At 62.8% G+C, this 114,119-nt stretch carries 108 protein-coding genes, 2 tRNA genes and 5 pseudogenes (1 of these 115 running past the window's edge); 49 read left to right on the forward strand and 66 right to left on the reverse strand.

Annotated elements, in window-relative coordinates; all coding sequences use genetic code 11:
- Together N6H05_RS22295 and N6H05_RS22300 are read left to right on the forward strand one after the other, a co-directional pair.
- A protein-coding gene (locus tag N6H05_RS22295; RefSeq protein ID WP_284111732.1) for a helicase-related protein crosses the window boundary here: on the forward strand, window positions 1-1,911 show its 3' portion. Its footprint begins 1,014 nt before the window's first position; the window shows 1,911 of its 2,925 coding nt (coding positions 1,015-2,925); its start codon lies off the left edge, out of view; it ends in the stop codon at window positions 1,909-1,911.
- Window positions 1,912-1,930: 19 nt separating this feature from the next.
- Entirely contained in the window at window positions 1,931-2,215 is a 285-nt protein-coding gene (locus N6H05_RS22300) for an RNA-binding S4 domain-containing protein (protein WP_284114299.1), read from the forward strand.
- A 13-nt stretch (window positions 2,216-2,228) separates the two neighbouring features.
- Here N6H05_RS22300 and N6H05_RS22305 read toward each other — a convergent pair whose 3' ends face one another.
- Window positions 2,229-2,993: a MipA/OmpV family protein gene (locus N6H05_RS22305; RefSeq protein WP_284111733.1), complete on the reverse strand. Its 765-nt coding sequence runs from the start codon at window positions 2,991-2,993 to the stop codon at window positions 2,229-2,231.
- Window positions 2,994-3,374: 381 nt separating this feature from the next.
- On the opposite strand from N6H05_RS22305, the gene fdxA reads away from it, so the two are divergent.
- The 3 genes from fdxA (at window position 3,375) to N6H05_RS22320 (ending at window position 5,791) form a co-directional block, all read left to right on the forward strand.
- Entirely contained in the window at window positions 3,375-3,713 is a 339-nt protein-coding gene (gene fdxA, locus N6H05_RS22310; RefSeq protein ID WP_284111734.1) for a ferredoxin FdxA, read from the forward strand.
- Window positions 3,714-3,959: 246 nt separating this feature from the next.
- Window positions 3,960-4,487: a CarD family transcriptional regulator gene (locus tag N6H05_RS22315; RefSeq protein ID WP_004211100.1), complete on the forward strand. Its 528-nt coding sequence runs from the start codon at window positions 3,960-3,962 to the stop codon at window positions 4,485-4,487.
- Window positions 4,488-4,633: 146 nt separating this feature from the next.
- Window positions 4,634-5,791 (forward strand): pyridoxal phosphate-dependent aminotransferase, encoded by a 1,158-nt coding sequence (locus tag N6H05_RS22320; protein WP_284111736.1) that lies wholly within the window; start codon window positions 4,634-4,636, stop codon window positions 5,789-5,791.
- A 38-nt stretch (window positions 5,792-5,829) separates the two neighbouring features.
- Here the strand turns inward: N6H05_RS22320 and N6H05_RS22325 are convergent, their stop codons facing one another.
- The 10 genes from N6H05_RS22325 to N6H05_RS22370 form a co-directional block, all read right to left on the reverse strand.
- Window positions 5,830-6,075, reverse strand: a complete 246-nt coding sequence (locus N6H05_RS22325; RefSeq protein ID WP_284111737.1) for a hypothetical protein — start codon at window positions 6,073-6,075, stop codon at window positions 5,830-5,832.
- 80 nt (window positions 6,076-6,155) lie between these two features.
- Window positions 6,156-6,659, reverse strand: a complete 504-nt coding sequence (locus tag N6H05_RS22330) for an asparaginase domain-containing protein (protein ID WP_004211094.1) — start codon at window positions 6,657-6,659, stop codon at window positions 6,156-6,158.
- A gap of 62 nt (window positions 6,660-6,721) precedes the next feature.
- Window positions 6,722-7,537: a pyrroline-5-carboxylate reductase family protein gene (locus tag N6H05_RS22335; RefSeq protein ID WP_284111738.1), complete on the reverse strand. Its 816-nt coding sequence runs from the start codon at window positions 7,535-7,537 to the stop codon at window positions 6,722-6,724.
- Window positions 7,538-7,560: 23 nt separating this feature from the next.
- The gene (locus tag N6H05_RS22340) at window positions 7,561-8,067 is read right to left on the reverse strand and encodes a type III secretion system chaperone family protein (protein ID WP_004211091.1); all 507 of its coding nucleotides are present in this window, start codon (window positions 8,065-8,067) and stop codon (window positions 7,561-7,563) included.
- Window positions 8,068-8,109: 42 nt separating this feature from the next.
- Window positions 8,110-8,421, reverse strand: coding sequence for an accessory factor UbiK family protein (locus tag N6H05_RS22345; RefSeq protein ID WP_284111739.1), 312 nt, complete (start codon window positions 8,419-8,421; stop codon window positions 8,110-8,112).
- A gap of 40 nt (window positions 8,422-8,461) precedes the next feature.
- Window positions 8,462-9,010 carry a TspO/MBR family protein gene (locus N6H05_RS22350; RefSeq protein WP_284111740.1) on the reverse strand — a complete coding sequence of 183 codons (549 nt, stop codon included), beginning with the start codon at window positions 9,008-9,010 and terminating at the stop codon, window positions 8,462-8,464.
- Between the two features lie 18 nt (window positions 9,011-9,028).
- Window positions 9,029-12,133: an efflux RND transporter permease subunit gene (locus N6H05_RS22355; protein ID WP_284111742.1), complete on the reverse strand. Its 3,105-nt coding sequence runs from the start codon at window positions 12,131-12,133 to the stop codon at window positions 9,029-9,031.
- Between the two features lie 4 nt (window positions 12,134-12,137).
- Entirely contained in the window at window positions 12,138-13,202 is a 1,065-nt protein-coding gene (locus N6H05_RS22360) for an efflux RND transporter periplasmic adaptor subunit (protein ID WP_284111743.1), read from the reverse strand.
- 88 nt (window positions 13,203-13,290) lie between these two features.
- Window positions 13,291-14,028, reverse strand: coding sequence for a TlyA family RNA methyltransferase (locus N6H05_RS22365; protein WP_284111744.1), 738 nt, complete (start codon window positions 14,026-14,028; stop codon window positions 13,291-13,293).
- Entirely contained in the window at window positions 14,028-16,070 is a 2,043-nt protein-coding gene (locus N6H05_RS22370; RefSeq protein WP_284111745.1) for a protein-disulfide reductase DsbD family protein, read from the reverse strand. Before N6H05_RS22370 ends, N6H05_RS22365 begins: the two co-directional genes overlap by 1 nt.
- Window positions 16,071-16,147: 77 nt before the next feature.
- Between N6H05_RS22370 and N6H05_RS22375 the strand changes: the two genes are divergently transcribed.
- Complete coding sequence (locus N6H05_RS22375; RefSeq protein WP_284111746.1) at window positions 16,148-17,827, forward strand: alkaline phosphatase family protein; 1,680 nt, start codon at window positions 16,148-16,150, stop codon at window positions 17,825-17,827.
- A gap of 96 nt (window positions 17,828-17,923) precedes the next feature.
- On the opposite strand, the gene N6H05_RS22380 is transcribed toward N6H05_RS22375, so the two are convergent.
- The 10 genes from N6H05_RS22380 to N6H05_RS22425 form a co-directional block, all read right to left on the reverse strand.
- Window positions 17,924-19,237: a hypothetical protein gene (locus N6H05_RS22380; protein ID WP_284111747.1), complete on the reverse strand. Its 1,314-nt coding sequence runs from the start codon at window positions 19,235-19,237 to the stop codon at window positions 17,924-17,926.
- Window positions 19,238-19,445: 208 nt separating this feature from the next.
- The gene (gene epsC / locus N6H05_RS22385; protein WP_284111748.1) at window positions 19,446-20,447 is read right to left on the reverse strand and encodes a serine O-acetyltransferase EpsC; all 1,002 of its coding nucleotides are present in this window, start codon (window positions 20,445-20,447) and stop codon (window positions 19,446-19,448) included.
- 115 nt (window positions 20,448-20,562) lie between these two features.
- Window positions 20,563-21,897 (reverse strand): ATP-binding protein, encoded by a 1,335-nt coding sequence (locus N6H05_RS22390; RefSeq protein WP_010337002.1) that lies wholly within the window; start codon window positions 21,895-21,897, stop codon window positions 20,563-20,565.
- Window positions 21,894-22,604 (reverse strand): response regulator, encoded by a 711-nt coding sequence (locus N6H05_RS22395; RefSeq protein ID WP_004211079.1) that lies wholly within the window; start codon window positions 22,602-22,604, stop codon window positions 21,894-21,896. Before N6H05_RS22395 ends, N6H05_RS22390 begins: the two co-directional genes overlap by 4 nt.
- A gap of 184 nt (window positions 22,605-22,788) precedes the next feature.
- Window positions 22,789-23,619 (reverse strand): TorF family putative porin, encoded by an 831-nt coding sequence (locus tag N6H05_RS22400; RefSeq protein WP_284111749.1) that lies wholly within the window; start codon window positions 23,617-23,619, stop codon window positions 22,789-22,791.
- A gap of 284 nt (window positions 23,620-23,903) precedes the next feature.
- Complete coding sequence (locus tag N6H05_RS22405) at window positions 23,904-25,400, reverse strand: SulP family inorganic anion transporter (RefSeq protein WP_284111750.1); 1,497 nt, start codon at window positions 25,398-25,400, stop codon at window positions 23,904-23,906.
- A gap of 3 nt (window positions 25,401-25,403) precedes the next feature.
- Window positions 25,404-26,102: a carbonic anhydrase gene (locus N6H05_RS22410; RefSeq protein WP_004211075.1), complete on the reverse strand. Its 699-nt coding sequence runs from the start codon at window positions 26,100-26,102 to the stop codon at window positions 25,404-25,406.
- A 182-nt stretch (window positions 26,103-26,284) separates the two neighbouring features.
- The gene (locus tag N6H05_RS22415; RefSeq protein ID WP_284111751.1) at window positions 26,285-26,995 is read right to left on the reverse strand and encodes a winged helix-turn-helix domain-containing protein; all 711 of its coding nucleotides are present in this window, start codon (window positions 26,993-26,995) and stop codon (window positions 26,285-26,287) included.
- A complete protein-coding gene (locus tag N6H05_RS22420) occupies window positions 26,995-27,432 on the reverse strand; it encodes a hypothetical protein (RefSeq protein ID WP_284111752.1) in 438 nt (145 codons plus the stop codon). Before N6H05_RS22420 ends, N6H05_RS22415 begins: the two co-directional genes overlap by 1 nt.
- Before the next feature lie 124 nt (window positions 27,433-27,556).
- Entirely contained in the window at window positions 27,557-28,081 is a 525-nt protein-coding gene (locus N6H05_RS22425) for a hypothetical protein (protein ID WP_284111754.1), read from the reverse strand.
- Window positions 28,082-28,343: 262 nt separating this feature from the next.
- Here N6H05_RS22425 and N6H05_RS22430 point away from each other — a divergent pair, with 262 nt between their 5' ends.
- From N6H05_RS22430 to N6H05_RS22445, 4 genes are all read left to right on the forward strand, one after another.
- Complete coding sequence (locus N6H05_RS22430) at window positions 28,344-29,030, forward strand: DUF969 domain-containing protein (RefSeq protein ID WP_284111755.1); 687 nt, start codon at window positions 28,344-28,346, stop codon at window positions 29,028-29,030.
- Window positions 29,027-29,965, forward strand: coding sequence for a DUF979 domain-containing protein (locus tag N6H05_RS22435; protein ID WP_284111756.1), 939 nt, complete (start codon window positions 29,027-29,029; stop codon window positions 29,963-29,965). Before N6H05_RS22430 ends, N6H05_RS22435 begins: the two co-directional genes overlap by 4 nt.
- Window positions 29,962-30,951 (forward strand): DUF2891 domain-containing protein, encoded by a 990-nt coding sequence (locus N6H05_RS22440; RefSeq protein WP_284111757.1) that lies wholly within the window; start codon window positions 29,962-29,964, stop codon window positions 30,949-30,951. The genes N6H05_RS22435 and N6H05_RS22440 overlap by 4 nt, the downstream gene beginning before the upstream one ends.
- Before the next feature lie 88 nt (window positions 30,952-31,039).
- The gene (locus N6H05_RS22445) at window positions 31,040-31,375 is read left to right on the forward strand and encodes a GIY-YIG nuclease family protein (protein WP_284111758.1); all 336 of its coding nucleotides are present in this window, start codon (window positions 31,040-31,042) and stop codon (window positions 31,373-31,375) included.
- A gap of 10 nt (window positions 31,376-31,385) precedes the next feature.
- On the opposite strand, the gene N6H05_RS22450 is transcribed toward N6H05_RS22445, so the two are convergent.
- A complete protein-coding gene (locus N6H05_RS22450; RefSeq protein ID WP_284111759.1) occupies window positions 31,386-32,672 on the reverse strand; it encodes a cyclic di-GMP phosphodiesterase in 1,287 nt (428 codons plus the stop codon).
- Between the two features lie 175 nt (window positions 32,673-32,847).
- Between N6H05_RS22450 and N6H05_RS22455 the strand changes: the two genes are divergently transcribed.
- On the forward strand, window positions 32,848-33,207 hold the full coding sequence (locus N6H05_RS22455; protein ID WP_284111760.1) for a YciI family protein: 360 nt from the start codon (window positions 32,848-32,850) through the stop codon (window positions 33,205-33,207).
- 13 nt (window positions 33,208-33,220) lie between these two features.
- On the opposite strand, the gene N6H05_RS22460 is transcribed toward N6H05_RS22455, so the two are convergent.
- The 5 genes from N6H05_RS22460 to N6H05_RS22480 form a co-directional block, all read right to left on the reverse strand.
- A tRNA-Arg gene (locus tag N6H05_RS22460) sits at window positions 33,221-33,297 on the reverse strand.
- 36 nt (window positions 33,298-33,333) lie between these two features.
- Window positions 33,334-33,819, reverse strand: coding sequence for a DUF1178 family protein (locus N6H05_RS22465; protein ID WP_284111761.1), 486 nt, complete (start codon window positions 33,817-33,819; stop codon window positions 33,334-33,336).
- The gene (locus N6H05_RS22470) at window positions 33,816-34,646 is read right to left on the reverse strand and encodes a carbon-nitrogen hydrolase family protein (RefSeq protein ID WP_284111762.1); all 831 of its coding nucleotides are present in this window, start codon (window positions 34,644-34,646) and stop codon (window positions 33,816-33,818) included. Before N6H05_RS22470 ends, N6H05_RS22465 begins: the two co-directional genes overlap by 4 nt.
- A 5-nt stretch (window positions 34,647-34,651) precedes the next feature.
- A complete protein-coding gene (gene grxC, locus N6H05_RS22475; protein ID WP_010335902.1) occupies window positions 34,652-34,909 on the reverse strand; it encodes a glutaredoxin 3 in 258 nt (85 codons plus the stop codon).
- Between the two features lie 50 nt (window positions 34,910-34,959).
- Window positions 34,960-35,718 carry a ComF family protein gene (locus N6H05_RS22480; RefSeq protein WP_284111764.1) on the reverse strand — a complete coding sequence of 253 codons (759 nt, stop codon included), beginning with the start codon at window positions 35,716-35,718 and terminating at the stop codon, window positions 34,960-34,962.
- A 41-nt stretch (window positions 35,719-35,759) separates the two neighbouring features.
- Between N6H05_RS22480 and N6H05_RS22485 the strand changes: the two genes are divergently transcribed.
- On the forward strand, window positions 35,760-36,620 hold the full coding sequence (locus N6H05_RS22485; RefSeq protein ID WP_284111765.1) for a class I SAM-dependent methyltransferase: 861 nt from the start codon (window positions 35,760-35,762) through the stop codon (window positions 36,618-36,620).
- A gap of 6 nt (window positions 36,621-36,626) precedes the next feature.
- Here the strand turns inward: N6H05_RS22485 and N6H05_RS22490 are convergent, their stop codons facing one another.
- Both N6H05_RS22490 and N6H05_RS22495 read right to left on the reverse strand, forming a co-directional pair.
- Window positions 36,627-38,408: a diguanylate cyclase gene (locus N6H05_RS22490; RefSeq protein ID WP_284114300.1), complete on the reverse strand. Its 1,782-nt coding sequence runs from the start codon at window positions 38,406-38,408 to the stop codon at window positions 36,627-36,629.
- A gap of 165 nt (window positions 38,409-38,573) precedes the next feature.
- A complete protein-coding gene (locus N6H05_RS22495) occupies window positions 38,574-39,452 on the reverse strand; it encodes a metallophosphoesterase family protein (RefSeq protein WP_284111766.1) in 879 nt (292 codons plus the stop codon).
- A gap of 69 nt (window positions 39,453-39,521) precedes the next feature.
- Here N6H05_RS22495 and N6H05_RS22500 point away from each other — a divergent pair, with 69 nt between their 5' ends.
- On the forward strand, window positions 39,522-40,415 hold the full coding sequence (locus N6H05_RS22500; protein WP_284111767.1) for a diacylglycerol/lipid kinase family protein: 894 nt from the start codon (window positions 39,522-39,524) through the stop codon (window positions 40,413-40,415).
- Here the strand turns inward: N6H05_RS22500 and N6H05_RS22505 are convergent.
- Window positions 40,412-41,683 carry an MFS transporter gene (locus N6H05_RS22505; RefSeq protein WP_284114301.1) on the reverse strand — a complete coding sequence of 424 codons (1,272 nt, stop codon included), beginning with the start codon at window positions 41,681-41,683 and terminating at the stop codon, window positions 40,412-40,414. The two genes, N6H05_RS22500 and N6H05_RS22505, sit on opposite strands and share 4 nt — an antisense overlap.
- Before the next feature lie 148 nt (window positions 41,684-41,831).
- Window positions 41,832-43,229: a helix-turn-helix domain-containing protein gene (locus N6H05_RS22510; RefSeq protein ID WP_284111768.1), complete on the reverse strand. Its 1,398-nt coding sequence runs from the start codon at window positions 43,227-43,229 to the stop codon at window positions 41,832-41,834.
- A gap of 147 nt (window positions 43,230-43,376) precedes the next feature.
- Here N6H05_RS22510 and N6H05_RS22515 point away from each other — a divergent pair, with 147 nt between their 5' ends.
- A complete protein-coding gene (locus tag N6H05_RS22515) occupies window positions 43,377-44,969 on the forward strand; it encodes an isocitrate lyase (protein WP_284111769.1) in 1,593 nt (530 codons plus the stop codon).
- Window positions 44,970-45,303: 334 nt separating this feature from the next.
- Here N6H05_RS22515 and N6H05_RS22520 read toward each other — a convergent pair whose 3' ends face one another.
- Both N6H05_RS22520 and recR read right to left on the reverse strand, forming a co-directional pair.
- The gene (locus N6H05_RS22520) at window positions 45,304-47,112 is read right to left on the reverse strand and encodes a DUF885 domain-containing protein (protein WP_284111770.1); all 1,809 of its coding nucleotides are present in this window, start codon (window positions 47,110-47,112) and stop codon (window positions 45,304-45,306) included.
- A 408-nt stretch (window positions 47,113-47,520) separates the two neighbouring features.
- Window positions 47,521-48,117, reverse strand: coding sequence for a recombination mediator RecR (gene recR, locus N6H05_RS22525; protein WP_284111771.1), 597 nt, complete (start codon window positions 48,115-48,117; stop codon window positions 47,521-47,523).
- Window positions 48,118-48,293: 176 nt separating this feature from the next.
- Here recR and fmt point away from each other — a divergent pair, with 176 nt between their 5' ends.
- Window positions 48,294-49,202, forward strand: a complete 909-nt coding sequence (gene fmt / locus N6H05_RS22530; protein WP_284111772.1) for a methionyl-tRNA formyltransferase — start codon at window positions 48,294-48,296, stop codon at window positions 49,200-49,202.
- A 4-nt stretch (window positions 49,203-49,206) separates the two neighbouring features.
- Window positions 49,207-49,965 (forward strand): tRNA pseudouridine(38-40) synthase TruA, encoded by a 759-nt coding sequence (gene truA / locus N6H05_RS22535; protein WP_284111773.1) that lies wholly within the window; start codon window positions 49,207-49,209, stop codon window positions 49,963-49,965.
- On the opposite strand, the gene N6H05_RS22540 is transcribed toward truA, so the two are convergent.
- Both N6H05_RS22540 and N6H05_RS22545 read right to left on the reverse strand, forming a co-directional pair.
- Window positions 49,938-50,930: a GGDEF domain-containing protein gene (locus N6H05_RS22540; RefSeq protein ID WP_284111774.1), complete on the reverse strand. Its 993-nt coding sequence runs from the start codon at window positions 50,928-50,930 to the stop codon at window positions 49,938-49,940. The genes truA and N6H05_RS22540 overlap by 28 nt on opposite strands.
- A 93-nt stretch (window positions 50,931-51,023) precedes the next feature.
- The gene (locus N6H05_RS22545; RefSeq protein ID WP_284111775.1) at window positions 51,024-51,746 is read right to left on the reverse strand and encodes a queuosine precursor transporter; all 723 of its coding nucleotides are present in this window, start codon (window positions 51,744-51,746) and stop codon (window positions 51,024-51,026) included.
- An 87-nt stretch (window positions 51,747-51,833) separates the two neighbouring features.
- On the opposite strand from N6H05_RS22545, the gene N6H05_RS22550 reads away from it, so the two are divergent.
- Window positions 51,834-51,910: transfer RNA gene (locus N6H05_RS22550), tRNA-Arg, on the forward strand.
- Window positions 51,911-52,061: 151 nt separating this feature from the next.
- Here N6H05_RS22550 and N6H05_RS22555 read toward each other — a convergent pair.
- Both N6H05_RS22555 and N6H05_RS22560 read right to left on the reverse strand, forming a co-directional pair.
- Window positions 52,062-52,316 carry a hypothetical protein gene (locus N6H05_RS22555; RefSeq protein ID WP_004210842.1) on the reverse strand — a complete coding sequence of 85 codons (255 nt, stop codon included), beginning with the start codon at window positions 52,314-52,316 and terminating at the stop codon, window positions 52,062-52,064.
- 15 nt (window positions 52,317-52,331) lie between these two features.
- Entirely contained in the window at window positions 52,332-53,084 is a 753-nt protein-coding gene (locus tag N6H05_RS22560; RefSeq protein ID WP_037480621.1) for a hypothetical protein, read from the reverse strand.
- 112 nt (window positions 53,085-53,196) lie between these two features.
- Between N6H05_RS22560 and N6H05_RS22565 the strand changes: the two genes are divergently transcribed.
- From N6H05_RS22565 to N6H05_RS22575, 3 genes and pseudogenes are all read left to right on the forward strand, one after another.
- Complete coding sequence (locus N6H05_RS22565; protein WP_076605607.1) at window positions 53,197-53,607, forward strand: ArsR/SmtB family transcription factor; 411 nt, start codon at window positions 53,197-53,199, stop codon at window positions 53,605-53,607.
- A 51-nt stretch (window positions 53,608-53,658) separates the two neighbouring features.
- Complete coding sequence (locus N6H05_RS22570; protein ID WP_037479978.1) at window positions 53,659-54,702, forward strand: hypothetical protein; 1,044 nt, start codon at window positions 53,659-53,661, stop codon at window positions 54,700-54,702.
- Window positions 54,703-54,820: 118 nt separating this feature from the next.
- A pseudogene (locus N6H05_RS22575) lies at window positions 54,821-55,642 on the forward strand (CBASS cGAMP-activated phospholipase); the annotation flags it as partial.
- A 95-nt stretch (window positions 55,643-55,737) separates the two neighbouring features.
- Here N6H05_RS22575 and N6H05_RS22580 read toward each other — a convergent pair.
- Complete coding sequence (locus tag N6H05_RS22580; protein ID WP_014082638.1) at window positions 55,738-56,961, reverse strand: IS256-like element ISSpwi2 family transposase; 1,224 nt, start codon at window positions 56,959-56,961, stop codon at window positions 55,738-55,740.
- Between the two features lie 163 nt (window positions 56,962-57,124).
- Here N6H05_RS22580 and N6H05_RS22585 point away from each other — a divergent pair, with 163 nt between their 5' ends.
- The 4 genes from N6H05_RS22585 (at window position 57,125) to N6H05_RS22600 (ending at window position 61,485) form a co-directional block, all read left to right on the forward strand.
- On the forward strand, window positions 57,125-58,531 hold the full coding sequence (locus tag N6H05_RS22585) for a CBASS cGAMP synthase (protein WP_284111776.1): 1,407 nt from the start codon (window positions 57,125-57,127) through the stop codon (window positions 58,529-58,531).
- A gap of 145 nt (window positions 58,532-58,676) precedes the next feature.
- Window positions 58,677-59,870, forward strand: a complete 1,194-nt coding sequence (locus N6H05_RS22590; protein WP_076605608.1) for an RNA-guided endonuclease InsQ/TnpB family protein — start codon at window positions 58,677-58,679, stop codon at window positions 59,868-59,870.
- Between the two features lie 110 nt (window positions 59,871-59,980).
- Window positions 59,981-60,685 (forward strand): pirin family protein, encoded by a 705-nt coding sequence (locus tag N6H05_RS22595; protein ID WP_048939343.1) that lies wholly within the window; start codon window positions 59,981-59,983, stop codon window positions 60,683-60,685.
- 47 nt (window positions 60,686-60,732) lie between these two features.
- Window positions 60,733-61,485, forward strand: a complete 753-nt coding sequence (locus N6H05_RS22600; RefSeq protein WP_004210840.1) for a hypothetical protein — start codon at window positions 60,733-60,735, stop codon at window positions 61,483-61,485.
- 30 nt (window positions 61,486-61,515) lie between these two features.
- Here N6H05_RS22600 and N6H05_RS22605 read toward each other — a convergent pair whose 3' ends face one another.
- Window positions 61,516-62,697, reverse strand: a complete 1,182-nt coding sequence (locus N6H05_RS22605; RefSeq protein ID WP_037479994.1) for a hypothetical protein — start codon at window positions 62,695-62,697, stop codon at window positions 61,516-61,518.
- Between the two features lie 313 nt (window positions 62,698-63,010).
- On the opposite strand from N6H05_RS22605, the gene N6H05_RS22610 reads away from it, so the two are divergent.
- The 4 genes from N6H05_RS22610 to N6H05_RS22625 all read left to right on the forward strand — a co-directional run bounded on the left by N6H05_RS22610 (window position 63,011) and on the right by N6H05_RS22625 (window position 69,078).
- Complete coding sequence (locus N6H05_RS22610; protein WP_037479997.1) at window positions 63,011-63,811, forward strand: hypothetical protein; 801 nt, start codon at window positions 63,011-63,013, stop codon at window positions 63,809-63,811.
- Between the two features lie 174 nt (window positions 63,812-63,985).
- A complete protein-coding gene (locus N6H05_RS22615; RefSeq protein WP_037480000.1) occupies window positions 63,986-66,250 on the forward strand; it encodes a TnsB C-terminal domain-containing protein in 2,265 nt (754 codons plus the stop codon).
- 21 nt (window positions 66,251-66,271) lie between these two features.
- Window positions 66,272-67,222 carry an ATP-binding protein gene (locus tag N6H05_RS22620; protein ID WP_037480002.1) on the forward strand — a complete coding sequence of 317 codons (951 nt, stop codon included), beginning with the start codon at window positions 66,272-66,274 and terminating at the stop codon, window positions 67,220-67,222.
- 5 nt (window positions 67,223-67,227) lie between these two features.
- Window positions 67,228-69,078 (forward strand): TniQ family protein, encoded by a 1,851-nt coding sequence (locus N6H05_RS22625; protein WP_234415774.1) that lies wholly within the window; start codon window positions 67,228-67,230, stop codon window positions 69,076-69,078.
- Here the strand turns inward: N6H05_RS22625 and N6H05_RS22630 are convergent.
- Window positions 69,075-69,254 (reverse strand): hypothetical protein, encoded by a 180-nt coding sequence (locus tag N6H05_RS22630; protein ID WP_284111778.1) that lies wholly within the window; start codon window positions 69,252-69,254, stop codon window positions 69,075-69,077. The two genes, N6H05_RS22625 and N6H05_RS22630, sit on opposite strands and share 4 nt — an antisense overlap.
- A gap of 252 nt (window positions 69,255-69,506) precedes the next feature.
- Between N6H05_RS22630 and N6H05_RS22635 the strand changes: the two genes are divergently transcribed.
- From N6H05_RS22635 to N6H05_RS22650, 4 genes are all read left to right on the forward strand, one after another.
- Window positions 69,507-69,725 (forward strand): hypothetical protein, encoded by a 219-nt coding sequence (locus N6H05_RS22635; RefSeq protein WP_004210831.1) that lies wholly within the window; start codon window positions 69,507-69,509, stop codon window positions 69,723-69,725.
- 504 nt (window positions 69,726-70,229) lie between these two features.
- Entirely contained in the window at window positions 70,230-71,195 is a 966-nt protein-coding gene (locus N6H05_RS22640) for a hypothetical protein (RefSeq protein WP_004210829.1), read from the forward strand.
- Between the two features lie 107 nt (window positions 71,196-71,302).
- On the forward strand, window positions 71,303-71,593 hold the full coding sequence (locus N6H05_RS22645) for a hypothetical protein (RefSeq protein WP_004210827.1): 291 nt from the start codon (window positions 71,303-71,305) through the stop codon (window positions 71,591-71,593).
- Window positions 71,594-71,742: 149 nt separating this feature from the next.
- Complete coding sequence (locus N6H05_RS22650) at window positions 71,743-71,934, forward strand: DUF6771 family protein (protein ID WP_076605609.1); 192 nt, start codon at window positions 71,743-71,745, stop codon at window positions 71,932-71,934.
- 313 nt (window positions 71,935-72,247) lie between these two features.
- On the opposite strand, the gene N6H05_RS22655 is transcribed toward N6H05_RS22650, so the two are convergent.
- The 8 genes from N6H05_RS22655 to N6H05_RS22690 form a co-directional block, all read right to left on the reverse strand.
- A complete protein-coding gene (locus tag N6H05_RS22655) occupies window positions 72,248-73,819 on the reverse strand; it encodes a trypsin-like peptidase domain-containing protein (RefSeq protein WP_037480011.1) in 1,572 nt (523 codons plus the stop codon).
- Window positions 73,820-74,106: 287 nt separating this feature from the next.
- On the reverse strand, window positions 74,107-74,430 hold the full coding sequence (locus tag N6H05_RS22660) for a DUF6488 family protein (protein WP_221775498.1): 324 nt from the start codon (window positions 74,428-74,430) through the stop codon (window positions 74,107-74,109).
- Between the two features lie 30 nt (window positions 74,431-74,460).
- A complete protein-coding gene (locus tag N6H05_RS22665; protein WP_004210823.1) occupies window positions 74,461-75,051 on the reverse strand; it encodes a hypothetical protein in 591 nt (196 codons plus the stop codon).
- A complete protein-coding gene (locus N6H05_RS22670) occupies window positions 75,048-75,761 on the reverse strand; it encodes a HupE/UreJ family protein (RefSeq protein WP_004210822.1) in 714 nt (237 codons plus the stop codon). The genes N6H05_RS22665 and N6H05_RS22670 overlap by 4 nt, the downstream gene beginning before the upstream one ends.
- Before the next feature lie 482 nt (window positions 75,762-76,243).
- Entirely contained in the window at window positions 76,244-76,720 is a 477-nt protein-coding gene (locus N6H05_RS22675; RefSeq protein WP_284111779.1) for a hypothetical protein, read from the reverse strand.
- Between the two features lie 83 nt (window positions 76,721-76,803).
- On the reverse strand, window positions 76,804-80,040 hold the full coding sequence (locus N6H05_RS22680) for an efflux RND transporter permease subunit (protein WP_284111780.1): 3,237 nt from the start codon (window positions 80,038-80,040) through the stop codon (window positions 76,804-76,806).
- Entirely contained in the window at window positions 80,037-81,191 is a 1,155-nt protein-coding gene (locus N6H05_RS22685) for an efflux RND transporter periplasmic adaptor subunit (RefSeq protein ID WP_284111781.1), read from the reverse strand. Before N6H05_RS22685 ends, N6H05_RS22680 begins: the two co-directional genes overlap by 4 nt.
- Window positions 81,188-82,456, reverse strand: coding sequence for a TolC family protein (locus N6H05_RS22690; protein WP_009821107.1), 1,269 nt, complete (start codon window positions 82,454-82,456; stop codon window positions 81,188-81,190). The genes N6H05_RS22685 and N6H05_RS22690 overlap by 4 nt, the downstream gene beginning before the upstream one ends.
- A gap of 112 nt (window positions 82,457-82,568) precedes the next feature.
- Here N6H05_RS22690 and N6H05_RS22695 point away from each other — a divergent pair, with 112 nt between their 5' ends.
- On the forward strand, window positions 82,569-82,778 hold the full coding sequence (locus N6H05_RS22695) for a hypothetical protein (protein ID WP_284111783.1): 210 nt from the start codon (window positions 82,569-82,571) through the stop codon (window positions 82,776-82,778).
- 182 nt (window positions 82,779-82,960) lie between these two features.
- Here N6H05_RS22695 and N6H05_RS22700 read toward each other — a convergent pair whose 3' ends face one another.
- Entirely contained in the window at window positions 82,961-84,298 is a 1,338-nt protein-coding gene (locus tag N6H05_RS22700) for an MFS transporter (RefSeq protein ID WP_284111784.1), read from the reverse strand.
- A 105-nt stretch (window positions 84,299-84,403) separates the two neighbouring features.
- Here N6H05_RS22700 and N6H05_RS22705 point away from each other — a divergent pair, with 105 nt between their 5' ends.
- From N6H05_RS22705 to N6H05_RS22730, 6 genes are all read left to right on the forward strand, one after another.
- Window positions 84,404-84,673: a metal-sensing transcriptional repressor gene (locus N6H05_RS22705; RefSeq protein ID WP_284111785.1), complete on the forward strand. Its 270-nt coding sequence runs from the start codon at window positions 84,404-84,406 to the stop codon at window positions 84,671-84,673.
- Between the two features lie 60 nt (window positions 84,674-84,733).
- A complete protein-coding gene (locus tag N6H05_RS22710; RefSeq protein ID WP_284111786.1) occupies window positions 84,734-85,093 on the forward strand; it encodes a hypothetical protein in 360 nt (119 codons plus the stop codon).
- A gap of 174 nt (window positions 85,094-85,267) precedes the next feature.
- Window positions 85,268-86,470: a carboxylate--amine ligase gene (locus N6H05_RS22715; RefSeq protein WP_284111787.1), complete on the forward strand. Its 1,203-nt coding sequence runs from the start codon at window positions 85,268-85,270 to the stop codon at window positions 86,468-86,470.
- Window positions 86,457-87,524, forward strand: coding sequence for an acyltransferase family protein (locus N6H05_RS22720; RefSeq protein ID WP_284111788.1), 1,068 nt, complete (start codon window positions 86,457-86,459; stop codon window positions 87,522-87,524). Before N6H05_RS22715 ends, N6H05_RS22720 begins: the two co-directional genes overlap by 14 nt.
- Before the next feature lie 59 nt (window positions 87,525-87,583).
- Complete coding sequence (locus N6H05_RS22725) at window positions 87,584-88,117, forward strand: GNAT family N-acetyltransferase (protein WP_284111789.1); 534 nt, start codon at window positions 87,584-87,586, stop codon at window positions 88,115-88,117.
- 61 nt (window positions 88,118-88,178) lie between these two features.
- Entirely contained in the window at window positions 88,179-88,514 is a 336-nt protein-coding gene (locus N6H05_RS22730; protein WP_284111790.1) for a hypothetical protein, read from the forward strand.
- Between the two features lie 49 nt (window positions 88,515-88,563).
- Here the strand turns inward: N6H05_RS22730 and N6H05_RS22735 are convergent, their stop codons facing one another.
- The gene (locus N6H05_RS22735) at window positions 88,564-88,761 is read right to left on the reverse strand and encodes a DUF1289 domain-containing protein (RefSeq protein WP_037480019.1); all 198 of its coding nucleotides are present in this window, start codon (window positions 88,759-88,761) and stop codon (window positions 88,564-88,566) included.
- A 104-nt stretch (window positions 88,762-88,865) separates the two neighbouring features.
- Between N6H05_RS22735 and N6H05_RS22740 the strand changes: the two genes are divergently transcribed.
- The 7 genes and pseudogenes from N6H05_RS22740 to istA form a co-directional block, all read left to right on the forward strand.
- A complete protein-coding gene (locus tag N6H05_RS22740) occupies window positions 88,866-89,141 on the forward strand; it encodes a metal/formaldehyde-sensitive transcriptional repressor (protein ID WP_004210808.1) in 276 nt (91 codons plus the stop codon).
- A 50-nt stretch (window positions 89,142-89,191) separates the two neighbouring features.
- Entirely contained in the window at window positions 89,192-90,094 is a 903-nt protein-coding gene (dmeF, locus tag N6H05_RS22745; RefSeq protein WP_052076666.1) for a CDF family Co(II)/Ni(II) efflux transporter DmeF, read from the forward strand.
- Between the two features lie 387 nt (window positions 90,095-90,481).
- Window positions 90,482-90,799, forward strand: a complete 318-nt coding sequence (locus N6H05_RS22750) for a helix-turn-helix domain-containing protein (RefSeq protein WP_228223019.1) — start codon at window positions 90,482-90,484, stop codon at window positions 90,797-90,799.
- Between the two features lie 10 nt (window positions 90,800-90,809).
- On the forward strand, window positions 90,810-91,715 hold the full coding sequence (locus N6H05_RS22755; protein WP_284111792.1) for an AAA family ATPase: 906 nt from the start codon (window positions 90,810-90,812) through the stop codon (window positions 91,713-91,715).
- A pseudogene (locus N6H05_RS22760) lies at window positions 91,621-92,402 on the forward strand (IS5 family transposase). Before N6H05_RS22755 ends, N6H05_RS22760 begins: the two are co-directional and overlap by 95 nt.
- A 310-nt stretch (window positions 92,403-92,712) precedes the next feature.
- A complete protein-coding gene (locus N6H05_RS22765) occupies window positions 92,713-93,021 on the forward strand; it encodes a hypothetical protein (RefSeq protein ID WP_284111793.1) in 309 nt (102 codons plus the stop codon).
- Between the two features lie 104 nt (window positions 93,022-93,125).
- Window positions 93,126-94,016: pseudogene (istA, locus tag N6H05_RS22770) on the forward strand (IS21 family transposase); the annotation flags it as partial.
- 40 nt (window positions 94,017-94,056) lie between these two features.
- Here istA and N6H05_RS22775 read toward each other — a convergent pair.
- Window positions 94,057-95,280, reverse strand: coding sequence for an IS256-like element ISSpwi2 family transposase (locus N6H05_RS22775; protein WP_014082638.1), 1,224 nt, complete (start codon window positions 95,278-95,280; stop codon window positions 94,057-94,059).
- Between the two features lie 57 nt (window positions 95,281-95,337).
- Here N6H05_RS22775 and N6H05_RS22780 point away from each other — a divergent pair.
- From N6H05_RS22780 to N6H05_RS22790, 3 genes and pseudogenes are all read left to right on the forward strand, one after another.
- Window positions 95,338-95,976, forward strand: a pseudogene (locus N6H05_RS22780) (Mu transposase domain-containing protein); the annotation flags it as partial.
- A complete protein-coding gene (gene istB / locus N6H05_RS22785; protein WP_284110934.1) occupies window positions 95,966-96,745 on the forward strand; it encodes an IS21-like element helper ATPase IstB in 780 nt (259 codons plus the stop codon). The pseudogene N6H05_RS22780 and the gene istB, both read left to right, overlap by 11 nt.
- Window positions 96,746-96,993: 248 nt before the next feature.
- Window positions 96,994-97,775: pseudogene (locus tag N6H05_RS22790) on the forward strand (IS5 family transposase).
- 438 nt (window positions 97,776-98,213) lie between these two features.
- Here N6H05_RS22790 and N6H05_RS22795 read toward each other — a convergent pair.
- The 15 genes from N6H05_RS22795 to fsa all read right to left on the reverse strand — a co-directional run bounded on the left by N6H05_RS22795 (window position 98,214) and on the right by fsa (window position 114,004).
- A complete protein-coding gene (locus N6H05_RS22795) occupies window positions 98,214-98,837 on the reverse strand; it encodes a carbonic anhydrase (RefSeq protein WP_004210803.1) in 624 nt (207 codons plus the stop codon).
- Between the two features lie 145 nt (window positions 98,838-98,982).
- Window positions 98,983-99,858, reverse strand: coding sequence for a bestrophin family protein (locus N6H05_RS22800; protein WP_284111795.1), 876 nt, complete (start codon window positions 99,856-99,858; stop codon window positions 98,983-98,985).
- A gap of 52 nt (window positions 99,859-99,910) precedes the next feature.
- The gene (locus tag N6H05_RS22805) at window positions 99,911-100,291 is read right to left on the reverse strand and encodes a hypothetical protein (protein ID WP_234792434.1); all 381 of its coding nucleotides are present in this window, start codon (window positions 100,289-100,291) and stop codon (window positions 99,911-99,913) included.
- 114 nt (window positions 100,292-100,405) lie between these two features.
- Complete coding sequence (locus N6H05_RS22810; protein WP_170828721.1) at window positions 100,406-102,892, reverse strand: heavy metal translocating P-type ATPase; 2,487 nt, start codon at window positions 102,890-102,892, stop codon at window positions 100,406-100,408.
- Window positions 102,893-102,941: 49 nt separating this feature from the next.
- On the reverse strand, window positions 102,942-103,289 hold the full coding sequence (locus N6H05_RS22815) for a hypothetical protein (protein ID WP_069337825.1): 348 nt from the start codon (window positions 103,287-103,289) through the stop codon (window positions 102,942-102,944).
- 164 nt (window positions 103,290-103,453) lie between these two features.
- A complete protein-coding gene (locus N6H05_RS22820; RefSeq protein WP_069337830.1) occupies window positions 103,454-103,696 on the reverse strand; it encodes a TFIIB-type zinc ribbon-containing protein in 243 nt (80 codons plus the stop codon).
- 61 nt (window positions 103,697-103,757) lie between these two features.
- The gene (locus N6H05_RS22825) at window positions 103,758-104,381 is read right to left on the reverse strand and encodes a cation efflux transmembrane domain-containing protein (protein WP_069337824.1); all 624 of its coding nucleotides are present in this window, start codon (window positions 104,379-104,381) and stop codon (window positions 103,758-103,760) included.
- A complete protein-coding gene (locus tag N6H05_RS22830; protein ID WP_069337823.1) occupies window positions 104,374-104,868 on the reverse strand; it encodes an SRPBCC family protein in 495 nt (164 codons plus the stop codon). The genes N6H05_RS22825 and N6H05_RS22830 overlap by 8 nt, the downstream gene beginning before the upstream one ends.
- Window positions 104,869-104,930: 62 nt before the next feature.
- Complete coding sequence (locus tag N6H05_RS22835) at window positions 104,931-108,158, reverse strand: efflux RND transporter permease subunit (protein ID WP_069337822.1); 3,228 nt, start codon at window positions 108,156-108,158, stop codon at window positions 104,931-104,933.
- Window positions 108,159-108,162: 4 nt separating this feature from the next.
- Window positions 108,163-109,320, reverse strand: a complete 1,158-nt coding sequence (locus N6H05_RS22840; protein WP_069337821.1) for an efflux RND transporter periplasmic adaptor subunit — start codon at window positions 109,318-109,320, stop codon at window positions 108,163-108,165.
- Window positions 109,321-109,323: 3 nt separating this feature from the next.
- Window positions 109,324-110,586, reverse strand: a complete 1,263-nt coding sequence (locus N6H05_RS22845; RefSeq protein WP_048938604.1) for a TolC family protein — start codon at window positions 110,584-110,586, stop codon at window positions 109,324-109,326.
- 74 nt (window positions 110,587-110,660) lie between these two features.
- On the reverse strand, window positions 110,661-110,996 hold the full coding sequence (locus N6H05_RS22850; protein ID WP_120249339.1) for a hypothetical protein: 336 nt from the start codon (window positions 110,994-110,996) through the stop codon (window positions 110,661-110,663).
- A gap of 663 nt (window positions 110,997-111,659) precedes the next feature.
- On the reverse strand, window positions 111,660-112,868 hold the full coding sequence (locus N6H05_RS22855; RefSeq protein WP_284111797.1) for a GGDEF domain-containing protein: 1,209 nt from the start codon (window positions 112,866-112,868) through the stop codon (window positions 111,660-111,662).
- A 69-nt stretch (window positions 112,869-112,937) separates the two neighbouring features.
- A complete protein-coding gene (locus tag N6H05_RS22860) occupies window positions 112,938-113,264 on the reverse strand; it encodes an antibiotic biosynthesis monooxygenase family protein (RefSeq protein WP_284111798.1) in 327 nt (108 codons plus the stop codon).
- Between the two features lie 86 nt (window positions 113,265-113,350).
- Window positions 113,351-114,004 (reverse strand): fructose-6-phosphate aldolase, encoded by a 654-nt coding sequence (gene fsa, locus N6H05_RS22865; RefSeq protein ID WP_099231823.1) that lies wholly within the window; start codon window positions 114,002-114,004, stop codon window positions 113,351-113,353.
- Between the last annotated feature and the right edge of the window lie 115 nt (window positions 114,005-114,119).

Below are 114,119 nucleotides of genomic sequence, written 5' to 3' on the forward strand. Positions count from 1 at the left end.
CCCGACCGCCCGGAACTGCGCGCCGCGCCGCAGGCGGTCGACCTGGCCGTGCTGCGCCGCATGGCCGAAGATCCCGAGGTCCAGACCCGTGTCCGCTCCAAGCGCGATGTCGAACGGCTCTGGGCCGCCTGTGGCCTGCCCGATTTCCAGAAGCTGGGCGCGGAACATCATGCCCGTACCGTGGCGCGCATCTGGCGTTTCATCGCCGGCAATGGTTCGGGCTTTGGCGGCCATATCCCGCGCGACTGGTTCGCCCAGCAGATCGCCCGCCTCGATTCGGTCCAGGGCGATATCGACACCTTGTCGGGCCGGATCGCCGCCGCGCGCACCTGGTCCTATATCGCCCATCGTCCCGACTGGCTGGCCAATCCGGTGGAGATGGCCGAACGCACGCGCATGCTGGAAGAAAAGCTGTCCGATGCGCTGCATGCAGCCCTGACGCAGCGTTTCGTGGACCGACGCACCTCTGTTCTGCTAAGGGATATCGGACAGAATGCGAGCAATCTGCCGGTCACGGTCGACCCGGATGGGACGGTCTGCGTCGATGGCGAGACGATCGGGCGACTTGACGGATTTCGTTTCTCAGTCGATCCCGCTACGCGACTCCAGGACAGAAAGCTGTTGCTGGCGGCGGCGGAAAGGCGCCTTGGAAAGGTATTACGAGTGAAGGCTGACGAATTGATGAGCGCTGCGGATACGGATTTCGCGCTCATGGACGATGCGGGACAGACGCCGGGCATCGCCTGGCAGGGAACCCCGGTCGCAACGCTGATGGCGGGCGCAGGCCTGCTCGCGCCCGAAATCCGGCTCGATCGCGCGCTCGCCGCGCTGGGCCCGGATGTGCAGAAGCAGGTGACGACCCGTCTGGCGACCTGGTTCGAGGCGCAGAAGCAGAAGCATCTGCTGCCGCTGGTCAAGATGAGCGAAAGCGCTGCCGATCCGGCCGTGCCTGCCGTCGTCCGCGCGGTCTTCGCCCAGCTGGCCGATGCCGGCGGCGTCGCGCCGCGACTCGACCTTGATTCGGCGCTCGGCCATCTCGACAAGGATCAGCGCCATCTGCTGCGCCGCGCCGGCATCGATATCGGCGTGCTCGACCTCTATCATCCCGGCCTGTTGAAGCCGGGCGCGGCGCGCTGGCGCGCGGCGCTGCAGGCGGCGCGCATCGGCAAGCCCTGCCTGCCGCTGCCCCAGCCGGGCCTGACCCTGATCCCGACCGGCGACAAGCCCCAGGAAATGGGCGCGCGCATCGCCGGCTTCCGCAGCTTCGGTCCGCAGATGCTGCGTATCGACATGGCCGAGCGCATGGCCCGCACCGCGCATGAGACGATCGCGAAGAATGAGCCGTTCAGCGCGCTCAGCCCACAGATCGTGTCGCTGGGCCTCAGCGAAGAGGCGTTCCTGCAACTGATGCGCGCCGCCGGCTTCCGCCCGATCGACCCGGTGCCGACCCCGGCGCCCGTCGCCGAGATGCCGGCCGAAGCCGCGCCCGCCGTGGAAGGCACGGACGTGGCCGAAGCGACCGACGCCGCGCCTGAAGCAGCAGCGGAAGCTGTTACCGAGGCCCCCGTCGAAGCGGCTGCCGAAGTGGCGACCGAAACCCCGGCCGAAGCGCCCGTCGCTGCCACCGGTGCCAACTGGGTGTTCAAGGGCCGACAGAAGGGTCGCCCGCAGGGCGATCGTGGCCCGCGCGCGCCCCGTCGCGACCAGCAGCAGCGCCCCGAAGGCAAATTTGCCGGCAAGAGCGACAATCGTGGCGAAGGTCGTGGCGGCAAGGGCGGCGATCGCGGCCCGCGCAAGGGTGGCGACCGCGACGATAATCGCGCGCCGCGCGCCACCCCCGCCAGCCACAAGGCCGCAACCAGCAACCATGCCTTTGCCGGCCTGGCCGAACTGCTGGGGCGCAATGGCTGACCCCAAGGGGGCCATGACAATGCCAGGGATGGGCGTCGGCCCGTCCCTGCGCATCGACAAATATCTGTGGTTCGCGCGCCTGTCGAAAAGCCGCTCGACCGCGCAGAAGCTGGCCGAGGACGGCCATATCCGCCTCAATGGCCGGCGCATCGATCGGTCCCATGCGCCGGTGCGCGCCGGCGACCTCATCACCTTTCCCCACGCCGCCGGCGTCCGCGTCGTCCGCGTGATCCAGTTGCCCACCCGGCGCGGCCCCGCGCCCGAGGCGCAGGCCTGCTATGAGGAATTGACGGTCGGCAGTTGATCTCGCCGCTGGCTCAGAACCGGTAGGCGAGCGCCAGGAAGCCGTTCGGCCGCGTCGCATGCTCGACCAGCGGGCTGTCCTTGACCCGGCCGAGCAGGCTGGTCGCCCCGACCGATCCGGTCACGCTCCAGCGGCTATCGAGCCGATAGACGATGTTGAGCAGCGCGGAGATGTCCTTGAACCCTGCCTTGCCGCGATATTGGTCCAGTCCGGACGCAGCGGCCTCGCGCGTATTCACCCCGAAATAGCCGTCCATATGCTTGCCGTCGGCAAAACTGGTGGCGATCGAGGGGGTGATGATGAGCTTGGGATTGAGGATGACCGGATAGGACAGGCTGGCGTCAGCGATCAAGCCGCCGGTGCTGCCGGCAATGCCCTGCGTCGCGCCCAGCGTCGCCACCACGCCGCCGCCGGTCAGATTGGCGAATATGCGCCCGCCCACGCCCCAGGACAGCCGATCGACGCCCGTGGGCACGTCGCGCCGGCGATAGCCGGGCATCGGGGTGACGCCCGCGCCGATGGTCAGCGCCCGGTCATCGACCAGATTGAGCCCCACGCCATTGCGGAAATTGGCAAAGAAGCGCCCCTCGACAATGTCGATCGCCGGCAGCGGCAGCACGCGATAATCGTCGGCGCCCTGATAGACCGGCGTCACCGCCGCACCCAGGCCGATGACGATCCGGTCCTTGCTCGGCTGCCCGACCGACTGGCGCGAACTGCTGAGATCCTGCGCCTTGACTGCCACCTGCGCGGCTGCGCCCATGGCGAGGAGCGTCATGCTCCATCGGGCTATCGTCCTTGTCATTCTCTGCTTCCCTGTCGATGCTGGATGCCCGTTGCACAGGCATCATGGCGCGGCCCACAGAACCGGCGTCCGATCGCGGCGAGGATAATTTCGACGAAACACACTGTAAAGACGGGATAATATTTCCAATCCGTGACAAGTTCAGGTGCCAGCCTCGCCCATCCCGTCCAATCGCCGTCCCGAAGAGACGATGCCGCGCGCCTCACATCGATCATTCGGCCGCGACATGGGCGCGCGTGCAAGGCGTCGGCCGAAAACCGCCCTTAAAGCCCGGTCAACATTATCCTCATTGACCTTCGGCGCACCTAAGCATAGCAGGGCCGCCGCTGTCGTAACCCAAAGAGTGCCCTGACAATGACCTATGTCGTGACCGACAACTGCATCCGCTGCAAATATATGGATTGCGTCGAGGTCTGCCCCGTGGACTGTTTCTACGAGGGCGAGAACATGCTGGTCATCAATCCCAATGAGTGCATCGACTGCGGCGTGTGCGAACCGGAATGCCCGGCCGAGGCGATCCTGCCCGATACCGAGAACGGCCTCGAAAAGTGGCTGGAACTCAACACCAAATATTCGGCCGAATGGCCCAACATCACGGTCAAGGGCGAGGCCCCGGCCGACGCCGACGCGATGAGCGGCGTGGAGAACAAGCTGGAGCAGTTCTTCTCGCCCGAACCCGGCCAGGGCAGCTGATCGATATTATCCTGCGCCATCAAGGCGCAGCGTCCCATTTTGTGCCGCACCCCCAGACTTTGTGTCCGGGGGTGGCAATTTTGTTACGAATCTGCTAAATAGCGCCCAGCGGACGAACATGGTCGCGTTCGTCCTGGAGTATTCGCATCATGTCTTGACGGTGACGCCGCGGACTTTCCCCGACTCGTGCCCCTGCTGCACCTGCCCCGCGACGGCCCGTTCCCCGGTTGAATAGAAAGGTTTCAAATGGCTGCCAAGGCGCTGTCCTTTGACGTTGGTGATTATGTCGTTTACCCCAAGCACGGCGTGGGCCGTGTGATCGAACTCCAAAAGGAGCAGATCGCGGGCATGGAACTGGAGCTGTATGTGCTCCGTTTCGAAAAGGAGCGCATGACGCTGCGCGTTCCCACCAACAAGGCCGAAGGCGTCGGCATGCGCAAGCTGTCCTCCAACAAGACGCTGGAGGAATCGATGGAAACCCTGAAGGGCAAGCCCAAGGTCAAGCGCACCATGTGGTCGCGCCGCGCCCAGGAATATGAAGCGAAGATCAATTCGGGCGATCTGGTGTCGATCGCCGAAGTGACCCGCGACCTGTTCCGTGCCGACGACCAGCCCGAGCAGAGCTATTCCGAGCGCCAGATCTTCGAGGCCGCTTCCAGCCGCCTCGCCCGCGAACTCGCCGCGATGGAAGAGACCGACGAGCCTACCGCGCTGCAGAAGATCCTGCGCATCCTCAATGAGGCCGCGCCGAAATATGCCAAGGTCGAAGGCTGATCGCTTCGCCCCAACAGGCTGAAACATGACGAAGGGCGCCCTCCCAAGGGGCGCCCTTCTTCGTTACCGCAGAGCCATTGCGGGAATCCCACCCTCGTCCGTTGACTCCCCCGAACCGTTCTTCAGGACGCATAGGGAACAGTCGCATGATGGATCAGAATGACGCGCAGCAGGATCTGATCCAGCGCGGCTATTCGCGCCGCGACGCCGCCCGCATATTGGGCGTGCTGGGCGCGGGCGTGGCGGTCGCCACCGCCGGCACCCCGGTCTGGGCGCAGCGCAATGACGGCCCGGAAGAAGGCAATTTCCCCAAGGTGCGGATCGGCTCCAACGAATGCTGGACCGGCCCCTTCCCCGTCGCTCAGGCCGCCGCGGCGAAGATCGTCTCCCACGCCAATTTCTACCATCCCGGCACCGAAGTTACCGACTTCAAGAAGACGCTCGCGACCATCGAGGGCGTGCCGGTCGACCATGTCCTGCCCTGGCCGGGGTCCAGCGATCCGCTCTCGCGCATCGTCGTCGCCTTCTGCTCGCCGCAAAAGGGGCTGGTGACCGCCGATGTCAGCTATGAACAGCCCTGGGGCACGGCGGAATGGGCCGGCGCCAAGGTGACGAAGGTGCCGCTGACGCCCGACTATCGCCACGACGTGAAGGCCATGCTGACCGCCAATCCGGATGCCGGCCTCTATTATATCTGCTCGCCCAACAACCCCACCGGCACGCTGACGCCGCTGGCCGACATTGAATGGCTGGTCGTGAACAAGCCAGCCGGATCGATCGTCCTGGTGGACGAGGCCTATCTCCATTTCTCGCACGGCCAGTCGGCCGCGCCGCTGGTCGCGCAGGGCAAGGACGTGATCGTGCTGCGCACCTTCTCCAAGCTGTTCGGCATGGCCGGCATGCGGCTGGGCGCCACCATCGCGCGGCCGGATCTGCATGCCAGGATGATGCGCTATGATGGCAAGCGCATGTCGACCAACCTGCCCCTGCCCTCGGTCGTGTGCGGCACCGTGGCGCTGACGCAGAAGGCGCTGATCGAGCAGCGCCGGGCCGAGATGATCGCGGCGCGCGACTTCACCTTCGCTCATCTCACCAAGCGCAGGGTCAAGTTCATTCCGTCGGACGCCAACATGTTCATGGTCGACTGGGGCAAGCCGGCAGCCGGGGTGCAGGCCCAGTTCCTGGCGGCGGGCGTCGGCATCGGCCGCAACTGGGCGCCCTGGCCCACCATGTCGCGCGTCACCGTCGGTTCCATGGCCGACATGCAGGCCTTCTGCGCCGCGCTCGACAGGATCATGGTCTGAAAACGGGCCGGCTTCGCTGTGGAAGCCGGCCCGCTGGATCAATTGCCCTTCACCGTATCAGCGGCATCCTTGGCGGCGTCGCCGACATCGCTCGCGGCCTGACCGACCTGGCTCGCCGCGCTCGACACCGCATCATCCTTGCGGGTCTGGCTGCTGATCAGGAAGAAGGCGGCAACCGCGACCACCACGACCAGCAACAGGATCGCGATGGTCGTGCCCCCGCCGCCGCTGCGCTTCTCGATGATGGTCGTCGTGGGCGCCGGGCGCTCCTGATAGTCTGCCATATATCGTCTCCTCTTTATCACCCCGTGGGGGCAACAATGCCGGAGCGTGACAAAGGTTTCAGAGCAACCGGCAGCCGGCCTTACTCGCCGGTCGGGACAAAGGCGCCCTTGGCACGGTCCTTGACCACCTTGTCGGCGCGGAACACCGATCCGCTCATGGTGATATAGACGCCCGGCTCGGCGACCTGCGCGGTGGCAAAGGCCATGCCGAGGTTGAAGCTCGCATCGCTCTCGCCAAAGCGCGCCGGGGCCAGCGCACCGACCAGCACGACGGTCTTGCCGGGGATATCCTGCAACAGCTTGGCCGTCTCGGTCATGGTGTCGGTGCCATGGGTAATGACGATATGCTTCTCGCGCGCGGCGGCGACGCGGGCGGCAATCAGCGCGCGATCCGTGTCGTCCAGTTCCAGGCTGTCCTTGCGCGTGATTTCCTCGATGCGGAAGGGCCGCTTGACCCGCGCCACCTGCAACAGCTTGGCCATCACCGTCTCGCCGACCTGATAGTCGGACAGGGCGTCGAAATAGACCTTGTCGATCGTGCCACCGGTGGTGAGCAGCAGGATGGGGGTTTCGGGGGACAGCATGAACGGACTCCGTATATCGATCGCGCCCCCTTAACGGATAATGGCGCGGACCGGAACCGTCCCTATTCGCCCCGCGCCATCGCTGCACCCCGGTCGCGCGCCGCAACCAGCGTGTCGGTCAGAAGGTCGAGCAGGCGATTGTCGGCGTCCAGCACATTGAGGCCCTGACGCGTCATGCCACCGGGGCTGGCAACCTGGTCCGCAAGGGTCGCCGGGCTGACGGTGGCGCGCGCGGCCATGTTCGCCGATCCCTGCACCGTCGCCAGCGCCATGCGCGCAGCCTGATCGGCGGGAATGCCCAGCGCCTCGCCGGCGCGCGACAGCGCATCAATGAAGCGGAACAGGAAGGCCGGGCCACAGCCGGACAGGGCCGTCACCTGATTGAACAGGGCTTCGTCGCCCATCCATTCGGCCAGGCCCAGCGGCGCGATCAGCGCGGCAATGTCGGCCTTGGCCGCCGCATCCGTGGCCGCATCGGTGTAGAGCGCGACCACGCCCTCGCCCAGCCCGACCGGCAGGTTGGGCATGGCGCAGACGACATCGCGCGGCGCCGGGAAATGCCGGCGCAGGTCGGCGATCGGCGTGCCGGCCAGGATCGACACCAGCCGCGTCTCCGCCGTCAGCAGCGGCGTAAGGCCCGCCGCGACATCGACGATCTGATAGGGCTTCATGCCCAGCAGCACGGTGGTGCCGGCCGACAGCGCGTCGGGATAGGCGGTGACGACGGTCACGCCCTGCGCCACCGGCTTGCCGCTCGGCCGCAGCACGGTGACGCGGGCGGGATCCAGCCCGCAGGCCAGCCAGCGGGTCAGCATCTGCCCGGCCATGTTGCCGCAGCCGACAAGGAAAAGATGTTCGGGCCAGCAGGCAATGGTCATGGTCAGGCTTTCAGGCAGAAATGTCAGGCTTCGCCGCGGGTTTCGATCAGGCTCGCGCTGATCGCCTCGCTCGGGCTCTTGCCGCCCCACAGGACGAACTGGAACACCGGATAGAAACGCTCGCACTCGTCGATCGCGGTCTCGATCAGCACCTGCGCCTGGTCCAGCGTCAGCGTTCCGCCCTGCCCCAGCAACGCGCCATGGCGGAACAGGATGATGCCGCTCGACGACCACAGCTCGAAATGGCCGAGCCAGAGCTGCTCGTTGATCAGGCCCAGCGTCTCGTAGATGACGGCGCGCTTGTCGTCATTGACGCGGATGTCAGGCAGCGCGAGAAGCTGCAGCACCTGATCCTCATCACGCCAGATGCCGCGCAGCTCATATTGCGCCCACGACCCCTGGGTGCTCGCGACGATCTCGTCCTCGCCGACCTGCTCATAGCTCCAGCCATGTGCCTCGTAAAAGGCCGCCAGCATGTCGATCGGCGCGGCCTCATGGCCGCCATTCTCAAATTCGTCGCTATCCATCATCGGCGCGCCTTTATCACCGCAAGCGGCGAAAGGACAGGGCGCTTACTCGGCGCCCGCATCCTTATCCACAGCTTTCGTCTTGGCGGCGCGTACGGTCTTGGTGACCGGCTCAGGCGCCTTGCCTTCCAGCGCATCAAGGCGCGCCTTGAGCAGTTCGACTTCCTCGCGCGCGGCGGCCGCCAGCGCCTTGACCGCGTCAAATTCCTCGCGGGTGACGAAGTCGACGCCGCCGATCCATTCCTTGGCGCGTTCGCGCGCGTTGGATTCGAACTCGCGGGTCATGCCCGCGACCGTGCCGGCAGCGCCGTTCACCAGCTTGGCCAGGTCGTCGAAAAAGCGGTTCTCGCTCTGCATGATCGTCTATCCTCGTATCAGGCGCGTGGATGCGCCGAAATCATATCTGGGTCTGGAGTGCCGGCGCGACAAGCCTGTGCGCATCCGGGTTCAGGCGGCCGACCTCATAGTTGAGGTAGGAGGCAAAGACCAGCCAGACCAGATAGGGCAACATCAACGCACCGGCAAAGGGACGGATCCGCCAGAACAGGGCAGTGGTGAGCGCCACCAGCAGCGCCAGCACAAGGATCAGCCCCAGCGCCGCGCCGACCTGATGCGCGCGGAAGAAGAGCGGCGACCAGGCAAGGTTGAGCGCCAGTTGCACCAGGAACAGCGCGACCGCTGCCCCCCGTCCCCTGGCCCCGCGCGCATGCAGCACGATCGCGAAGGCCAGTGCCATCAGCACATAGAGGATTGTCCAGGCCACGGCGAACGCCCAGCCCGGCGGCATCAGCGCGGGCAGGTTGAGCGAGGCGAACCAGCGATTGCCGAAACCGCTATTGGCGAGCCTGCCCGACAGGAAGCCGAGAAAGACGATCGCGGGAACCGTCACCAACGCCCAGCGCAGATAGGCAAGACGCAACTGACCCTGGGACGCGATCTCGTTCATCGGCAACGCAGCTCCAAGCTATTCGGCGGGTTCGGGCGAATCCTTGAGCGCCGAATCCAGTTTGCGACCAACGGTTTGCGGAGAAACCGTGCGCTTGGCAACGCGCGAATAGAAAATGGGAATGAGGAACAGGGTGATGAGCGTCGCCAGGCTGACGCCGAACACGATCACCACGCCGATCGAATGGCGCGCCGCCGCACCGGCCCCGCCGCGCAGCACCAGTGGCACCGCGCCGATGACGGTCGCGATCGACGTCATCAGGATCGGGCGCAGACGCCGCTTGGCCGCCTCGCGGATCGCCTCGGCAATCTCCATCCCCTCGTCGCGCAACTGGTTGGCGAACTCGACGATCAGGATGCCGTTCTTGGCTGCCAGGCCCACCAGCATGACGATGCCGATCTGGCTGTAAAGGTTGATCGACCCGCCGGTGATCGCCAGGCCCAGCGCGCCGCCGGCCACCGCCAGCGGCACCGTCGCGATGATGACGCCGGGGTGGATGAAGCTTTCGAACTGGGCCGCGAGCAACAGATAGACGATCAGGATGGTGAGGCCGAAGACGATCCAGATCGACCCGCCGGTCTCACGCAGCGACTGGCTTTCGCCGCGATAGCCGATCGCCAGCACCTCGGGCGACTGGCGCGCCTGATCCTCCAGGAAGGCGAGCCCCTGCCCCAGCGACGTCCCCGGCGCCAGCGCGGCGGTCAGGGTGATGGCGCGCAGCTTGTTGTAACGGTTGAGCTGACGCGGCCCGGCCACTTCGCGCACGGTCACGACCGCCGACAGCGGCACCAGCACGCCGCTGCGGCTGCGCACCTGGATACGTTCCAGATCAGCGAGCGTCTCGCGCCCCTCGCGCTCCGCCTGCACCAGCACGCGATATTCCTCGCCGCGATCGACATAGGTGGTGACGCGGCGCGAACCGAGCAGGCTCTGCAGCGCCTGGCTGACATCGTTCACCGACACGCCCAGGTCGCCGGCGCGCTGCAGATCGGTCTCGATCCGCATCTGCGGCTTGGTTTCCTTGTAATCGCTGTCGAGGTTGATGAGGCCCGGATAGCTCGCCGCCGCCAGCATGATACGGTCGCGCGCGGCCACCAGCCCTTCATAGGTGGAGCCGGCCAGCACGATATTGACCGGCAGGCCGCGACCACGGCCCAGGCCCGATCGCGGCGCCGCATTGCCGCGCACGCCAGGCTGGTCGGCGATCACCTTGTTGATGATGGTCGCGACTTCCGCCGTGGTGATGGTGCGGTCTTCCCAGGGGCGCAGGAAGGCAATGACGTTGCCACCATTATAATCGTCGGTGGTGCCAAAACCCGATGGTGTGCGGATCACCAGATTCTGCAGCGTGCCGTCCTTGCGGAGGAAGGCGAGATCATTCTCGATCTTCTGCATATAGGCCATCATCCGGTCGAAGCCGGTGCCTTCGGGCGCGTTGATATTGGCCTCGACCACGCCGGTATCCTCGGCCGGAGCCAGTTCGGCCGGCAGGCGGGTGAAGAGGAAGAAGGCGACCCCCAGGAAGATCGCGACACCCAGCAGCGGCATCAGCGGCTTCTTCAAGGTCCAGTCGAGCCAGCGGCCATAGCCATGCTCGATCCGCTGGAAGCGATCGTCCACCCAGCGCGCCAGCCGGCCACGCTCGGCATTCTTGAGCAGCTTGGAGCAGAGCATCGGCGCGAGGCTCAAGGATATGAAGCCCGAGAAACCGATCGCCGCGATCATCGCGATGGCAAGTTCGCGGAACAAGAGGCCGGTCTGGCCGGCGAGGAACATGACCGGCACGAACACGGCGCAGACGACCAGAGTGGTCGAGATGATGGCAAAGCCCACCTGCCGCGTACCGAGATAGGCGGCGACCAGCGGATCTTCGCCCTGCTCGACGCGGTGATAGACATTTTCCAGCACCACGATCGCGTCGTCGACCACCAGGCCGATGGCGAGGACGAAGGCGAGCAGCGTCAGCAGGTTGATCGACAGGCCGAGCAACCACATCACCGCGCAGGTGGCGAGCAGGCAGATCGGCACCGTCACGGCCGGCACGATCGTCGCGCGCACCGATCCCAGGAACAGGAAGATGACGAGGATGACGAGCAGAGCCGCCTCGATCAGCGTGTCATAGACATTGTCGATCGCGCGTTCGATAAACAGGGATTCGTCCGTGCCGATAGCGACGCGCATGCCCTTGGGCAGGGTCGGCTCCAGTTCCTTGATCAGCGCCTTGGCCTTCTGCGCCACTTCCAGCGTGTTGGCGCCCGACTGGCGGATGATGCCGATGCCGATCGCCGTGCCCTGGTTGGAACGGAAGCTGCTATAGGGGTTTTCGGCCCCTTCCTCGATCCGGGCAACATCGCCCAGCTTCACCTGATAGCCATCCTCGCCCCGGCCCACGACCAATTGCGCGAACTGGTCCGGCGTGGCGAAGGGCCGCTCGACGCGCAGCGTCTGGTTCTGGTCCTTCGATTCAAAGCGGCCGGCGGGCAGTTCGACATTCTGGGTGCGCAGCGCCGCCTCGACATCGGCCGGGGTCAGGCCGAAGGCGGCCAGCTTTTCCGCATTGAACCAGATACGGGTCGACGGACGCGCCTCGCCACCGATGGTGACGCGGGCGACGCCATCGATCGCGGCGAAGCGGTCGGCAATGTTGCGGTCGAGATAGTCGCTGATCTGGATCGGCGACCAGCCGGGGCGCGAGAAGGCGAGGAACAGGATCGACCGCGCATCGGAATCGACCTTGCGAATCTCCGGGGCCAGCGCATCCTCGGGCAGATCCTGCGTCACCGACCCGACACGGTCGCGCACGTCATTGGCGGCGCTGTCGATGTCGCGCGAGGGATCGAACTCGATATTGATGTTGGACGTGCCGTCCTGCGAGGTCGAGGTGATGGTCTGGATGCCCTGCACGCCCGCGACCGCATCCTCGATCTGCTGGGTGATGCGGGTTTCCACCACCGACGCGGCGGCGCCGGTATAGGTGGTTTCGACCGAGACGATCGGCGGATCGGTATCGGGATATTCGCGGACCGACAGGCTGAAATAGCCGACCAGGCCGACGATGCACATCAGCACCGCGACCACCGCCGAAAAGACCGGCCGGCGGACCGAGAGATCGGAAAGCTGCATCGGCTTAGCCGGCGGCCTTGGCGGCCTTGCCGCCCTTGTCGTCATCACCCTTCTTGTCGCCGGCCAGGCGCACCGGCGCGCCGTCGGTCAACTTCACCACGCCTTCGGTCACGATGTGCTGGCCGGCCTTCACGCCGCCCAATATCTCGACCAGGCCGTTCTGGCGGATGCCGGTTTCGACCTTGGTCCGCTTGGCGGTGCGCCCCTCCAGCACGAAGACGAAGCGTTCGTCGCCATCGCCGATCACGGCCAGTTCGGGCACGCCCAGAGACTGGCGCTCGCGCGAGAAGACGCTGACCGTCAGCAGCATGCCGGGCTTCAGCGCCTTGTCGGGATTGGGCATGATCGCACGGACGCGCACGGCGCGGGTGGCGGGATCGATCACGGGATCGATCGTCGCGATCGTGCCGTTGAACGGCCGATCGGGCCAGGCTGCGGACACGGCCTTGATCGGCATGCCCTCGCGGATCATCGACAGGCGCGTCTCGGGCACGGTGAAGTCCAGCTTGATCCGCGAAATATCGCTGACCGTGGCGATCGCGGTGCCGGCGGTGATGACCGCGCCGGGCGATACGGTGCGCAGCGACACCCAGCCGCCGAAGGGCGCGCGGATGGTGCGGTCGCCGATGCCGGCACGGGCGAGGTCGGCATTGGCGCGGGCGCTGCTGGCGAGCGCAATCTGCTGCTCGACCGTGGCGCCGGTGGCAAAGCCGCGCGACTTGAGCGCCTGGATGCGCTTCAACTGCTGGTCGGCCTGCAGCGCGGTCGCCTCGGCCGCAGCCAGCTCGGCCTTTTCCTGGCCCACGGCCATGCGGGCGATCACCTGCCCCTTGGACACGAAACCGCCATCGGTGAAGTTCAGCACATCGATCCGCTCGGTCACCGGTGCGGACAGCACCACCTGCTCATTGGCGAGCGCGGTGCCGACCGCCTCGACATTGTCGGTAAAGCGGGTGGGCGCAATCGCCACCGCCTCCACCAAGGCTGGCGGGCGAGCTTTCTTTTCCTTCTCCCCGCCGCAACCGGCAAGACAAAGGGCAACGAGAATGACAGGCAGGGTCGAGCGCATGACGAGGGGCTAACGGGCCTTTGTGACGGACACAACCGCATGGAATGTGTCAAAATGTATCGCAGGGCGGGTAACGAAGCTGGCGCGATTATCCGCCAAGCCGTGCATGAATCAGAAATTCGACATTGCCCTGTGGCCCGGTGATCGGACTGGTCGTGATTCCAAGCACTTCCCAGCCCTTCTCACGGACCCAGGCAGCGACTTCGTCGCAGACGCGCTGGTGGATGGCGGGATCGCGCACTACCCCGCCCTTGCCCACTTCCTCGCGCCCTGCCTCGAACTGCGGCTTGATGAGGGCGACCAGCTGCGCGCCGGGCCGGGCGAAGCCGATCGGCTTTTCGAGCACCTTGGCCAGGCTGATGAAGCTGGCGTCGCACACGATGATGTCGACCGGCTCGGTTATATGGGCGTCGGTCAGGATGCGGGCGCTGGTCTGTTCATGGACGATGACGCGATCGTCGGAGCGCAGCTTCCAGGCGAGCTGGTTAGTGCCGCTGTCGACCGCGTAGACCTTGGCCGCGCCCTTGCTCAGCAGCACGTCGGTGAAGCCGCCGGTCGAGCTGCCGACGTCGATCGCGACAAAGCCGGTGACGTCGATGCCATATTCGTCAATCGCATGAGCGAGCTTGATGCCGCCGCGCGAGACCCAGGGATGGTCGCGCCCGCGCACGTCCATCTCGGCATCGTCGGGCACCTGCTGCCCCGCCTTCTCGACCTTCTTGTCGCCCAGATAGACCAGGCCGGCGAGAATAAGCGCCTGCGCCCGCGCCCGGCTTTCCGCAAGGCCATTGTCGACGAGCAACTGGTCGGCACGAATCTTGGCCATCAGCGCACCAGTCCGGTGAGGGTCGACGGGGTCAGTAGCTGCGGCAATGTCTGGGCCTCCTTGCCCGGTGCGTACCAGAGGTAGAGCGGCACGCCCGAACGGCCCTGCGCTTCGAGGAAGCGGGTAATCGCCGGATCGGCATTGGTCCAGTCGCCCATCATGACGGTGACGCCCGCCTTCTCGAACGCCGCGCGCACCTCCGCCCGCTCGATCGCGGCGGCCTCATTGGCCTTGCAGGTCAGGCACCAGTCGGCGGTGAAATAGAGGAAGACCGGCTTGTTCGCGGCGCGCAGCCCGTCGAGCTTTTCCGCGTCGAAGGCGACGACGGCACCTTCGCCCGCTGCCGTAACCGCTGGCGCGCGGGCAGGCAACGCCATCGCCGCACCGACCAGCAGGACCGCCGTGCCGAGGCCGACCTGCAACCAGCCGCCGCGCCCGGCCCGCTGGCGCATGCCCAGCCACCAGAGCAGCAGCACCAGCATCAGCGCCGCGCCAAGCCCAATGGTCATGCCACCGACACCGCGTTGCTGCCCCAGCAGCCAGGCAAGGCCCAGCGCCGTCAGGAACATCGGGATCGACAATATGCGCTGCAACCGGCCCATCCATGCGCCGGGACGCGGCAGGCGATTGCGCAGCGCAGGCAGATAGGCGAGCAGCAGGAAAGGCAGCGCCAGACCGAGGCCAAGGCCGGCAAAAATCGCCAGCGCCGCGCCCAAGGGCAGCACCAGCGCCGTGCCCATCGCCGCACCCATGAACGGCCCGGTGCAGGGCGTCGCGACGAGGGCAACCAGCGCCCCGGTCCAGAAGGCACCGATCATGCCGCCCTTCCCTGCCAGCTGGCCACCGCCGCCAAAGGCCGGCAGGTCGAACAGGCCAGCAAGATTGAAGGCGATCGCGCTGACGAGCAGCAGCAGCGTCAGGATGATGCGGGGGTCCTGCAACTGGAACGCCCAGCCGACCGCGCTGCCCGCGGCGCGCAGCCCAAGCAGCAGGCTACCCAAAGCCAGACAGGCCAGGATCACGCCCGCACCATAAGCCAGCGCCTCGCGCCGCGCCGCCCGTTCGTCGCCACCCGCCTTGGCCAGGCTCAGTGCCTTCAATCCCAGGATCGGGAAGACGCAGGGCATGACATTGAGCAGCAGCCCGCCCAAAATCGCCCCGCCCAGCGCCAGCAGGATCGTGCCCGCCAGCCCCTTGGGCGCGATCGCCGCGACCTCGCCGGGCTTGGCCGTGAGCAGGAAGCCGACATGGTCGCCGGTCCGCAGCACCGCCTGCGCAGCGCCGCCCTTGAAGCCCTCGCCTGCCTCGGTCTCGACCAGCAGCCGGTCGCCTTCGCGGCTGATCTTCTGCGCGGCGGCGAAGCGGGCCAGCCCGTCGCTTAGCGGGAAGAGATGAACGTCGCGCGCCTGCGCATCGGCGGGGAACGGCACCGACAGGCGCAGCTTGCCATCGACGATCTGATAGGTCGCCTCGCTGCCCAGCGGCCGGGGCAGATGGCCGCGCCAGCCATCGAAGCGCGCCTGCATCGCCGGCACGACCTTGCCATCGCCCGCCACCAGTTCCAGCGCCAGTTCGCCGCTTTCCGGCACGCATATCTTGTCCGTGCAGGCCAGCCATTCGGCCTTCACCCGGATCGGCAGATGCGTGCCGGCCGCCACGTCCGGCGCCACGCCCAGATTGGCGAGCACCGCATAGGGGCCTTCATAGACATGGTTCATCAGGCCGGAAATCAGCAGCGTCTCGGGCACCGGATAGCGCAGCGCGCCGATCGTCACGCCCTTGGGCAGGGTCCAGGTCACGGTCATGCCCAGGCCCGCATCGCCCGGATTTTCCCAATAGCCGTGCCAGCCCTTTTCCGGCTTCATGGCAAAGGCGATGGTCGTGCCCTTGCCGGGCGCGGGCGCCGCGCTTTCGGCCATCAGCTGCGCGGCGATATGCGCAGGGCCGCCACCGAATGCGGCCTGCGCCTGCACCGCCGGCGGTGCGATCGACAGCCCTGCCAGCATGGCGAGCGTCATGAATATGACTTGAAAAATCCGCATCGGGCCTCTGGTCGCGTGGATGCAAGGGGGCTAGGTCGCTCCCTATCCGCCGTCAAGGCATGAGAAGGTCATAGAATATGTTCAAAAGAGTCGCCGCCGCTTTGTTGCTTGCCACCGCCATGCCCGTCGTGGCGCAGAGCCCCGCGCCTGCAGCCGCTCCTGCACCGGCCGCCCGCAGCATTGCCGCGACTCCGCCCAAGCTGATCGTCGCCATCTCGGTCGACCAGTTTTCGGCCGACCTGTTCAGCGAATATCGCCAATATTATACCGGCGGCCTCAAGCGCCTGACCAGCGAAGGCGCGGTCTTCCCGCGCGGTTATCAGAGCCACGCCGCGACCGAGACCTGCCCCGGCCACTCGACCATCCTGACCGGCAGCCGCCCGTCGCGCACCGGCATCATCGCCAATAACTGGTTCGACCTCGACGCCAAGCGCGAGGACAAGAATCTCTATTGCGCCGAGGATGAAAGCCAGCCGGGCAGCAGCAGCGACAAATATGAAGCCTCGCCCCTGCATCTCAAGGTGCCGACGCTGGGCGGCCGGATGAAGGCGGCCAATCCCGCCACCCGCGTCGTATCGGTCGCGGGCAAGGATCGCGCCGCGATCATGATGGGTGGCGCGACCGCCGACCAGGTCTGGTGGCTCGGCGGGCCGCAGGGCTATGTCAGCTACAAGGGTGTCGCCCCCACCCCGCTCGTCACCAAGGTCAATCAGGCCTTTGCCCAGCGCCTCGCCCAGCCCAATGCCGGCTTCGAGCTGCCCGCCCAGTGCGTGTCGAAGGATTTCCCGGTCCAGGCCGGCAACCGCACCGTGGGCACCGGCCGCTTTGCGCGTGACGCGGGCGACTATAAGGGCTTCCGCATTTCGCCCGAGCAGGATGCGATGACCCTGGCCTTCGCCGCCGCCGCAATCGAGAGCATGCAGCTGGGCAAGCAGGCGCAGACCGACATCATCTCGATCGGCCTGTCGGCGACCGACTATGTCGGCCACACCTTCGGCACCGAAGGTACCGAAAGCTGCATCCAGGTCGACCGGCTCGACACCGAACTCGGCGCCTTCTTCGACAAGCTCGACAAGGACGGCATCGACTATGTCGTGGTGCTGACCGCCGACCATGGCGGCCATGACCTGCCCGAACGCCACCGCATGAACGCCATGCCGATGGAACAGCGGGTCGACATGGCGCTGACGCCCAAGGCGCTCAATGCCACCATCGCCGAGAAGGCCGGCCTGCCCGGCAAGAAGGTGATCTGGAGCGACGGCCCGTCGGGCGACATCTATTATGACAAGGGGCTGACCGCCGCGCAGCGCGCCAGGGTCGAGACCGAGGCGCTCAAATATCTGCGCGCCCATCCGCAGGTGCAGACCGTCTTCACCAAGGCGGAAATCGCCGCCACCCCCTCGCCCTCGGGCCCGCCCGAAAGCTGGAGCCTGATCCAGGAAGCGCGCGCCAGCTTCTACCCCAGCCGCTCGGGCAACCTGCTGCTGCTGCTCAAGCCGCGTGTCATGTCGATCCCCGAACAGGCGGTGAAGGGGTCGGTCGCCACCCATGGCTCGCCCTGGGATACGGACCGCCGCGTCCCGATCCTCTTCTGGCGCAAGGGCATGCAGCATTTCGAACAGCCGCTGGGCGTCGAGACGGTGGACATCCTCCCCAGCCTCGCCGCGCTGATCAAGCTGCCCGTGCCCAAGGACCAGATTGACGGCCGCTGCCTCGATCTGGTCGCCGGCAATGGCGATAGCTGCGCCGGGCAATAAGCCGGCAGCCAGCGAGATCGTCTCGCCCGATCCGGCTTCGACGCCTCCCCCCTTTGATGGTGGGAGGCGTCCTCATTCGCGCATGTGTCGATCGGCTCAGACCGCCGCATCCTTCACCGCCTTCTCCTTGCGCACCAGCCGGTCGATCGAGTCCGGCACCAGCCGCTCGGCAAAGCCCGCGATGAAAGCCAGCAACATCATCCGCAATATGTCGGCATCGTAGAAAAAGCCCAGTGCCTTAGACAATCTGGCGATGCCACCGGGCACATGGTCGGGCGCGCGCAGGACATAGGACAGCCTGCCGGTGGCCGGCGCCTCCGGCTCGGTCCTCGCGCCAGGTACGGGCTTCGAGGAGGTTTCCGGCCTTTTCGTCTCCTGCATCCTGTTGGTCGCGGCCGCGCCGCTTTCGGCTGGCAGATCAATGATCGTGCGTTGCGCCGTCAGGCTGGGAAAAAAACGCAGGTCCAGCCCCATCGCGGCGGCCGATCCGGATATCACCACCAGATAAAGGACCATGGCGAAGACGCCGCCCGCCATGATGGAGCAAGCCACGCTCTCCCGGCTGAAATTGAGCGAAACCAATTCGTTGAAGGGATCAGCAACCAGGATATTCTGCCCGCCTATATCCTGGAACTTCCGACTGATGCTGACCACTGCGCCGATCATGCCGGTCAGGAAAAGGACGGCCATCGCCGTGGGCATCCAGGGCAATTCGCGCCACCATGACCAGCGCGGCCCAGTTGTCGTGGCCAGCAGGAAGATGACGGCAATCATCAGCACAACAGCAACGCTGCGCGAGAACAACCACCATTTGACCGATGCCAATGTCTCCTCGCGGCGGCTGTTGAGAACATAGAGTTGTTGCATATAGGTGGACAGGCTCAACAGATCAGCCCGTATCTTGTCGGCATCCTCCCGCAAATCCTTGTCCATCGATGGTGGCAGCGACCCCTCATGTTCGATCAGCGCCTTTTGGGGCGCGATCCGCCGCATCCGGTCGAGCAAGACCCAGCGACGCGCCACCAGAAAATCATCCGGGATGATCGCGATCATCTGCGCATCAATCTCGACATAATGTTCGAATGCCTGGATCGGCTCGCCGCCAATCTCCGGATCACCGCCCTTAAGCCGGGCTGCCGCTGCGGCTTTGCGGGTCGCTTCGAATGACTGGTCCAGTTCCCTAATCCTGGACAGGCACTTTTCGACAGACGACCGGCGTGGATCCGCGTCAGCTAACAGGCTCAACTTATGCTCGACATAGGTCTTGGTCGACGCGAGCAGCACGGCAATACACTGCCCATAAGCATCAACAATCTGGCGCTGATTCTGGCAGGGCCGCGCCGACGTCTCACCCGGATTGCCCAGCAGGATTCTGCTGACCATCTGCCGCAATTTAAAAAACCAAGTCACGGCCCACCTCCCCACGAGAAATTGGACGACGTGACGGATGATCGGCAAATTATATTGCAACGAAGCGCAGCGACCCTGGATGCCGGCTATACCGTCATCCATAATCCTATGGATCATTGCCGCGGCTCTCAACCGGTTCGGTCCGATATGGATCAATTACATCCGATATTTCGCCGGGTTCGAAATGGACAATTTCGGGCCTTTGAGTTCAGATATTCTCGCCGATCCCATCCGTGCTTTCCAGCAGCGCATGGACGCGGTGCGGGGCCGACACTTCCACCCGGCTGGTCACCTCATGCCGGGCCTTGGCCTGGCGCACATTGCTGTCGGCCGGCACGCTTTCGGTCAGCCATACATTGCCGCCGATGACCGAGCGGCTGCCGATGATGATCCGGCCCAGCACCGTCGCGCCGGCATAGATGACGACATCATCCTCGATGATCGGATGGCGCGGCTGCGCCTTTTCGAGCGCGCCCTTCTCGTCCGAGGGGAAGCTGCGCGCGCCCAGCGTCACGCCCTGATAGAGCCGCACCCGATCGCCGACGATCGCTGTCTCGCCGATGACGACGCCGGTGCCATGATCGATGAAGAAGCCGTGGCCGATGCGTGCGCCGGGATGGATGTCGATGCCGGTATGGGAATGGGCGATCTCGGAAATGATCCGCGCCACCAGCGGCGCACCCAGTTCATAGAGGCGGTGCGCCAGCCGATGATGAATGATCGCCAGCATCGATGGGTAGCAGATCAGCACCTCGTCCACGCTGCGCGCGGCCGGATCGCCCAGGAAGGCCGCCTCGACATCGCTGTCGAGCAATGTGCGCAGCGCCGGCAGGCTGTGGGCGAATTCGCCGATGATCCGCGCTGCCGCTGCGTCGACTGCGGTAATCGGGTCGTCCTTCATCGCGTAGATGAGTTCGAGCCTGATCTGGCCATAGAGGCGGCTGAGCACGGTCTGCAGCGTCTCGGCGACATAGGCGTCCTCATTGTGCAACCGCACGAAGCTCGGCCCCAGCCGCAGCGGGAACAGCGCGCCGCACAGCGCGCCGGTGATCTTCACCAGATTGGCGCGCGACGGGAAGCCTTCGGCGCCATATTCGGCATGATGCTGCTGTTCCTGCCGCCAGCGACTGCGCGCGGCGGCCAGGTCCGTGACCAGCCGGTCCAGATCCCAATAGCCTACGCCTTCACCCTGCATATCGCCGTCCGCCATTCCCTGCGCCTCTTGTCCGATGGGCAACCGGAATAACCCGCGTCTGCGCGCCAGGATAAACGAGTTTTGCTTGGGGGTAGCGAGATTCTCTTTGCCGAACGCGCCGGGAGGCCGATCAGACCTTGGCTTCCGGCCTGTTCAGATAGAGGCAGATTTCGACGCGCAGCCCGCCCTCGGGCCGGTTGGCCAGCGTCAGGCGGCCGCCCTCCTGCTCGACCGTCTTGGCGACGATGGCCAGGCCCAGCCCCATGCCGCGGGTGTTGCGCTGGCGCGCCGTATCGAGCCGGTGGAAGGGTTTCAGCACCTCCTCCAGCCGGTCGCGCGGAATGCCGGGGCCATCATCATCGACGCGGATCAGCACCTCATTATCGTGCCGCGCAACGCTGACCCGCGCACGCACCCCATAATGGAGCGCATTCTCGATCAGGTTGCGCACGGCGCGGCGCAGCGACAGCGGGCGAACCTCCATCTCCAGATGATCCGGCCCGTCATAGATCACATCGTCGCCATGATCCTGGAAGGCGTCGACCACCGTCGCGATCGTGACCGCGACATCGATCCGCACCGCCGGTTCGGGATTCTTCTCGCCGCCCAGAAAGGCCAGCACGGACTCGATCATCTCGCCCATTTCGGCCAGATCCTCGCCCATCGCCTCGCGGATTTCAGGATCGTCCACTGCTTCCAGCCGCAATTGCAGCCGGGCGAGTGGCGTGCGCATATCATGACCGACCGCCGCCAGCGTCTCGGTCCGCTCGTTGATCAGGCGATGGATGCGGGTCTGCATCGCGTTGAAGGCACGGATCAGGTTGCGCACATCATTGGTGCCCGCTTCCGCCACCGCCACCTGCTGCGCCAGGCCGATCCGCTTGGTCGCATGAGTGAGGTCGCGCAGCGGCGCCAATGTCCGCCGGATCAGCACGCCGCCCGCAATCAGCAGCGCCAGCACCGGGATCAGCGCCAGGCCGAAGCGGCCGAAGGTGAAGGCCCATTTGCCGCCGCTATGATGCATGCCGAAATAGAGCCAGCTGCCATCCGCCAGTTGCAGCCCGCCATTGATCTGCGAGGAACGGCCGGGCGAATTGAGCCGCAGCCACAGCCGCGATTCATGCAGGCTGGGTTCCCAGTCGACGATCTGCTGCCGCATCCGCGCCAGTTCGGGCGACAGCGGCGGCGGCGGCGGCGCGGCCAGCGTCCAGTGGATGTCATAGCGGTCGGTGGTCAGTTGCGCGCTGACCCCGCCGCGCTGGCTGACCGGCGCCTTGGCCACCAGCTTGCGCGCGATCACCAGATGTTCGGCCAGGCGGCGCGCCTCGTCATCCTGCAGCGACAAATGGCTGGCGCGCTCATAGATGAGCGTGCCCACCACGAATTCCAGCAGGACGGTCAGCAGCAATATGCCGAAGATGCGGCCGACCAGCCCGAGCGACCGGCTGAACCGCTGTCGTCTCAAGCGCGCGCGACTTCCGCGTTGAACATGTAGCCGACGCCGCGCACCGTGGTGATCGGCGCAGGCCGGTCCTCGGTCGACAGCTTGCGGCGCAGGCGGCTGACCAGCACGTCGATGCTGCGGTCGCTGCTGTCGCCCATGCGGGTGCGCGACAATTCGATCAGCCGTTCGCGTGCGATCACCCGCTGCGGATGACTGAGGAAACTGCCCAGCAGGTCGAACTCGGCACCGGTCAGGTCGACGATCGCGCCGGTCGGCGACCGCAGTTCACGACGCGGGAAGTTGACGATCCAGCCGTCGAAGCGCGCTTCATTCTCGCGCTGCTCGTCCGGGCCACGTTCCACGCCGACACGGCGCAGGATGGCGCGGATGCGGGCGATCAGTTCGCGCGTGCCGAAGGGCTTGGGCAGATAATCGTCGGCGCCCAGTTCCAGCCCGACGATACGGTCGGTTTCGCTGCCCTTGGCGCTGATGAAGATGATGGGCACGTCGCTCTTGCGACGGATCTGGCGGCACAGGTCGATGCCGTTGGTGCCGGGCAGCATGACGTCCAGAACGACCAGGTCGACCGGGCCGGCATCGAAGGCCACCCACATTTCCGGACCGGACGAGGCCGGACGGACCTGATAGCCATGTTCCTGCAACGCCCGCGCCGTCAGCGTGCGGAGCGGCGGATCGTCTTCGACAAGGATGATCGAGGGGGCGGTCATGCGCGGAGCAACATCAGGCTGTTCATGATGTTGGGAGATAAGCAGCGCCCGGTGGAGGGTCAACCGCAGCTTGCTGCCGAAACACTTCCCAGGGGACGTAGCAACAATTTGTCACGGCAGGGACAGGCCGGCGGCACAAGACAGGGTCATGGCGGGCCTGCATAAGCAGGCCCGGCCGACAGGATCAGAAGGCGGCGGTCAGCGAGAAGACCACCTTGCCGCGCGCGATCGACGAGCCATCCGCATCCGAGAAGTTGGGACGGATGTAATTTTCCTCGACGCGAGCGATGTCGGTATCGACGTAGGAAACGCCCAGCGTCAGCGGGGTGCCCGGAATGGCGACGTCGGCACCGACCATATAGTCGAGATATTTGCCGGTCGGGGCCAGGCTGGTGCCGTTCGGACCCAGGCCGCTATTGCCGTTCGACCAGCCGACATGGGCCTTGAGCGTCACCGGCGTGTTGGGAATGCCGCCGCTGACGTCACCCCAGACATAGAAATTATCTTCCTTGTCACCCGGATTGGCGATCGTGCATGCCGCGTCGCTGCACCATTTGCCCAGCGCCTGCTGCTTGGGAGCGTAGGCCACGCCGACCAGACCCTTTACCGGACCCAGTTCGCTCGACAGCTTGACATAGGGCTCGGCGAAATCGGTCTTGTTGGCACCCGACGGGTACATGTACCAGGTCAGGCCGACGTCCAGCGTCGCGCCGCCCAGCGGAATGGCGTAACCGGCGAACAGGTCCAGTTCCATGTTGGAACCACCAAAGGTGCCCCAGCCCGACAGGTTCGAGGCCCAGGTGCCGGCGTAAGCGCCGCTCTCGTGCGTGAGGGTGATACCGCCCTGAACCGCCATGCCCTTGTCGGACTGCGACACACCACGGAAGCGATAATCGGAAACCAGGCCAACGCTGCCGGATACGGTGACCGGACCTGCGGGTTCTTCCTGGGCGAAAGCCGGCGCGCTCGACATCAGAGCCAGAGCGGCACAAGCGATTTGATACTTCATGAACATTCCCCTTTTACGAAAGAATGTTCCGTCCTGCATCCGCGGCCCGAAGATCTGTTTGAAATCGTCTTCCGTACCGGCGGATGTCTATTGGCCTATTCTTGCCAGCCGCCAGCGCAAACCTCTATCTTCGCATCTGCACAAGGGAAGAGGAGCGCTGTGATATAGCAATCACGGTTCTTTTCCAAAGACCGTTCACATTGTTTCTATTTGGTGTCCAAATTGCATCTGAACATGAAAAAACCGCCACATCCGGGGATGCGGCGGCTTTTCTGTCATGCAGGCTCGTGTCAGGCGACGAGTTGGCGCATCCGTCCGGTCGCGCCGAACAGCTCCACCCTCGCGCCCGCGCCGGTGCGGCGATCCGCCCATTCGCGCACCATTTCGGCGCAGGTATGGTCGATATGGGTCAGGCGCTCGACGTTGAGGATGACCAGCTGCCCCGCCGGCACCGATTCCAGCTTGGCCGACAGCCTGGGCAGGCTCAGGAAGCTTGCCGTGCCGTGCAGCGCCACTTCATGCGCATCGCCGCGGCTGGCTTCCTCGACGCCCAGGCGCAGGCGGCTGGCATGGGGGATCAGTTCGATCAGCGACAGGCCGATGCCCACCAGCACGCCGGTCAGCAGGTCGGTCGCGACGACGCAGATCAGCGTCGCGGCCCACACGATCGCCGGCAACGGACCATAAAGATGGAACAGATGCTTGACGTGCGACAGACTGACCAGACGGAAGCCGGTCACGACCAGGATGCCGGCCAGGGCCGCCATCGGCACTTCGCGCAGCAGCCAGGGCAGCAGGGCGACGAAGCCCAGGATCCAGGCGCCATGCAGGATCGCCGACAGGCGGGTCTTGGCACCGGCCTGGACGTTGGCGGACGAGCGGACGATGACGCCGGTCATCGGCAGCGCGCCGGCAAAGCCGCAGAGCAGGTTGCCCACGCCCTGCGCGCTCAGTTCACGATTGTAATTGGTGCGCACGCCATCATGCATGCGATCGACCGCCGCGGCCGACAGCAAAGTCTCGGCGCTGGCGATGAAGGCGATGGCGATGGCGGTGGTGATGATGGTCGGGCTCATCAGCTGCGCCAGCAGGCCCTGCTCGGGCAGGCTGATGGCGGACAGGATCGATTCCGGCACCACAACACGGGCGACCGGCAGGCCGAGCGCGAAGGCGACCAGCGTCGCGGCGACCACGCCGACCAGCGCACCCGGCACCAGCTTCATCGATGCAGGGCGGAACTTCTCCCAGCCCAGCATCGCGCCGATGGTGACCAGGCCGACAGCGAAGGCGGTGGCCGCGTCCTGATTGGTCAGGCCCAATATCTGGCCCGGCATCGCGATCAGATTGTGCAGGCCGCTCGACAGCGGCTTGTCATCGAACAACACATGGAACTGGCCGACGACGATCAGCACGCCGATGCCCGCCAGCATGCCATGCACGACCGCCGGCGAAATGGCGCGGAACCAGCCACCCACCTTCAGCAGGCCGGCAACGATCTGGATCGCGCCTGCCAGGATCAGGATGGGGCCAAGGGCCGACAGCCCCTGTTCCCGCACGATTTCGAAGACGATGACCGCAAGGCCGGCCGCCGGACCGCTGACCTGCAGCGGCGAACCCGCCAGCAGGCCGACGACCAGGCCGCCGATGATGCCGGTGATCAGGCCTTTTTCCGGCGGCACGCCGGAGGCAATGGCGATGCCCATGCACAGCGGCATGGCCACCAGGAACACGACGATCGACGCCGTGAAGTCGCGGCTGAACGTGCCGCCGGAAAAGGCCTTCAACATGATTTACTCCGCAGCTTGTGCGATGAGCGATTCGCCGGCCAGACGACGCCCATGCGGCAGCGCCACGGGCAGCTTCTGCCCTTCACGCAGCACCGAGAAACGGCCGGTTTCGCCGTCCAGGCCCAGGACCTGGCCGGCGTGAATGTCGACATACCAGCCATGCAGGGCGATCTCGCCGCGGGCGATGCCCGACGCGACCGACGGATGGGTGCGCAGGTGCGACAGCTGCACGACGACATTTTCCAGCGCCATGTTGCGCAGCTTTTCAGCGGCATCCAGGTCGGCAGGATAGGATTCGCGGCACAGCTTCTGCGCGGCATGGCTGTGGCGCAGCCAGGCAGCGACATTGGGCATGCCGGTCAGGTCGGCGTCGGTGGCCAGCGCCTTCATCGCGCCGCAGTCGCTATGACCGCACACGATAATGTCGCGCACGCCCAGCACCATCACGGCATATTCGACTGTGGCGGTCACGCCGCCCAGCTGGCTGTCATGCGGCGGCACGATGTTGCCGGCATTGCGGCAGACGAACAGGTCGCCCGGCTGGGCCTGCATGATGTGCTCGGGAACGATGCGCGAGTCGGCGCAGGAGATCATCAGTGCCTTGGGGCTCTGACCATGGCTGGCCAGCTGATTGTAGAGCGTGCTTTCGTTCGGGAAGACCTTGGTCTCGAAACTGAATACACGACCGATAAGCTCGTTCATGGCTTTCATCCTCTTATTGCTATGGCGTTGCCGGTCAGGGGGCGGACCGGCCTAGCTTGCAAAATACGCAGCCGATTTTGCTGCGGCGCAGCGGAATTGTTAAAAATCATGTCTGGGATGCAAAGCGCCCGACAGGCGCGCCAAATGGCGGAAAACCGCCATCAGCGCGCCTTTTCTGGGGGTCAGCGCCGGTCGACGACCGCGCTGAACATGTATCCGACGCCACGAACAGTCACGATCGGGGCGGGCCGTCCTTCATGGGACAGCTTGCGCCGCAAGCGGCTGACCAGCACGTCCACGCTGCGGTCGGACGAGGGCGCGTCGCGCACCCCGGCCAGTTCCATCAGCCGCGCACGGGCAATCACCGCCTGGGCATGATCCAGCAACACGGCGAGCAGCGAAAACTCCGCTGCCGTCAGTTCGACCAGCGCGCCGGCCGGGTCGGTCACTTCGCGCCGGGCGAAATCGACCACCCAGTCGTCGAAGCGCGCCTGAGTCTGGCGTCGCAAACCCAGCGCCCGCTCGCTCCGCCCGCGCCGCAGCACGGCGCGCAGCCGCGCCGCCAGTTCGCGGGTCGAATAGGGCTTGGCCATGTAATCGTCGGCGCCCAGTTCCAGGCCGACCACCCGGTCGACCTCGCTGCTGTCGGCGCCGACCAGGATGATCGGCACGTCGCTACGCTCGCGCACGTCGCGGCACAGGTCCATGCCGTCCGGCCCGCGCAGCCCCGCATCCAGCACGACCGCGCCGACCGGCATCCGGTCCATGGCATTGAAAATATCGCTCGACGAGGCGGCGGGCAGAGCGCGAAACCCGCTCTGCTCCAGGAATTCCCGCACCCTGTGCCGCAAATCCTGCTGCGTCTCGGCGACCAGTATCAGCGGTGGACTCATCAGCCCTTCACGGTCAGCGCGCGCACGCTGTCCAGTTCATTCACCAGCACGGCGCGGTCCTGCTGCGCGACCGACACGGCCTCGGCATTGCGGGCGCCGGCATAGCGGGCGACCTCGGCATCCACCTGGCTGCGGGCGGCGGCGCAGGTGCCGGCATAGCTGCCCGACAGGGGGGCAAAGCGATGGACCGCCTTGCCGAAGGCCGGCACCGACTGGCCCTGGGCCGCGACGGCGCGGTCCACGCGCACATCAGCCTGCCAGCGGCAGACCGGGATGGCATTGCGATTGCCGAAGCGCGGCTCGACCTGGGTGAAGCGCACCGACGATGCGGTGTGATAGCTGGCCGTATAGGCCTGGGCGCCGTGGGTCAGTTCGGCGCTGTGGATCGGGGTGGAGGAAGCGGCGAGCGCCGCAACACTGGCAAGGATCGGCAACATGGGAACTTCCCTTCGAAACAGACATATCCAGCAATAAGCGGGATCCTTCCGACGGGTTTAGGCAGGGAGAATGTCTCCCCAATATGCCGAACGTTACAAATTATTGCTGTGCCGCAGCATGCCGTCAAGCGACCCTTGCGATCACCGGACTGGCCTGAAGCGGCCGCGCCGCCCCCGACAGGGCCTCGATCAGCCCGGAAAGCCACAGCGCATCGGCCACGGCGCGGTGCCGCGCGGGGTGCTGCGCATCGGCATGGGCCATGGCCGCCGTGATCCGCGGTTCGTCCGCGCCCCACTCATCCAGCAACAATGAGACATGATCGATCGCGAACGGCGCCACCACCGACTCCGTATCGGCCAGCGTCTGCAGCCAATATTGATCGATCACGCTGTCGGCGACCACGCGGCTGCCGGCCACTGCCGCCGCCAACTGCGCCAGCACCACATCGGCCGGTTCACCTTCCGCCTCGATCCGGGCGCGCGACAGGCCGTGCAGCGCCTCGGCTTCGGCGGTCCAGTCCCAGCCGGCCCAGGCTGCATGAGGTCGAATGATCCAGCTGCGGGCAATGCCGCCGCCTGCTATGCCCACTTCGATCGGGAAGGATCGTCCGTGCCGGGGCAGGCACGACGCCTCGAAATCGATCGCCATGATGGTCAAAGGCTCTCTCCGAATAATTCCACGTCCGCCCCATTTTTGGGTCTGGCCGTCCACGTCTGATACGCCCCTGTCTCCTCCAACTATGTCAGGCCGATGTCATTGGCCATCAGGATTTTCGGAAAAGATGCGAACCGACGGTCCGGTGCGACCGATGCGGCCATCGTACCGGATTTCAACCGCCTATGGCCAGCGGCCTGCATTGCCGCTACCCCGTCACGATGACGGACGGACGACTGCGGGACGCGAACGACTGATGTGGGTGTTGCTGGGCATCGCCCTGATCGTCGCGGGCTTCGTGCTGCGCTTCAATCCGCTGCTGGTGATCCTCGCCTCGGCCATCGCCACCGGCCTTGCCGCCGGGCTCGATCCGCTCACCATCCTCGCCGCCTTCGGCAAGGCGTTCAACGACTCACGCTATGTCTCGGTCGTCTGGGTCGTGCTGCCGGTGATCGGCCTGCTCGAAGCGCATGGGCTTCAGGAACGGGCGCGCGGCCTCATTGACCGGATGCGCGGCGCCACCACCGGCCGCTTCCTCCTCTTCTATCTTGTCGCCCGCCAGATTTCGGCCGCCATGGGCCTGATCTCGGTCGCCGGCCATGCCCAGACCGTGCGCCCGCTGGTCGCCCCGATCGCCGAAGCCGCCGCCGAGAAGCAGGCCGGCGCGCTCGATGAGGAGCAGCGCGACGAGATCAAGGCCTGGGCCGCCGCGACCGACAATGTCGGTGTCTTCTTTGGCGAGGATATCTTCCTCGCCATCGGATCGATCCTGCTGATCAAGGGGCTGCTGGAGCAATATGGCATCTTGCTCGAACCGCTCCAGCTCTCGGTCTGGGCGATCCCGACCGCGATTGCCGCGCTGCTGATCCACGGCTTTCGCCTGTGGCGGCTCGACCGCCGGCTGAACGCGCAGGGTGCCAAGGGACCGGAGCACGCCGCATGATCACCCTCCACTGGGTCTATGCGCTGATGGGCGCGGTGTTCGCCGGCTATGCCCTGCTCGGCGCCGCCGACCGCAGCAATCCGCGCCGCTTCACCACCGCCGCCTTTTGGGCACTGCTGGCGCTCAGCATGTGGGCGGGCGACCGGATCGGCGACATCGGCAATGGCGTCCTCGTCCTCGGCCTCGTCGCCATTGCCGGCTTCAAGGGGCTGGGGCGCGGCAGCGGCGGCGTGCCGCTGGACGAGCGCCAGGCGCGGGCCGATCGGCATGGCAATGGCCTGTTCGCCATCGCCCTGGTCATCCCCGTCACCGCGCTGGCCGGCACCTTCCTGTTCAAGGCGTTCCCCGCCTGGATCGATCCCAAGCAGACTACCCTCATCTCGCTGGCGCTGGGCGTCCTGATCGCGCTCGGCATCGGTTGCACCTGGCTGCGCGCCCGGCCGATCGTCGCCCTGCAACAGGGGCGGCAGTTGATGGACTCAGTCGGCTGGGTGGCGATCCTGCCCCAGATGCTGGCCAGCCTGGGCGCGGTGTTCGCGCTTGCCGGCGTCGGCGATGTCGTCGGCGGCATCGTCCGCCTCGCCATTCCCGATGGCAGCCTGCTCGGCGCGGTGATCGCTTATGGCCTCGGCATGGCGCTCTTCACCATCGTCATGGGCAATGCCTTCGCGGCCTTCCCGGTGATGACCGCCGCGATCGGCATTCCGCTGCTGATCCACCAATATCATGGCGATCCGGCGATCATCTGCGCGATCGGCATGCTGGCGGGCTTCTGCGGCACATTGCTGACGCCGATGGCCGCCAATTTCAACCTCCTCCCCGCCGCGCTGCTGCAGCTCAAGGATGAATATGGCGTGATCCGCCGCCAGGTCGGCACCGCCCTCCCCCTGCTCTGCGTCAACATCCTCCTGATCTATTGGCTGGCCTTCCGATGACCCGACTTTCCCAAGACATTGCCGACCGTTTCGCCGCCCTCACCCTGTCCCATCTGGGGCGGCAATATCCCTACAAGATGGACCTGACCTATCAGGGGCCGGAGGATGCGCGCATTCCGGCGGAGCATCATCCGATCTTCCACGGCAGCTATGACTGGCACAGTTGCGTCCATGGCTGGTGGCAGGTGATGCGCCTGCGCCGCCTCTACCCCGACATGGCCCAGGCCGATGCGATCCGCGCCCGCGCCGACATGATGCTGGTGCCCGACAAGGTCGCGGGCGAACGTGCCTTTCTCACTCGCCCGACCGCCGGCGGGTTCGAGCGCCCCTATGGCTGGGCCTGGCTGCTCGCGCTCCATGCCGAACTCGCCCGACAGGACGGGCCCTGGGCCGCCGCGATCGAGCCGCTGGCGCTCGACTTCGCCGCGCGCTTCCACGCCTTCCTGCCGAAAATGACCTATCCGCTGCGCGTCGGTACCCATTTCAACAGCAGCTTCGCGCTGATCCACGCTTATGACTGGGCCAAGGACCGCGACCCCGCGCTCCAGGCGCTGATCCGCGAGCGCGCGCTTGCCTGGTTCGGCCAGGACCGCGCCTGCCAGGCCTGGGAACCGGGCGGCGACGAGTTTCTCTCCTCGGCCCTCACCGAAGCACTGCTGATGAGCCGGTTGCTCTCGCGCAGCGAATTTGCGGGCTGGTTCGGCGCCTTCCTGCCCGATCTTCTGGCCGGCCAGCCGGCCACCCTGTTCACCCCGGCCACCGTGTCGGATCGCAGCGACGGCAAGATCGCCCATCTCGACGGCCTCAACCTCAGCCGCGCCTGGTGCTGGCGCGGCATCGCCGCCGCGCTGGGCGCCGACGCGCCGATCGCGCCGATCGCCGAGCAGGCGGCGATCGCCCATCTCGACGCCGCGCTCCCCCACATAGCCGGCGACTATATGGGGGAACATTGGCTGGCCAGCTTCGCCCTGCTGGCGCTTGAATAAGGCGTTTCACAATATTACCCGGATTGAAAGAGATTGATATTATATCCGGGTAATATTAAGAAGCCTCCTCATAAGGAGGGCATGCCCCATGCAGGAAAGCGAACGCAAAGCGGCTATCGACGCCTATCGGGAACGCAAGGTCGCTTGCGGCATCTATGCGATCCGATGCTTGCCCACCCAACAGCTCTGGATCGGCAGCGCCCCCAATCTGGCGACCATCCAGAACCGGCTCTGGTTCACCCTGCGACTGGGACAGGATCAACGCGCCACGCTCCAGCGGGCCTGGACGACCCATGGCGAAGTCGCGTTTCAATTTGAAGTTCTCGAACAATGGGATGCTACCGAAATCGGCCATGCCCGCAACCGCACATTGAAGGCGGGCCGGGATCGTTGGGCCGACACGCTGGGTGCCAGCCCGATCTGATCCGCCTGCCTCAGCCGGCCACCGCCAACAGCTTGGCACTCATCGCCGGCCACTCGCTCATGTCCCAGCCTTCAGGCGTTTCGCGGGTGATGATCTGGTCCGCGCCGAAGCAATTGCCGAGATCAATGTCCTCGCTCTTCTCGAACGCCCGGTCGGCCAGCGAATAAAAGGGTCGGACCTTGGGGAGGGTCAGATCATCGGGATTCTGTTCGACCACGATCGCGAGCCGATGCGATCGCAGCCGCACCAGCGACCCGATCGGATAGATGCCGACCGCGCGCTGGAACGCCTGGAAGACGTCGGCGTCGAACAGCGTGCCGGCATCTTCGTCAATCTTCAGCAACGCCCGCGACGGATCATCCCCGCTCCGATGCAGCCGCGTTGACGTCATGGCATCATAGCTGTCGCAGATCGCGGCCATGCGCGCGAACATCCCTATTTGCTCGCCGGCCAGGCCATTGGGATAACCACTGCCGTCCAACCGCTCATGATGGTTGAGGCAGACGTCCAGCACTTCCGCCGGCATTTCCCCGCCCAGGGTCAGGAATTCATGCGCCAGCGTGGTGTGGCTCTTGACCACGTCCCATTCCTCCGGCGTCAGCGGCGCATCCTTGTCCCACACTTCCTGCGGCACATGCGCCATGCCCATATCCATCAGCAAGCCGGCCAGACCCGCCTTGCGGATATCGTCGGGCGACAGGTGCATCTGCTGCGCAAGGCCGATCATCAGCGCACAGACCGACAGCGCATGCTGATAGAGATATTCGCCGCTATTCTTCATCCGCGTGATCGCCATGAAGGCATGCGGGTTCCGTTGCACGGAACTGGAGATTTCCTCGACCATCGACTCCAGCTTGGCCGCCTTCACGGCCTTGCCCAGCCGCACATCCTCATAGAGCTTGCGCATGGTGCGGCCCGACTTGCGCGCCAGCCGCTGCGCATGGACCATTTCGGCGCGGATGGGCAACCGGTCCTTGGACAGGGGATCGAACGGTCGCTCAATCGGCGGCGGCGCGGCCCGGCGCGCGATCGTCGCCCCGGCCCGACCGAACACACGTTCGCGCGGTTCGCTGATCGACACCACGCGCGATGGCGCCGGCTGAACCGGTGCCACGTCCGCACCGCGCGACACATCGATCATTACCCATTCGACCTTGCTGGCATGCAGATCCGCCAGTTGCTCGGGATCATCGAGCAGCATCTTGCGCTTCCAGAAGGGATGGGAAAACCACGACCCTTCCAGCTTGTGCAAGAACATCCCCAGTTTCACGTCCTGGATGCGGATTTTTTTCAGCATTTATACGGCCCCGTAGTCCCCGAACTCATTTCACAGCCCGTGCCTTTCCAAAAGGTTAAGACGCACCATTCCAGATCGAATGGAGCCACTTGATCAGCCGATCGGCGATGTCACCGCGCCTACCGCAATCGGCCATTTTCGCTTATCCTCCTATCGTCCGACAGGGAGACGACCGATGCGCGTGTTGGTGCTGGTAAAGGCGACGCAGGACAGCGAAGCGGGTGGCCCGCCCGATCCTCAAATGATGGCAGCGATGGGCCGCTTCAACGACGAACTGGACGCAGCCGGCATATTGCGCATGGCCGACGGGCTGCGCCCCTCTTCCTACGGCAAGCGGATCGCCTTCGACGGAACAGCGCGCCGCGTCATCGACGGCCCCTTCCCTCAGGTCGGCGAACTGGTCGCGGGCTTCTGGCTTTGGGAGGTCGCCGACATGGACGAAGCCGTCACCTGGGTGAAGCGCTGCCCCAACCCCATGCCCGGCCCTAGCGAGATCGAAATCCGCCCCTTTCACGAATGGCGCGACGATAGCTGATCGAAGGGGAAAATGGTGCACCCGACGGGATTCGAACCCATGGCCCTCAGATTAGGAATCTGATGCTCTATCCTGCTGAGCTACGGGTGCACGCAGCGCCGGCTCTATTATGCGCGGCGCGCGCGGTCAATTCTTCGCTTCGGGCGGAATCACCGGAAAGGGCAGTTGCGCGACATTGATGCCTTCCTCGGCCAGCGCCTTGGCCTCGGCCGGGGCGACCTCGCCATGAATGCTGCCCTTGTCCTGCTCGCCATAATGCATGGCCCGCGCCTGCTCGGCAAAGCCGCGCCCGACCCAAGTGGAACCTTCCAGCACCTTCTTCTGTGCGTCCGCCAGCGCCTCGACCAGCGCGCGCATCTTCGCCTCGTCGGGGCCGGACGCCACCGGCGCCGTCTCCGCTTCGGCCGCCGGCTGCGACGGCACGATCTCGCGGCGCTGGTTGCCCTTGGCCGCCACTGCCGGCGCCATCAGCGCCTTGCCGATGCGCGTGTCGCCGCATAGCGGACAGGCCAGCAGCCCCCGCGCCTTCTGGTCCGTATAATCGGCGCTGGAGCCGAACCACGCCTCGAAGACGTGGCCCTGCCCCTCGCACTTAAGGTCGAAAACGATCACCTGATCTCAACATCCTGCGGTATCACGCGCCGATTGGCGATGGCGGGCACCCGCCCGCGCACCGCCTCTACGCGGCCAAGGTCAAGATCGGCAAGGGCCAGCCCCGCCCCCTCGCCCATGTCCAGCAGCACATCGCCCCATGGATCGACCACCAAACTATGGCCATAGGTGGTACGCCCGTCCTGATGCTCGCCCGCCTGCGCGGCGGCGATCAGGAAACAGCCTGCCTCGATCGCGCGGGCGCGCAGCAGGATGTGCCAGTGCGCCTGCCCCGTGGGCACGGTGAAGGCTGCCGGCGCCAGCAGCACGGTTGCGCCCGCATTGGTGAGCGCCCGATAGAGATCGGGAAAGCGCATGTCGTAGCAGATGGAAAAGCCCATCCGCGCCCAGGGCGTATCGACCGCCACTACGCTCTCGCCCGGCCCATAGACCGAGGATTCGCGCCAGCTTTCGCCCGATGCCAGGTCGACATCGAACAGATGGATCTTGTCGTAGCGCGCCCGTATTTCGCCCTGATCGTCGATCATGAAGCTGCGATTGGCCCAGCGCCCGTCGCTGCGCGCATCCTTGAGCGGTAGCGACCCGATATGGATCCAAAGCCCCTCGCGCGCCGCCGCCTCGCGCACCGCCGCCAGCACGATATCGTCCGCCTCGTCGCGCAGCGTTGCCGCCGCGCGCTTGCGATCGCGGTCCAGATAGCCCGCCATTTCCGGAGTGAAGAGCATGTCCGCCCCCTCCCCTTTGGCGCGCACCGCCGCCTCCTCAATCGCGGCGGCATTGGCGGCCGGGTCGATCCCGGTCGTCATCTGAAGAATCGCGGCGCGCATCGGGCTTACAGGCCCAGCAGCGGGTCGAGCTTGCCCTCGCGGTTCAGCGCGGCGAGATCGTCGCTGCCGCCGATATGCTGACCGTCGATGAAGATCTGCGGCACGGTGGTGCGTCCCGGCGCCCGCTCCAGCATTTCCTCGCGCTTGGGACCGCCCAGCGAGATGTCATATTCCTCGAAGGCAACACCCTTGCCCTCCAGCAGTGCCTTGGCCCGCGCACAATAGCCACACCAGTCCTTGGTATAGATTTCGACCTTTGCCATTATCTTGGTAAAACTCCTTTGCCCCGAAATTGGGGGGAATGCGCACTTTGTCAATCGCCGCCCGTTTTCGGCCCGGTTCTGGGCAGCGCCCGCGCCCAGCACAGCAGATGCACCTCGCGCACGCCACCAGCCTTCAGCAGCTTTGCGCAGGCCGCCGCCGTCGCCCCGCTGGTATGGACATCGTCGACCAGCAAAATCACCCGTCCCGACAGCCCATGATCCGGCCCCAGTGCAAAGGCGCCGCGCACCGCCTTTTCCCGCTGTTTCGGATTCATCCCCCGCAGCGGCTGCGTCCGCTTCACCCGGCGCAGGCCATGCTTGTCCACCGCCAGCCCCGTCAGCCGCCCCAGATGATCGGCGATCAGCGCCGACTGGTTGAAGCCCCGCCCCCACAGCCGCCAGCGATGCAGCGGCACCGGCACGATCAGCGCGCCCTCGCTATCCGCCGGCACATGGCGCAGCATCTGCCCCGCCACCAGCCGGGCCAGGCCGATCCGCCGCCCATATTTGAGGCGCAGCGCCACCGTCCGCGCGACATCGCCATAGGCCAGCACCGCCCGCGCGCTGTCGAACGGCGGCGGCTGGGCCAGGCAGGCGCCACAGGCCGCGCCCTCGCCCATCTCATGCTCGAACGGCAGGCCGCAGCGCGCGCAGCAGGGCGGCCCCAGGAATTGCATCCCGCTCCAGCAGTCGAGGCAGAAACCATGGTCCGCGCCGACGATCGCGCCGCAGCCGGGACAGCGTGGCGGAAGGGCATAATCCATGACCGGACGCATCACGGTCTTGAGAAGCGGGACCAGCGACATCATCTGCCTTGTCCCCGCTTCGTCCCCGATGCACAAGGCCCGCCATGACTGCCCCCGAAACCCGCGCCGATATTTTCGACCGCGCCCTGCGCGCCCGTCACCGCGACCGGATGCTCGGCGCCTTTGCCGATCATGATTTTCTCCACCGCGCGATGCTGGACGAACTGCTCGAACGGCTCGCCGATGTGCAGCGCGACCTGCCCGAAGTGCTGCTTGTCGGCTGCCCGGACGGCAACGCGAAGGCCGCACTCGAAGCCATGGGCAAGCGCGTCGCCTGCGCCGATCCCGGCTTCCTTGCCGCGCAGCGAGCCGGCGGCGTGCAGGCGGACGAGGATGCCCTGCCCTTCGCCGACAATAGTTTCGATCTGGTCATCGCCTGCGGCACGCTCGACAGCGTCAATGATCTGCCCGGCGCACTGATCCTGATGCGCCGCGTGCTGCGGCCCGACGGGCTGATGCTCGCCGCCTTTGCCGGTGCCGGCAGCCTGTCCCGCCTCAAATCCGCCTTGCTCGCGGCCGAGGGCGACCGCCCCGGCCAGCATGTCCATCCCCAGGTCGATGTCCGTTCGGCCGGTGACCTCCTGAGCCGCGCCGGCTTCGCCATGCCGGTCGCCGATGGGGAGACGCTCAATATCCGCTATGGCGACATCGTCCGGCTGATGCACGATCTGCGCGGCATGGGCGCGGGTAATGCGCTCGCCACCCGCCCGCCGGCCCTGTCGCGCGACGTGCTGATACGCGCCGCCACCCATTTCGCCAACGCCGCCGATCCCGACGGCCGCACCGCCGAACAGATGGCGCTCATCTATCTGTCCGGCTGGAAGCCCGACGCCAGCCAGGCCGCCCCCGCCCGCCGCGGCAGCGCCACCGTCTCGCTGGCCGCAGCGCTCAAGGGCAAGGACTGAGGCCCTTCAGGCCGACAGCGCTTCCGCCCGCGCGTCCAACACTACCCGGTTCCGCCCCTCGCGCTTGGCGCGATAGAGGGCGGCATCGGCCGCCTTGATCAGCGTCGAGCCATCCCGCTCCATCGTCTCTTCCCAGGTAGCGACGCCGAAGGACATGGTCGTCGAACCCAGCGTGCGACCGCCCTGGCTCACCATCAACTCGCTGATTGCCTGGCGGACGATCTCTACCCGGTTGGCCAGCACCGCCGCCGATGTGCCGGGCGCGATGATGGTGAACTCCTCGCCGCCAAAGCGACAGACGACATCACCGTCGCGGAAGCGGCTGCGCATTTCCGTCGCGACCGCCTGCAACACCGCGTCGCCCGCCTCATGGCCGAACTCGTCGTTGAAGCGCTTGAAATGGTCGACGTCGCACATCACCAGGCTCAGCGGACTGCCGGTGCGCGTCGCCCGCGCAATCTCCAGCGCCAGCGTCTCTTCCATGTAGCGACGATTGAACAGGCTGGTCAGCGGATCGCGGATCGTCTGTTCGCGCAGGCCGCGTTGCAGGCGATGGTTGACCAGGGCCGACGCGATATTCTCGGTCAGCACGGTCAGGCCGAACCGGTTCTCGGCCCCCACCACGCCGCGCAGATAGAGCACGCCGATCACCTCACCGCCGGCCAGCAGCGGCTCGCAATGATAATGGTCCGCCTCGGCACCGACATGGGCACAGACGATGTCCGATCCCTGCTCGGTCACATAATGGCTCTGCCCGCGCCGCAGCGCCCAGCACTGGTCGGGCGCAAAGCCCGCCTGCTCGACCTCCAGCCCGCCCCATGCTGCGATTGGCACCAGCAGGTTGCGCGAATTATTATGGGCATAGAGCGCGCCGGGAATATCGGGTAGCACGCGCGGCACGAACACCCGGATGATCGCGGCCAATTCTTCATCGGTGCGGGCCGCCTGCATCCGGTGGGCCATTCCGCCCAGCAATTCGATCACTTCGCCCCGCTCGCGCAGCACCTGCGCATTGGCGCTCAGTTCCTGGTTGGCGATTTTCAGCCGCCCCGCGCTGTCCACCTGGTCGGCGACTGCCGCCTCCAACTCGCGCGCCATTTCATTATAGCCGCCGGCCAGCCGCTCGAACTCGCTCGACCGCATCTCGACATCGATGCGCGCGCTGCGATCGCCCGCGCCCAGCTTGCCCATCACCGTCATCATCGCATCGACCGGACGGCGGATGCCACGGATCAGCGCGACGCCCATGATGACGATGATCGCCACCGTCAGCGGCGTGCCCAGCAGCACCAGCCAGCGAATATAGTTGAGCCGCCGTTCCACCGCGCCCATGCGATCGACCGACAGCGAACGCTCCTCGGCCAGCAGATCGCCGACCCGCGCCTCGACCATCAGCATCAGATAGCGGCCACGGCCGGTCGCGGTCGATGCCTGCGCCCCGTCAAAATCGCCGGCACGGGTCAGCGCGGCCGACTTCTCCAGGCTCGCGGCCCGTTCCGTCACCAGCGCGCGGACCTGCTGCGCCCGTTCATTCTGCGCGGAATTGTCGGCGGTCAGGTTCACCAGCGCCGCCGCATCATGCTTGGCGGCGGCGATTTCGGCGGCGACGGTTTCGCCAAATTCGGGATTGCGGGTCAGCACATAGCCGCGCTGCCCCGACTCGGCCTGCTGCAGATGGCCTAGCGTCCGGTTCGCGGTCTTAAGCACCTGCGAGGAATGGGTCACCCAGCTCAGGCTGCTGCGCATCTGCGCCGACCCGTCGAGCAGCAGCCCGGCGAGCAGCACCATCACCACGCACAATATGCCGCACAGCACCACAATCCGATGGGACAATGATCCGACCAACTGACACTCCCTGGGTCCGCAAGCCCATCGCCTTTGGTCAATCGCCACGCCGATGCAACATGAATCATTGTTTTACAGGGAGAATTGCGACCGATGGAAGGCTCTGTCTCAGCCTGCCCCCTGTAGCACAGCCACGCTGCCGACCGTCGGCGGATCGATCACATCCCGTCCCGCCCATGCCTCGCCTTCCCGCATATAATCAACATGGCTCGCCCTGCGGAAGGCGTCGCCGTCCCACACGATCACTTGCAGTTCGATCGCATTGCTGCGCCGCACATGCAGCCAGTTGAAGCTCTGCGGCTCGGCATTGCGCAGCCGGGTCGATGTCGCCGTCCCCGCCTGGATCACCAGCGCCCCGCCGCTATGCGCCACCATCTTCTGCGCGGCCTCCGCATAGGTGCGGTGGAAATGGCCGGCCAATGCGACATGCACCCCCGCCTCGCACGCCGCCTGCACGGCATCCTCATGCCGCCCCACCGCCTCACTCAACTCCCCGCCGCGGCCGATCGGCATGGCGAACAACGGATGATGGGTCACCAGGATGCGGGTCTTGTCCGCCGCGACCTGCGCGAAACTCTCGCGGAGCCGGTCCATCTGGTCATGGTTGATCCGCCCGTCCTTGATCGTCAGCGAGCGCGCGGTGTTGAGCCCCAGTATCGCGACCTCTCCATCCTCGTAGAAGGGACAGAGATCGCGGCTGATATAGCGTTTGTAGCGCGCCAGCGGCCGGGCGAAGCGGCGCACCACGTCGAACAGCGGCACGTCATGATTGCCGGGGATCACCAATATCTTCAGCCCCGCCGCGCGCAGACGATTGAGCCAGGCCGCCGCCGCCCTGAACTGCTCCACCCGCGCACGCTGGGTCAGGTCGCCGCTGATGACGACCAGGTCCGGCCGGCGTTCCTCCAGCCAGGCGGTGGCGGCGTCGACGATGCGCGGATCATGCGCGCCGAAATGAATGTCGGACAGATGGGCGATACGGGCCATGCCTCCCCAACGAATGCATCGCTATTCGTTTCCGATGGACCCGAAATCGCCGCACGGTGTTATTGCGGCATGGAAACGAAAACGCTCCCACGGCAGGCGATCCTCGTCGTCAACGCCCATAGCCGACGCGGCCAGGACAATTTCAATCAGGCCAAGGAAAAGCTCGAAGCCGCCGGCGTCGAACTGATCGCCGCCCATGCGGTCGACGACCCCGAACAGATGGCCGCCACCGTTCGCCAGGCGGTGGAGAGCGGTGCGCCAATGGTCATCGTCGGCGGCGGCGACGGATCGATGTCGGGCACGGTCGACGAACTGGTCGGCAAGCATTGCGTGTTCGGCGTGCTGCCGCTCGGCACCGCCAACAGCTTCGCCCGCACGCTGGGCCTGCCGCTCGACCTCGACGGCGCGGTCCGCGCCATCGCCACCGGCCAGCGCCGCCGCGTCGACCTCGGCATGATCGATCGCGACTATTTCGTGAATGCCGCCTCATTGGGCCTGTCGCCGATGATCGGCCAGACCGTGCCCCACAAGCTCAAACGCTATCTCGGCCGCATCGGCTACCTGCTCTGGGCGGTCAAATGCTCGGTCGGCTTCCGCGCCTTCCGCCTGACGATCGACGATGGCGTGAAGGAACGGCGCCTGTGGTCGACCGAGGTGCGCATCCTCAACGGCCCCTATCATGGCGGGGTCGAACTGTCGGATCATGCCGCCGTCGATACCGGCGAGATCGTGATCCAGGCCGTCGTCGGCCGCTCCAAGCCGCGCCTCGCCTGGGACTGGTATGCCAAATTCGTGAAGCTGCGCGACCGCAACGCTCATACGGAGGAATTTCACGGCCGCCAGTTCAAGCTCGCCTGCCACCCGCCGCAAAAGATATCGATCGACGGCGAAGTGTTGGCAAAGACCCCCGTCACGGTAAAGATCGCCCCCGGCGCGGTCGATGTCGCGGTGCCGCGCGACTAGCTCATCAGGCGCGGCGCGCTTTCCGGCAGGCGGCACAGGACCGGCAGCACGCCCAGCGCCACGATTGCGATCAGCCATCCGGGCGCCGACGCCCATCCGCTGGCCTGCGTCACCTGATGCGACAGATAGGGGGTGAGGCCGCCGAACAGGGCGGTCGCGCTGGTGGCGCCAAAGGCGAGGCCACTCAGCCGCCCTTCGCCGGGAAATTGCTCGGCCGTGGTCACGGCGCCGACCGCGCTCACCGCTCCGCCCAGCGCCGCCAGCAGGATCGCGCCGACCAGCGCGCCGCCCAATGCGCTTCCCTGGGCCATCAGGGCAAAGAGCAGGGCCGGCAGCGTGACGCCGGCCAGCGCCAGCGCGACCAGCACCGGCCGCCGCCCGATCCGGTCGGACAAGGCGCCGACCAGCGGCGTCACCAATATCACCACCAGTGCTGCCAGCGTCGAGAGCATCAGCGCATCGGCCTCGCCCATGCGGCCGGTGCCGATCAGGAAGCTCGGCACATGGACGATGCCGACATAATAGGTGATCGACCCCAGCGCCGAAATGGCAAAGCCGCGGCCGATAGCTGGCCGATAGGCGCGCAGGCTGAGGCGCAGGGGCTGGGCCGGGATGCTGCCACGGGCGCGCTGCGCCAGGAAATCGGGCGATTCCTCGATACGCGACCGGGCCAACAGGATGAGGGCGGCGAGACCCGCGCCGACCAGAAAGGGAATGCGCCAGCCCCAGTCGGCCAGCGTCGCCTCGTCCAGCAGCGCCACGGTCAGGGCGGACAGCGCCACCGCCAGCAGCCCGCCGACCTCGCTTGCCGCCGACGCCAGGGATGTGATGACGCCGCGCCGGCCGGGTGGCGCGCCTTCCAGCAGATAGGCAACGACGCCGGTATATTCGCCCCCGACCGAGAAGGCCATGACACAGCGCAGCGCCAGCAGCAGCCAGCCCGCCATCGCCCCGACCTGTGCCTGGGTTGGCAACAGCGCGGTCGCCAGCATCGCCGCGCTCATCAGCGCCATCGACAGCAACATGGTCGGCCGCCGGCCATGGCGGTCGCCGATATGGCCAAAGACGATCGCGCCCAGCGGCCGCATCAGATAGGCGACCGCAAAGCCCGCCAGCACATGGCCCACGCCCGCCGCGCCGCCGCCATAGAAGATGCGCGACAACAAGGTGGCGAGATAGAGATAGAGGGTGAAGTCATACCATTCGACGATGGTCGACAGCCCGGCAATCGCCAGCGATCGCTTCGAGAGGCCGGGTGGCTGCCCCATCGGCGGCATTTCCTCATCCATCACGGCCTATGCCCCATCCGTTCGCTTCGAGCCTGTCGAGAAGCGGTAAGCACCCACCTTCATGTCCCGCTTTTCTCCGTTTCTCGACAAACTCGAAACGAACGGAGCCGGGCTGGCGCGCCACTCCCTAACCATCGGCAAAGCCGAACGGCGCCCGTGTCCGCCGATAATCGTCGGGCAGCATGTCGCGGCCGATCGGCGGGGCGGACCGAGCCATGCACTGGCTGCGGTGGCACAGGCGACAGGTAACGCCGATCGGCGTCGGCGCGGGGGCCGGCGCATCCTGGCAATAGACCAGCCGATGGGCATGGTCTGCCGCGCAGCACAGCGCGATCGCCCGCTCCACCTTGGCCGCGCCCCAACTGCCGCCGCCGGCCGTCACGGTGCGCGCGATCGAGAAGAAACGCTGGCCGTCGGGCAGCTCCAGCCATTGCGTCACCACGTCGCGCGGCGTTTCGAACACGCGATGCACCGACCAGAGCGGGCAGGAGCCGCCATGACGGGCAAAGGGAAAGCCGGCGCCGTCCAGCCGTTTGGAGACATTGCCGGCCTGGTCGACCCGCAGGAAGAAGAAGGGGACGCGCTCCTGCCCCGGCTTCTGCAAGGTGGTGAGGCGATGCGCCGCCTGCTCGAAGCTGACGCCGAATTGCCGGGCCAGCGCCTCGACATCATAGCGCCTGGCCTCCACCGCCTTGGCGAAGGCGGTATAGGGCATCAGGATCGCCGCCGCGCCATAGCCGGCCAGCGCCCGCCGGGTCAGCCGCCGCCCGCTCTCGCTGGCGAACTGCCCGTCCTTGAGCAGCGTATCGAAGCCCTTGCGCATCTCCAGATAGGCGATCTGAAGCGCCAGCTGGAAGGCCGAGCTGGCGCCGTCCAGCGCATCGTCCAGCAGCACCGCGTCGCGATGCCGGTCGAGCCGCCGCATCGATCCCGCCATCACGTCCGACGGCAATCGCCGCACCCGCAAATTGTGCCGCGCCTTGAGCCAGCCCGACAAGCCACCCTCTGCCTCCGCTTCCGCCGCCAGCTTCTCGGCCGCATCGTCGAGCAGCGGAAAGCTGTTGCGCCGCGCGGCGATGAAGCGCCGCGCCTCCGCCACCGGATCGGCGCCATCCTCCTGCGGCTCCGCGTCCGCCCCCCGGTCCGCCAGCGCCAGATGCTCCTCGCGATAGCTGGTGTAGAGCCGCAGCAGCGCCTCGGTAATGCCGGGATAATTGACCGCGACATCGCCGGTCGCCAGTTGCGGCAGGTCGATATCGGCGAACATCGGGTCTTTCAGCACCGCCTGCAGTCGCGCCGTCTGTTCCGCGCCGCCGTCGCCCGCTACCTCGGCCATGTCCAGCTTGTAGGTGCGGGCGAGGCGCAGCAGCATGTCGGCGGTCAGCGGCCGCTGGTTGCGTTCCAGCAGCGCGACATAGGAGGCGCTGATCTCCAGATCATTGGCCATGTCCGCCTGGGTCAGGCCCAGCTCGCGCCGCAGCCGCCGCAATCGCGGCCCCATATAGACGGGACGATCCTTGGCCATGACATCGACTCCTGTACGCTCTTTACAACTTTACAGCAGAATTTTGTAAAGATCGACAACTGGACTTTGGCAGGGGTGCCGCACCTCGTTTCCTGTGTCTACTTCGCTGTCATTCTTTCTTGCAGCTCACCCCGAGGGAATGACGACATGACCTATCAAAGTGAAATCGCCAAGGCCGACACGCTGATCGGCGGCCAGGGCCATTGGGACGGCATCGCGCCCGAATCCGTCGCCCGGATGCGCCTGCAGAACCGGTTCCAGAGCGGCCTCGACATTGCCCGCTACACCGCGAAGATCATGCGCGCCGACATGGCCGCCTATGATGCCGATCCGGCCAACTACACCCAGTCGCTGGGCTGCTGGCACGGCTTCATCGGCCAGCAGAAGATGATCAGCATCAAGAAGCATTTCGGCACCACCAAGGGCCGCTACCTCTACCTCTCGGGCTGGATGGTCGCGGCGCTGCGCAGCGAGTTCGGCCCGCTGCCCGACCAGTCGATGCATGAAAAGACCAGCGTCCCCGCGCTGATCGAGGAACTCTACACCTTCCTGCGCCAGGCCGACGCCCGCGAGCTGGGCGGCCTGTTCCGCGATCTCGACAAGGCCCGCGCGGAAGGCGACGAGGTCAAGGCGGCGAAGCTCCAGCAGCAGATCGACAATTATGAAACCCATATCGTCCCGATCGTTGCCGACATCGACGCCGGCTTCGGCAATGCCGAGGCGACCTATCTGCTCGCCAAGAAGTTCATCGAGGCCGGCGCCTGCTGCATCCAGATCGAGAATCAGGTCTCGGACGAAAAGCAGTGCGGTCATCAGGACGGCAAGGTCACGGTCCCGCATGAGGACTTCCTCGCGAAGATCCGGGCGGTCCGTTACGCCTTCCTGGAACTGGGCGTCGACGACGGCGTGATCGTCGCGCGCACCGACTCGCTGGGCGCGGGCCTCACCAAGCAGATCGCCTTCACCCGTGAAGCGGGCGACATCGGCGACCTGTATAATGGCTTCCTCGACTGCGACGCCGTCGATGCAACCGCGATCGGCCATGGCGACGTCCTCATCAGCCGCGACGGGCAGTTGATGAAGCCCAAGCGCCTGCCGTCGAACCTCTATCAGTTCCGCGCCGGCACCGGCGAGGATCGCTGCGTTCTCGACTGCATCACCGCGCTCCAGAACGGCGCCGACCTGCTGTGGATCGAAACCGAAAAGCCGCATATCGGCCAGATCGGTGGCATGGTCAGCCGCATTCGCGAGGTGATCCCTAATGCCAAGCTGGTCTATAACAACTCGCCCAGCTTCAACTGGACGCTGAACTTCCGTCAGCAGGTGTTCGACGCCTGGGTCGAAGCCGGCAAGGATGTCAGCGCCTATGACCGGGCCAGGCTGATGAGCGCGGATTATGACGCCACCGACCTCGGCATCGAGGCGGACGAACGCATCCGCACCTTCCAGAAGGATGCGGCGCGCGAGGCGGGCATCTTCCACCACCTCATCACCCTGCCGACCTATCACACCGCGGCGCTCAGCACCGACAATCTCGCGAAGGAATATTTCGGTGAGGCCGGCATGCTGGGCTACGTCAAGGGTGTGCAGCGGCAGGAAATCCGCCAGGGCATCGCCTGCGTGAAGCACCAGAACATGGCCGGCTCCGACATTGGCGACGACCATAAGGAATATTTCGCCGGTGAAGCCGCGCTCAAGGCCGGCGGCGCCCATAACACGATGAATCAGTTCGCGGCCTAAGCCCCATCCCTGTCATCCCCGCGGAAGCGGGGATCCATCTCCCGACCTCACATAAGGAACCGGCGTTGGGAGATGGGTTCCCGCTTTCGCGGGAATGACGAGTTGGACTTGACTGCTGGCGCCCCATCTTCCCGGCGATATCCCGATGCTCGTCGGGAAGATGGGTTCCGCAAGCGTAACAAGCGTGGAAGATTAGAGTTTCGCGGCCGGGGCCGTGAAGACAGCCAGTTCGCGGGGACGTCGACACTCCCTTCGCGATTTGGGTGGAAGGACCCTCGACGGCCCGGTGGCGCACCACCGGGCCGTTTTTTTGTCTGCCCCAAAGGGGAGGCGTTTAAGCGATCCCGGCCCGCTGGCGCACCGCCTGCTTCAAGATGTCGAGCGGCATCGCGCCCAGCGTCAGCACTTCGTGGAACTGTTTGAGATCGAACTTGTCCCCCTGCGCCGCCTTCACTTGCTCGCGCAGGTCGTTCCACACGGTGTGGCCGATCTTGTAGCTGCATGCCTGGCCCGGCCAGACGGTGTAGCGGTCGATCTCGCCCTGGCTGCGGCCGCGCGCGATGCCGGTGGTCGCGATGAGGTAATCGGTCGCCTTCTCGCGGCTCCAGCGCTTGGCGTGCATGCCGCTGTCGACCACCAGCCGGGTGGCGCGGAACAGCAGCGACTGGAGATAGCCGACCTGGCCCAGCGGATCGCCCTTGTACATGCCCATCTCGTCGGCCAGCTGTTCGGAATAGAGCGCCCAGCCCTCGGAATAGCCGCTGTAGAAACCGCGACGGCGGATCATCGGGATCGAATCCGATTCCAGCGCCACCGTCACCTGCAGATGATGGCCCGGCACCGCCTCATGATGGGTCAGCGTGGCAAGGCCGAATTTCGGCCGGTCGAACGTGTCGCGCAGGTTGATGAAATAGATGGCCGGCCGCGACCCGTCGAGCGAGGCATTCTGATAATAGCCGCCCGGCGCGCCCGCCTGGATCGTCACCGGCACGCGGCGCACCTCGACCGGCGCCTTGGGCACGGTGTTGAACGCCTCGCCCAGCCGCGCCTGCATCGCCTTGATCTGGCTGTTGAGCTGCGCCAGCAGCGCCTCGCGGCCCGGATCGGTATTGGGATAGAGCTGGTCGGGGCGCTTGTTGAGTGCGACCAGGCGGTCGCCGACTGTGCCCTGGCTCATCCCTTCGCCCTTCAGGATCGCGTCGATCCGCGACGAGATGCTGGCGACCTGGTCCAGGCCCATCTGGTGGATTTCGTCGCCGGTCAGCCGGGTCGTGGTCGCGGCCTCGGCGGCGGCCGCGTAGAAGGCCTCGCCGTCAGGCAGGCGCCAGCAGCCGGCGTCATGCACCGCCTTGGCGCGCAACTGCTGCACCAGCGCGCGCTGGCGATCGACGGCGGGGAAGACCTTTTCCGCGACGATCTTTTCCGCCTGCGCCCCGCGTTCCGGCGACAGGCCGGCGGCGGCCAGCTTCTTGGCGAAGCTTGCCACCAGCACGGTCTGGGCGGCGGGCTGGTCGCGCAGCGCCGCCTGCATCTTCATGGTGGTGTCGAGGATATAGTCGGGCGCGAACACGCCCTTGGCCGCGTCCGCCTTCTGCCGCTCCAGCTCGCCATCCATGCTGACGGGGAAGGCTTCGAGCCGCGCCAGATAGGCGTCGGCATCGGCCGCGTCCTTCACCCGGTGCTGGCTGTCGAGGAAATCGGGCGTCTCGCGATAGGAGCCGGTGAGCTGGCTGAGGATATAGGGCGCATAGCGGCCCGCCGTCTCGCCATAGGCGAAACGTTCGCCACCGACCGCGCGGTCGAGCTGATAGGCGACGACATCATAGTCGAGCTGGCTGGCCGGGCTGAGCGCCGCACGGTCCAGGCCCGCCAGTTGCTTGGCCTGCGTCTTGGTCCGGGCCAGGTCGCGCGCCGCGCCGGCGGCGCTGGTGTCGCTGAGCTTGCCGCGCAGCGCCGCGCGGGCGCCGGTGTCGAGGCCAAGGCGGGTCGCCTGTTCCGGGCTGTCGTCCAGCCGCTCATAGAAGAAGCCGTCCAGCATGGCGCGCAGGCGGGCGTCCTGCGATCCCGGCTGCGCAAAGGCGCGCGGGGCGGATGCGGCCAGCGCCGTGGCGCCGCTGGTGGTGAGGAATTGGCGTCGGTTCACGAAATGCTCCCTGTTCTGGCCCCGCGCGAACGGTCGCCCGCCCGCCGGGGTCGCCTTAGTGCCGCGCATATGACGGCTTGGCTAGGGGGCAGGCCAAAATGGGCGGATGAAGGCACGGCTAGCGGGCTGGAAACGGCCCGAAGGCGACGCGCCGGTGGAAAGTCAGAACGCGCTTTCCACCCGACTGGGAGAGGGCAACCGGCGACGCAGGTGGAGGATATTCCATTATCGAGATGCGCGCTCTTCCGTCTGGCCTTCGGCCATTGGACCAGAGCCGCTCTGTCCTCTTTCTCGCCGCGCGGTCCAGCGCGCACAGCCGGACGACCTGTTCGCCATTCAATGCGCGCGCTTCCTTCTAATGTCGCCTGACTGTCGCGTCGCGAACGCCGTCCGCATCGCGCCTTTCGCCTATCCCAGCGGTCGCCGCGCGCGCAGTGCCTGAGCCAGCGTGCCCTCGTCCAGATAGTCGAGTTCGCCGCCTACCGGCACGCCATGGGCCAATTGGGTCAGGCGGATCGGGAAGCGCTCCAGCCGTTCGGCCAGATAATGGGCGGTGGTCTGCCCCTCCAGCGTAGCGTTCATCGCCAGCACCACCTCGTCGATGCCACCGGCCTCGACCCGCGTCACCAACGCATCGATGCTCAGATCCTCCGGCCGCACGCCTTCCAGCGCGGACAGGCGCCCGCCCAGCACATGAAAGCGGCCGGGGAAGAGGCGCGACTTGTCGAGCGCCCACAGGTCCGCGACATCCTCCACCACGCACAGCGCCCGCGCATCGCGGCGCGGATCGGCACAGATGCCGCAGGGATCGACTGTGTCGACATTGCCGCAGGTCTGGCAGGTGACCAGCCGATCATTGACCGCCGCCAGCGCGCGCAGCAGCGGCTCCAGCGCGCCCTCGCGCTTCTTGAGCAGATGCAGCACCGCGCGGCGTGCCGAGCGGGGGCCAAGGCCGGGCAGTCGCGACAGCGCCTGGGTCAGCGTCTCGATTTCTGGGGATGCCATGGAACCGAGATAAGGGCTTGCAAGTCGTCCCGACAAGAGGTTTGAGAGCGATCTTGGAAATAGGCCCCAGGCAGATTTCAAATGCGGTGCCAGCCCGCCCCCATCCGGCCACCCAACGGCAGTATCTTGAGGGTGGCCGGGTGGGGGAGCGGGCTGGTGCGGGAAGCGGAAAAACTATGCGTATCATTTACATGGGCACCCCCGATTTCGCCGTTCCAGCGCTCGATGCACTGGTGAAGGCCGGGCATGACATCGTCGCCGTCTATAGCCAGCCGCCCCGCCCGGCCGGCCGTGGCAAGGCGCTGCGCCCCTCCCCGGTCCAGGCCCGTGCCGAGCAACTGGGGATCGAGGTGCGCACGCCCGTCTCGCTGAAGGACGAGGCGGTGCAGGCGGAATTCGCCGCGCTCGACGCCGATGTTGCGGTGGTCGCCGCCTATGGGCTGATCCTTCCGCGCGCGATCCTGGCGATGCCGCGCCATGGCTGCCTCAACATCCATGGCTCGCTGCTGCCGCGCTGGCGCGGCGCCGCGCCGGTGCAGCGCGCGATCCTGTCCGGCGACAATGTCACCGGCGTCACCATCATGGACATGGAGGCCGGACTCGACACCGGTCCCATGCGCGCCAAGCATGTCACCCCGGTCGAGGACAAGACGGCGGGCGAGTTGACGGCCGAACTGGCGCAGGCCGGCGCCGATCTGATGATCGATGTGCTCGATGATCTTGCCGGCCATCCGCCGGTGGTCCAGCCCGAAGAGGGCGTCACCTATGCCGCCAAGATCGACAAGGCGGAGGCACGGATCGATTTCAGCCGCGACGCGCATCAGGTCGAACGCCAGGTCCGCGCCTTCAATCCCTTTCCCGGCGCCTTCTTCGAATATGGCGGCGAACGCTTCCGCATCCTCGCCGCCACGGTCGAGGATCATGCCGGGCCGGCGGGCGAGCTGCTCGACCACAGCCTGTTGATCGGCTGCGGCCATGGCGCCATCCGTCCGACGCTGATCCAGCGCGCGGGCAAGGCGGCGATGTCGGCGGGCGAATTGCTGCGCGGCTTCGACATGCCCACCGGCAGCCGGGTCGACGCCTGAGCCGATGGCCCGTTTCGCCTTCACCGTCGAATTTGACGGCCGCCCGTTCATGGGCTGGCAGCGTCAGGCCCATGGCCCCAGCGTCCAGCAGGCGATCGAGGATGCGATCCATGCCGTCACTGGCGAGCGCGCGATCCTGCACGCCGCCGGCCGCACCGATGCCGGCGTCCATGGCCTGGCCATGCGGGCCCATGCCGATGTCGAAAAGCCGCTGACACCCTTTCGCCTGATGGAGGCGATCAATGCCAAGCTGCGGCCCCATCCGGTTGCGATCCTCGCCTGTGAGGAGGTCGCGCCGGACTGGCATGCCCGTTTCTCCTGCCTGGGCCGCGCCTATATCTATCGCATCGCCAACCGCCGTGCACCGCTGACCCTGGAATCGGGTCTCGCCTGGCGGGTGATCCAGCCACTCGACGCCGATGCGATGCACGACGCGGCGCAGATTCTCGTCGGCCAGCATGATTTCACCACCTTCCGCTCGGTCCATTGCCAGGCGGCCAGTCCGCTGAAGTCACTGGCGATGCTGGACGTGGAGCGACAGGGCGATCGCATTGCCATCCGGGCGGAGGCGCGATCCTTCCTCCATCATCAGGTCCGCTCGATGGTCGGCTGCCTCGCGATGGTCGGCATGGGCCGCTGGAGCGCGGAGGATCTGCGCGATGCGCTGGAGGCGCGCGACCGGGCCCGGCTGGCGCTCAACGCGCCGCCCGACGGCCTCTATTTCGTGCGCGCCGATTATAGCAGCGCGGTGGTCACCAGCTGATTCTTGCCGGCACGCTTAGCCGCCAGCATCACCTCGTCCGCGCGCGCCACGATGCTGTCCAGTTCGGTGTCATCGTCGGGGATCAGCGTGACCAGGCCAAAGCTGCCGCTGACACCGCCATGCGCGCCGCCCAGCGTCATCAGTCCGACGCGCAGCGCCTCGCCCAGATCCGCGCCTTCCTCGTCGACCAGCAGCACAAATCCGTCGCCGCCCATCCGCGCCACGACATGGCGAGTGGCGACCATATCCTCGATCAGCCGCGCCACATCGACCAGGCAACGATCGCCGGCGCTATGCCCGCGACTGTCGTTCAATTGCTTGAACCCGTCGAGATCGAGATAGATCAGGCTGACGGCGCGATGCGCCTCGGCTGCCTGCCGCAACAAGGCCCGCGCCCGCACCACGAAGCCACGGCGGTTGAGCAGGCCGGTCAGCGGATCATGGACCGCATCGAAATGCGCCTGCCGCATCTCCGACAGATCCTCGACCACCGCGACATAGAATTCGGGCGCATCCCGCTCGTCACGCACCAGCGCCACGGTGAGGTTGATCCAGATCAGCGAACCGTCCGCGCGAATATAGCGCTTCTCCAGCGTATAGCGCTGCAACTCCCCCTGATGCAGCCGGCCGAGCAGCGCGACATCGGCATCCAGATCATCGGGATGGGTGATCTGCTGGAACCCCAGCCGCATCAGCATCGCGGCAGAATAGCCGGTAATCTCCTCGAAGCGGGGATTGACGGTGAGGAAGGTGCCGTCGAGCGCGACATGGGCTATGCCGACCGGCGCATGCAGGAAGGTCGCCTGGAACCGGCGCTCCGCATTGGCCAGATTGGCCTGGATCGCCTGCGCCTCCTGGCTCAGCGCGCGCGCGACATGGGTCAGACGGTCGATCCGGCAGATCGCATCCGGGGTCATCACGGTATCGCGATCAGGGACGATGGACGGGGCGGAAGCGATGGGCACGATGGGCGACTATTCTTTCCTGACTTTGTCGCCTCCTCCTGCACCCAACAAGGTAAAGACTCTCTTTAGATTACGTAATTTGCTGACCACCGCCTATTGGAGCCGGGCGCGGAACGGGGTGAAGTCGGTGCCCTCGTCATAGACGTCGAGCCCTTCGCGACGCTTGAGACCGTTCACCACCACATAGGTGACCGGCGTCAGCACCGCTTCCCAGCCGACCTTCATCGCCCAGTTGGTGACCATCACGGTCAGCACCTGCGTCGTGGTCCAGTCGCCATAGAAAGCGAGCGGGTAGAAGAGCAGGCTGTCCACACCCTGCCCCACCACCGTCGATCCGATGGTGCGCATCCACAAATGCCGCCCTTGTGTCAGGACCTTCATCTTGGCCAGCACGAAGCTGTTGGCCAGTTCCCCCGCCCAGAAGGCGCAAAGCGAGGCGAAGACGATTCGCCAGGTGCTTCCGAACACCGCCTCATAGGCTTTCTGGTCGGGCCAGCCCTCGGCCGGCGGCAAGGCCACCACCACCCAGCTCATCAGCGCCATGAACAGCATCGCGGCAAAGCCCGCCCAAACGCAGCGCCGTGCGCGCGCATAGCCATAGACCTCTGTCAGCACATCGCCGATCACATAGCCGAGCGGAAAGAAGAGGATGCCCGCACCAAAGGTTACGCCGCCCAGCGACGACAGCTTGGCCGCACCGATCAGGTTGGACAGCAGTAATATGGCGACGAAGGCCGCCATGAAGAAATCATAATAGCGCAGCGGCCGTGCGCCCAGCACGGTCGCGTCGATTTTCCGGATGCCCGCGTCGCTCATCCTTCGGTGCATATCCCGCCGACACACGATTGCAACGGTTGCGAAAGATTGCGCCGCGCGCCAAGCCCCGCTATCGCTCCCGCGCACGGCCCCGTAGCTCAGTTGGATAGAGCATTCGCCTTCTAAGCGAATGGTCGCAGGTTCGAATCCTGCCGGGGTCGCCAACAGAATATCGGTTGTCAGTAAGACTGCTCCTTTGCTTCATTTTCGTGATCCTCTGAGAGGCAGAATTGGCCGATTTCGGCCAATTCGGTTTTAGAGGGTGTAGTGAAGTATGCGGTTTCCGCCGTCAGCGAAGAGTTAGGAACGTCCCATTCAGGACGGCAAATCGAGGCGATCGAGTATCCGTTTGAGCAATGCCCAAGGTCCATCCCGGCGCGGATGCGATGATATTCCCACCCGGGTATCCATCCCCTGCACCCCTAGCCGGCGGTTCTCGCACTGGACGATCCGGGCGGTGTAATCGCTGACGTCCGCCAGCCTACTCTCGTTCTCGATCTTCATCTGAGCGATATCGAAGGCCGTTGTTTCGTCGCCACCTGGCCAGATTGTGATCGTGACGATCATCATGACCTGCGCGCCTCTCTACGGCGCGAACCTGGATTCGAGTTGCAGGTCCAGTCCCTCGGCCAACGCACTTTGGGGGTTGCTGGCCACCATCGCCAAGATCGCCCCCATCGCGTCCGACACCATAGAGACCGCCAGCGGGTTGCTCGCGTCGTACCCTCTGCGGACCTCAGCCTGGTCCGCCAACTGTCTTCCATAACGAAGTCTGAGCAATCCTCTCGCCTCGGCGAGATCGCAGGCCATCATCGCATGGTAGACATGGTGGATCTGATCCACCCGCACATCGACGATCGTCGCGGTGTAAAGCGTCCGACCATGTTCGACACTGTCCCGGTCCCTGCCGGTATTCCAGAGCCCTCCGGCCACCGTCTCTCCGGTCATGCCCGCGTCACGACGGAGGATTTGATCGACCAGATCACTTGGCATGCCCAGTTCCAGATCGAGTGAGTGGAACATGATACACCTCATCAACCCCGGCGCGGTCAAACACGCTTCCAGCGGTCGCGCTCCGTCAAACGGAGGCTGCGGGCTATACAGCCAGGCCAATGGATCGGACGGCAAGCTGTCACGCTCAAACCGAGCGCCGGTTTCAACGGCCGCTATCACGAGGCGATCGACCATCTTGTAGGTCAAATCGAATGACACATCGTCGGGGCTATCGCTGGCTAGCGGATCAGGGCGTCCCAACAGAGCTGAAGTGGTAAAGTAATCCAGCGCTGAGCGCTGGGTCCGGGCAGCTATTCTCTGTTCGTACATCTCATGCGTCAGCATTGCGAAACCCTTTCTGTCACCATCCTTTTCAAAAGAAGCCTGCGCGAGTCGCTTGCTCCACTTGCAGACTTGTACATTCATTTCAATGATTCTGGAATCATAGAATTGAACGATGTCCGATTTGCTGTTTCAACGGACGTCGAAACGGACATTGGCCGGTACATTGTTGGTTTGGCTGACGGATCTGTCCGTCACTAACCGTTTGACCGGTTGGGATGGATCGCTGATAGTCTGGCCCATGGACTCATCAGCAATGGTCGAGGCCCTGGCTGCGCTGGGGCAACCGACTCGGCATGATATCTACCGCCTCCTCGCCCGGGCGCCTGAAGGCCTGCCGGCGGGAGAAATCGCGCGCCACCTCAATGTCGCTGCAAACACGCTATCTTCCCACCTGGGAATTCTATCGCGTGCCCACCTGGTCTCTTCGCGCCGTGCGGGAAAACAGGTGATCTATCGGGCTGATACAGCCGCAGCGTCGTCCATCAGCACATACCTCAATGGTCTGGCCTCAGTGACGCCCTGAATTTTCTGAATACGCTCAGCTTCGCTCCTCGAAACTCAGGAGTGAAGAAAAATGGAAGATCGCATTGCCCACTACATGGTGACCTTCACGCCTCAGCAGTGGCCGGAAGCTTACCGGCGCGCTCTGGAAGTCGAAGAGCTCCCAAGGAAGGGCAGTCGGCGAGTGGCAGCAGCTGTTACCGCTGCCGCCACTCGGCTGGGGTATAAGGAGCGCAACTTCTTCAAGATCATTCGGGCGTACAAGGACTCGCTCCAGTTGAACGATCAGGTTCTGTCCAACTACCCCCGTCAGCTTCCTGCTGAAACGAGAGCAGCTCTCGAAGAAGCCATCGCGCACGCCGGCCCGGGCGCTCGGCCAGGGGCGATCCAGTCTGCCGCCGAAGCCTTGTGCGAGAAGCGTAAAATAAGTCCACCAAGCAAACGGGCAGTCCGCACGAGACTCAATCTGCCCATGGAAGTGACCGATATCGCGTCCTACACCGGCATGAATACCGACTACGCCATAGATATGTCGCCACTCGATGTGGCGGTCGATGGCCCCGATAACATCCCCTATCACGCTGTCCTCACCGCGTTCATCGATGTCAGCCGTGGTATCGCTCTTGCCCATGTGGTGACTGCAGATAGGCCAACTGCCGACGACATCCTCCAGTTGGTCACTGAGGCCGCTGAGAAGACGAGTTCCGCATCACCCGCACGCGCGTCTTTGGCAGTATACCGCAACGCTCCTGTCGATGACCTACGCACGAAAGCCCAGTTGCGCTCGATCGGCATCGCTAAGTCAGACGTTCAGGTGGATTCTCGTCGGCCAGGATTGGCCCTCACTGCCATGTTCGGCACCAAGCTCGGCCGCGTGCCTCTCAATCCGCGCCGCAATCCTTCCATCCCATTCGCAATTCGCGAAACTCTGCCTCTGCCTGTCGTGCGTCCAGCCGTCGCTCTGCTTCTGGAGCGCTATCACGCTGGCCTGCAGATCAATCGAGAGGCCGAGCCTGCCGTATCAGCCGCGGCAGCGGTCCAAGCGATTACCAAGGGGCCAGCCAAAGCGACGCCGATTGGAAACGCCTATCCCCCATCTCTCCACGCAAGTAGATAGGCCATTGGTCATGTGCCCGCCCAGGTGCATTCTTTTATCATGATAGCTTAGCTTGAAACTTCGAGGCGCCTCTCTAACTTGCAAGAGGGGGTGTCGCTTGGCGTTTCAAATCCTATCCTTGTCGGGAGGAGGCTTTCTGGGCCTCTACACCGCCGCAGTTCTTGCAGAACTAGAACAGCGTTCGGGCAAGCGCCTGAACGAGTGCTTCGATATGTTCGCCGGCACGTCGATTGGCGGCATTATTGCTCTGGGTCTTTCAGCTGGGAAGAGTGCCACTGAAATCCGTGATGCCTTCATCGAGCACGGTCCTAAAATTTTCCCTCGCGCGCCGGCGAACTCCAAACTGGCTTGGTTGATCCGTTTCACCAGAAATTTGCCTGCCCCTCTCTACAAGCAGGACGCGCTGCGCGAGACGATCGAAGAAATCGTCGGTCCCCAAACGTTGATGTCGGACCTCGCCCGGCCGACGGTCATCCCTTCTGTCAGCCTTACCAAGGGCGGACCTAAGGTATTCAAGACAGGACATCACAAGCGATTTGTCCTCGATTGGCAGTTGAAGGTCGTAGACGTCGCATTGGCTACCTCGGCAGCGCCGACCTATTTCCCTGCACATCGGATCGGAGACGAGTTGTTTTCGGACGGAGGGATGTTCGCCAACTCACCCGATATGATCGCCCTTCATGAGGCCGACATGTTTCTGGGCATTAACCGTGACGACATCTCAGTCTTAAGCGTCGGCACCACTACCACAGACTTCGCCATGTCCAGTTCGCTCAATCCCAACATGGGGGTGATGGGTTGGATGAAAAACCAGCGCCTGACCGATGTGATGATCGGATCACAACAGGCGTTGGCCGATGACATGATGAAGCATTTGCTGAAAGATCGATACCTGAGGATCGACCGTCGACAGGCAGATGAACAACGGCACGAGCTTGCCTTGGATGCCGCCACCCCTAGCGCCATCAGCAATTTACTTTCCATAGCCAAGGACGGGACTGTCAGGATTTCCGTGTGCGGCCGGGCGGTTGATCATCAGGCCGCCATGGCTCTGATGAAACGTTCGCCGAAGATCACGGCAAATTGCGCCTTCGCCATGGTCCACTCACGTGGTGGCATCTTCCACTCTTTCTCCGACCGATTCAAGATCAGGTAGAGCAGCTTGGTGGCGGCCTCGTCGCTGGGGAAGTGTCCCCTGGCCCTGACAGCCCGCCTGAGCTTCGAGTTCAAAGCTTCGATGGCGTTCGTAGTGTAGATGATCCGGCGGACCTCGTCGGGGAACGCAAAAAACGGGATCACCTCGCCCCAGGCGCGCCGCCAGCTCTGGCCGATGGCGGGATAGCGCTGCCCCCAAGGGCCAGCCTCAAATGCTGTCAGCGCCTTTTCGGCGGCATCTGCGTCGGTGGCACGGTAAATCTCCTTGAGCGCGCTGGCGAGGTTCTTTCGGTCCTTCCAGGAGACGAAGTCCATCGAGTTGCGCAGCAGGTGAACGATGCAGGTCTGGACGATCGCATCGGGGAACACTGCGGTGATCGCATCGGGAAAGCCCTTCAGGCCGTCAACGACGGCCAGCAGGATGTCTTCAACGCCACGGTTGCGAAGCTCGTTCATCACCCGAAGCCAGAACTTGGCACCCTCATTCTGCTCGAGCCACAAGCCGAGCACCTCCTTTGCGCCGTCGGCGCGGACGCCCAGCGCAATGTGGATCGCCTTGTTGCGCACCATGCCCTCGTCGCGGATCTTGACCCGGATCGCGTCGAAGAAGACCAGCGGGTAAACCGGATCGAGCGGCCGCTGCTGCCAAGTGGCGACCTCATCGAGCACGGCGTCGGTCACCGTGCTAATCAAATCGGGTGAGACGTCGATGCCGTATAGATCGTGCAGGTGCCTGGTGATCTCGCGGGTGCTCATGCCGCGCGCGTACATCGACACGATCTTGTCGTCGAAGCCGGGAAAGCGGCGTTGATACTTGGCGATCAACTGCGGGTCGAAGCTCGACTGGCGATCGCGCGGCACGTCGATCGCCAACTTGCCGGTGTCGGTCATTACCGTCTTCCGACCGTAGCCGTTGCGCATGTTGCCGGCGCCGTCTTCGCCAGCGAGGTGGTGATCCATCTCCGCATTCAGGGCACGCTCTGTCAGCGCCTTCTTCAGCGAATCGAGCAGACCGCCCTGCTCGAAGGCGGCACTGGCAGCGCCGCCCGCCAAAAGCTGATCGAGAAGCTCATTCGGTATGGCAGGTTCTTTGCGTCGTGACATAGTGGGACTCCTTGTTGCCCATTATGCCCGGCCGCACACGGAAATCCTGACAGTCCCGCCAAGGACTCGTTTGCCGAGGCGTCAGCTGACCCTCGCCTCCGGCAACTGCTGTCACATGAGGCCCCGCCATTCACTTTCGTCAACGCTAAGCTTTGAGTGTCCGATGTCCACTGCTGCACGCCTCTTTCATTCGAAGTCCGATCAGACGCTTTACGATCGCATCACCCCCTCAACCGATCAGTTCGCTACTCAACAAGCCCGCTGGAACGACCTTGCCGACTTTCTGAAATCCAGAATGAAGGACGACACCGGCTATCCAATCAGCACTTGGCTGCAGGGCTCCTACAAATTCGATACCCAAATCCGGCCGTGGACGACTGGCGCCCAGTTCGACATTGACCTCGGACTATATTTCGAATGGGCCGGTTCCGACGATGACGGCGACTATGATCCTGAAGGCTTCAAAGAGCTGATTCAGAACGCTCTCCTCGATTATGCAGACGACGAGGACAACGACGCCTCACGGGTCGAAGAGCCCAAAGAGCGATGCTGCCGCATTGCCTTCAATCCCGACTTTCACATTGATGTGCCCTGCTATCACCTCGATCGTACCAAGGATCGGCGCGCGCTGGCGACAGAATCCAAAGGCTGGGAGGCAAGCGACCCCAAGGCGATCTATGTCTGGTTCAAGGATCTCCACGACGACAAAACCATCCGCGCTCAGCTGCGTCGCCTCGTTTGCTACTTCAAGATGTGGGCGGCGTTGAAGATCGAAGATGAGGCAAGCCGACCTTCATCGATCACACTGACGGTCCTCGTCGCTGAAGCGCTGAGCGAGATTGATCTTTCGGAGACCAGTGACGACGACGATGTCCTGGAGGGAATTATCACGATCATCGCTGATCGCCTTGATGACGACACTGAGGTCGCAAACCCAATCGACAACGACGAAGACCTGAACCGCCTCTCTGACGAAGCAAACGACAATCTCCGCGCGCGCCTTCGTGAGTTCGAGGACACCGCTCGGCGAGCCAACGCTGCAACCAGCGAGGCGACGGCGGCCGAGATCTGGACGGAGGCCTTCGAGCATTTCTTCCCTATGCCGGAAGATGTCGAGGGTGAAGCAAACGCCAACACTGCAGCGCGCAGCGATATTGCAAAAAATCACGCTTTGGTCGCTTACAGCTTCGACCCCGAAATTCACGTTCGGGCTTGGTCCCAGAACAATGAGAATTACGAGCGCTTCGGGGTGAACGAGCTTCCCACGATCCTGAAAGACTGCTCCATCGACTTTACATTGGTCAACGCAACCTCGCTCCCAGTGGGCGCTTCGGTACGATGGACGGTTAGGAACCGCGGACATGAAGCGTGGACCAAGAATGATATTGGACACTGCTCAGGCGATGGTTACGAAGTATCCGAGCATTCAGCGTATAATGGCAACCACGCAATGGATCTCACCGTCTACCAGTGGGGTCGGATTATCGGCCGCAGGCGCATCGAGATCAACGTCCGCGGCACAGCGTTGGCTGCCCGGCAATTACCGGCGAAGCGACGCTTCCGACGCTGAAGATTTCGCGCACCCGCAGATCACAGAATTCGATCCAACAGTAGGCATCTCATCATTCTGTCCGAATGGATCCCCACCGTCATGCCGTTCGATTGATCTTTGAAAATCCACCTTGCGTTAACTTTTGCACGTCAGATGCAAGCGCATGTTCTTGCAGTATAAATTTCCGATCGAGCCAAGCCGGGCGCAACATGCGCGCCTGGCGTCGATCCTGCAGCTGCAGCGAAATTTATACAACGACGCGCTCCAAAATCGGCGTGCAGCCTTTCAGCGCGGCGTCCATCTCACATACGAAGACGATACCAAGTCTCTCCCTGCGTATAGAATGGCCAACCGCCAGCATACTGCCCTGCCCTGGGGCATTAACAACTGGACCTTGCGCTGCGTCGATACCGCAATGACGAGGTATCGCGATCGCCTGACGGCCAACCCCAACGCCGGGTTCCCGCGCTTCCGCTCCGAAGAGCGTTGGCGCAGTTTTGGCGTCCACGGCGTACGAGGATGTGTTATTGCCGACGGCTACCTAACGGTCGATGGCATCGTCGGGAAATTGCGCATGCGCATGCATCGCCCTTTGCCGGCTGACGCTCGCATCGCCAGACTCACCTTCACCCGCAGAGCCCGCCAATGGCATGTTGCCATCCTGATTGATTGCAAAGTCGGCGATCAAGAGCATAAGAAACCCGGTAGCGCATGCGGCCTCGATCTCGGCATAGAGCAACTAGCATCGCTGTCAGATGGCTCTCTCTTCGACGACACACCCCGTAAGACCACTCAGAGTTCCGCGTTGCGTCGGGCCTACCGGGCACTGGCAAGATGCCAGAAAGACTCCCGCCGAAGTAAAAAGCTGCGCGAACGCCAAGACCGCGCCAGTCAACGGGTGATAAACCTCCGTTCCACGCGGCTGCATCAGATCTCGGCGGCGATCACTAATCGATTTGAAACGATCGTGGTCGAAGATCTCGCGCTCAAACAATTTCCCCGACCAACACGCACACGACGCCCATCAGACGGCGTTGGCGCAATCGCGATACGAGAAAACGGTCAGGTGTTGGCCGAGCCAAGACCAAAGCGCCTTCTCGAGATGATCCGCTACAAAGCTGAAAAAGCTGGTGGCAAAGTCGTCGTTGTCGATCCGAGACACATTACGCAAACGTGCAATGCATGCGGATCACCAACCTCTGAAAGTAACGATGCTGACCGGCACATCTGTGCCTGCGGCGCCGATGTCCCACGAGGCACCAACAACGCAATCAACATCCTTGCGCGCGGTCTCTCCGCGCATGCGGCCGCTTTGGGTCGCAGGGTGGGCAAGGTTTTGCCCAACGCCAGCGTCTAGCTGCGCGTCCACCCGGAAATGCAGCGCGTTTGCATAGCAACTGCCTGTCCAAAGCCAGTTTGGTTTTTTTCAAACCCGCTTTAGCCATTCATATTCGCACTGGAACCCTGATGATCACCTTACGCCCCTCCCGCGACTTCGGCAGCTTCCGTTTGGATCATTTCCAAAGCCTTCAGCATTTCGGGCCTGAGAGCTGCGGCGGACATCCGATGCAGTGGGGCGATATGATCATGTGGAACCACGAGACGATCTCTCCCCGCGCTGCCCTGCCGCAAACTCCGCATGCCGATACCGAGATACTGACCTACGTCACCAGTGGGTTCCTCTATCACGAAGATAACCTGGGCAATGTCGGGATGCTCCAGGCAGGCAATTGTCAGATCATGTCAGCTGGAACTGGTGTCTTTATCAGGCGCGGCAATCCAGACGAAGCTGAACCAGTCGAATTTGTCCAGATCTGGCTGATGCCCAACCATCAGGCTGGCGAGCCATTTTCCGTCACGAATGGGTTCGCTGACGATGGTGAGCCGGGGCAGTTCGTTACATTGGCCAGCGGGTTCGACAATGAAGGCAATTCACTGCCAATGCGAGCCAATGCCCGCCTCTCGCGCATTGTGCTGACCGACAGTGGCACTGCGGACTACCGATTTGAAGCAGGCAATTTCGGCTATGTCGTGCCGCTCACCGGCGCTGTTCAGGTCGGTGATGTTGTCGCCAACCGCAACGACGGAATTCTCATCAACGATGTTGAAGTCATAACCATAGTCGGCGTCGGAGACGCGGAAGCGCTCCTCATAGAGCTTTCTGAAGCCTGAGGGCCGATCGCTTTAAGAAAACCTCACAGGGTGGATGACCAAGCCAAATGAATCAGATCGCTCGGGTTGTGAACGTATTTTCCACCCCATACGAAGCATGGAGTTACCGCCAGTCCACCGATGAAGAAGCGCTATCCCTTTGCCAAAAGGGTTATTCGTTAGCCGAATCCTTCACCACGAAAGACAAGCTGCTTGAGGAAGTCTCGAACCATGTCCAGGCCGCGGCGCGCATGCTTCGTGAGGGTGCAGATAACGCGCTCGAGCGTCACATAGACAAAGCGCTGTCAGCAAGCTCTGAATATCGCGATCTCCGCAACCTGATGCCGTCAAACGTGCCTCAAGCCCTAAGTGCTTATCAGGCTGAGTTCTCAGAGGCCGACTTATCTGCGGCGGATAGCGCGATCAAAGCTATCGGGGTGACGATGCCAAATGGACAATTCTTGTTCCACGGTGGCTCATGGCCGCTCGGCGTACAAACTTTCACGACGACCCGCCCATTCTCCACATCCTTCTGCCCGCAAGTGGCACGCAGGAATGCAGAGTGGAAAAGCAAAGCTTATGACGCTGGCCGGATGGACCTGATGGTCGTCCACGTCATCCAGCCACAAACCAAAGCCTACGCTTACAGTCGGGATGGAGACCTCGGCAACGAGAAGGAGGTTGTTTTCGCCACCGGCGCACAACTGACCTTAACCCGCGAAACCCACATTGCCGACGTCACCGCCTCCAAAGTTGGCCCACACTCCGAAACGTTGAAACGCACCGTTCCAGCGTATCTGCTAGAAATCGACATATCGTAACATCGCAATAATCGCGTTGCTCGGGCCCGACTAGAACTCGGGCCGCATGACTACATCACGGAAAAGGGCGGTGATCGCATTCGCCCGCTCTTCACGCATGCGCTGAGACTTCTCGACCGTCGGCTCCGCCTGCTGCCACTGGCTTTCGTTCCAGCGCATCGCCTCCACGAGCAACGCCCGCTCTATGATCTCCTGCTCAATCCCCTCGCTGATCGAGTTGCTGAGAGGAGCCCCCTCCTCTGTAAACCGCGGTTTGAACTGATACGGCCCCAGCGTGTCGCCCAGGTAGCGGACCAGCTGTGTGCCGTGACGCCACTTTCCGCCTGCATGAATGTCAAACGACACTCGGCGGTTGAAGACCCGAAAGCGCTTCTGCAACTGCTTGCTCTGCCGCGCCCCGCCTGGAGGCGCGATAAAGTCGATCGACTCCACGCGATCGAAATGCACCTGCGTGTGCTGCACGAGATGGCGCATGAGGTCGTCATCCATATTGCGGGTAGCGCGCATGAGCCCGTCTTCCGGAATCAGCGGATCGCCCACCCCCAATCCAAGGATCATCCTAGAGCTGGTATCGACAATGAACGTAGCCGTAGCCAATTCCACCCGGCCGCTGATCTGAACCATCACATCGACTGCGGTCTGGTCCACCAGGATCTGAAGACCAGCAGCCCCAGCCGCCGGCTCTGCGACACCTTCCCGGCGGAGTACCTTTATGCGTCGCTGGATCGAGGATGCAGACGGAGGCGCCTCGCCCGCATCCGCGCAGGATTCAAATATCCAGCGTATGATCGACGCGGGCGAAGCCGCGGGCTCATGCTGCAGTTTCCAGCGCAGCGCACGCTCGGCAACGGGTGCGAAGCCTTTCTGTGCTGGTGCCGCGACAGCCTTCACCCGGAAGCTCGGTGACAGACCTCGTGTTGGGCCCAGATCCTTCAGCTTCTTCAGCAGTCGGTAAAAATTGCGCTGCTCCATATCGAGCGCGCTGCACGCGTCGCCCACGGGCATGGGGTCATCGTCGCGAAGATAGAGGTCCATCGTCCTCAGTCTGGCGATCACCACCTCCCGTTTAGAATCATCCAGAGACAAGAACAGGGCGTACTCTGATTCGCCAGAAAAGCCTGAAGCGGCATGCCGTTTGACCAACTCCTCGTCAGTTTCGAGGGCCGACCGGTCCGGACCAACGTCGCGCGTGCCGTTTTTCTTACTGTTCATCCATGACTTATTAGAACAGTAAGGCACGCATCGTCAAGTGAGTTGGTCACGATACTGTGCAGTTGAAACCACATTCCTGTTGCCATCACGGTCATTTTAGCGTTCCTAAATGCACAGTATCGTGACCAACATGGAGACAGTGCGATGACGACTAAACCGCGAAGTGCAGATCGAAACAACCTCGTTTCAATCGTTTATACAGAGTATCTGATCGAGATCATCCGACATTTTGAACGAGAGCAACGCGTTAAGACGTGGAGTCGTTCTCGCTCCAAATGGCCCAACAGCAACCGTCGCGGTTGGACGTTCTGGCATGACTGACGCATATGAAGAACTGGCTGAGATCGACGTTCGCGCCGCTATCAACCTCATGCTGCGCAACCCGTCATACGAACCCTCCGCTGGCCGGTTGCGCGCCGAAACCTTGCTCAGGAAGCACAACAGCCTGGTCAACACCATGGCTCGCATCGTGGTCGCCAACGACAATGGATCGCTCCGAACAGTCTCTGGCGGAACGCACCATGCGAGCGGCTGGTACCCTTCCGTGAAGGTCGGCCGCACACAGCATTATGAGAGCCTGCATCAGCTTGCACTGATCGAGCGGTGCGAGACGGACCCCAATGTCGTCCACTACCAATCAGAGGCTCGCCGCTTCGAATTCATCCTGCGGAGGAAGGAGCGGTACACCAGTGACGTCGACATATTGGACGCCGATGGCCGCCTGGCGGTCGTCGAAGTCAAAGGCGACGATGCGGACCTCCGAGATCCAGAATATCGGCTGAAACTCGCCGGCGTCGCCGAGATTTGCCGCCGGGTGGGCCATGAGTTCCGTATCACCTTCGGTTCCGAAATTTTCGAGAATAGCCGCCACCGCTTCAACGTACGCCTCGCCAGCTCAATGCGCCGCACGGCCATCTCATCGTCGCAGAAGCGGCTCGTCGAAAGCCTCCGCAGCAAAGGCGATGACATGCGGTTGGGCGAATTCGCTGAGCTGATGGCGCCCGGAAATTTTGTCCAAGGGCGGGCAATCACTTTCGCCATGCTGGTGAGGCGCATCGTGTCGCTCGATCTCACGCAGCCTCTCATCGATGAGATGCCTGTCAGCTTCATCTGATCATAGATCAAATACCCTAGGAAGGATTCAACCATGACCTAGAGTGAAATCATAACTGCCTGACGAACCCGCAGGCACCCATCACAACAGAAGCAATGCCATTCGCAGCGTAGAAATATCTACTGCTGATGGATGTTGCGCGCCCTCAGAATACCCAAATCTCGGGAGAGATACGTGAATTACTTCCCCTATAAGCTCAAACGCAATCAGCTATACAGTATCGAAGGTCAACCCTGTGTTTTTACATCACATGGATATGGCACACGCCTGAACTTCGAACATGCTGCCACAGGCAAGCCCGTCGAATATCTCGATGACGCCGGCGTCGTCCGTCCAATGGACCAGGATCGCTTCCGGACGCTGCTTCAGAACGGTCAATTCTTCCAGATGGCAGAGCGTGGGCAGTCGCCGGCCAAGAACAAGATCGCTGAATCACATCTCACGCCTGCCGAATGCGAGGAACTCGACGCCGACAGCGCGCTCCGGCTGGCAACGTTACGGCTGCTCGATCGGAACGGCGTAATGACCGGCGTGAAGGCAATCTCTGAAGGACTTGCCGAGCACTGGACCCCCGAGCTGCACACCAAATATGGCGAGGCGCCCAATCCGCACACCGTGAAACGCTGGATGCGGAAGCGCGGTAAAGTCGGCGACCGCGATGCTCGCGAGGCCATGAGCGCCCAGGGGCGCCATTGCCATGATGATGATGGCATCCGCATGGAAATCCGCCAGCGCCTGGCTTTGACCTACTATGCGTCGAAGAAGAGCGTCACCGATATCAATGTGCTGACCAACGCTGAGATTAGCCGCGTCAACGATGGCACTTCGCTCGAATACGAGATGCCTACGGAGCCGCTCCTCCCGGTGAGCCTGAGCACCACATATCGCGACATCAAAATGCTTGAGTGCGAGCAAACGGTCGCTGCCCGCCACGGCAAGCAGGCAGCCTACTCTCGGTGGCGTGGCGCAGGGAAAGGGCATGAGGCGGAGCGCCCTCTGGAATTCGGGCTTATGGATCACACCCCCATACCCGCCGTCCTCGTCATCGACGTGGAACGCGCCATCATCCTGGGCCGCCCCACTTTCTCCGCACTTGTTGATGGGTTCAGCAGGGTCGTGCTCTCGCACATGCTGTCCTTCAATGCCCCATCATACGCCACCGTGTCGGAGTTGCTTCGCCGGTCTGTTCTGCCCAAGATCGTGCCGCCGATCATCAAGAACAAGCACCCTGAAGCCCAAGACGTCTGCGGCCTGTGCAGCACATATCACGTGGATGGCGGTATGGAATTCCGCAGCCACGATATGGAGAGCATGAGCAAGGCGACCGGTGCAACGATCCGCATCAGTGGTCGGAAAAAGCCGCGCGAACGAGCCCTTGTTGAGCGCATCTTCCTCACCATCCACAATTACGTGTCATCGAAGGTGGCCGGCGCCCATCTGCCGATCGCCCTCTCCCGCGAGTATGATTACGACCCCGCCGTGGATGCCGTGCTAACGCTCGACGAACTCGAGGCACTCATCATGTTCGCCATCGCGGTCTATCACACGACCCCGCATGGCGGCCTGAACGAGAAACAGCCTCTGCTCTGTTGGAAACAGGGCACCGCCCAGTACGGGATCGTTCTACCGCGTGACCCTCGCATCTTCGAGAAGGCCCTCCTCCCCAAGATCAATTCGCACAGGCTGACCCACGCTGGCATCGAGTGGAATGGCCTGCGCTTCGGCGATTATAAAGCCGTGCCTGACCTGCTCGCCGATCTTGTCCCCTTGGAAGGCAAGCGTCAGCGCCTGAAGAATGCCACTGCAACGGTGTCGTTCCGCTATGACCCGTACGATCTGCGCAAGATTTGGGTGATCAACCGCAAAACCAATCAGGACGTCGAGCTGTACTGCCAGACGGCCGGCTATACCGACGAGCCGATCAGCCTGTGGATGCACGAGCAGATCCGTGAGAAGGCCAAGGCGGAAGCCGCCGACTTCAACTCACGGGAATGGCGTGACGCCTGCCGCGCCGAGCTTCTCGACGCCATCGACCAGCTGACGCCCGAAGCCAAGGAGCGTGAACGCAAGCTTCTGGCCAAGCTGTACGAAAACAAGCGCATCCGCAGCATCACCGGTGAACTCGCCAGCCTGCAGCGGGAGCGCCCTGAACCTGTCGACATCCCGATCATCTATGCAGACGTGATCGAGCACGAGATGCACGATGCCGACACCCTGTCTCGTCGCCCCGCTCCACAGAAAGCTGCCCCTACCGCATCTAAACGGCGGAGCAACCGGCAGAAGGCGAAAGCTGCCAATGCCCGGGAGGCGACGCCAGAGGACATGCCAGAGCGCGACCGGCGTGCTCCTGCGCCGCCACCCACCCCGGACGCGTCGACCACCGACCCCGAACCACGCCGTGAACGCAAAAAGCGCTCGAACGACAGCAGCTATTTCTAACCCCTACCCGAAAGGCAACACATGACTACCACCACATCAAACCCGCCCATTGTACGGCCGAATGAAGCCGCTGCCCGGTCTCAGCGCGTGGCAGATGCCCGCAGCGCGTTCCGCCAGATCAAGATTGTTCATCCTCGCCAAGAGGCCATCATTGCGGGGCTGGATGAGGTCCGGCGCTCTGGCATCGCCACCCGTGGCGAGCGGCAATATGGCATCACCCTCCTGGCTGAAAGCGGTTCCGGCAAAACGACAGCAGCCGAACATTTCCGGGACGGCATCGAACGCCTGGGCGAACTTCCAGAAGGCAGCCGGCCCGTCCTGATCGTTAAGCTCATGAGCACTGGCACCGCCAGGTCGCTATTCTCTTCCATCCTGCAGGCCCTGGACGACCCCTTTTATGACCGCGGCACCGAACCCAACCTGCACAAGCGCGCCGTGCAAGCCATCAAACGGGATAACGTGCAGTTGCTCGTCATCGATGAGGTACATCACCTATCACGCCGGTCATCGGCGGCAACCCATGTCACGGACAGTCTCAAGACCTTCCTCGATTCAGGATTGTTACCTGTCGCCTTTTTCGGCACCCACGACGCGGACAAGCTGTTCCAATCCAGCCGCGAGCTGAACGGCCGGCTCTTCCCTCCCCTCACGCTTCCTCCGCTCGATTGGTGGGCGGATGACGATCGAGACCTGTTCCTGGACTTCGTCGAAGACTTCGATACCGCCATGGTCGACAAGCAGATCATGAAGGTCGCCAGCGGTCTGGTCGAAGAGGACATCGCTCGCCCCCTTTGCCTCGCAAGCAGCGGAATCATCGGCCGCACCTGCCGCATCGTGGAAACTGCAGCCATAAACGTCGTGCGTGAAGGTCGGCATGCCGTTACCCGCAACGATCTCGCCATGGCGGTGAACAGCTGGGCCATTGCCCATAGCTTCATCGACTATAATCCGTTCGTGGAGATTGAAGCTTGAGCCGTGTGAAATACCCGCTCGCGCCGATCGCTGGCGAAAGTCTCATGGGCCTTGTCGCCCGTGTGACTGCCGAGAACGGGTATCCACGGACGGGAACGCTGTTGTCCGAGGCTGGCTGGGTTTACGACAACAAGCCAACAGCGGCCACAACCAACGCCGAACAGCTTCCTGTGCTGGCCAAGATTCTGGTGGTGCCGTATCCCCAGTTGCTGCACCATGCCCACGGTCCAGAAGACGGCAGCGCTATCATACATTGGTTTGGTGGACGCGCGTGGCAAAGCGAGCTGAGAACCACCATTCGCCGGTACGCACCGGCCAGCCTTGCCCTCTCGGTTCATCACCGTGCGATTTGGCAACTGACCTCCGTCCCATTCTGCCCGGAAACCTTTCAGGTCTTGCGCAGTGAGTGTCACGAGTGCGGCATCACCCAGCGGTGGCGGTACGCCAACGGCATTGCTACCTGCGACCAAGATGTCTGCAGCGCGGATCTACGAGAGGGACCGGCCGAGTTCATCCCTCACGAGATGCGTGGCAATTTGGGCATCTATGCTGGCCTCTTCAGCCATAATCCCGATGTACGTGCCGCTTCGCGATCACAGCTTCCTGACCCGATTTCGAGTTTGGAGCCGCACGATATTGCCGACTTGGCCTTGAAGCTCTCCCCCTGGCTAAACGACCAACTGCGCGGAAAATGGCTGACCAATCCTGACCTTACTATGGCGGTCATCAGCGCGCTTCATGATGCTGTGACACTGCTGCGCCAATGGCCCATCGTTCCAGCCGACCTACTTCCAGCTCCACGCGAAGGGGACAACTGGTCGAACAAATTGGGGCACGCCGTCAAGCAGGCCCGGATCGGCCGCTCCTCGCCCCGCGTCAAAGCCTTGTTCGCGATGTTTCTACATGGCCTGCAGCAAGAGCAACCCGATCTCAGTCAAAGCCCCGATCTGACCGACCTCCCGTCGGCCGACGAGGGGAATGACATAATTGGACTGATCTCCGCCAAATCAACCGTGCGTGTACTGCGTGAGACGGATACCATCATCGCAAAGCTGCGAGCCGCTGGCGTCTTCAAGCTAACCGACGTGCGAGTTCATGGCGTGGTTCGACCGTTCCATGATCCCGAAGAAATCGAGGAACTGGCACGTACCAAGCCTGACCGTCTGCCTTTGACCGCCGTGTCGCAGTCAACTCAGTTGCCCCGCTATGCCATAGCCCAGTTGATGCAATCTGGATTACTCGCGCCGCTGACCCACCCTTATTGGGAGGCGCGATATGGCGTCCGCAATACCACCACCAAGGCTTGGGCGGCATTCGAGGCAAAAATCCAAGCCAAAGCCGATCCTGCAATAGTTGACGGCGTTCCGCTACAAATCGCGGCTAGGGCTATTGGTGGTCGGGCCAAGCCATGGGCCGGCATCTTCACCTGGCTCCTGGGGCCGCATGGTCGATTCGGTCTGACCTCCGAGGCGACGGACCTGTCCCACCAGATACTAATCCCGGCCGAACTCATCGACACTTTGCGGATGTTGGAAAACCCGTTGTCCGGTGCCCATGTCGAGGATGAGCTATCAGGCGCCGATGCCAGCGAGATACTCAACCTGGCCACCAATCAGTTTCTCAAATTCGTCGCCACCGGCCGCATACGTCGCCACGGTAAAGCATATCTCGCAGCGGATGTTCTTCAGGCTGCAGCAGAGATCATAGGATCGGTCGAGATCGGCTACAGGATGGGATTGCCTCCCCAGTCAGCACAAAAATGGGCGCGGAAGGTCGGTTTGCCGACGATACATGATGCGGGCTACTGCCGCATGAGCTTCGCCAAGATCATGAAACAAGGCGCTTGGTCAGCCTAGACGACGCCCGCGTCGCGTGAGCGCTCCTCGATCCGGGCCAACATAGCACGCTTGCGCGCTGTTCGGCGCGATCCGCTATTGCGCATGGCATCGGTACGCTCTGGGGTATCGATGATACCCAAGGCAGCCTTGCGCTCTCGGATTCCCGCTAAAGGGTCAGAGAGGGTGATAATCATGCCGCTCCATCCCTTCCGTGGATCCCGGTCCATTTTAGAAATGTTCAGCCCGCCTGCGACGTTCCTGCGTCGGTGCCGATAATATCCCATGCAGGGTGCATGTGCCAGCTGCGTCCACCGCCAAGGTGCGATGCCTGACCGTCGCAAATCCGAACCCGCGGTCCTGTTGCAAACCAGTGCAAAAGCTCAACGAGGGTCTCGCCGGGAAATCCGACGATTACTATCGTATAGTCGATAGCGATTGAGGAAAGCATGCCCGGGAATATTCCCCCCGACAAGAAAGCCGCGTTCGAACGTCTGGCAAACCATCTGGATGAGGAATATCCCTATCCCGGGTGTCGCGACGATCTCAGGGATGTGGCCAGCGGCAGCTCCGCCATAATTGAACGCGCATACTGGCGCGATCCCGTGCAAGTCATGACCGGCCTCGCATGGATGCTCGTCGGCCTGATGATCGGAGTGCTGCTGTGAGGGCCGATCGCATTGAGCGCGAATGGTTTTGCAAGCGCTGCGGCAATTCCGTCCACAAGCTGCAAGGATCATGGGCCCACATACGCAATCAACATAGCCCAAAGTCGTGCGGTCGAAAGCTGACCGACAACGACGTCTATCGGTTGCCGCTGAGCCGAACGAGGGAACGCACCCGTACACGGAATAAACAACAGGAAGCGCAAGATCGCCTGCTCATCGCTAAGCGGCGCTGGGATGAAGCCCGCTGTGAATGGGAGGCAGCCCAAGACGAACTCTATCTTGCCTCGGAAGCGCTGAAGTCCATCAAGAATAGTCCCCCATTGGACTAGCCTGGTCATCCCATCGGTTCAATCCAACGCCGCCGATAACTGCGGCGCATAAGCCGCTTTCCGGAGGATTCAAAGCAGCCTGTTCCATATCCAATGCAACCTGTGCTGAAGGGGGTCTGGAATTTGCCCAATCGGTCTGAGACAATTACTCCCGGTCTTGCAGGGAAGCATTACAATGGACTTCAGAGTAATTGAGGAATGGCTGTCTGATGCGCCTGAACGGCACGCGATGCCGAAGGAACAACAGAATGCCACGACGGCTGCCATAGGCGCTGCGGCGAAGACAGCCGCGGCTTCCGGCGTTGAAGCGTTCGATTTGGCGCGGCTGGAGATGGCCACCGGCCCTCAGGCGGAAGAGTATCGCCCTTTCCGGACTTTGACGCGTGCTGAGTTGGTCCGCGCCGCCGCTGAAATTCGGACCGTTCAGGACAAGCTTCGCTACCGCGACGATACGATCGCTGTTGATCCAGCCCTTGAACGCGCGGTCCTGACCCTTGGCGATGCCGGGATGCCTCTCAACGAGCACCGGTTTGCGGCGACCGAACGCGCCTTTGTCCGTGCGGAAATCTACGAGGCGGCGAATGGGGCCCTCTCGCCAAATGAAAAAGCCCGGATGATCCTCTACGACGTCGCCACTCAGGAAGAGGCGCGTGGCCTCGAACTGATCGGCCGAGGCGGAGTCCTAAGCGTCAGCCGAGGCATGGCGATCGCCAAGCCCGCTCAGGAGCTCGTATCCAGCATGGGCATCCGAACACTGGAAAAGGACGGCCTGGGTCAAAAGGACATCACGATGGCAGCCGTCGGCCGTTATGAGCGAGTGTCAGAATTCCATCGGGCGGGGATCGATTTAGGGGCTACTTGGGCGCGAACCGGTGGCCCTGGCGCTGCAGCATTGGATGCGCGGTTGGAACGCCTTGCTTCTCGAGCGCCAGAGCCGGTGCCCAATGGCCTCGATCGGGAATCTGAAATCACCGGGGGCGATGCGGAGGGAACCTACCTATCTGAGGCAGTTACTCGCGGGATCGCTTCGCAGGCGAGCGACATCAAGTTCGAATTAGCCATCAAGCCGAAAGGCCGCACAGATCCAGATGCAAGCGAACAGCACAGCTTTGCTATGCCTCGCGGTCGAGGCCGCGATTAAAGGCGCAATGGCGCGCGACCAGATGATCATCGAGGCCCCGCGCGCCGATGTCGTCATGCTTGGAAACACACTTCGCGAATGTTCGCGAAATGAAATGAGGATTCGAAATGCCCGATGAAACCATGATCTTCGGCGTCAGCGAAGAGGGCCCGAATGGCGATGCACTGGGCTTCATCGATCTAACCAAGCTGCATGTCGGAAATAAGGTCCATGACGCCTACCGCGCAGCCGTTCTCGAAGCCGCGCAACAGCGACGGGAGAAGGGATTTGGCTGCGCCTATCTTCCACATGAGGGCATGCTGCTACTCATGCATGAGGTTCCAGGTGAGGCGAAGGTGCCTGACGCCGCCATGCCATTCACGATCCACGGCTTCGCGTCTCTCCTTTCCGACGACTGACAGGAATAGGCACGTCCTCAGCGTAACCTGTCGCCGCACCGGGATGAGGGACCGCCCCCCCTTTCGGCTAGTCCAAGCCCATCCATCAACTTCGTTAGCCGAAGAACAGGCTCTTGCTATGTTCTCTTTTTGTTCGCATATTGCCGGACATGACACAGCCCGATCCTCTCTGGCTCGCGCAGAGCCCTCTGAACGCCCCTGGGTGGGCACGAGTGGCACTGACGGCGCCGAACGAACGGTTGCGGGAGCAAGCCGCTGTAGAACTGGCCCAAACAATTATAGTGGCCATGGAACGTCAGCCGCCTCACTTTGATCGCAGGCAGATGACCCTTCCCCTCTGACGTGGGGGCGAACGTCCCCCTGCGGAACCTCGGCGATTATGCCCACCGAAACGTCAATCTTTTCATCATCTGCAGATGCGGCCACTCAGGAGTAATCGATGCTGACAAACTCAACCGCTGGTTCCTCGCGCATTGCTGGAACACCGCTATGGAAACCGTCGGATCGCACCTGCGCTGCACGCGCTGTCGGGGACATCCTGAACGATTTGCTCCAACGCCTCGACAACCGGACCGGCCTGACTGGATGAACAGTGAAGCAAGCTGGAAACGGCTGGTTCGGCGCCTGCGCGATTAGCCGGTTCGGCTAATCAGGTCAGGGCAGCCAAGCATGCAGTTCAGATATGGCAATAGCGAGTTGCCGACCATGATCATGGCCGCCCTTGTGAACGACGCCAACGACGCGGTCATCCACATCCAGCAATGGCCCTCCTGACATGCCCGGCGTCAGCATCTGCTGGACCTCGACCATCTTCACCGCACTCTTAGTTGGCAGGGACGTAACTGCGCCAGGTCGGATGTTCAGTCTGTCGCCGGGTCCATAACCGGGATACCCGATCGCGGTCGTGGCATCGCCTGTCGCGGCTGCCTTGCCGGCGGTTTCGAGCTCATAGAATTCGTTGTTGGGGATTGCATGGTCGAGAACGGCCAGATCGCGATCTGGGCATCGATGCTTCACGGACGCCGCGAATTTATTCGACGGCTTCGTCGGGTGATACAACTCAACTATACCGGACGGCGATATGCAATGCTCTGCCGTTACCAGACCGACACCCTTCATGAAAAACGCCGTGCCTTGGTCACCCCCTGTTTCCCAGTGCTCAATCAGCCACACTGATCGTTCTCGTATTTCTTGGGGACTGGGCAAAATATCGAGCGCGAGCGGCGGGAATGCAGCGTTGAAACGGGATGCGACACTCCGAAAGACTGGGTCAGATGCGCCTTTGATGTACCCCAACCACGATACCTTGCCTTGCAGGTGCTGGCCGACGTCAGCTTTACCACCATGCAAGGATTTGAATTTTGCCTGGGCGGCGGCCAGTCCCAAAGTTTCAACAGAGTAAAGGGCTGCCCGCAAATTCCTCACAAACCGCCGGTCGACATTGAGAGCCTCGTTAATCCGGATGCCTGTCACGGTGCGGCGCGAATGCTTGTCAGCATAGTGAGCCTTGTCCGGGTTCAGCACAAACCCGTTACCGCTGAAAATCTGCTTAAGTTTTTCCGACAACAGATCCGGTGAGAAATGCCCTGAAGCCGGTGGTGTCGTTTCGAACAATCCCATTAGCGGCTGGTAGCTGGAAAAGCTCAGGTCGTCCGCATAGCGGGTGTAAATGCAACGGGCGTCCTTGGCTAACTCCCGCAGCCTCCGATCCAAGCGGAAGCAAACCATATTGGACAAGATCGGACTGCTCGGAGCGCCTTGGGGCAACGTCCCATTGAGGCAGCAAATTGTCGCAATAGCTTCCGCGACCTCGCGCTTCATGCCAAGCGAACGCAGCACGCCCGTCACGCGTCCGTACGAAATGGACGGGAAGAAATCCTTCAAATCCAAGTTGACGATGAACTTGCTGCCCAGATGGGACTGAGCATTGGTCTTCACAGAACGACCGATCACGAACCCGTGAACAGGGTTGCGCCTCCGATAGAGAGGCGTCAGCAAATCGGCGATCTTCCTCTGCAACATCTTCAGCCGACGATCCGGCGCATTAATCACCCTCGCCTTGCCAGACTTCTTTTTAATGTCGAATTTATGGTACATCCTACCGGCGTACCAACTAATGACATTAAGTTCGGCACGGCCAACGCCAAGATGAGCAAGAAGACTGGCCTCACTCATCAACTCCGGCGGCAACTTCACGAAACTCACTGGTCCAAAAATATGGCCCATAGGTGGCACGGGGTCTCCCTTCCAGTCACGCCAGGAATTACCGAATGATCATGGCGGGCATGATATGTGCAGACATTTACTCTTACGCCGCAGTTACTACAGCGCGTATGCGAGGGGAGAACCCCGTAAGAGAACTCTAGCAGCTTGATTTCAGGTGCGAAACGACTTTTTAGCATTCGAGTCTGAAAATCGCAGCTAGTTCCAGATTAGAGGCCAAAGGCTCCGCCCATCACTTAATGCAATGATGGGCAAAACAGGCGCGGCCATATGGCCGCGCCTATCATTTCTTACTTCAGCTTGTGGTTAGCGGAGACGAAGGTGCCGTCCGGCTTCAACGCGACGTACAGCAGCTTGCGAGCTTCCGGTTCAGCTTCGTTGCGGAAGATCACCACATCCTGACGGGCGCCCTGAACGGTCCGCGACTTCGTTTCCACGAACTTCGCCTTTGACCAGCTCGCCGGCAATGTGCCCTTGGTGATGAGCTTGATGACATTGTCCTTCGCCACCTGCTGAACAGGACGATCCTGCTCTTCTTCATCATGATTGCCATGCGCCATCACCGGGGACACGGGAGCGAGAACAACGGCAGCTGCGATAATGAATTTACGCATCAGATTTTCCTTCTCTCATTATGAGTTGGGTCAGGGCTTGGCTGCGAAGGCGGAAAAGCCACCGGTCGCAGATGCAGTGATGGTGACAGGCTCGCTGGTCTTGTTCTTCCAGTACCAGCCATGCGTACCGTCGAAGGGGGCTGTGAAAGATCCGCTTTCACCGGCCGACGTGCCCTTCTCGTAGCTGGTGTATTCACCTTCAGGCGCGTTGAATTCCTCGCCATGCAATTCGTAGCGGATCTTCGCGCCATCGGTTTTCCAAGCGTAGCGCATCGCGCTGCCGGCGGTCATTACTGCCTTGATCTCGCGCCCTTCGTTGGGCTTGAGCGTAATGACGACCTGGACCGGTTCACCCGGGGCAGCCACGGCCGGCTTGGACGCCGTTGGCGTAGCCGGTGCGGACGACGCCACTGGCGCAGCATCATGTTCAGCCTGCTTCATCTCGCCCATCGGGGTGAGGCCGAGGGCGCCACCGACGCCGGTCGGATCGACGCCATATTCCGCTGGCAGCACGGCCGTCACCAGGATGGCCGCAGCGGCACCGAAAGCGATGAGTGTAGCCCGATTCAGTTGGCTAAGGGTGGGCAGTTCGCCCGGCATGGGCGAGTGGGGACGGGTCATGAAGGATCTCCCAGGAACAAGCCGGCGAGCTGATAGCCGGTGAGAACGAAGCCGGCGGTCATCAGCACGACGTTCGCGGTGAAGGCATGTTTGGCGAAGCTGCGCGTGCGCCGCCAATATCCCATGATGATGAGGATGGCCGACAGAGCCAGGATTTGGCCCATCTCGACGCCGACGTTGAAAGCGATGAGATTGGTGATCAGACCATCAGACGATAGCGCGAAATCCTGCAGCTTCGTCGCCAGACCGAAGCCGTGGAAGAAGCCGAAGATCAGCACGGCCGCCTTTGTATTCGGCTGGAACCCAAACCAGCGCTGAAACGCCCCGAGATTGTCGAGCGCCTTGTAGACGACCGACAAGCCGATGATCGCATCGACGAGATAGGCGCTGACATTGGTGCCCAGCAGTACCCCTGCAATCAGGGTCGTGCTGTGGCCGATGGCGAACAGCGTGACGTAGGACGCGACCTCGCGCATCCGGTAGAGGAAGAAGATGACGCCGAACAGGAACAGCAAATGGTCATATCCGGTGACCATGTGCTTGGCGCCGAGATAGAGAAATGCCCCTATCTGAGGGCCGGTCGTTTCTTCGATATAGCCTTTGTCGCCTTCCGCAACGCCATGGGCCAAGGCCACATCGACGACGAAAAACGCCAAGGCTGTAAAGACCGCAGCATAACATGCCCACGGTCGAGCCAGTCTGAGTTTCATATAGATATCCGTATGGTCGCCAGCGCCTCGACGCCGGCAGATCAGCACCAAGTGCGAGACCAACGCCTCGCACTGCCATGCTTCAGGATATCGATGGCGGCTCGAGTAGCGGAGCCATGGTGAACGGCGCCATAAAAGGCTGGCGATGCGCGCCGCTATGGATAGCCTTTCCAGTTGGTACAGGTTTCAGCCCATGGTCATCTGGCACGCGATCGCCAACTAGATGAACATGACCGCCTCCTGTAGCGCTCCCAGGCTCCTCGTGGCTTTCTGAAAAATGTTGATGCTCTGTAGTAGCCTCAACGGACGGTCGGTCACTCCGGTGAAAATGCTGTGACACGGTCAGCAACGAGCCGTGCGAGATCATCATAGCGATCACGAGCAGGACAGAGAGGAATGGATAAGTTCGCATTCGTCACTCCTTCCTTCTCTCATTCATCCAAACCGCCGTTAAACGGACGCCAAACCGCACACACGATAGATTATCGCGAATGATTCTCAACAAAATTACGAGCGTCAGATGACGTGTTCTCGTCACGAACCAAGTCGTCGGCTGGTTCTACAGGGCTAAGGCCCAAGGGCTTGCCCGAGGTGCAGGTGCGCTCCGGCTGGTTTATTTCGCTGATGCGCAGGACGCGATTCGTGATCGTGGCAGTGATGCCTTCCCCGACATAGGTCAGCCCCTGAGCCGGAGCAGTCAGGCGGATCGGCTGCGGTTGCGCGGGTCCACTCAGGATCATCACCAGCCCCTCATCGCGGTACGCCGCGTGGAGAAGGGAGCCATCATTGCACTGAAATTCATGATGCGCTTCGCGATCACTGAGCAGCGCCTGGTCGTCGGGACTGAGTTGGCCATTGCCATCGCCAGATGAACATGACCCGGCCGCCAGCGCCGCCATCATCACGATAGCCAGCTGGCCTGACCGGACAGAAAATCGAGAACGTTCGTCAAGGAACATGGCACTTTCCAATCCTCGAGGGTTTGGCGTTGAGCAAATCATAGATGAAGCAGGCGGCAGCTCTGCCGCCGCCTGCCTTTCGATTACGCAGTTGCCGGTTCGGAATTACCCGACGACTCTTGCGCCTGTTTCTTCTTGAGGCGCCCCATGAATGCCGTGATCGCCGGCAACACGAGCAACGTCAGCGCCGTCGAGGTGATAAGACCACCGATGACCACCGTGGCAAGCGGTCGCTGCACTTCAGCCCCTGTCCCCGTAGCGAGGGCCATAGGCACGAAGCCGAGACTTGCCACGAGCGCAGTCATCAGCACCGGCCGCACGCGCTCCATCGCGCCGCCGATGATGGCCTGATCCTCTTCCGCCCCATCCTCTCGATATTTACGGATGGCACTCATCATGACGAGGCCATTCAGAACCGCGACACCGGAGAGAGCAATGAAGCCCACCGCAGCCGTGATGGAGAACGGAATCCCGCGCAAAAGCAGGGCGAAAACACCGCCCGCTAGAGCCATGGGCACCGCACTAAACACGATCGCTGCTGGGATAGCGCCGCCCAATGCCATGTAGAGAAGTGCGAAGATCGCGGCGAAGCAGATCGGCACCACGATCAGCAGGCGAAGGCGAGCCGACTGAAGGCTTTCGAACGTGCCGCCCCAATCAATGTACATGCCAGCAGGAAGCTGGAGTTTGTTCACCTTCTGCTGCGCCTCTGTAACGAAGCTACCCAGATCCCGGCCACGCACGTTGATCTGCACGATCACCATACGCTTGCCATTCTCGCGGCTGATCTGGTTCAACCCCGATGTGAAGCTGAACCGTGCCACCTCACGGAGCGGGATAGACCTTGCCACCTGACCTTCAGGAGTAGGCAACATCACAGGGATGGCCCCCAGCGTTTCCAGATCGTCGCGCTGCGCATCAGGCAGACGGACCACAACCGAGAAGCGACGGTCACCTTCGAACAGCAGCCCGGCTTCCCGGCCCCCAAGAGCAGCCGCAACGGTATTCGCAACCTCTTCAACCGAAAGGCCGTAACGCGCGACCGCCAGTCGGTCGATCTTCACGTCAAACGTCGGCGCGCCGGACGTCTGCTCGGCACTGACATCGCCGGCACCGGGGATCTTCCGAACCACCGCAGCAATGCGCTGCGCCTGCTGGCTCATCTGATCGAGGTCATCGCCATAGAGCTTGATGGCCACGTCAGCCCGAACGCCCGCGATAAGCTCGTTGAAGCGCATCTGGATCGGCTGCTGGATTTCCGTCCGGTTGCCAATCAGGGGCTTCATCCTCGCTTCGATGCGCTTGAGGATATCGTCCTTGCTCTTCACATCCGACGGCCACTCACTTTCGGGCTTGGGGATGACATAGGTGTCCGAGGCGTTTGGCGGCATCGGGTCGGTACCCAGATCCGCGTTGCCGTTCTTCGAGAAGACGAGCGCCACTTCCGGCAAGGTCTTGAGGGTATTCTCGATCCGCAGTTGCATCTCGGTCGACTGGTCGATCGAGGCCGACGGCACGCGGAAATTGGTGACCGTGATGTCCTTCTCGTCAAGCTGGGGCATGAACTCCTCGCCCAGCAGGCCGAAGCACAGGACGGCTGCCAAGAACATGCCACCGCCGGCCGCAATGAATGGCAAGGGACGCGCCACGGCTTTCTTCAGGAGCGGCTCGTACTTTTCCTTGAACCAACGGATCGGCTTCACTTCCGTCTCGCTCACCTTCCCCTTGATCACGATGGCGATCATCGCAGGAATAAATGTAATCGAGAGGATGAAGGCCGATGCCAGAGCAATCATGAGCGTGACCGCCATCGGCGAGAAGGTCTTGCCCTCGACACCCTGGAAGGTCAGTAACGGCACAAACACGAGGAAGATGATGAGTTGCCCGTAGACGGTCGGTCGAACCATCTCGACCGCAGCCTCCGTCGTCTCGCCCAGCCGCTCCGGCAGGGTCAGCAGACGCCCTTCATGTTCCTGCCGTTCGGCAAGCCGTCGCAGCGCATTTTCCACGATGATCACGGCGCCGTCGACGATCAGACCGAAGTCGAGCGCGCCAAGGCTCATGAGGTTGCCGGATTCCCCGATGGCGTTCATGCCGCTGGCCGTCATCAACATGGTCACCGGAATGACCGCCGCCGTGATCAGCGCCGCGCGGATGTTGCCCAGCAACAGGAAAAGCACCACGATGACGAGCAGCGCGCCTTCGGTCAGGTTCTTCTCGACCGTGGAAATGGTCGCATTCACCAGCTTTGAGCGGTTATAGACGGGTTCTGCAAAGACGTCTGGCGGCAACCCCTTGTTGATCTGCGTGAGCTTCTCTGCCGCGCTCATCGCCACGATGCGGCTATTGTCGCCCACCAGCATCAGGACGGTCGAGATCACAGCTTCGGATCCCATGCGGCTGCCGGAGCCGGTGCGGACCGCGCCACCGATGACCACTTCACCGACATCACGCACGCGCACCGGCACGCCAGCGCGGGTCGCAACGACCGCCTCCTCGATTTCCTCAATCGACTTCAGGCGCGCATCGGCGCGAACCAGGAAACTCTCCCCGGCCCGCTTGATGTAATTGGACCCTGCCGACAGGTTCGCCCGCTGCAGAGCATCAGCCAGTTCCGTCACCGACAGGCCATAAGTGGCCAGCGCGTTGAGATTGGGCTGCACCAGATACTGCTTCACGAAGCCGCCGTTGGAATCGACGCCGGCCACGCCTTTGACATTGCGCATTTGCGGACGGATGATCCAGTCCTGCACGGTGCGCAGATAGGCCGCCTTCGCCAGTTCGGTGGTCAGTCGCTCGCCTTCAGGCGTAAGGTAGCTGCCGTCCGACTGCCAGCCGGGCTGGCCATTTACAGTCTTGACGTTCTTGCCATCTGGATGACGGAACGCCACCGAATAGAAGAATATCTCGCCAAGCCCTGTACTGAGCGGTGCCAGATTGGGCTGCACCCCGGAAGGCAGGCTGTCCTTGGCTTGCGCAAGGCGTTCGGTCACCTGCTGGCGGGCGAAGAAGATATCTGTGCTGTCGGTGAAAATCGCCGTCACCTGGCTGAACCCGTTACGCGTCAGCGACCGGGTCATGGTGAGACCTGGAATGCCGGCAAGGGCCGTCTCGACCGGATAAGTCACCTGCTTTTCCATGTCGACCGGGCCGAGCGTGGGATTGAAGGTGTTGACCTGCACCTGTCGGTTGGTGATGTCCGGGACGGCGTCGATCGGCAGCTTGGTGATCTGCCAGCCGCCAAATCCGACAATGGCGAGTGTCAGGAACAACACCGCCCATCTCATCCTGACGGATAGACTGAGGATGCGCGCAATCATTCTGCCGACTCCTTCTCAAGCTCAGCCTTGAGGAGGAAGGCGTTGGTCGTCGCGATCTGCTGCCCCGCCTTCAGGCCAGCCGCAATCGCAACCATGCCGCCACTGCGACTGGCGACCTGAACGGTCTGTGCCTTGAAGCCCTTGGGCGTGCGAACAAAAACCACTGTCCGTTCGCCGACTGTCTGGACCGCATCCTGTGGCACCGTGACACCGCTGGCACCCTGACCACCGCTGGCGAAGATACGTGCCTGCACAAGCTGTCCTGGAGCGATCACGCTGCCACCGCCGCTCGGGGTGATGACCACCGTGGCTTGCCGGGTCTGTGTGTCGACAACACCCGTCGCCGAGCGCACGCGGCCTTCCACCTTCTGGCCGTCGGATGTTGTGAGTTCCACCCGATCGCCAGCCTTGACCCGGCCAGCATCAGCCACGGGCACGGCGGCCTCGATCTGGATGCTGCGCGGATCGGCGACCCGGAACAATTCAGTCTCCGCCTGGACGAACGAACCCAGACTTGCCGTTGCCGATGTGATCCGACCAGAGACCGAGCTCACGACAGATACGGACCGACCATCGCCAGCAACCCGTGCTGCACGCGCGGCCGCGTCCGCCTGGCGCGCTTCGGCCCGAGCTACCGCCAGATTGGCTTCGGCCGTTTCATAGTCCGCCCGCGCCGATACACCTTGCGCGAGCAGGCTCTTCTCGCGGGCCAATTGCCGCGCAGCGAGTGTCGCCCGCGCCGCCGCAGTACCCCGATCAGCCGCGATTGCCGAGGCATCACGACTTTCCACCAGCGCGATCGCCTCACCGGCCCGAACCGTATCACCGATACGCTTGAAGATGCGCGTCACCGTGCCTGGCGCTCGCGCGGTTAGAACAGCCTCGGCATCAGGCGTGGCTTCGACCGTGGCGCTCGCCATGACGATCCCCGAGAGACTGGAGCCGGAGACAGCTTCAACCGAGATTGCCGAGGTCTTGATGCCGTCCGCAGCGATTTCCACGGTATCGGCAGGCTGGGCCTCTGCTTCCGCAGCGCTTTCCTCAGCCACCGGTGCGCTGGGCGCTGTCATGCGTGCAACGCCGAAGCCGGCCAGTGCCGCCAGAATGAGGCCGACCGCAGCGCCGGCATAGAGTGTGTTGTCGGACTTCATTGGACGGGTTCTCCGGTGATGGTGCGGCCCTCAAGCCGTGCAAGGCTGGCGCGGGCATCGAACTGGGCAGCGCGGGCATCGAGCACCACGCCGCGAGCAGCTCCCAGGCCATGGCGGGCAGCTAGCAATTCGATCAGCGGGGACTTCCCCGCTTCATAGGCGATACGTGCAAGCCGATAGCTTTCTTCAGCCGTGGATAGCGTTCTATCGGCAGCCGCTGCTCTGGCGTCTGCCGCTTCGTTGAGGGCAAGCGAAGCCTGGATTGCAGCCTCGGCCTCCAACCGGGTTGCCGCCTCCCGTGCCTGCGCGCCGCGCAGTTCAGCCTGCGCGGCATCTATGTTGCCGCGGTTCCTGTCGAAGAGCGGGAATGGCACGCTCACTGCCGCCAGCAGGGCGTTCGCGTTGTCGACCTCAAGCCGTCTAACGCCGACGGACACCGTCACGTCAGGAATGGCCTGCCGCTTGGCGGATGTTACGCGCCGCGCGGCAGCTTCTGCGTCAGCTTTCGCTGCCAGATAAGGAGCCGTCTGCGTCGGGTCGATCGGCCCCTGCCCCTTCATCGGTGCCAGCCGGTCCAACATGGGTTCGGCAAGCGTCGAATAAGACACCGACTGACCACTGAGCGCAGTCAGGCGGGAATAGGCGCCAACCCGCTCTGCTTTGGCCGTATCGACGACAGCCCTCAGCGAATTCACTTCGGTTTCAGCCTGAAGGCCACGAAGCCGAGCTTCCTTGCCCGCTTCAACCAGAGCGCGGGCGGCCTTAAGATCCGCTTCTGCTTCTTCCAGTTCATCTTCAGCCAGCCCGATCCTGCGATCGGCGACTTCAGCGCCAGCATAGGCACGCGCCAGTTCATATGCATAGGACAGCCGGCCGTCACGCGTACGCGCCTGAGCAGCGACCACGCCCGCTTCGCCTGCCGCAATGCGAGCGGAGCGCTTTCCGAACAGCTCAAGCGGTTGATTTACCTGGAGCGTGTTTTCCGCACGGCCAAAGCGGTTGTACGGGCGTTGCCCGCCCACATTCTCCGTCATGACACTCACGGTCGGATTGGGATAGGCGCGTGCCTGCCGTGCCAATCCTTCGGCACGATCTACTTCGGCTTCGAGCTCCAATTGACGTGGCGCTTCGCTGGTTTGCCGAAAAAGCTCGGCAAATGGTGGCGCGACTTGCGCGCTTGCAGCCGTGCCACCCGCCATAAGGCAGGTCGCAACGACCGCGCCGGATACCGCAATACGCGGCAGCCGGCCTCGAAAGGCTTGCATTGTGTAATTCCCTCGTAGGTCTGATCAAAAGATGCGCGCAGATGCGCGCCAAGGATCAGGCCTCGGGTGGTCTCAAGAGAGAAGCGGGCCCCGTGGAACCCAACGCGGCAGCGTGGAACAGCTCCCAACGCCCAGCGACCGGCGCAACATCTGCAACTATGACGGGCTGCGAAGGGAGATCTGTCGACTGATGCGCGGCATGTGCAGCAATGTGCATCATGTCTGCCAGGTCAGGCCGGTCCTTCGACTCATGCCGGTCATGGTGATGATCGTGATCGGCGACGCTGGACGCGACCTGCTGGGCCGCATGCGCCTGAGGTAGGGTGTCATGCCAAGTGGTCAGCAGGGTCACACCCAACAAAGCGAGCAGGCCGCACAGCGTCGACACGCGCCGACGCCATATGAGCGCCGTGCTGTTACGCCGGGATGAGTGCAATGCTCGCATGGCGCGCACGCTATCTTCGTCACATGCGCTCGGCAAGCCGGATCGACCGAAAGAACGAGTCATGATCTTGGCCAATGCTGATGAAGATCGTCGATCACATAGGCGTGGCCAGCGCTTTGGCCATGCTTATCCCGAAGGTGGGGATGGTCTGCATCAAGATCGACGTGATCATGCGGAAGTTCGTCAGGATCCGCGCTCGGCCATAGCAAATAAGCAGCGATCACACCAAAATGCGCGATGATCGACATGGCAATGAACGTCATTACCTGATTTTCTCTCGCGCCAAGCTGGCCAGCAAGCGGATAGCAGATCAACCAGCTTCCGTGGCTCAGGGCAAACTGCGCCGCAAAGAGTGCAGGCCGATCTTCCGCATTGGCCGACCGTTTCAACAGCCGCCCGGACGGGGTGACGCTCATCGAATAGGCCATACCCAGGACGAACCAACCCGCGAGCAGTATGGACCAATAGTTGGGGGAACTGCCGAACCAGTGCGTGAGGGCACCCATGATCGCAAGCCCCCAAGCCAGCACTGCTGCGGCAGTGATCATGATCGAGCGGTCGGATATGCGGTCGAGAATACGGGGCAACCCCAGCGCAGCGAGGATAGAGCCTCCACCGAAGGCTGCTAGCGTGAAGGCAACGTCCCGCTGGCCAAGACCAAGCTGGTCCCGGACAATGACAACAGTGTTGACGATCACCATCGAACTCGCCGCCGCCGAAGCAAAGGTCAAAGCGAGAAGGCCGCGCAGCCGTGGCGTCTTAAGGTAAATCCGCATGCCCCTGGTGGTCTTGGCATAAATGCCGGTGCGCACTTCCTTACGGTTGAGCGCTCGAGGCAAGGTGGTCGACAGGACCAGAATGGCCGAACCGACGAAGCCGACCGCCGTGCCGGAGAACAACCAGTGGAAATTGATGACAGTCAGCAGGGCAGCCGCAAGCATCGGGCTCGTCAGACTTTCCATATCATAAGCCAGCCGCGACAGGGCGAGCGCCTTGGTATAGTCGCGCTCTTCCGGCAGAACATCGGGAATGGTCGCCTGAAAAGTGGGCGTGAACGCTGCCGAAGCAGACTGAAGCACGAAGATCAGGACGTAGATCTGCCAGATCTCGCTGACGAACGGCAGGCAGATCGCGACGGCGGCGCGCAGCACATCCATCGTGACGAGAAAGGCGCGACGCGGCAGCCTGTCGGCAAAGGCGCCTAAGACGGGAGCCACACCAATATAGGCGATCATCTTGATGGCCAGCGCGGTCCCCAGCACTGCGCCTGCCGATCCGCCGGCAATGTCATAGGCGAGCAGCCCCAGCGCGACCGTAGCCAGCCCGGTTCCGACCAAAGCCACCACCTGCGCCAGGAACAGGTGACGGTATGTCCGATTGCTCAACACCGAAAGCATTGCATGACCTCATGACGAATCATCCTCCCCGGGGGGATATGAATGGCGCTTGCAGTATCCCCCCGGGGAGGATACTGCAAGCCTCATTCCTGGAGTAGATTCTGCATGGCTGATCATCAGCACGAGACGCACCCTGCGATCATAAAGCGATTGAACCGTGCTGGCGGCCACCTGCGCAGCATCGTAACAATGATCGAAGAAGGACGTCCCTGCGTCGAGATCGCCCAGCAGTTGCAAGCGGTCGAAAGTGCGATCGTCAACGCCAAGAAGACCCTGATCAACGATCATATCGATCATTGTCTCAGCCATAGCCAAGACAGCTGCGGCGTCTCCAAGGCCGTTGAAGAATTCCGGGCAATCTCACGATATCTGTAACGCCATTTCTGTTATAGGCCTCCGAGCGCAACCCGAACTGAGCATGTGAGCCAAGGCGACATGACACAGCTGATCCGCTGCATAATGCTGACAGTTCTGGCGATCCTCGCTCAAGGAGCGGCTGGAGCCGCCCTGCCGCACGCGCCGCTTCAGGGACATCATTACGAATATACCCATACCGATCCATTAGGTAAGGCGCACACTGAGCCGGCGGATCTGGTTGATGGGCAGACGGACGAACTTCCTGACGGTTCTCACCGTCACACCGGCCATCACACGCACGGATCAGCAGACGACGTCAGGATAGCTGGTGTAGGCGACCGGCGCCGCCGTATTCTCAAGCGTCAGTTCCGTCGGTCTGATGACCAACAGCTGACGATCGTCCCCTCCCCTCCGCTGCTAGAGCCGCCCTCCGCCTGATGCCGCAGCGCCCTTTTCGCAGGGCGCCCGACCTTCCGATTGGTCTGACCTGCCAGTCTGGCAGCGGCTGTGATGCTTTACGTCCGCCGCTGCCTTCGGCACGTTCGAAAGGCATCTTCTGTGGTAACACCGCATTCTGGCGGGCGTCCTTTGCGTCCGCACCCACCTGCTATCGTGCTCGGGCTCGATAGCACGATCAATCTCAGCATCATCCGTGAACTCGGCCAAAAGGACGTGCCGGTCATCGGCGTCGGTACGGCCGCAACCTCAATGGCTGCAGCCTCACGACATTGCTCGCAAGCCATCATCCGTCCGGCCGGGCCAATCATGTCCTGGATGCCCGACATCGTACGTCGCACGGGCGCGATGGCACTATTCGCTGTGTCCGAAACCGATTTGCTGCAACTGGCGTCAGGACCGAAGTACATCGGCAAGTGCGAGGTTCTGACGCCCCGCTTGGAGCAATTGCAGCGGGCGCTCAGCAAGAGCGACACACTGAGCGCAGCCAGAAAGCTCGGGTTCGACGTGCCGCAGACATGGCAACCTCGAGCCTGCGAAGATTTCGCCGCGCGGATCGCTGAGCAGACCTTCCCCGCTATCGCCAAGTGGGACAACCCAAATGACATCCTCCCCCTTCTCGAAGAGGCTGGCCTCAAATGGGAGAAGGCAGAGTTCATCAGCAATGCCGGCCAACTCGACCGTTTGCTTGATCGCTTCCAAACAATAGGCCGCTGGCCGCTGATTCAGTCCTATTGCGATGGCATGGGGCTCGGCCAAATGCTCTACATGAGGCGTGATCGCGCGACCCTGCGCTTTCAGCATGTGCGCCTTCATGAATGGCCGCCGGAAGGCGGGGTGTCGACGCTCTGCTACAACGAGCCACTCTATCAGCATCAAGCCCAGATGAAATTGTCGGAGCGCCTGCTTCAGGAATTGGAGTGGGAGGGCCCGGCCATGGTCGAGTATCGCTATGATGCTGCGCGGAAGCGCTATTGGCTCATGGAAATAAACGGCCGTTATTGGGGCAGCCTCCCTCTCGCCCGCCACTGTGACACACTCTTCGCCTGGGAAGCCTATCGCCGGTCGGTCCTGGGCCAGGTCGTCGACGCGCCAATGGGCCGACAGGACATAATTCAGGCGCGCTACATGATCCCTGAAACGAAAAGGCTGATGCGCCTGCTCGTCGGGAGATCGAGCGTAGATGAGCGCGTCGCTGAATATAGCCGCCTGCAGGAGCTACGATCCTACCTCGCGGACTTCGTGCGCCCGAACATGCGCTACTATGTCTTCGACAAGGACGATACCGGCCCATTCTATCAAGATATCCGCAACATGGTTGGGAAGATTTTCAAGGGGGGCCGCCATGACCCTCGTTGAACAGAAGGTCGATGTGCGTCCTGATCGGCTTGAACAACAACCGGTCAGCGGCCCGTTCAGAAACAGGCTGAAGGAACTCGATGTCCTGCGCGGGATCGCAGCGATCAGCGTGATGCTGTTCCACTACACCTCGATCTATCCCGACTTCTTTCCCGAGCACCGCAACATCGGCGTGAGATTCGATGCCGGAGGCTATGGCGTCTTCCTGTTCTTCGGCATCTCCGGTTTCGTGATCAGTCGGACGCTGGAAAACACCGCGGGCATCGCCGACTTCACCATCAAGCGTGTTGCCCGGCTCTTCCCAGCCTATTGGGCGGCGGTGCTGATCACGACGCTGGTCGTGCAATGGAGCGGGACCGAACGTCTACAGGCGGAATTCGAAACGGTCCTGATCAACCTCACCATGTTGCAAGGCTTCTTCTTCGTCCCGTCGGTCGATGGCGTGTACTGGACGTTGACTGTCGAACTTGCCTTCTACATCTGCGCCGCCCTCGCATGGATGGCGCGCAGGCGGGTGCGCATCGAGTACCTGCTTGCTGGTTGGATGGCAGTTGGCGCGATCGCCTCCGTCTCCGAGATAGCGCCGTATCGGGTACAGATGCTCCTGGTGAACCAATACAGCCCGTTCTTCGCCATTGGTGTGCTCACCTACAGAGCGTGGTCAGCACAACGGCGCTATCTCGACCAACTTCCCTATTTCGCGATGGCGCTGGCGATACTGGGCTTCAATGGCGGCGCCGCCTTCCTGATCGCCGGGGTCGGAATTCAGGTGATGCTCTGGCTGGCCATCAACGGCCGCCTGTCCGCGATCACTCATCCTATTCTGCTGTATCTCGGCGCTCTCAGCTACCCGCTGTATCTCATCCACCATCACGCCGGCTTCGTGCTGCTCCGGGCAATCGACCGCGCACAGATAGGCCCCTTCGCGGGGGTCATCGTCACGTCGGCAACGATGCTTGGTCTGGCAGCCCTCCTGCACCACAGCATCGAGGCACCTGCGGAGCGGGCCATCCGAACATGGTGGCTCAGGCGCCTTAGCCCCCAGCCAGTCTGATCGAGCTTCCTCTTCGGTCGCCATCCGCGCGGCCATCTGCACATCATGAAAGACCCAATATGCTCTTTGGCAACACCGTGGCCCTCGGCCCCATTTTCCCTGTCGATCTCGAGCGCCTGTTCCGCTGGATGGACAATGCCGACGACGCTCGCCTGAATGAACCCTACCGACCGCTTAACTGGCAGCATCAGGAAGCATTCTGGCTAAATGCCGATCAGGACGCCTCACGCGTCTTCTTCGCTATTCGCGTGCAGGACGCTCCACATATTGTGGGATTCATCCAGATCCATAAAATCCGCGCCATCCATCGATCGGCCCTGATCGGCATCCGCATCGGTGAGGTCGAAGACCGCGGCAAGGGCTTGGCAGCAGACGCAATGGCAATCGCCATTGAATATTGCTGGCGCGATCTCAACCTGAGCAGGCTCGAGCTGACCGTCTTCGCGCATAACGAGCCCGCACGGCGGCTGTACCATCGGCTGGGTTTTGTCGAAGAGGGCATCTCACGCAACGCGCTCTTCATGGGCGGGAACTGGATCGATGTTGTGAACATGGCGCTGATGCGACCGGATCGCGTCACCCCTGAAGGATAGGCATTCATGCCCGGTTAGGACGGATTTGTTAGGAACAGCTATCCCGCAAGAAATTGAGACAATGAAACCGACGATCTTACTGACCGCCCTGGCCCTGTGCTTGTCCGCATGCGGTCCTGTCCACCCCAGATGGAAGAACGAAAGCTCCCATGACATTCGTGTAACCTATTTCAAAGGCACGGCGCACTATGGGGTGCTCATCAAACAGGGTCGGGAAAACGTCCCCGTTGCGCCATTCGATTTCCAATCGGTCGAACGGATCGAAATCGAAGATAGCGGCCAGACACAGCGTCTTACCAAAGCCGCTGTGTCGCAGATGCACACTGAGTGCGGCCACGGCTACTCCTGCCGCATCCGGTACGGCGACGATCATCAGTTGAAGGTCGCGCCGGGCTAACAGCTCCGCTTGCCACCCATCGCACCGACGACATCAGCCGAAAGGCTGGTCAGTCGTCGGTGCGATCATTCGTCAAGCCCTTTGCGCGCAGCTTGGACAGGCGCTGCGGTAAATCCGCAGCAACCTTGCGCGCCTCGCCCGGGCGCAGATTACGCCAACGGCGCACTTCCTCACGAGAACGGCCGCAACCACGGCACCAGCCGGATGAGGCGTCGAAACCACAAAGGTCAATGCAAGGCGAGCGCACAGATCATTCCATCGAATTTATTTGAATACCCTACCCCCCTACCCTATACAGCATCATCCTACCAGCAGCAATTTGCTGCATGACATCGAGGCTGCCGAGGGAAAATGGCTCACATCAATGAAAACCGAGACGCGCTACTCGGGCGAATCAAGCGCATCGCGGGCCAGGTTGGCGCAGTAGAGCGCGCGCTTGGCGGCAATGCGAACTGCACCGAAGTCCTCCATCTGGTCGCAGCCGTTCGCGGCGCCGTGAATGGGCTTCTCGATGAGATCATCGTCGAACATCTGGAGGCCCATGTCGCGCGCGACGGTCTGTCGCCCGAAGAACGCCAGCAAGGCGCAGAGGATCTGGTCACGATTATCCGGAGGTACAGCAAGTGAGCACGAAAACCTCCGTGCTGGCCAACGCAGGTGAGCTCACGCACGAACATATGTTCCTAGCCGCCAGCCATGACGACAATGCCCGCCGGACACTCTGGGTCGTGGTGCTCACCGCCCTCATGATGGTGGCAGAGATTGTCGCTGGTTACACTACTGGATCGATGGCCCTACTGGCTGACGGCTTCCATATGGCCACCCATGCCGGAGCGCTTGGTGTTGCAGCCGCGGCTTATGCCTACGCGAAACGCAATGCTCATAACGGCGACTTCAGCTTCGGCACCGGGAAAGTCGGGGATCTCGCCGGCTTCGCATCGGCTCTAGTCCTGGGCATCATCGCCCTCGCTATCGGCGTTGAGTCCGTCATGCGGCTGTTTGAGCCTATCAACGTCGCCTTCGCGGAAGCCACATGGATCGCAATCCTCGGACTGCTCGTGAACATAGCGTCGGCCTTCCTCCTATCTGGTGGTCATGGACACAACCATGGTCATCACCACCACCACGATCATGGGCATTCGCATGGCCACAGCCATGGTGGCGACAACAACCTGCGTTCCGCCTATATGCATGTTCTCGCTGATGCCCTGACATCGGTGCTGGCAATCGCAGCTCTGTTGGCCGGCCGCTATCTGGGCTGGGTGTGGATGGATCCAATCATGGGCATCGTCGGCGCCATCGTGATTGCGCGCTGGTCATGGTCGCTGATGCGCGACACGGCCGCCATTCTCCTGGACCGCACAGATCGCCACGTAGCCGATGAAGTCCGCGAGTTGGTCGAAACGACAGGCGATGCCCGAATCACGGATCTGCACGTCTGGAAGGTCGGCCCCGAAGCCCACTCAGCGATCGTCGGCGTCGCTGCCCATCCGGGTGTAGATGCGACGGAAATCCGGCGGCGCCTAGTGCCCGTTCATGAGCTCCAGCACCTTACCGTCGAAGTCGCGACGGTGGCATAACCGACAGGAATGCAGTGATTTATCCCACATTTTCTTGAATCGCGAAAATGTGGGATAAATTTTGGAACGCGTGATCCAAGCGATGAGATTTATCGCACGAAAGCCGCCTGCATCTCGCTACCTTCTCATCGAACACAGAGAAAAGCCCGGTTCGCGGGACACATTGATCTCGTCATTCTAAGTTAACCTGAGAAGAGGCGATCGCCCTTGCGACTGAGAATGCGCCGGCCCTTACGGCCTTAACAGCCCACCTGGGCGCCGCTGTAGCCGAACGCATACGGCTTGCCGATCCTAATGACCAGCTGGCCTTGAAACAGCAACGACGATGCAGCACCAGCTCGTTGCATAAACTGTTGCTTTTTTATTCAAAACTGCAATAAGTGCACCATGCCTCGCCCAGCCCGCAAATCAGACGCCGACCTTGCCGCCCAGGTCGATGCACACCTCAAAAATCAGGGCATTTCGGCGACAAAACTGGCGAAAAGCTTGAATATTAGCGTTAGCACTTTGACCCGCTCGATGAAGCTCAAAGAATTTTCAAAAGGCCTAAGTGAAAAACTCTCTAAGGAGCTCGATGGAAATTATGAGAACCCTGTCGAATCGTTGCATAAAGCATTGCATATTCTGGCAGAGGTGGATAGAATTCGAAGCGAAGTAGAAATGACTGTCCGTAGAGCATTGAACCGCCTAGAGGCCGCGCGGTAGGAGTCTGAAGATGGCGAGCAGCAAGCAACTCATCGGAATGATCCGCAGTCACGCCGCAGGGGACGATTCTCGTTTCTTGGCCATCGCGGAACACATCGCACTTGACGCTGAGAAAGCTGGCCGAACACGAATGGCCGGCGAACTTCTCGGTCTGATCAAGAACTTGCGCGCCGAAACCGAGACGCGTCGACCAGCGACCCGACCCACACCCATTTCGGCACCGCGCGGTGAACTCGCCGGACTGATGCGGGCCGCCTATCCCGAGGCGCGCCTTTCGGATCTAATCTTGCCCGAGTCGCTTGATGCACGCATCCGCAGTATCGTTCGGGAACACAACGCCCGTGAGACCTTGGCAGAGCACGGCCTCACTCCGCGCCGAAAAATCCTACTTTCCGGCCCCCCGGGGACGGGCAAGACCACGACTGCTGCTGTACTGGCTGGCGAACTCGGGCTTCCGTTGTTCACCATTATGCTAGACGGCGTGATCACCAAGTACATGGGTGAAACCGCAGCCAAGCTGCGCCTTATCTTCGACGCCGTCCAATCGGTGCGGGGCGTATACCTTTTCGATGAGGTCGACGCTTTGGCGACCAGCCGAGGCGCTGACAACGACATCGGCGAAGCTCGGCGGATGCTGAACTCCTTGCTGCAGTTTCTCGACGAGGACTCCTCCGGAAGCATTCTGATTGCAGCGACCAACCATCCCGGCCTGCTCGATTCAGCAATATTCCGCCGTTTTGATGCCGCCCTAGGCGGCGTTGACAAAAGGGATTCCCAATCGGTGCGTGTTCTGATTCAAGGCTGCTCTTTGGGGAGCGGTCATGGATCGAGGGGATTTGTCGGACGCGGAGTGGGAGTTGATCGGGCCGCTACTCCCGTCCGAGCGTGGGAGGCATGCCCGACCGGCCGGCGATAACCGGCGCTTTCTCAATGGCATGCTGCATGTGCTGCGGGTCGGTTGCCCGTGGCGCGACATGCACGAGCGCTATGGCAAGTGGAACTCGGTCTATGTCCGGTTCCGGCGCTGGGCGGAGCAAGGCGTCTGGGACGCCATGCTGCAAACGTTGGTCGATCTGGGCCTCACCGACGACTGGCAGCACATGATCGACAGCACCACGGTTCGCGGCCACGTCTCGGCAGCGGGCGGAAAAGGGGGGCTTGTGCGCAGGCTTTTGGTCGATCACGCGGCGGCTTTACGAGCAAGATCCACGCCCGCTGTGACAATCAGGGCCTCCCTGTCGGCTTCATCCTTACCGGCGGCGAGGCATCGGACTATACGGCGGCCGACGATCTGATGAACCTGCCGCTGCCCAAGCCCAGGGCGCTGCTCGCCGACAAAGGCTATGATGGCGACAGGTTCCGGGAGAACCTGCTCATGCGAGGCATCCTGCCCGTCATCCCGCCGCGCTCCAACCGCAAGGTGCCGGCCCATCCCGACTACCGGCGCTACAAGGATCGCAATCGTGTCGAGCGCATGTTCGCCAAACTCAAGCAGCAGCGCCGCATCGCCACCCGCTACGACAAGACCGTCCTGTCGTTCGAGAGCTTCATCAACCTCGCTGCCGCGCGACTATGGCTGAAAGCTTTTGTCAACACCGCCTAGTCTACCAGCATCCGACGTCCGATGAGATCGAACGCGTCCTATGTTCTAATCTCCTGCAGTTCGACTTAGGCAACATCAACTGGCATGAGTTAACGTCCGTTGCGCTGGGCCTCAGCCAAGCGGACCTTGCAGCTGCCGCGAAAGATGCAGCCCGCCATGCTGTACTCGACAATGACGGTGTCATCGAAACGGCAAATCTCTCGAGGTCGATAAGCGATCGAGCACAACTTCATTCGAACTCAAGCACTTGAAGCATTGAGCGCGTTGACCTTCGATCCAATGTGAGTAATCACATCGGAAAGGGGGCCAAATGGCACGTTACGATCATATTCGTCTTCGCAACCTGGGCGTTGCATCTGCAGAGTTCGCATCTCCCGACGTCGGACGTAAATCACGCCCGACGTTTGTCGAGCGCCGGCGTGAGCACGGTCAACGGTTGGCACGGGATCTCGACCAGCTCCGCGCCATGTTCGCCAGTTCAATGGAGCGCCAAGCACTTTATGGCATTCCGGAGAAAAAGCGTGGCAGTGCGATATCGATAACGTCCAGACCAGGGCAGCTCCTTGATGTCGGCACCCTTAAACTCGAAACCCGTGATTACTCTGTCCTCGGCTGTTGATTGCCACTGAGATGTGACCCGGGGGCGCTATAAGTTTCCACTGAGAATTGACCCATGTTTCCCTCCCCTCCGGCTGTCAGTCGGAGGGTCTCGGAGTGATCGACATGGACTTACTCAGTGTGATCCGCCGATGGCATTTCCGGCAGGAGATTTCCATTCGGGAGATCAAGCGACGGACCGGCCTATCGCGCAACACCATTCGCAAATACCTGCGTTCCGATGCGGTGGAGCCCAGTTTCAGGGTTCCGGTGCGCCCCAGCAAACTCGATCCCTTCGCGGACAAGCTGTCGGCTTGGCTGCGGGTGGAATCCAAGAAATCCCGCAAGCAGAAGCGGACCGCCAAGCAACTCTACGTGGATCTGGTGGAGCTGGGTTACGATGGCTCCTATAACCGGGTGGCCGCCTTTGCCCGCCGATGGCGGACCGAGCTTCAGTATGAACAGCAGACCAGCGGACGCGGGACGTTCGTTCCTTTGGCTTTCCAGCCTGGCGAGGCCTTCCAGTTCGACTGGAGCGAGGATTATGCCGTGCTGGACGGCAAAGTGACGAAACTGCAGGTCGCTCATACCAAACTCGCGCATAGTCGCGCCTTCATCGTGCGAGCCTATCTGCTTCAAACCCATGAGATGCTGTTCGACGCGCTGACGCAGGCATTCCGGGTGCTGGGTGGTGTGCCGCAGCGCGGCATCTTCGACAACATGAGGACCGCTGTCGACAAGATCGGGACGGGGAAGGCGCGGCAGGTCAATGCCAGGTTCGCTGCAATGGCCAGCCATTATCTTTTCGAGACGGATTTCTGCAATCCGGCTTCTGGCTGGGAGAAGGGGCAGGTCGAGAAGAATGTCCAGGATGCCCGGCGCCGGTTGTGGCAACCGATGCCCAGTTTCCCTGGTCTGGCTGAACTGAACGCTTGGCTGGAAGCTCAATGCATCGCCCAATGGAGCGAGATCCAGCATGGCGCCATGCCCGGCACTGTGGCCGATGTGCATGCCCAGGGACTGTCAGGATTTCCGTGTGCGGCCGGGCGGTTGATCATCAGGCCGCCATGGCTCTGATGAAACGTTCGCCGAAGATCACGGCAAATTGCGCCTTCGCCATGGTCCACTCACGTGGTGGCATCTTCCACTCTTTCTCCGACCGATTCAAGATCAGGTAGAGCAGCTTGGTGGCGGCCTCGTCGCTGGGGAAGTGTCCCCTGGCCCTGACAGCCCGCCTGAGCTTCGAGTTCAAAGCTTCGATGGCGTTCGTAGTGTAGATGATCCGGCGGACCTCGTCGGGGAACGCAAAAAACGGGATCACCTCGCCCCAGGCGCGCCGCCAGCTCTGGCCGATGGCGGGATAGCGCTGCCCCCAAGGGCCAGCCTCAAATGCTGTCAGCGCCTTTTCGGCGGCATCTGCGTCGGTGGCACGGTAAATCTCCTTGAGCGCGCTGGCGAGGTTCTTTCGGTCCTTCCAGGAGACGAAGTCCATCGAGTTGCGCAGCAGGTGAACGATGCAGGTCTGGACGATCGCATCGGGGAACACTGCGGTGATCGCATCGGGAAAGCCCTTCAGGCCGTCAACGACGGCCAGCAGGATGTCTTCAACGCCACGGTTGCGAAGCTCGTTCATCACCCGAAGCCAGAACTTGGCACCCTCATTCTGCTCGAGCCACAAGCCGAGCACCTCCTTTGCGCCGTCGGCGCGGACGCCCAGCGCAATGTGGATCGCCTTGTTGCGCACCATGCCCTCGTCGCGGATCTTGACCCGGATCGCGTCGAAGAAGACCAGCGGGTAAACCGGATCGAGCGGCCGCTGCTGCCAAGTGGCGACCTCATCGAGCACGGCGTCGGTCACCGTGCTAATCAAATCGGGTGAGACGTCGATGCCGTATAGATCGTGCAGGTGCCTGGTGATCTCGCGGGTGCTCATGCCGCGCGCGTACATCGACACGATCTTGTCGTCGAAGCCGGGAAAGCGGCGTTGATACTTGGCGATCAACTGCGGGTCGAAGCTCGACTGGCGATCGCGCGGCACGTCGATCGCCAACTTGCCGGTGTCGGTCATTACCGTCTTCCGACCGTAGCCGTTGCGCATGTTGCCGGCGCCGTCTTCGCCAGCGAGGTGGTGATCCATCTCCGCATTCAGGGCACGCTCTGTCAGCGCCTTCTTCAGCGAATCGAGCAGACCGCCCTGCTCGAAGGCGGCACTGGCAGCGCCGCCCGCCAAAAGCTGATCGAGAAGCTCATTCGGTATGGCAGGTTCTTTGCGTCGTGACATAGTGGGACTCCTTGTTGCCCATTATGCCCGGCCGCACACGGAAATCCTGACAGTCCCCATGCCCAGGAAGCGTCCTGCCTGATGCCGCTGGGCCGGCCCTTCGATGGCTTTGTCGAGCAGATCAAGCGCGTATCGCCAACCTGCCTTATCGCCTTCGACCGCAACCGCTATTCGGTGCCTGCTTCGTTCGCGAACCGTCCGGTCAGCCTGAGGATTTACCCGGATCGTCTTGTCATAGCGGCCGAAGGCCAGATCGTGTGCGAACATGCCCGCCTTATCGATCGTTCTCATAACAAGCCGGGACGCACAATCTATGACTGGCGGCATTATCTGGCGGTGATCCAGCGCAAGCCCGGCGCCCTGCGCAATGGTGCACCCTTTCTCGAGATGCCCGAGGCCTTTCGGGAGTTACAGGGCCATCTGCTCAAGCGCCCAGGCGGCGACCGAGAGATGGTCGAGATCCTGTCCCTGGTTCTTCATCACGACGAGCAGGCTGTCCTGAGGACGGTTGAGTTAGCCCTGGAAGCTGGTGTCGCCACCAAGACCCACGTTCTCAACGTGTTGCATCGACTGATCGATGGCAAGGCGCCTCCAGCAGCGCCGATCGATGCGCCTCAGGCACTGCGTCTGACGCAGGAGCCCGAGGCCAATGTCGTTCGCTATGACAGGCTGAGGGAGATCCGCCATGCGTCATGACCCCGCCAGCGCTGCGGTCATCGTCATGCTGCGCAGCCTCAAGATGTTCGGCATGGCTCAGGCCGCCGACGAACTGATCCAGCAGGGCGCGCCTGCCTTCGATGCTGCCTTGCCGATGTTGGCTGGGCTCCTGAAAGCAGAAATGGCCGAGCGGGAGGTCAGGTCCATCGCCTATCAGATCAAGGCGGCCCGCTTCCCGGCCTACAAGGATCTGGCTGGTTTTGATTTTGCCGCCAGCGAGATCAATGAAGCGCTAGTGCGTCAGCTTCACCAGGGCGACTTCATGGAAAACGCCGACAACGTCGTGCTGATCGGCGGGCCCGGAACCGGCAAAAGCCATATCGCAACGGCGCTGGGCGTCCAGGCTGTCGAACATCACCGCAAGAAGGCCCGCTTCTTCTCCACGGTCGATCTCGTCAACGCGCTTGAGCAGGAAAAGACCTTGAACCGGTCCGGCCAACTGGCAGAACGCCTGCTACGCCTCGACCTGCTCATCCTCGATGAGCTGGGCTACCTGCCCTTCAGCCCATCAGGCGGCGCCATGCTCTTCCATCTGCTCAGCAAGCTGTACGAGCGCACCAGCGTCGTCATCACCACCAACCTAAGCTTCAGCGAATGGTCCGGCGTGTTCGGCGATGCCAAGATGACAACCGCGCTGCTCGATCGGCTTACCCACCACTGCCACATCCTGGAGACCGGAAACGATAGCTTCCGCTTCCGCGCCAGCACCGCTGCGCCCAAAACCAGAAAGGAGAAGCCAACATCTTGAACCTGCCGGTCATCGGCAGCACATAACCCGTACCCACCCGGGTCATTTCTCAATGGAAACCCCGGGTCACATCTCAGTAGCAATCAACACCCTGGGATCATGGAAATGCCACCAATCACCTCTCCCGGTCGAATCCCATCTCCAAGATCAATGTCGTGTGATTCGCTTGAGATGATTAGGCGGCGTTGACAAAAGGGATTCCCAATCGGTGCGTGTTCTGATTCAAGGCTGCTCTTTGGGGAGCGGTCATGGATCGAGGGGATTTGTCGGACGCGGAGTGGGAGTTGATCGGGCCGCTACTCCCGTCCGAGCGTGGGAGGCATGCCCGACCGGCCGGCGATAACCGGCGCTTTCTCAATGGCATGCTGCATGTGCTGCGGGTCGGTTGCCCGTGGCGCGACATGCACGAGCGCTATGGCAAGTGGAACTCGGTCTATGTCCGGTTCCGGCGCTGGGCGGAGCAAGGCGTCTGGGACGCCATGCTGCAAACGTTGGTCGATCTGGGCCTCACCGACGACTGGCAGCACATGATCGACAGCACCACGGTTCGCGGCCACGTCTCGGCAGCGGGCGGAAAAGGGGGGCTTGTGCGCAGGCTTTTGGTCGATCACGCGGCGGCTTTACGAGCAAGATCCACGCCCGCTGTGACAATCAGGGCCTCCCTGTCGGCTTCATCCTTACCGGCGGCGAGGCATCGGACTATACGGCGGCCGACGATCTGATGAACCTGCCGCTGCCCAAGCCCAGGGCGCTGCTCGCCGACAAAGGCTATGATGGCGACAGGTTCCGGGAGAACCTGCTCATGCGAGGCATCCTGCCCGTCATCCCGCCGCGCTCCAACCGCAAGGTGCCGGCCCATCCCGACTACCGGCGCTACAAGGATCGCAATCGTGTCGAGCGCATGTTCGCCAAACTCAAGCAGCAGCGCCGCATCGCCACCCGCTACGACAAGACCGTCCTGTCGTTCGAGAGCTTCATCAACCTCGCTGCCGCGCGACTATGGCTGAAAGCTTTTGTCAACACCGCCTAGATCTTCAAGCTGATGCTCTCGCAGCGTCTTTAGAATGAAACCCGACGTTAAATTCCAAAGGACTTTGCCTCCCCGGACCAATGTGGATCCGGCTATCCCAGGCAGAAATATGACAACGTCAGGAAATGTGCTGCTCATACGTCCCAAAACAAAGTTTCATATGCGGATTTTCCATCTCAAGACTTTCTTGTGCATACCCTGCTCGTTGTCCAGCACCGAAATGGTCAGCAGTTTGTTGTGTTGGCCCCAGCATCCTTGCGCTTGGCTGCACCTCGCATGTGCCGCTCATCTGAGTAGCTTGATGCTCGAAGGGCTCTTCGCTTCGATCGGGCTATCGCCTCGCGCTAATCAGACGCCCGCCTTCCTCTGAACCTTTGCTTGCCCGACTCTGCCCTACATCTTCGAGATGCGAAGATGTAGGGCAGCATCACGAATTCATCAGAGCCAGCGAACCCGGCCGGTCGACAATTCGTACACAGCACCCACGACCTTCAACTCGCCACGCTCCTGCGGTTCGATCAGCATCGGCTCCGAAAATTTCTGCAGGCGTTCGACCATGCGCCGGACATTTTCCTCGACAGCGGTATCGACCAGCTTGTCTTCGCCGACATTGCGCTGAGCAGCCAGAACGGCCGGTACGATCGGCTCGATCATACGAGCGATGCTGCCCGGGAACCGTGTATCCTTCGTCACGACGTCGGCCGCAGCCGCAACGGCACCGCACTTTTCATGCCCCAGCACGACGATGAGCGGCACCTTCAGCACGGCCACCGAATATTCGATGGAGCCCATGCCGGCGGTGTCCACGTTGTTACCGGCAGTCCGGACAATGAACAGTTCGCCGAGGCCGGCACCGAACAGCTGTTCTGGACCAACGCGAGAGTCCGAACAGCCCACCAGCGTCGCGAACGGCTGCTGACCTTCTGCGAGCGCCAGTCGCCGCTCGCGTGACAAGTCGGCCGGCACCGGCGCATCGGCCACGAATGCCTCATTGCCGTCGACCAGACGCTGCAGGGCCTCGTCCGGGGTCGGTTGCGTGCTGATTACGCTTGCTGTTGCCACTTCATACTCCTTCAAATGAATGGGGGCGCAAGGCAGATAGGAACCGTCTGTCGCCAGCGCCCAGCTCGATCGTAACGATTGATTTCCGCCCCTTTACGGCCTGTTGGAGGGTGTAACGGCTACGTCCGGCCTTTGATCCCCTGCCCTACCACTGCGTTCCCGCCACAGGAGGAAGCGGCCCCGGCCCCTTCCGGCCCAAAGACTCCAGAAGATCGATCTCGATCGTCCGACACATCGTCGATAGCGGCACGTCATGGACGGTGTTGGCAAACGGGTCCGTCAGATCCTGCCCGATCCGCAACGCAGCCAGGAAGATCATCCCGATCAGGGTCGACCCGATTGGCGTGTAAAGATCCAGCGTCTCGACCAGCGAGATCGGCAGCAACACGCAGAACAGCCGCGTGAAGAAGTTCGGCATGAACTCGAAGCCATTTGGCAGCGGCGTATTCTTGATGCGCTCCATGCCCCCTTGGGCATTGGCAATGTCGATCATCACCCGCTCGAACAGCGACTGCTGAATGGTGTCGATCTTCCCGTCAGCCCGCGCTCCAGACACGATGCGGGACATATCCTCGAGCAGCGCGTTGGGGCGGTTCGTACGCTCGGCAGCGACTTCGGCCGCCTCCTTGCCTGCCAGCCGCTCAATATCCTCTGTCGGATCCTGCCCCCGCAGGCGGCACCGCATCGCATGGGCAAAGGAGATCTGCCGCAGCACAATGGCTTCCGCTTCCGGGCCAGCTGGCAGCACATTGCGGCACAACCGGGCCATGCTGCGCGATGCGTTGATCAATGCACCCCATAAGGTGCGCGCTTCCCACCAGCGGGCATAAGCAGCATTCGTCCGGAAACCGAGAAACAGGGCGATAGCCGTGCCGAACAAGGCGACCGGCAGCGCTGGCTCCTTGATCGGCATGTATCGGTGGAAGATGGTGACAGCCACATCCCAGGCAAACAGAATGGTCAGCGGCTTCCAGATTTCGAGTATTATCTGCTGCAGGCGAGGACGCGCTCCGACGATCATCGCGGTTCTCCATTGTATATGATGTGAGAAATCTAGCGCCCAATTCTTAAAATCAGGGGGCCACCAAGGATCTAGGCTGACGAGCGCCAGTTCGGTTCAGGATGTCGAAGTTGCCCTCGGCAAAGAAGCCTACATGCACCGGCCCGGGCGATAGGTTGTTCCAAGACCATTCGTACAAGCTGCCATGCTGGGGGCGTAGTTCCCCCCGCTGAGCGCCCGAAGCAATCGTATCGGCAAGAATGGAGCCCTGGTGCCCATCTTCCAGGCGAAGACGATAGCGGACCTTCGCGCCGCGACTGTCGCTTACGAACCGTACGGTCCCCTCGCCCGCCACATAGGCTGCTACCCGCTGCGTTTCGCCCGGCCGGATCGTGAAGTGCATACGCTTCGTGGCGAGAGGATCATTGGGCGGTGCGTGCAGTACGCCGGACATCGCCCACACTCCCACCACAGCGAGAGCGACGCATATCAATATGCCTGTCCCGACGAAGATGGCGTCGTATCTTCCGATCCTCACATCGCGTCTCGATGGTGGCCCGTGTCCTGCTCAGGCACGGACCGGATCTCGATATGCCAGAAGCCGCAGCGCGTTGATGACCACCAACAGCGTTGATCCTTCATGAAGGGCGACAGCCGGTCCGATGCCAAGACCCAGGATGGTCGCCGGCACGAGGAAGGCGACGACACCCAGACTGACGAACACGTTCTGCCGAATGACCCAGCGCGTGCTGCGGCTGAGACCCACCGCGAACGGCAGATGCGACAGATTGTCGGCCATGAGCGCCACATCGGCGGTTTCCAGAGCTACATCTGAGCCGGCTGCGCCCATGGCGATACCCACGGTCGCGGTCGCCATAGCTGGCGCGTCGTTCACGCCGTCACCGACCATGGCGACCTTGGTCTCGGCCCGCAGCTTCTTGATGGCCTCGACCTTGTCTTCAGGCATGAGATCGCCCCAGGCTTCATCGATCCCGACCTGCTTGCCTATGGCATCAGCCACACGCTGGTGATCGCCCGAGATCATGATCATCCGCTTGATGCCGATCTCGCGCAGGCGTTCCAGCGCCGCGCGGGCGGCTTCGCGCGGCGTATCCAGAAGACCGATGGCCCCCATGTCCCGCGAACCGCTGCGCACGACCATGCTGGTCTGGCCTGCCTCCCGGAGCGTCTTAATCGCGGCATCCATCTCTCCGGACAGCGGGGCGATGCCGTCGCTGCCGAACATCTCGGCCTTGCCGATGAGAACTTCGTCTTCACCGACAAGAGCCGAGATGCCGCGACCCGTGAGGCTTTTCAGATTTTCAGCCTCCGGAACTGGATGATCGCCAATATGGTCGCGTCCGTCGCGCGCGATCGCCTGGGCCAGCGGATGGTCGCTGAGGCTTTCTACAGCCACCGCCAACGCCATCAGCTCTTCCTTGGTAATGCCAGGCGCCGGGATGATCTGCTGGATGCGCGGCTCGCCCATCGTCAGCGTGCCGGTCTTGTCGAACGCGATAGCGTCGAGCGAACCCAGCAATTCGAGCGGGGCACCGCCCTTCACCAGGACGCCACCACGCGCCGCACGGGCAACACCCGACAGCACGGCGCTCGGCGTCGCGATGGCCAGCGCACAGGGACTGGCGGCCACAAGGACGGCCATCGCCCGATAGAAACTGTCGCGGAAAGGCTCGTCGACGACGACCCATGCGAACAGCAACAGGAACGCCAGCACAAGCACCGCAGGCACGAAGAAGCGCTCAAAGCGATCCGTGAACCGCTGCGTCTGCGACTTCTGCGTCTCCGCCTCGCTGACCATCTTCACGACCTTGGCCAGCGTGCTCTCGCTCGACAGGCGCGTGACCTCGATCTCGATGAGGCCGCTGCCGTTGATTGTGCCGGCGAAGACCCGGCTCGCTGCAGCGACGCGATCAGGATTGGCCCGGGCAGCGTCCGCGCTTTCGACCGGCTCCTTGTCGACCGGGATGCTCTCGCCGGTGACAGGCGCCTGATTAACCGCAGAATTGCCCTTGATGACGAAGCCATCGGCCGCGATGCGCTCGTCCGGCTTGATGATGACGACGTCGCCAAGGACCAGTTCCTCGACCGGCACGACGCTGGAGCCACCATCCATCCGCCGAACGGTAGCCGTCCGCGGCGCCAGTTCGGCCAGCGCTTCGATTGCACGCTTGGCGCGCCCCATGGCGTAGTGCTCGAGCGCATGCCCCAGACTGAAGAGGAATAGCAGCAAAGCGCCTTCGGCCCAAGCCCCAAGAGCGGCCGCGCCTGCTGCTGCCACCAGCATCAGCGTATCGATCTCGAAGCGCTTCTGGCGCAGATTTTCGATGGCCTCGCGCACTGTATAGAAGCCGCCGAAGACATAAGCCGCTATGAAGAGAGCGAACGGAACCCAGGCGGGTGCAGTCAGGAACGTCTCGATGAGGTAGCCCACCCCCAGTGCGCCGCCGCAGGCCAGAGCAAAGATCAGCTCGGTGTTGGGTCCAAGCAATCCGCCGTGCCCATGATCATGGTCGTGCTTCTCGCCAGCCGGGTGATCGTGATCTTTGTCGTGGTCATGTGCCGACGGCTTCTTGTCCGGAGCGGTGAGAGCCTTGCGGCTCACACCTGCATCGCGAAGCGCCGTAAGAATTCCATCCTCCGAAGTGATCGTGCGATCGAACTCGACCCGCACCGTCCCAGGAAGAATGGCCTCGGCTTCAAGCACGCCTGGCAGCGCGCGAAGCGTTTCGCCAATAGACCTGGCACGCCTCTGATGACCAATGCCGTCGACCTCCCACACCACATGGCCTATACGCTCTGCGATCTGCGTCCCCGCCGCCTTCGCCAGCTCCCGGATACGCGGAAGAGAGATCGCGTCCGGATCATAGTGGATGCACAGCTGCGGCAGTGTGCCGGCTGGTTCCTTCGTGACATGCACTTCAGAGACACCGGGACGGCTTTCGATCAAGGATATCAGGCGCGAAACGCAGCCATCAGCCGTGTCGGTGACTTCGGGGAGCAGCAGGGGGACATCGAGGCGGAGTTTTTCAATCATGACCATTATCCTGGTTGGGGCACACTATCTTCGGTAAAAGCAGTTGCCATCAAGGTGGATGCAGGCGTCCCTGCTTGCTGATCGTCCGGGTTCTCCTGCAGATCAGCGGCTTCTGATCGGCGCGTACCAGCTTCAACGTGTCGACGCCGGTCAGGCTGACATTGAGCTTATCGCCGACATAGGTCAGGCCCGTGTCGGGCGCGGTGAGACGGATCGGCTTCTGGTCCGGCAGGATCGCCAGATCGAGGGTCAACCCATCGACAAGGAAATCGCCATCCAGCTGCGTTCCATCTTCGCATGCGTAAAGATGCTCCCCGACGAGCGTAGGGATGGAATTGCGGTCATGGCGACTTTCATCGCCGCCGCTATTCTGCTGGCATCCCATCAGGCTGAGCATCAGGGCTCCTCCAGTCAGGGAGAGACGGCTCAAACGATACTGTTTCAGGCGCATGTTGTTTCCCGGATCTCGAGGGTAAACTGTCGTCATGGGCGGCAAGGGAAGCCGCCCATGACGCGGGCCGTTCTCACACACAGGGGTAGGTGCGGCGGCCAAACTGGTCATCAGTCGAACAGTTCGCGCAGGAAGCCCTTGCGACGACCATGATGGCCGCCCCGAGATCCATGGCCGTCACTACGATCGCTTCCATGCTTTGAGCCGGACACACCCAGCGTGCCTTCACGCCGTTCGACCGGCTGAGTTTCGCTGATGCTGCGTTCGATGATCTTGTCGAGTTCACCGCGGTCGAGCCAAACGCCACGACACTGAGGGCAATAGTCGATCTCGATGCCCTGTCGTTCGCTCATGAGCAGGTCGACCTTGCACGCCGGACAGGCCAGTCCGTTCGAAGGGGTACGGTTCGTCATGTCAGGCCTCCTTGATTTCTGGGCGGCCCTTGGCCTCCCGAATTTCGCTACGGGCGTCCTTGAGGATCTCGATCCCGCCCTTGATGGCGATCAGCGCAGTAGCGACACCGACGAGAAGATCCGGCCAGTTTGTGCCGAGCCACCAGACCAGCACGCCGGCGATCAAAATGCCGCCATTCGAAATGAAGTCGTTGAAGCTAAAGGTTGTAGCTGCGCGCATGTTGACGTCTGGCTGCTCAAGCCGTTGCAGCAGCCTCAGGCAGATGAAGTTGACGACGGCTGCCACGGCCGACATCGCCATCATCGCTGTGCCAATGGGCTCGCTGCCGTAGACATATCGACGACCGACATCGACGAGGATGCCGACTGCGAAGACCAACAGCATAGAGCCGGAGAACATTGCCGCCCGGCTCTTCCACATGACGCCTCGGCTCAGGGCTACTAGGCTCAGAGCATAGACGAGAGCATCCGACAAATTGTCGACACCATTGGCGATGAGCGCGCTGGAGTCTCCAGTGAAGCCCACGACAAAGAAGGCAGCAGATATGAGGACATTCAGGATCAGCACGATCCAGAGCGTCTTGCGCTCCATTCCCTGATCGGCGCCAGTCGTTGCGCTATCCATCGCCCTTCTCCTTGCCCTTGGTCACATTCGCGGCTCGCCGTTTGTGACGATTGGGTGGAGGAACCGCACGGACCGCGCGCTTCGCCAAGGCCATGAAACTTGCGTCTTGCTCCCTCATCTGGCGACGAAGGCCCTGGACTATCAGGCGTGCCCACAGCCCGAGAAAACCTGTGCATTCGAAACTGTGCCGCACGTGCAGTCCTGTTTCATTCTCGAAAAGCTCATACCCCTCTTCGATACTGAACAGCGGGAATGTCCTTGTCCGCCAGCGGATGCTGTCCGGCTTTTGATGGGCCACAATCTTAGCTTCGAGCGATGCATGTTTCCCCATCACACTCCAAGTCATATCGATCTTGTTCCCAAGCTCGATCACGCATGGGCCAAAGCGATAGTGCGGGTGCCATGCCTCATATTGGTTGAGGTCGGCCAACAGCCCCCATGCCCGCATACGCGAGATCTGAGGACTGAATATGGTTTCCTCTCTCATCGGTCTGATCCTTTCCTTCGATCAGGAAGAGGCGGGAGGGCAATTCCTGCCCTCCCGTCACATCAGTGCTGCGGTTGAGCAGCCGGGGAGACCTCGACCTCTGGATCGTCCTCCTCGACCATGCTGGTGCGGCCGTATCGCGCGTAGAGCGTCGGCAGGACGAACAGGGTCAGGAGCGTCGCAGAGATCAGGCCGCCGATTACGACCGTCGCCAGCGGCTTCTGGACTTCGGCGCCAGCGCCACTGCCCAGGGCCATCGGCACGAAGCCAAGGCTTGCAACCAGCGCCGTCATGACCACCGGCCTCAGACGCTGAAGCGCGCCCACCCGAGCGGCTTCGGCCCGGTCCATGCCGGTTCGCATGAGATCCTGAATGGAGGACACCATGACGAGGCCGTTCAGGACCGCGATACCGGACAGCGCGATGAAACCGACCGCTGCGGAGATGGAGAAATCCATGCCCCGCAGGAAGAGGGCCAGCACGCCGCCCACCAAGGCGAGAGGAACGCCAGTGAACACGATGGCTGCATCACGGACCGACCCTAACGCGCCATAGAGGAGCAGCAGGATCAGAACGAAGCAAGCCGGGATCACCAGTTGCAACCGTTCCTGGGCCGATGCCAGATTCTCGAACTGGCCACCCCATTCGAGATAGCTGCCAGGCGGAAGACGCACTTCCTTACCAATGGCAGCCTGCGCATCTGCGACCACGCCGCCGACGTCACGGCCACGCACGTTTGCCTGGACGACAACGCGACGCTTGCCATTTTCACGACTGATCTGGTTTGGACCGTCGACGACGCGGATATCCGCCACGCTGGCCAGCGGCACAAACTGCCCACCCGGCGTCGGCACCTGAACCTGGCTCAGCAGCGATATATCGGCGCGCTGATCTTCGGAAAGACGGATCACCACCGGGAAACGGCGGTCGCCTTCGAAGATCATGCCCGACTGCTGGCCCCCCAGCGTTGCGTTCACGATGTCCTGCACGTCCTGAGCGGTAACGCCGAGGCGGGCCATGGCATCGCGATTGACGCGGATGTCGAGCATCGGAAGGCCCGTGGTCTGCTCGACCTTGACGTCAGCCGCCCCCTGCGTCCGTCGCAGGACGCTGGCGATCTTCTCCGCCGTCGCGTTCATCGAGTTGAAGTCGTCTCCGAAGACCTTGACCGCGATATCACCACGCACGCCAGCAATGAGCTCGTTGAAGCGCATCTGGATCGGCTGGGTGATCTCGTAGGCGTTGCCCGGAAACTTGGCGAGCTGCCCCTCGATCCGAGAGATGAGTTCCTCCTTCTTCAGGCTGGGGTCCGGCCATTCCTTCCGATCCTTGAGGATGACGAACATGTCCGTGGCGTTGGGCGGCATCGGGTCGGATGCCAGTTCGGCCGTACCCGTCTTGGAGAAGACGAACTTCACCTCCGGCTGCTTCGACATCATCTGCTCGATCGGCACCTGCATCGCCTGGCTCTGCTGCACCGACGTCGCCGGAATACGTAGAGCTTGGATCAATAGGTCGCCCTCATCGAGCTGCGGCAGGAAAACCTGTCCCAACGACATGAAGGCCAGGATCGCGAGAACGAAGCCGCCGACACCCGCACCGACAGTGACGACAGGCCGCTTCATCGCCCGGTCGAGACCGGGTTCGTAGCGGGCCTTGAGCCAGCCCATGATCCGCCCTTCCTTCTCCTCGATCCGCTTGGACAGCCACAGGGCAATCGCGGCAGGCACGAAGGTCAGGGAAAGGATGAAGGCACAGACCAGCGCGATGATGACGGTCAGCGCCATCGGTACGAAGGTTTTGCCCTCGACACCGGTCAGAGTGAGCAGCGGCACATAAACGAGGATGATGATCGCCTGGCCATAGACCGATGGCTTAATCATCTCGCGGGCAGCGGAAGCGACCGTGTCCAGCCGCTCCTTCACAGTCAGCAGGCGACCCTCATGATGCTGATGCTCCGCCATGCGTCGCAGGGCATTTTCGACGATGATGACGGCGCCATCGACGATGAGGCCAAAGTCGAGCGCGCCAAGGCTCATGAGGTTCGCTGACACGCCGGCACGCAACATGCCAAAGCCCGTCAGCATCATGGTCACCGGGATGATGACGGCGGCAATCAGCGCGGCTCGGAAGTTGCCGAGCAGCAGGAACAGCACCACGATGACGAGGATAGCGCCTTCGCCCAGATTCTTGGCAACCGTCTTGATAGTGGAATTCACCAGCGCCGTACGGTTCAGCACCGGCTGCACGATCACGTCCGGCGGCAGCGAGGCGTTGATCTCCTCTAGCCGGTTGGCGACCGCCGTCGCGACGGTACGGCTATTCTCGCCAATCCGCATAATGGCGGTGCCGACGACGACCTCGGTTCCGTTTTCAGATGCCGACCCCATGCGAATAGCCTGCCCGGTACGAACGGACGCGACTTGCCCAAGAGTGATGGGTACACCTTCCCGGGTGGCCACCACGATATTGGAAAGTTCGTCGGCGTTGCGGACAAGAGCGTCTGCACGGACTGCCAGACCTTCGCCATTGCGGTTGACGAAGCCGCCACCGACGCTGGTGTTATTACGTTCGAGGGCCGTGCTGAGCTGGGTCAGCGTGATCCCCATCGAAGCCAGGCGCTGGACGTCGGGCACGACGAGAAACTGCTTGGCATAGCCGCCGATCGAATCGACGCCAGCCAAGCCCTGCGTGTTCTTCAGCAGCGGCGAAACGATCCAGTCCTGCGCGGTACGCAGGTAGGTCGCCTTGTCGGTATCGTTGGTCAGCCGTTCGCCTTCCGGCGTGATGTAGCTGCCATCGGGCTGCATGCCGGGTTCACCCGGTTGATGCTTGTCGTCCTTGCGATGCTCCAGACGGACGGTCCACATATAGACCTCCCCCAGACCGGTGGCGATCGGGCCCATTTCGGGCGTTACGCCATCGGGCAAGTTCTCGGACACGCCTGTCAGACGCTCGCCGACCTGCTGGCGGGCGAAAAAGATATCCGTCTGATCGGAGAAGACGGCAGTGACCTGCGCAAAGCCGTTGCGGCTGAGCGAACGGCTATATTCGAGGCCCGGAATACCCGCGAGTGCGGTCTCGATCGGGAACGCGACCTGCTTTTCGACCAACTCGGGCGACAGCGCGGGCGCACGGACGTTGATCTGCACCTGGTTATTAGTGATGTCCGGCACCGCGTCGATCGGCAGGCGAGACAGAGCAGCGGCGCCGATCACAGCGGCTATGGCGGTCAGCAGCAGGACGAGCCAGCGCTTGTGAACCGCCCATGTTACGATTGGGGCGATCATCGGCTCAGTCCTCCGCGGCTTCGCTCTTGCCGAGTTCGGCCTTGAGCGTGAAGCTGTTGACGGTGGCGATCTCCTCAGTGCCCTTCAGGCCCGACTTGATGATCACGCTGTCGCCAGCACTGTCGCCCAGTTGGACGGCGGTCGCTTGGAACCCGGCCTTGGTCCGGACGAACACGACCGACCTGCCCTCTTCCGTCTGCACGGCAGTCAGCGGCACACGGATGGCCCCATCGCCGCCACTGCCGGTGAGCGCGACCGATGCCGTGACCGGCTCCCCGACGCGCCAGAGGCCATCCCGATTATCGAGGGTCGCGATGACGGGAACGAGTCGCGTATTGGTATCGAGCGCCGGCGACACGAACGTCACCTTCGCGGTCGCCTGTCGACCGGCTGCCTTGATGTTCACCGTTGCGCCCGGACGCACCCGGCCCGCATCCTGCGGCTGCAAGTTGAGAGAGAGTGACACGCTGGACAGGTTGGCAACCCGGAACAGTTCAGCGTCCGCCGCGACCGTCTGCCCCAGCACGACGCTGCGGCCGATGACCTGACCGGACATGGGCGCCACGATCCCGATGCGATTGAGGCCGCCGCCACCCGTGCCCGCGGCGGAAACCTGCTGCTGCGCCAGACGAAGGGCGATGCTGGCCTCGGTCGCTGCGGTGCGGGCAGCGATGAGATCCTGCTCAGGCGAGACCCGCTGAGAGAACAGGCGCTGCTCGCGGGCGAGATTGCTGTTTGCCAGAGATAGCCGGGCGCGTGCCGCTTCGGTCTCAGCGTTGAGAGAAGCTGCCTCGCGGCTTTCGATCACGGCCAGCGTCTGGCCGCGACCGATCGACTGTCCAAGGTTGCGGGTGAGCGATACGACCCTGCCGCCGATCGCAGCGGATACGACCTGCGTGCCTTGCGGATCACCGTCGATGGTAGCGGGGAGTTCGATCGTGCCCGAGCCGCCCATCATCGGGCGCGCCGTCTGAATGCCAGCCGATGCGATCTGATCGGCCGAGAGCGTGATCTTGCCCTCTTCGGCTTTCTCCCCTGCCTTTGCTTCAGCAGCGGGCGCCGCGTCGTTGGTCGGGTTCTCCTCGGCACCGCTTCCGCAAGCTGCGAGCGCCAGCATCAGGGACAGGGGCAAGGCGGCGTAGATGATCTTCTTAGATGTCATGGATCAGTTCCCCTGTTCCGGCGCGGGCGCTGTCAGGCGCTCCAGTTGCGCGCGGGCATTCTGATAAGAGGCAAGTGCGTCGATGGCGGCGAGGCGCGTCTGAGCAAGCGTGCGTTCTGCATCGAGCAGGTCGAGCTGGCCGAACTTGCCTTCGCGATAGCCGATGCGCGCGATGCGGGCCGCTTCCTGGGCCGCCTCAAGGGCAGGACCAGTAGCCGTCTGTGCAGTGACTGCGGCATTCGATGCCGATGTCTGCGCGTCGGTGATGGCCTGCTCGACATCGAGCGCTGTCATCCGCTTCTGGGCTTCCACCTGATTGCGCTGCGCGCGAGCCTGCGCGACAGCCGCCTTGCCCGAATTGAAGATCGGGATAGGCATCGTGACCGTGAAGATCAGGGCCGTATCATTGGTGGCTGACAGCCTGCGTAAACCAGGGCCTGCCTCGAGATTGGGGACTCGTTGAGAATTGGCGAGTCGAACATTGGCATCAGCTACGGCAAGGTCCGCATCTGCGGCCGCCAGGGCCAGAGTACCTGCCGCGCTCGGTGGGACTTCGGGACCATAGCCATGTGGCAAGCGCTCCAACCATGCCGTATCGAGCGGTCCGCCCATCGGCTGCCCAATCCGACGCTCGAGATTGGCGCGGCTGGCCTGAGCCAGGCGGATAGTCCGAACCAGTTCGGCATCGGCGTTGATCTTCGCGACATTGGCGCGCTGCTCCTCGATTGGAGAGGCCCGCCCGGCCTTTACCCGTACACTCGCAGCGTTCGCGGCGTCGCCGGCTATGCGCGCCTGATCGCGCGCCGTCTGGACACGCCGTTCGGCAGCAGCCGCTTCGATATACAGCTGCGTGACCTGCAGCCTGATGTCTGCCTGCGTGATCGCCGAGACTAGCAGCGCCTTGTCGGTCTGGGCATTAGCGACCGCGATGCGTGCGGACCGCTTGCCACCCAGTTCTATGGGAACAGCCATGCTGACCGTCGACTCGGCGCTACCAACGCCGCGATACGGTCCGCTTCCTGCGATATTCTCCACCTGCGTCTGCACGGTGGGATTGGGACGAAGACCAGCGACGGTACGTGCGGCGCGGGCCGCTTCGACATTGGCCTGCGCGGCTTCAGCCGCCGGGGCGCTGCCACCAGCGGCGGCAACCGCCTGATCAAGCGTATAGGGTGATGCCCCCGCTACCGCAGCGGGCATCTCCTGTGCCTGCGCCACAGCGACGCAGGACACGGCAGCCAATAAGGCTGCAATGGATCGGAACATGAATAGGAATCCTGAACACGAGTCATGGACGACCGGCGGCCTGAATTCAGGCGCAACGGTCCACTATGGCTCTGTCAGGCTATGGGTGGGCGTAGGTCGGGACCGATGGCCCAGCGCTTGGACGGGATCGGCGCAGGAATGAACGCAGGAGCGTTCACCGCGGAGGGGAGCACATCATCGCTGGCCGAAGCCGGCACAAACGCCGGAGCGCCCTGACAACCACCATGATGGTGCGGCATGCCCTTGTCGGCATCACCCTGCGTCTGGTCGGCATCGCCATCGCTATGCACGTAACCGGAGCATTCGATCGTGGGCGCCTGAGCGTTAGGAACTTCCTGAGCATGCACCATCGTCGTCGTCAGCATGGACAACGAAATCAGGCAGAGCAGGAAACGTCCCAAGCGGCGCATGACAGGCTACATAGTAGGCTTTCCGCAGAATGTCATCTGCAAAAGTAAAATCGCGGCATATTGGACTGTTTCTGAATGTTACATCAGATCATTGTGCCATGATAGCGCACTGATACACCATATCATCACGGATTAACTTTACCTAAACTATGATGCGATCGAATATACATCATGGCGCCGATAAGTATCATTCGAATAAATTTACATACCAGCCCAGACACAAGGCGCAATTTGCCAAAATAGCCAACCCCCGTCTTATGGGCATTACAGAACCATCGGAATAACACAGCACATCAGGCAGAGGCTTTGTGAGGCCGCTTCATCGGCAATGCCTACATGGACCTCAGAAGCGCTCCGTCATTCGTCATCATTGATATGATGCCGCTGAGCGCCGAACGTGTCCGCGATCTACCCCGGACCTCGCCGCGATCTTCGTGAATCTGATTTGTCGGCATGGCCGCCAGCGACACTTGTCCGCCAGCAGACCCCTTTGCCGCGCCCATAAAACAAGGATCGGAGCAGAAGTTGACAATGCCCCCCTTCCAGAGGAGCAGAAGTTGAAAATCAGCCGTGATCCTCTGATGACAAAAGCACCGGAAACTCTGGGGGGTCAGGAGCAGTCTTGCTGACAACCGACACAGAAAGATAACTCAGGGTCGCCAATCAGGCGCGGCGTCCCACTTTGGCGAGGCGCAGCGGCAGGGTCGCGACGCTCAGGTCCACGCCCGATTCAACCGACATGCGATCGCGCCCCTTGCGCTTGGCGTCATAGAGCGCGCGGTCTGCCCGATCGAACATATGCGGCAAAGCCTCCGTCGCCCTGATGCTGGTTGCTGCACCAATGCTGGTCGAGACCTGCAGACTCGCCCCGGCCACGCCCGCGCCACTCTGCGCGAAACGATGGCAGATGCGGCGGCCGAGTGCCGGCAGATTTTCGGGCGGAAGACCAAAGAGCAGAACGGCAAATTCATCGCCGCCCAGCCGCGCCACCAGTGCATTGGCGGGCACGCAATCCGTCAATATTGTGGCCAGCGCTAACAGCAGCCGGTCGCCCGTCGCGTGACCAAAGCCGTCATTGACCGCCTTGAAATGATCGACGTCGCACAGCAGCAGCGCCACCGGCTGGCCGGCCCGCCGCGCCAGCGCCATGCCGGCGGCCGCCTTCGCCTCGAACGCGCGGCGATTATAGGCGCCGGTCAGCGAATCCCGCTCCGCCAGCGCGGTGATCTGCCGTTCGCGCCGGTGCCGCACGGCCGCCAGCATCAGCAGCGCCAGCGACACCTCGACCAATATGCCCTCATAGAGCGAAGCCTTGATCAGCAGCCCCTTGAAGCCGACCAGACTGACGAACAGGCCCGGCATGAAGATCAGCCCCGACTTGGCGAGGTAGAATATCCCATGGCCAAGGAAGATGTGCCCCAGCCGCACCGCATCGCGCACTTCGCTGGTGCGGCGGAGCGAGAGCAGGAGGGACGCGGCCTTGAGCGACAGGATCGCGACCAGCGCTGAATTGACGAGGCCAAACAGGGCGGTGCGATCACTTGCCGGGTCGGTGCAGAGCAGCGCCACCCAGACCAGCAGCACGCCGAGCCAGATGCCGGGAAGGCGTCGCCCGGCAAAGGCCGCCGCCCCCTTGGCGAACAACAGATGCGCCACAACCAGCAGGCCATTGGCCAGCCAGACATAGAGAAGGAAGCTGTCCACCGTGCGCAGCACCGACATGCCGCTGCCCACCACGATGGTCGCGAATCCCGCGCTCCACCAGGCGAGCGAGCGCACCTTCGCCAGACGCCATTCGGCAGCCAGCACCAACGCCGCAACAAGGGCGATGGCCTGGGTCATGAGCAGCATGGTGACGGCGTCGATCGGCATGGACAGGTTCATCGGGGAAAGGAGCGTGCTATCTAGCCGAATATGCTGAACAAAAGGTTCCCGCCCGGCTCAGCTCGTCGCACGCGCCAGCAGGTCGTCGGTGACCGTCATGGTGAAGATCGGATCGGCATCCGCCGGCACTTCGGCGATCGCGTCGACAAAGGCAGCGCGGGCTTCCGGATCGTCATAGACCATCTTCGCGTCGAAGGCGGCGCGCCAGGTGGCCTCGTCCGGCCATTCGGCATAGCCCACGAACCGCCCGTCCGCATCGCGGTGCAGGCGCGATCCATAGCTGCCATATTTTTCACGGATGAGGTCGGTGCCGCGGCGCCAGGCTGCGCGGAACTGCTCCTCCTTGCCGGGGTGGACGCGCCACCAATAGACCGCAACGAACATGGCCACCTCCTTGTGCGGAGACAATGGCCGGGCGGCGGCAGGAGTTCCGGCGGGCAGGCCGATCGCCCGCCCGCCGGCAATGTCGCTTAGAGGATCGACTGGCCGGTCTTGGCCCAATCCGCCATGAAGCCGGCAATGCCCTTGTCGGTCAGCACATGGTTGAACAGCGCCTTGATGACGGCCGGCGGCGCGGTCATCACGTCGGCGCCGATCTTGGCGCTGTCGAGCACGTGGATCGGGTGACGGACCGAGGCGACCAGAATTTCGGTGTCGAACGCGTAATTGTCGTAGATCAGGCGGATGTCTTCGATCAGCTGCATGCCGTCGAAGCCATTATCGTCATGACGGCCGACGAAGGGCGAGATGAAGCTGGCGCCGGCCTTGGCCGCGAGCAGTGCCTGATTGGCGGAGAAGCAGAGGGTGACGTTCACCATCACGCCATCGTCGGTCAGCGCCTTGCAGGTCTTGAGGCCGTCGATAGTCAGCGGCACCTTGATGCAGACATTGGGGGCGATCTTCCGCAGGACCGCGGCTTCCTTCATCATCGTCTCATGGTCGAGCGCGACGACTTCGGCCGATACCGGGCCGTCGACGACGCCGCAGATTTCCTCGATCACTTCCAGGAACTTGCGGCCCGACTTGTGGATCAGCGACGGGTTGGTGGTGACGCCGTCGAGCAGGCCGGTGGCGGCCAGGTCGCGGATTTCGGCAATATCGGCGGTGTCGACGAAGAATTTCATGGGATGCTCCGGGGCAGGATTCGCGAATCGGCTCCCTTTAGCGGCTGGCCGATGGATTGGCCATCGGGGCGAACGGCGATTGCCTTGTCCCCCGCCGCCTTCTACCTCTTCCGCG

It is taken from the genome of Sphingobium sp. WTD-1 (genome assembly GCF_030128825.1).
Lineage (GTDB): Bacteria > Pseudomonadota > Alphaproteobacteria > Sphingomonadales > Sphingomonadaceae > Sphingobium.

Bases quoted from the DNA above. Each gene is read 5' to 3' on its own strand.
- N6H05_RS22300 (WP_284114299.1), top strand. From the start codon at position 1,931: ATGCCAGGGATGGGCGTCGGCCCGTCCCTGCGCATCGACAAATATCTG.
- N6H05_RS22305 (WP_284111733.1), bottom strand. From the start codon at position 2,993: ATGACGCTCCTCGCCATGGGCGCAGCCGCGCAGGTGGCAGTCAAGGCG.
- fdxA (WP_284111734.1), top strand. From the start codon at position 3,375: ATGACCTATGTCGTGACCGACAACTGCATCCGCTGCAAATATATGGAT.
- N6H05_RS22315 (WP_004211100.1), top strand. From the start codon at position 3,960: ATGGCTGCCAAGGCGCTGTCCTTTGACGTTGGTGATTATGTCGTTTAC.
- N6H05_RS22320 (WP_284111736.1), top strand. From the start codon at position 4,634: ATGATGGATCAGAATGACGCGCAGCAGGATCTGATCCAGCGCGGCTAT.
- N6H05_RS22325 (WP_284111737.1), bottom strand. From the start codon at position 6,075: ATGGCAGACTATCAGGAGCGCCCGGCGCCCACGACGACCATCATCGAG.
- N6H05_RS22330 (WP_004211094.1), bottom strand. From the start codon at position 6,659: ATGCTGTCCCCCGAAACCCCCATCCTGCTGCTCACCACCGGTGGCACG.
- N6H05_RS22335 (WP_284111738.1), bottom strand. From the start codon at position 7,537: ATGACCATTGCCTGCTGGCCCGAACATCTTTTCCTTGTCGGCTGCGGC.
- N6H05_RS22340 (WP_004211091.1), bottom strand. From the start codon at position 8,067: ATGATGGATAGCGACGAATTTGAGAATGGCGGCCATGAGGCCGCGCCG.
- N6H05_RS22345 (WP_284111739.1), bottom strand. From the start codon at position 8,421: ATGCAGAGCGAGAACCGCTTTTTCGACGACCTGGCCAAGCTGGTGAAC.
- N6H05_RS22350 (WP_284111740.1), bottom strand. From the start codon at position 9,010: ATGAACGAGATCGCGTCCCAGGGTCAGTTGCGTCTTGCCTATCTGCGC.
- N6H05_RS22355 (WP_284111742.1), bottom strand. From the start codon at position 12,133: ATGCAGCTTTCCGATCTCTCGGTCCGCCGGCCGGTCTTTTCGGCGGTG.
- N6H05_RS22360 (WP_284111743.1), bottom strand. From the start codon at position 13,202: ATGCGCTCGACCCTGCCTGTCATTCTCGTTGCCCTTTGTCTTGCCGGT.
- N6H05_RS22365 (WP_284111744.1), bottom strand. From the start codon at position 14,028: ATGGCCAAGATTCGTGCCGACCAGTTGCTCGTCGACAATGGCCTTGCG.
- N6H05_RS22370 (WP_284111745.1), bottom strand. From the start codon at position 16,070: ATGCGGATTTTTCAAGTCATATTCATGACGCTCGCCATGCTGGCAGGG.
- N6H05_RS22375 (WP_284111746.1), top strand. From the start codon at position 16,148: ATGTTCAAAAGAGTCGCCGCCGCTTTGTTGCTTGCCACCGCCATGCCC.
- epsC (WP_284111748.1), bottom strand. From the start codon at position 20,447: ATGGCGGACGGCGATATGCAGGGTGAAGGCGTAGGCTATTGGGATCTG.
- N6H05_RS22395 (WP_004211079.1), bottom strand. From the start codon at position 22,604: ATGACCGCCCCCTCGATCATCCTTGTCGAAGACGATCCGCCGCTCCGC.
- N6H05_RS22400 (WP_284111749.1), bottom strand. From the start codon at position 23,619: ATGTTCATGAAGTATCAAATCGCTTGTGCCGCTCTGGCTCTGATGTCG.
- N6H05_RS22405 (WP_284111750.1), bottom strand. From the start codon at position 25,400: ATGTTGAAGGCCTTTTCCGGCGGCACGTTCAGCCGCGACTTCACGGCG.
- N6H05_RS22410 (WP_004211075.1), bottom strand. From the start codon at position 26,102: ATGAACGAGCTTATCGGTCGTGTATTCAGTTTCGAGACCAAGGTCTTC.
- N6H05_RS22415 (WP_284111751.1), bottom strand. From the start codon at position 26,995: ATGAGTCCACCGCTGATACTGGTCGCCGAGACGCAGCAGGATTTGCGG.
- N6H05_RS22420 (WP_284111752.1), bottom strand. From the start codon at position 27,432: ATGTTGCCGATCCTTGCCAGTGTTGCGGCGCTCGCCGCTTCCTCCACC.
- N6H05_RS22425 (WP_284111754.1), bottom strand. From the start codon at position 28,081: ATGGCGATCGATTTCGAGGCGTCGTGCCTGCCCCGGCACGGACGATCC.
- N6H05_RS22430 (WP_284111755.1), top strand. From the start codon at position 28,344: ATGTGGGTGTTGCTGGGCATCGCCCTGATCGTCGCGGGCTTCGTGCTG.
- N6H05_RS22435 (WP_284111756.1), top strand. From the start codon at position 29,027: ATGATCACCCTCCACTGGGTCTATGCGCTGATGGGCGCGGTGTTCGCC.
- N6H05_RS22440 (WP_284111757.1), top strand. From the start codon at position 29,962: ATGACCCGACTTTCCCAAGACATTGCCGACCGTTTCGCCGCCCTCACC.
- N6H05_RS22445 (WP_284111758.1), top strand. From the start codon at position 31,040: ATGCAGGAAAGCGAACGCAAAGCGGCTATCGACGCCTATCGGGAACGC.
- N6H05_RS22450 (WP_284111759.1), bottom strand. From the start codon at position 32,672: ATGCTGAAAAAAATCCGCATCCAGGACGTGAAACTGGGGATGTTCTTG.
- N6H05_RS22455 (WP_284111760.1), top strand. From the start codon at position 32,848: ATGCGCGTGTTGGTGCTGGTAAAGGCGACGCAGGACAGCGAAGCGGGT.
- N6H05_RS22470 (WP_284111762.1), bottom strand. From the start codon at position 34,646: ATGCGCGCCGCGATTCTTCAGATGACGACCGGGATCGACCCGGCCGCC.
- grxC (WP_010335902.1), bottom strand. From the start codon at position 34,909: ATGGCAAAGGTCGAAATCTATACCAAGGACTGGTGTGGCTATTGTGCG.
- N6H05_RS22480 (WP_284111764.1), bottom strand. From the start codon at position 35,718: ATGATGTCGCTGGTCCCGCTTCTCAAGACCGTGATGCGTCCGGTCATG.
- N6H05_RS22485 (WP_284111765.1), top strand. From the start codon at position 35,760: ATGACTGCCCCCGAAACCCGCGCCGATATTTTCGACCGCGCCCTGCGC.
- N6H05_RS22490 (WP_284114300.1), bottom strand. From the start codon at position 38,408: ATGGTGCTGCTCGCCGGGCTGCTGCTCGACGGGTCGGCGCAGATGCGC.
- N6H05_RS22495 (WP_284111766.1), bottom strand. From the start codon at position 39,452: ATGGCCCGTATCGCCCATCTGTCCGACATTCATTTCGGCGCGCATGAT.
- N6H05_RS22500 (WP_284111767.1), top strand. From the start codon at position 39,522: ATGGAAACGAAAACGCTCCCACGGCAGGCGATCCTCGTCGTCAACGCC.
- N6H05_RS22505 (WP_284114301.1), bottom strand. From the start codon at position 41,683: ATGGGGCAGCCACCCGGCCTCTCGAAGCGATCGCTGGCGATTGCCGGG.
- N6H05_RS22510 (WP_284111768.1), bottom strand. From the start codon at position 43,229: ATGGCCAAGGATCGTCCCGTCTATATGGGGCCGCGATTGCGGCGGCTG.
- N6H05_RS22515 (WP_284111769.1), top strand. From the start codon at position 43,377: ATGACCTATCAAAGTGAAATCGCCAAGGCCGACACGCTGATCGGCGGC.
- recR (WP_284111771.1), bottom strand. From the start codon at position 48,117: ATGGCATCCCCAGAAATCGAGACGCTGACCCAGGCGCTGTCGCGACTG.
- fmt (WP_284111772.1), top strand. From the start codon at position 48,294: ATGCGTATCATTTACATGGGCACCCCCGATTTCGCCGTTCCAGCGCTC.
- truA (WP_284111773.1), top strand. From the start codon at position 49,207: ATGGCCCGTTTCGCCTTCACCGTCGAATTTGACGGCCGCCCGTTCATG.
- N6H05_RS22545 (WP_284111775.1), bottom strand. From the start codon at position 51,746: ATGAGCGACGCGGGCATCCGGAAAATCGACGCGACCGTGCTGGGCGCA.
- N6H05_RS22555 (WP_004210842.1), bottom strand. From the start codon at position 52,316: ATGATGATCGTCACGATCACAATCTGGCCAGGTGGCGACGAAACAACG.
- N6H05_RS22560 (WP_037480621.1), bottom strand. From the start codon at position 53,084: ATGCTGACGCATGAGATGTACGAACAGAGAATAGCTGCCCGGACCCAG.
- N6H05_RS22565 (WP_076605607.1), top strand. From the start codon at position 53,197: ATGTCCGATTTGCTGTTTCAACGGACGTCGAAACGGACATTGGCCGGT.
- N6H05_RS22570 (WP_037479978.1), top strand. From the start codon at position 53,659: ATGGAAGATCGCATTGCCCACTACATGGTGACCTTCACGCCTCAGCAG.
- N6H05_RS22580 (WP_014082638.1), bottom strand. From the start codon at position 56,961: ATGTCACGACGCAAAGAACCTGCCATACCGAATGAGCTTCTCGATCAG.
- N6H05_RS22585 (WP_284111776.1), top strand. From the start codon at position 57,125: ATGTCCACTGCTGCACGCCTCTTTCATTCGAAGTCCGATCAGACGCTT.
- N6H05_RS22590 (WP_076605608.1), top strand. From the start codon at position 58,677: ATGTTCTTGCAGTATAAATTTCCGATCGAGCCAAGCCGGGCGCAACAT.
- N6H05_RS22595 (WP_048939343.1), top strand. From the start codon at position 59,981: ATGATCACCTTACGCCCCTCCCGCGACTTCGGCAGCTTCCGTTTGGAT.
- N6H05_RS22600 (WP_004210840.1), top strand. From the start codon at position 60,733: ATGAATCAGATCGCTCGGGTTGTGAACGTATTTTCCACCCCATACGAA.
- N6H05_RS22605 (WP_037479994.1), bottom strand. From the start codon at position 62,697: ATGAACAGTAAGAAAAACGGCACGCGCGACGTTGGTCCGGACCGGTCG.
- N6H05_RS22610 (WP_037479997.1), top strand. From the start codon at position 63,011: ATGACTGACGCATATGAAGAACTGGCTGAGATCGACGTTCGCGCCGCT.
- N6H05_RS22620 (WP_037480002.1), top strand. From the start codon at position 66,272: ATGACTACCACCACATCAAACCCGCCCATTGTACGGCCGAATGAAGCC.
- N6H05_RS22630 (WP_284111778.1), bottom strand. From the start codon at position 69,254: ATGATTATCACCCTCTCTGACCCTTTAGCGGGAATCCGAGAGCGCAAG.
- N6H05_RS22635 (WP_004210831.1), top strand. From the start codon at position 69,507: ATGCCCGGGAATATTCCCCCCGACAAGAAAGCCGCGTTCGAACGTCTG.
- N6H05_RS22640 (WP_004210829.1), top strand. From the start codon at position 70,230: ATGGACTTCAGAGTAATTGAGGAATGGCTGTCTGATGCGCCTGAACGG.
- N6H05_RS22645 (WP_004210827.1), top strand. From the start codon at position 71,303: ATGCCCGATGAAACCATGATCTTCGGCGTCAGCGAAGAGGGCCCGAAT.
- N6H05_RS22650 (WP_076605609.1), top strand. From the start codon at position 71,743: ATGACACAGCCCGATCCTCTCTGGCTCGCGCAGAGCCCTCTGAACGCC.
- N6H05_RS22655 (WP_037480011.1), bottom strand. From the start codon at position 73,819: ATGGGCCATATTTTTGGACCAGTGAGTTTCGTGAAGTTGCCGCCGGAG.
- N6H05_RS22660 (WP_221775498.1), bottom strand. From the start codon at position 74,430: ATGCGTAAATTCATTATCGCAGCTGCCGTTGTTCTCGCTCCCGTGTCC.
- N6H05_RS22665 (WP_004210823.1), bottom strand. From the start codon at position 75,051: ATGACCCGTCCCCACTCGCCCATGCCGGGCGAACTGCCCACCCTTAGC.
- N6H05_RS22670 (WP_004210822.1), bottom strand. From the start codon at position 75,761: ATGAAACTCAGACTGGCTCGACCGTGGGCATGTTATGCTGCGGTCTTT.
- N6H05_RS22675 (WP_284111779.1), bottom strand. From the start codon at position 76,720: ATGTTCCTTGACGAACGTTCTCGATTTTCTGTCCGGTCAGGCCAGCTG.
- N6H05_RS22680 (WP_284111780.1), bottom strand. From the start codon at position 80,040: ATGATTGCGCGCATCCTCAGTCTATCCGTCAGGATGAGATGGGCGGTG.
- N6H05_RS22685 (WP_284111781.1), bottom strand. From the start codon at position 81,191: ATGAAGTCCGACAACACACTCTATGCCGGCGCTGCGGTCGGCCTCATT.
- N6H05_RS22690 (WP_009821107.1), bottom strand. From the start codon at position 82,456: ATGCAAGCCTTTCGAGGCCGGCTGCCGCGTATTGCGGTATCCGGCGCG.
- N6H05_RS22700 (WP_284111784.1), bottom strand. From the start codon at position 84,298: ATGCTTTCGGTGTTGAGCAATCGGACATACCGTCACCTGTTCCTGGCG.
- N6H05_RS22705 (WP_284111785.1), top strand. From the start codon at position 84,404: ATGGCTGATCATCAGCACGAGACGCACCCTGCGATCATAAAGCGATTG.
- N6H05_RS22710 (WP_284111786.1), top strand. From the start codon at position 84,734: ATGACACAGCTGATCCGCTGCATAATGCTGACAGTTCTGGCGATCCTC.
- N6H05_RS22720 (WP_284111788.1), top strand. From the start codon at position 86,457: ATGACCCTCGTTGAACAGAAGGTCGATGTGCGTCCTGATCGGCTTGAA.
- N6H05_RS22725 (WP_284111789.1), top strand. From the start codon at position 87,584: ATGCTCTTTGGCAACACCGTGGCCCTCGGCCCCATTTTCCCTGTCGAT.
- N6H05_RS22730 (WP_284111790.1), top strand. From the start codon at position 88,179: ATGAAACCGACGATCTTACTGACCGCCCTGGCCCTGTGCTTGTCCGCA.
- N6H05_RS22740 (WP_004210808.1), top strand. From the start codon at position 88,866: ATGGCTCACATCAATGAAAACCGAGACGCGCTACTCGGGCGAATCAAG.
- dmeF (WP_052076666.1), top strand. From the start codon at position 89,192: ATGTTCCTAGCCGCCAGCCATGACGACAATGCCCGCCGGACACTCTGG.
- N6H05_RS22750 (WP_228223019.1), top strand. From the start codon at position 90,482: ATGCCTCGCCCAGCCCGCAAATCAGACGCCGACCTTGCCGCCCAGGTC.
- N6H05_RS22755 (WP_284111792.1), top strand. From the start codon at position 90,810: ATGGCGAGCAGCAAGCAACTCATCGGAATGATCCGCAGTCACGCCGCA.
- N6H05_RS22765 (WP_284111793.1), top strand. From the start codon at position 92,713: ATGGCACGTTACGATCATATTCGTCTTCGCAACCTGGGCGTTGCATCT.
- N6H05_RS22775 (WP_014082638.1), bottom strand. From the start codon at position 95,280: ATGTCACGACGCAAAGAACCTGCCATACCGAATGAGCTTCTCGATCAG.
- istB (WP_284110934.1), top strand. From the start codon at position 95,966: ATGCGTCATGACCCCGCCAGCGCTGCGGTCATCGTCATGCTGCGCAGC.
- N6H05_RS22800 (WP_284111795.1), bottom strand. From the start codon at position 99,858: ATGATCGTCGGAGCGCGTCCTCGCCTGCAGCAGATAATACTCGAAATC.
- N6H05_RS22805 (WP_234792434.1), bottom strand. From the start codon at position 100,291: ATGTCCGGCGTACTGCACGCACCGCCCAATGATCCTCTCGCCACGAAG.
- N6H05_RS22810 (WP_170828721.1), bottom strand. From the start codon at position 102,892: ATGATTGAAAAACTCCGCCTCGATGTCCCCCTGCTGCTCCCCGAAGTC.
- N6H05_RS22815 (WP_069337825.1), bottom strand. From the start codon at position 103,289: ATGCTCAGCCTGATGGGATGCCAGCAGAATAGCGGCGGCGATGAAAGT.
- N6H05_RS22820 (WP_069337830.1), bottom strand. From the start codon at position 103,696: ATGAGCGAACGACAGGGCATCGAGATCGACTATTGCCCTCAGTGTCGT.
- N6H05_RS22825 (WP_069337824.1), bottom strand. From the start codon at position 104,381: ATGGATAGCGCAACGACTGGCGCCGATCAGGGAATGGAGCGCAAGACG.
- N6H05_RS22830 (WP_069337823.1), bottom strand. From the start codon at position 104,868: ATGAGAGAGGAAACCATATTCAGTCCTCAGATCTCGCGTATGCGGGCA.
- N6H05_RS22835 (WP_069337822.1), bottom strand. From the start codon at position 108,158: ATGATCGCCCCAATCGTAACATGGGCGGTTCACAAGCGCTGGCTCGTC.
- N6H05_RS22840 (WP_069337821.1), bottom strand. From the start codon at position 109,320: ATGACATCTAAGAAGATCATCTACGCCGCCTTGCCCCTGTCCCTGATG.
- N6H05_RS22845 (WP_048938604.1), bottom strand. From the start codon at position 110,586: ATGTTCCGATCCATTGCAGCCTTATTGGCTGCCGTGTCCTGCGTCGCT.
- N6H05_RS22850 (WP_120249339.1), bottom strand. From the start codon at position 110,996: ATGCGCCGCTTGGGACGTTTCCTGCTCTGCCTGATTTCGTTGTCCATG.
- N6H05_RS22855 (WP_284111797.1), bottom strand. From the start codon at position 112,868: ATGCCGATCGACGCCGTCACCATGCTGCTCATGACCCAGGCCATCGCC.
- N6H05_RS22860 (WP_284111798.1), bottom strand. From the start codon at position 113,264: ATGTTCGTTGCGGTCTATTGGTGGCGCGTCCACCCCGGCAAGGAGGAG.
- fsa (WP_099231823.1), bottom strand. From the start codon at position 114,004: ATGAAATTCTTCGTCGACACCGCCGATATTGCCGAAATCCGCGACCTG.